At 66.0% G+C, this 99,531-nt stretch carries 88 protein-coding genes and 1 riboswitch (1 of these 89 running past the window's edge); of the genes, 43 read left to right on the top strand and 45 right to left on the bottom strand.

Going from position 1 to position 99,531, the window contains the following annotated elements:
- Nucleotides 1-82 precede the first annotated feature (82 nt).
- Nucleotides 83-1,519 (top strand): glycoside hydrolase family 2 protein, encoded by a 1,437-nt coding sequence (locus CURSPS6_RS09420; protein ID WP_051687801.1) that lies wholly within the window; start codon nucleotides 83-85, stop codon nucleotides 1,517-1,519.
- A gap of 103 nt (nucleotides 1,520-1,622) precedes the next feature.
- On the opposite strand, the gene CURSPS6_RS09415 is transcribed toward CURSPS6_RS09420, so the two are convergent.
- From CURSPS6_RS09415 to CURSPS6_RS09405, 3 genes are all read right to left on the bottom strand, one after another.
- Nucleotides 1,623-2,135, bottom strand: a complete 513-nt coding sequence (locus tag CURSPS6_RS09415; RefSeq protein WP_030015762.1) for a ferritin — start codon at nucleotides 2,133-2,135, stop codon at nucleotides 1,623-1,625.
- Nucleotides 2,136-2,338: 203 nt separating this feature from the next.
- Nucleotides 2,339-2,542, bottom strand: a complete 204-nt coding sequence (locus CURSPS6_RS09410) for a cold-shock protein (RefSeq protein WP_030015761.1) — start codon at nucleotides 2,540-2,542, stop codon at nucleotides 2,339-2,341.
- Nucleotides 2,543-2,878: 336 nt separating this feature from the next.
- Entirely contained in the window at nucleotides 2,879-3,643 is a 765-nt protein-coding gene (locus tag CURSPS6_RS09405) for an SDR family NAD(P)-dependent oxidoreductase (protein WP_082470303.1), read from the bottom strand.
- A gap of 665 nt (nucleotides 3,644-4,308) precedes the next feature.
- On the opposite strand from CURSPS6_RS09405, the gene CURSPS6_RS09400 reads away from it, so the two are divergent.
- The gene (locus CURSPS6_RS09400; RefSeq protein WP_030015758.1) at nucleotides 4,309-4,707 is read left to right on the top strand and encodes an RNA-binding S4 domain-containing protein; all 399 of its coding nucleotides are present in this window, start codon (nucleotides 4,309-4,311) and stop codon (nucleotides 4,705-4,707) included.
- Nucleotides 4,708-4,761: 54 nt separating this feature from the next.
- Here CURSPS6_RS09400 and CURSPS6_RS09395 read toward each other — a convergent pair whose 3' ends face one another.
- Both CURSPS6_RS09395 and CURSPS6_RS09390 read right to left on the bottom strand, forming a co-directional pair.
- Nucleotides 4,762-7,146 (bottom strand): ATP-binding cassette domain-containing protein, encoded by a 2,385-nt coding sequence (locus CURSPS6_RS09395; RefSeq protein ID WP_030015757.1) that lies wholly within the window; start codon nucleotides 7,144-7,146, stop codon nucleotides 4,762-4,764.
- A gap of 42 nt (nucleotides 7,147-7,188) precedes the next feature.
- Nucleotides 7,189-8,454: an SLC13 family permease gene (locus CURSPS6_RS09390; RefSeq protein ID WP_030015755.1), complete on the bottom strand. Its 1,266-nt coding sequence runs from the start codon at nucleotides 8,452-8,454 to the stop codon at nucleotides 7,189-7,191.
- A 137-nt stretch (nucleotides 8,455-8,591) separates the two neighbouring features.
- Here CURSPS6_RS09390 and CURSPS6_RS09385 point away from each other — a divergent pair, with 137 nt between their 5' ends.
- The 12 genes from CURSPS6_RS09385 to CURSPS6_RS09335 all read left to right on the top strand — a co-directional run bounded on the left by CURSPS6_RS09385 (nucleotide 8,592) and on the right by CURSPS6_RS09335 (nucleotide 22,807).
- Nucleotides 8,592-10,010 (top strand): MATE family efflux transporter, encoded by a 1,419-nt coding sequence (locus tag CURSPS6_RS09385; protein WP_030015754.1) that lies wholly within the window; start codon nucleotides 8,592-8,594, stop codon nucleotides 10,008-10,010.
- Between the two features lie 151 nt (nucleotides 10,011-10,161).
- Nucleotides 10,162-11,022: an iron uptake transporter permease EfeU gene (gene efeU / locus CURSPS6_RS09380; RefSeq protein ID WP_051687800.1), complete on the top strand. Its 861-nt coding sequence runs from the start codon at nucleotides 10,162-10,164 to the stop codon at nucleotides 11,020-11,022.
- A 66-nt stretch (nucleotides 11,023-11,088) separates the two neighbouring features.
- Entirely contained in the window at nucleotides 11,089-12,411 is a 1,323-nt protein-coding gene (gene efeO, locus CURSPS6_RS09375) for an iron uptake system protein EfeO (protein WP_030015751.1), read from the top strand.
- 9 nt (nucleotides 12,412-12,420) lie between these two features.
- Nucleotides 12,421-13,872, top strand: a complete 1,452-nt coding sequence (gene efeB, locus CURSPS6_RS09370; RefSeq protein WP_030015750.1) for an iron uptake transporter deferrochelatase/peroxidase subunit — start codon at nucleotides 12,421-12,423, stop codon at nucleotides 13,870-13,872.
- Between the two features lie 58 nt (nucleotides 13,873-13,930).
- A riboswitch (TPP riboswitch) is annotated at nucleotides 13,931-14,025 on the top strand.
- Nucleotides 14,026-14,097: 72 nt separating this feature from the next.
- Nucleotides 14,098-14,895, top strand: coding sequence for a 3-oxoacyl-ACP reductase (locus CURSPS6_RS09365; RefSeq protein ID WP_030015748.1), 798 nt, complete (start codon nucleotides 14,098-14,100; stop codon nucleotides 14,893-14,895).
- A complete protein-coding gene (locus tag CURSPS6_RS09360) occupies nucleotides 14,892-16,193 on the top strand; it encodes an LLM class flavin-dependent oxidoreductase (RefSeq protein ID WP_030015747.1) in 1,302 nt (433 codons plus the stop codon). Before CURSPS6_RS09365 ends, CURSPS6_RS09360 begins: the two co-directional genes overlap by 4 nt.
- A 709-nt stretch (nucleotides 16,194-16,902) precedes the next feature.
- On the top strand, nucleotides 16,903-17,400 hold the full coding sequence (locus CURSPS6_RS09355) for a hypothetical protein (RefSeq protein ID WP_030015746.1): 498 nt from the start codon (nucleotides 16,903-16,905) through the stop codon (nucleotides 17,398-17,400).
- A 191-nt stretch (nucleotides 17,401-17,591) separates the two neighbouring features.
- Nucleotides 17,592-17,972 (top strand): peptidase inhibitor family I36 protein, encoded by a 381-nt coding sequence (locus CURSPS6_RS12375; RefSeq protein WP_082470301.1) that lies wholly within the window; start codon nucleotides 17,592-17,594, stop codon nucleotides 17,970-17,972.
- Nucleotides 17,973-18,040: 68 nt separating this feature from the next.
- On the top strand, nucleotides 18,041-18,925 hold the full coding sequence (locus tag CURSPS6_RS12550; protein ID WP_152978101.1) for a membrane lipoprotein lipid attachment site-containing protein: 885 nt from the start codon (nucleotides 18,041-18,043) through the stop codon (nucleotides 18,923-18,925).
- Between the two features lie 14 nt (nucleotides 18,926-18,939).
- Nucleotides 18,940-20,115, top strand: a complete 1,176-nt coding sequence (locus CURSPS6_RS09345) for a secretion protein HlyD (RefSeq protein ID WP_152978100.1) — start codon at nucleotides 18,940-18,942, stop codon at nucleotides 20,113-20,115.
- Nucleotides 20,112-22,211, top strand: a complete 2,100-nt coding sequence (locus CURSPS6_RS09340; protein ID WP_051687797.1) for an ATP-binding cassette domain-containing protein — start codon at nucleotides 20,112-20,114, stop codon at nucleotides 22,209-22,211. Before CURSPS6_RS09345 ends, CURSPS6_RS09340 begins: the two co-directional genes overlap by 4 nt.
- A gap of 86 nt (nucleotides 22,212-22,297) precedes the next feature.
- The gene (locus tag CURSPS6_RS09335; protein WP_235503719.1) at nucleotides 22,298-22,807 is read left to right on the top strand and encodes an HD domain-containing protein; all 510 of its coding nucleotides are present in this window, start codon (nucleotides 22,298-22,300) and stop codon (nucleotides 22,805-22,807) included.
- Between the two features lie 20 nt (nucleotides 22,808-22,827).
- Here CURSPS6_RS09335 and CURSPS6_RS09330 read toward each other — a convergent pair whose 3' ends face one another.
- The 7 genes from CURSPS6_RS09330 to CURSPS6_RS09300 form a co-directional block, all read right to left on the bottom strand.
- Nucleotides 22,828-25,251: an FdhF/YdeP family oxidoreductase gene (locus CURSPS6_RS09330; RefSeq protein ID WP_235503718.1), complete on the bottom strand. Its 2,424-nt coding sequence runs from the start codon at nucleotides 25,249-25,251 to the stop codon at nucleotides 22,828-22,830.
- A 135-nt stretch (nucleotides 25,252-25,386) separates the two neighbouring features.
- Nucleotides 25,387-25,968: a pyridoxal 5'-phosphate synthase glutaminase subunit PdxT gene (gene pdxT, locus CURSPS6_RS09325; RefSeq protein WP_051687796.1), complete on the bottom strand. Its 582-nt coding sequence runs from the start codon at nucleotides 25,966-25,968 to the stop codon at nucleotides 25,387-25,389.
- 5 nt (nucleotides 25,969-25,973) lie between these two features.
- A complete protein-coding gene (pdxS, locus tag CURSPS6_RS09320) occupies nucleotides 25,974-26,900 on the bottom strand; it encodes a pyridoxal 5'-phosphate synthase lyase subunit PdxS (protein ID WP_416371667.1) in 927 nt (308 codons plus the stop codon).
- 170 nt (nucleotides 26,901-27,070) lie between these two features.
- A complete protein-coding gene (locus CURSPS6_RS09315; RefSeq protein WP_030015737.1) occupies nucleotides 27,071-28,486 on the bottom strand; it encodes a PTS ascorbate transporter subunit IIC in 1,416 nt (471 codons plus the stop codon).
- Nucleotides 28,487-28,499: 13 nt separating this feature from the next.
- On the bottom strand, nucleotides 28,500-28,796 hold the full coding sequence (locus CURSPS6_RS09310; protein ID WP_030015735.1) for a PTS sugar transporter subunit IIB: 297 nt from the start codon (nucleotides 28,794-28,796) through the stop codon (nucleotides 28,500-28,502).
- 36 nt (nucleotides 28,797-28,832) lie between these two features.
- Nucleotides 28,833-29,276, bottom strand: a complete 444-nt coding sequence (locus CURSPS6_RS09305; RefSeq protein WP_160319788.1) for a PTS sugar transporter subunit IIA — start codon at nucleotides 29,274-29,276, stop codon at nucleotides 28,833-28,835.
- 15 nt (nucleotides 29,277-29,291) lie between these two features.
- Nucleotides 29,292-30,053, bottom strand: a complete 762-nt coding sequence (locus CURSPS6_RS09300; protein ID WP_051687794.1) for a GntR family transcriptional regulator — start codon at nucleotides 30,051-30,053, stop codon at nucleotides 29,292-29,294.
- Nucleotides 30,054-30,222: 169 nt separating this feature from the next.
- On the opposite strand from CURSPS6_RS09300, the gene mgtE reads away from it, so the two are divergent.
- The 6 genes from mgtE to CURSPS6_RS09270 all read left to right on the top strand — a co-directional run bounded on the left by mgtE (nucleotide 30,223) and on the right by CURSPS6_RS09270 (nucleotide 36,688).
- Nucleotides 30,223-31,587 carry a magnesium transporter gene (gene mgtE / locus CURSPS6_RS09295; protein ID WP_030015732.1) on the top strand — a complete coding sequence of 455 codons (1,365 nt, stop codon included), beginning with the start codon at nucleotides 30,223-30,225 and terminating at the stop codon, nucleotides 31,585-31,587.
- 29 nt (nucleotides 31,588-31,616) lie between these two features.
- Nucleotides 31,617-33,089 carry a PLP-dependent aminotransferase family protein gene (locus CURSPS6_RS09290; RefSeq protein WP_030015731.1) on the top strand — a complete coding sequence of 491 codons (1,473 nt, stop codon included), beginning with the start codon at nucleotides 31,617-31,619 and terminating at the stop codon, nucleotides 33,087-33,089.
- 37 nt (nucleotides 33,090-33,126) lie between these two features.
- On the top strand, nucleotides 33,127-34,068 hold the full coding sequence (locus CURSPS6_RS09285) for a LysR family transcriptional regulator (protein WP_030015730.1): 942 nt from the start codon (nucleotides 33,127-33,129) through the stop codon (nucleotides 34,066-34,068).
- A gap of 31 nt (nucleotides 34,069-34,099) precedes the next feature.
- Complete coding sequence (locus CURSPS6_RS09280) at nucleotides 34,100-35,380, top strand: NAD-dependent formate dehydrogenase (protein WP_235503717.1); 1,281 nt, start codon at nucleotides 34,100-34,102, stop codon at nucleotides 35,378-35,380.
- 179 nt (nucleotides 35,381-35,559) lie between these two features.
- Entirely contained in the window at nucleotides 35,560-36,159 is a 600-nt protein-coding gene (locus CURSPS6_RS09275) for a DUF308 domain-containing protein (RefSeq protein ID WP_051687793.1), read from the top strand.
- 94 nt (nucleotides 36,160-36,253) lie between these two features.
- Nucleotides 36,254-36,688: a hypothetical protein gene (locus tag CURSPS6_RS09270; RefSeq protein ID WP_030015727.1), complete on the top strand. Its 435-nt coding sequence runs from the start codon at nucleotides 36,254-36,256 to the stop codon at nucleotides 36,686-36,688.
- 24 nt (nucleotides 36,689-36,712) lie between these two features.
- Here the strand turns inward: CURSPS6_RS09270 and CURSPS6_RS09265 are convergent, their stop codons facing one another.
- The 4 genes from CURSPS6_RS09265 to CURSPS6_RS09250 are packed head-to-tail and all read right to left on the bottom strand — an operon-like array spanning nucleotide 36,713 to nucleotide 41,146.
- Nucleotides 36,713-38,110, bottom strand: a complete 1,398-nt coding sequence (locus CURSPS6_RS09265; RefSeq protein ID WP_035810392.1) for an amino acid permease — start codon at nucleotides 38,108-38,110, stop codon at nucleotides 36,713-36,715.
- Nucleotides 38,111-38,147: 37 nt separating this feature from the next.
- Complete coding sequence (locus tag CURSPS6_RS09260) at nucleotides 38,148-40,508, bottom strand: heavy metal translocating P-type ATPase (RefSeq protein ID WP_030015725.1); 2,361 nt, start codon at nucleotides 40,506-40,508, stop codon at nucleotides 38,148-38,150.
- A 34-nt stretch (nucleotides 40,509-40,542) separates the two neighbouring features.
- On the bottom strand, nucleotides 40,543-40,755 hold the full coding sequence (locus CURSPS6_RS09255; protein ID WP_030015724.1) for a heavy-metal-associated domain-containing protein: 213 nt from the start codon (nucleotides 40,753-40,755) through the stop codon (nucleotides 40,543-40,545).
- A gap of 49 nt (nucleotides 40,756-40,804) precedes the next feature.
- Nucleotides 40,805-41,146 carry a metal-sensitive transcriptional regulator gene (locus CURSPS6_RS09250; RefSeq protein ID WP_030015723.1) on the bottom strand — a complete coding sequence of 114 codons (342 nt, stop codon included), beginning with the start codon at nucleotides 41,144-41,146 and terminating at the stop codon, nucleotides 40,805-40,807.
- Between the two features lie 113 nt (nucleotides 41,147-41,259).
- On the opposite strand from CURSPS6_RS09250, the gene CURSPS6_RS09245 reads away from it, so the two are divergent.
- Nucleotides 41,260-43,242 (top strand): glycoside hydrolase family 15 protein, encoded by a 1,983-nt coding sequence (locus CURSPS6_RS09245; protein ID WP_030015722.1) that lies wholly within the window; start codon nucleotides 41,260-41,262, stop codon nucleotides 43,240-43,242.
- 32 nt (nucleotides 43,243-43,274) lie between these two features.
- Here CURSPS6_RS09245 and CURSPS6_RS09240 read toward each other — a convergent pair whose 3' ends face one another.
- The 11 genes from CURSPS6_RS09240 to CURSPS6_RS09190 all read right to left on the bottom strand — a co-directional run bounded on the left by CURSPS6_RS09240 (nucleotide 43,275) and on the right by CURSPS6_RS09190 (nucleotide 58,527).
- Nucleotides 43,275-44,939 carry an ABC-F family ATP-binding cassette domain-containing protein gene (locus tag CURSPS6_RS09240; protein WP_030015720.1) on the bottom strand — a complete coding sequence of 555 codons (1,665 nt, stop codon included), beginning with the start codon at nucleotides 44,937-44,939 and terminating at the stop codon, nucleotides 43,275-43,277.
- Nucleotides 44,940-45,089: 150 nt separating this feature from the next.
- The gene (locus tag CURSPS6_RS09235) at nucleotides 45,090-46,643 is read right to left on the bottom strand and encodes a sulfatase-like hydrolase/transferase (RefSeq protein WP_030015719.1); all 1,554 of its coding nucleotides are present in this window, start codon (nucleotides 46,641-46,643) and stop codon (nucleotides 45,090-45,092) included.
- A gap of 105 nt (nucleotides 46,644-46,748) precedes the next feature.
- Complete coding sequence (locus tag CURSPS6_RS12705; RefSeq protein WP_051687792.1) at nucleotides 46,749-48,329, bottom strand: M48 family metallopeptidase; 1,581 nt, start codon at nucleotides 48,327-48,329, stop codon at nucleotides 46,749-46,751.
- A gap of 175 nt (nucleotides 48,330-48,504) precedes the next feature.
- Complete coding sequence (locus CURSPS6_RS09225; protein ID WP_030015716.1) at nucleotides 48,505-49,575, bottom strand: lipoate--protein ligase family protein; 1,071 nt, start codon at nucleotides 49,573-49,575, stop codon at nucleotides 48,505-48,507.
- Nucleotides 49,576-49,672: 97 nt separating this feature from the next.
- Entirely contained in the window at nucleotides 49,673-50,329 is a 657-nt protein-coding gene (locus tag CURSPS6_RS09220) for a C39 family peptidase (RefSeq protein ID WP_030015715.1), read from the bottom strand.
- A gap of 459 nt (nucleotides 50,330-50,788) precedes the next feature.
- Nucleotides 50,789-52,165 carry a lytic polysaccharide monooxygenase gene (locus CURSPS6_RS09215; protein WP_235503716.1) on the bottom strand — a complete coding sequence of 459 codons (1,377 nt, stop codon included), beginning with the start codon at nucleotides 52,163-52,165 and terminating at the stop codon, nucleotides 50,789-50,791.
- A 335-nt stretch (nucleotides 52,166-52,500) separates the two neighbouring features.
- Nucleotides 52,501-53,634 carry an L-talarate/galactarate dehydratase gene (locus CURSPS6_RS09210; protein WP_030015712.1) on the bottom strand — a complete coding sequence of 378 codons (1,134 nt, stop codon included), beginning with the start codon at nucleotides 53,632-53,634 and terminating at the stop codon, nucleotides 52,501-52,503.
- Nucleotides 53,635-53,642: 8 nt separating this feature from the next.
- A complete protein-coding gene (locus CURSPS6_RS09205; RefSeq protein WP_030015711.1) occupies nucleotides 53,643-54,974 on the bottom strand; it encodes an enolase C-terminal domain-like protein in 1,332 nt (443 codons plus the stop codon).
- Nucleotides 54,975-54,995: 21 nt separating this feature from the next.
- Nucleotides 54,996-56,567, bottom strand: coding sequence for an aldehyde dehydrogenase (NADP(+)) (locus CURSPS6_RS09200; protein WP_030015710.1), 1,572 nt, complete (start codon nucleotides 56,565-56,567; stop codon nucleotides 54,996-54,998).
- A complete protein-coding gene (locus CURSPS6_RS09195) occupies nucleotides 56,564-57,511 on the bottom strand; it encodes a 5-dehydro-4-deoxyglucarate dehydratase (RefSeq protein ID WP_030015708.1) in 948 nt (315 codons plus the stop codon). The genes CURSPS6_RS09200 and CURSPS6_RS09195 overlap by 4 nt, the downstream gene beginning before the upstream one ends.
- A 122-nt stretch (nucleotides 57,512-57,633) precedes the next feature.
- Entirely contained in the window at nucleotides 57,634-58,527 is an 894-nt protein-coding gene (locus CURSPS6_RS09190; protein WP_035810389.1) for a LysR family transcriptional regulator, read from the bottom strand.
- A gap of 167 nt (nucleotides 58,528-58,694) precedes the next feature.
- Between CURSPS6_RS09190 and CURSPS6_RS09185 the strand changes: the two genes are divergently transcribed.
- Nucleotides 58,695-60,053 carry a gluconate:H+ symporter gene (locus CURSPS6_RS09185; protein ID WP_030015706.1) on the top strand — a complete coding sequence of 453 codons (1,359 nt, stop codon included), beginning with the start codon at nucleotides 58,695-58,697 and terminating at the stop codon, nucleotides 60,051-60,053.
- Between the two features lie 29 nt (nucleotides 60,054-60,082).
- Here CURSPS6_RS09185 and CURSPS6_RS09180 read toward each other — a convergent pair whose 3' ends face one another.
- Together CURSPS6_RS09180 and CURSPS6_RS09175 are read right to left on the bottom strand one after the other, a co-directional pair.
- Entirely contained in the window at nucleotides 60,083-60,766 is a 684-nt protein-coding gene (locus tag CURSPS6_RS09180) for a phosphonatase-like hydrolase (RefSeq protein ID WP_030015705.1), read from the bottom strand.
- A gap of 17 nt (nucleotides 60,767-60,783) precedes the next feature.
- Nucleotides 60,784-61,521 carry a GntR family transcriptional regulator gene (locus CURSPS6_RS09175; RefSeq protein ID WP_030015703.1) on the bottom strand — a complete coding sequence of 246 codons (738 nt, stop codon included), beginning with the start codon at nucleotides 61,519-61,521 and terminating at the stop codon, nucleotides 60,784-60,786.
- Nucleotides 61,522-61,677: 156 nt separating this feature from the next.
- On the opposite strand from CURSPS6_RS09175, the gene CURSPS6_RS09170 reads away from it, so the two are divergent.
- From CURSPS6_RS09170 to CURSPS6_RS09115, 11 genes are all read left to right on the top strand, one after another.
- The gene (locus CURSPS6_RS09170) at nucleotides 61,678-62,844 is read left to right on the top strand and encodes a TIGR03364 family FAD-dependent oxidoreductase (RefSeq protein ID WP_030015702.1); all 1,167 of its coding nucleotides are present in this window, start codon (nucleotides 61,678-61,680) and stop codon (nucleotides 62,842-62,844) included.
- Nucleotides 62,845-62,914: 70 nt separating this feature from the next.
- The gene (locus CURSPS6_RS09165) at nucleotides 62,915-63,955 is read left to right on the top strand and encodes a 2-aminoethylphosphonate ABC transporter substrate-binding protein (RefSeq protein ID WP_035810387.1); all 1,041 of its coding nucleotides are present in this window, start codon (nucleotides 62,915-62,917) and stop codon (nucleotides 63,953-63,955) included.
- Entirely contained in the window at nucleotides 63,952-65,094 is a 1,143-nt protein-coding gene (locus CURSPS6_RS09160; RefSeq protein WP_051687791.1) for an ABC transporter ATP-binding protein, read from the top strand. Before CURSPS6_RS09165 ends, CURSPS6_RS09160 begins: the two co-directional genes overlap by 4 nt.
- Complete coding sequence (locus CURSPS6_RS09155) at nucleotides 65,091-65,990, top strand: 2-aminoethylphosphonate ABC transporter permease subunit (RefSeq protein ID WP_051687790.1); 900 nt, start codon at nucleotides 65,091-65,093, stop codon at nucleotides 65,988-65,990. The genes CURSPS6_RS09160 and CURSPS6_RS09155 overlap by 4 nt, the downstream gene beginning before the upstream one ends.
- A 46-nt stretch (nucleotides 65,991-66,036) precedes the next feature.
- Complete coding sequence (locus CURSPS6_RS09150) at nucleotides 66,037-66,855, top strand: ABC transporter permease (RefSeq protein WP_030015697.1); 819 nt, start codon at nucleotides 66,037-66,039, stop codon at nucleotides 66,853-66,855.
- Between the two features lie 337 nt (nucleotides 66,856-67,192).
- Nucleotides 67,193-68,164, top strand: coding sequence for a mevalonate kinase (gene mvk / locus CURSPS6_RS09140; RefSeq protein ID WP_051687789.1), 972 nt, complete (start codon nucleotides 67,193-67,195; stop codon nucleotides 68,162-68,164).
- Nucleotides 68,161-69,153 carry a diphosphomevalonate decarboxylase gene (gene mvaD / locus CURSPS6_RS09135; RefSeq protein WP_235503715.1) on the top strand — a complete coding sequence of 331 codons (993 nt, stop codon included), beginning with the start codon at nucleotides 68,161-68,163 and terminating at the stop codon, nucleotides 69,151-69,153. The genes mvk and mvaD overlap by 4 nt, the downstream gene beginning before the upstream one ends.
- Nucleotides 69,150-70,280: a phosphomevalonate kinase gene (locus tag CURSPS6_RS09130; RefSeq protein ID WP_035810383.1), complete on the top strand. Its 1,131-nt coding sequence runs from the start codon at nucleotides 69,150-69,152 to the stop codon at nucleotides 70,278-70,280. The genes mvaD and CURSPS6_RS09130 overlap by 4 nt, the downstream gene beginning before the upstream one ends.
- Entirely contained in the window at nucleotides 70,277-71,392 is a 1,116-nt protein-coding gene (gene fni, locus CURSPS6_RS09125) for a type 2 isopentenyl-diphosphate Delta-isomerase (protein WP_030015693.1), read from the top strand. The genes CURSPS6_RS09130 and fni overlap by 4 nt, the downstream gene beginning before the upstream one ends.
- An 18-nt stretch (nucleotides 71,393-71,410) precedes the next feature.
- Nucleotides 71,411-72,457 (top strand): hydroxymethylglutaryl-CoA reductase, encoded by a 1,047-nt coding sequence (locus CURSPS6_RS09120; RefSeq protein ID WP_030015692.1) that lies wholly within the window; start codon nucleotides 71,411-71,413, stop codon nucleotides 72,455-72,457.
- Nucleotides 72,458-73,663 (top strand): hydroxymethylglutaryl-CoA synthase, encoded by a 1,206-nt coding sequence (locus CURSPS6_RS09115; protein ID WP_051687788.1) that lies wholly within the window; start codon nucleotides 72,458-72,460, stop codon nucleotides 73,661-73,663. It abuts the gene before it with no gap.
- Between the two features lie 45 nt (nucleotides 73,664-73,708).
- Here the strand turns inward: CURSPS6_RS09115 and CURSPS6_RS09110 are convergent, their stop codons facing one another.
- Both CURSPS6_RS09110 and CURSPS6_RS09105 read right to left on the bottom strand, forming a co-directional pair.
- Nucleotides 73,709-74,554 (bottom strand): anti-sigma factor domain-containing protein, encoded by an 846-nt coding sequence (locus CURSPS6_RS09110; RefSeq protein WP_030015690.1) that lies wholly within the window; start codon nucleotides 74,552-74,554, stop codon nucleotides 73,709-73,711.
- A complete protein-coding gene (locus CURSPS6_RS09105) occupies nucleotides 74,554-75,132 on the bottom strand; it encodes a sigma-70 family RNA polymerase sigma factor (RefSeq protein WP_030015688.1) in 579 nt (192 codons plus the stop codon). The genes CURSPS6_RS09110 and CURSPS6_RS09105 overlap by 1 nt, the downstream gene beginning before the upstream one ends.
- Nucleotides 75,133-75,377: 245 nt before the next feature.
- On the opposite strand from CURSPS6_RS09105, the gene CURSPS6_RS09100 reads away from it, so the two are divergent.
- The gene (locus CURSPS6_RS09100; protein ID WP_051687787.1) at nucleotides 75,378-76,343 is read left to right on the top strand and encodes a lipid II:glycine glycyltransferase FemX; all 966 of its coding nucleotides are present in this window, start codon (nucleotides 75,378-75,380) and stop codon (nucleotides 76,341-76,343) included.
- Between the two features lie 27 nt (nucleotides 76,344-76,370).
- Here the strand turns inward: CURSPS6_RS09100 and bla are convergent, their stop codons facing one another.
- The 3 genes from bla to CURSPS6_RS09085 form a co-directional block, all read right to left on the bottom strand.
- Entirely contained in the window at nucleotides 76,371-77,306 is a 936-nt protein-coding gene (gene bla, locus CURSPS6_RS09095; RefSeq protein ID WP_051687786.1) for a class A beta-lactamase, read from the bottom strand.
- A gap of 112 nt (nucleotides 77,307-77,418) precedes the next feature.
- On the bottom strand, nucleotides 77,419-78,654 hold the full coding sequence (locus CURSPS6_RS09090) for an acetate/propionate family kinase (RefSeq protein WP_030015685.1): 1,236 nt from the start codon (nucleotides 78,652-78,654) through the stop codon (nucleotides 77,419-77,421).
- An 83-nt stretch (nucleotides 78,655-78,737) separates the two neighbouring features.
- Nucleotides 78,738-80,375, bottom strand: coding sequence for a class I adenylate-forming enzyme family protein (locus CURSPS6_RS09085; RefSeq protein WP_235503714.1), 1,638 nt, complete (start codon nucleotides 80,373-80,375; stop codon nucleotides 78,738-78,740).
- A 222-nt stretch (nucleotides 80,376-80,597) separates the two neighbouring features.
- Between CURSPS6_RS09085 and CURSPS6_RS09080 the strand changes: the two genes are divergently transcribed.
- Nucleotides 80,598-81,179 carry an NADPH-dependent FMN reductase gene (locus CURSPS6_RS09080; RefSeq protein WP_030015682.1) on the top strand — a complete coding sequence of 194 codons (582 nt, stop codon included), beginning with the start codon at nucleotides 80,598-80,600 and terminating at the stop codon, nucleotides 81,177-81,179.
- Nucleotides 81,180-81,205: 26 nt separating this feature from the next.
- Here CURSPS6_RS09080 and CURSPS6_RS09075 read toward each other — a convergent pair whose 3' ends face one another.
- Nucleotides 81,206-81,697, bottom strand: a complete 492-nt coding sequence (locus CURSPS6_RS09075; protein WP_030015681.1) for a GyrI-like domain-containing protein — start codon at nucleotides 81,695-81,697, stop codon at nucleotides 81,206-81,208.
- Between the two features lie 153 nt (nucleotides 81,698-81,850).
- Between CURSPS6_RS09075 and CURSPS6_RS09070 the strand changes: the two genes are divergently transcribed.
- Nucleotides 81,851-82,312: an acyl-CoA thioesterase gene (locus CURSPS6_RS09070; protein ID WP_082470394.1), complete on the top strand. Its 462-nt coding sequence runs from the start codon at nucleotides 81,851-81,853 to the stop codon at nucleotides 82,310-82,312.
- A 7-nt stretch (nucleotides 82,313-82,319) separates the two neighbouring features.
- Here the strand turns inward: CURSPS6_RS09070 and CURSPS6_RS09065 are convergent, their stop codons facing one another.
- The 4 genes from CURSPS6_RS09065 to CURSPS6_RS09050 all read right to left on the bottom strand — a co-directional run bounded on the left by CURSPS6_RS09065 (nucleotide 82,320) and on the right by CURSPS6_RS09050 (nucleotide 87,562).
- Nucleotides 82,320-82,925: a short chain dehydrogenase gene (locus tag CURSPS6_RS09065; protein WP_030015678.1), complete on the bottom strand. Its 606-nt coding sequence runs from the start codon at nucleotides 82,923-82,925 to the stop codon at nucleotides 82,320-82,322.
- A 208-nt stretch (nucleotides 82,926-83,133) separates the two neighbouring features.
- Nucleotides 83,134-83,991: a hypothetical protein gene (locus CURSPS6_RS09060; RefSeq protein WP_030015677.1), complete on the bottom strand. Its 858-nt coding sequence runs from the start codon at nucleotides 83,989-83,991 to the stop codon at nucleotides 83,134-83,136.
- A 318-nt stretch (nucleotides 83,992-84,309) separates the two neighbouring features.
- Nucleotides 84,310-86,418, bottom strand: coding sequence for a phosphate acetyltransferase (gene pta, locus CURSPS6_RS09055; protein ID WP_030015676.1), 2,109 nt, complete (start codon nucleotides 86,416-86,418; stop codon nucleotides 84,310-84,312).
- Between the two features lie 124 nt (nucleotides 86,419-86,542).
- Nucleotides 86,543-87,562, bottom strand: a complete 1,020-nt coding sequence (locus CURSPS6_RS09050) for an LCP family protein (RefSeq protein WP_051687785.1) — start codon at nucleotides 87,560-87,562, stop codon at nucleotides 86,543-86,545.
- A 248-nt stretch (nucleotides 87,563-87,810) separates the two neighbouring features.
- On the opposite strand from CURSPS6_RS09050, the gene CURSPS6_RS09045 reads away from it, so the two are divergent.
- Together CURSPS6_RS09045 and CURSPS6_RS09040 are read left to right on the top strand one after the other, a co-directional pair.
- Entirely contained in the window at nucleotides 87,811-88,119 is a 309-nt protein-coding gene (locus tag CURSPS6_RS09045) for a thiamine-binding protein (RefSeq protein WP_030015674.1), read from the top strand.
- A complete protein-coding gene (locus CURSPS6_RS09040; protein WP_051687784.1) occupies nucleotides 88,116-88,739 on the top strand; it encodes a GNAT family N-acetyltransferase in 624 nt (207 codons plus the stop codon). Before CURSPS6_RS09045 ends, CURSPS6_RS09040 begins: the two co-directional genes overlap by 4 nt.
- Nucleotides 88,740-88,749: 10 nt before the next feature.
- Here the strand turns inward: CURSPS6_RS09040 and CURSPS6_RS09035 are convergent, their stop codons facing one another.
- Together CURSPS6_RS09035 and CURSPS6_RS09030 are read right to left on the bottom strand one after the other, a co-directional pair.
- On the bottom strand, nucleotides 88,750-89,931 hold the full coding sequence (locus tag CURSPS6_RS09035) for a Fic family protein (RefSeq protein WP_030015671.1): 1,182 nt from the start codon (nucleotides 89,929-89,931) through the stop codon (nucleotides 88,750-88,752).
- 84 nt (nucleotides 89,932-90,015) lie between these two features.
- On the bottom strand, nucleotides 90,016-90,921 hold the full coding sequence (locus CURSPS6_RS09030; RefSeq protein WP_235503713.1) for a TetR/AcrR family transcriptional regulator: 906 nt from the start codon (nucleotides 90,919-90,921) through the stop codon (nucleotides 90,016-90,018).
- A gap of 123 nt (nucleotides 90,922-91,044) precedes the next feature.
- Here CURSPS6_RS09030 and CURSPS6_RS09025 point away from each other — a divergent pair, with 123 nt between their 5' ends.
- Nucleotides 91,045-92,514, top strand: coding sequence for an MFS transporter (locus CURSPS6_RS09025; RefSeq protein ID WP_030015668.1), 1,470 nt, complete (start codon nucleotides 91,045-91,047; stop codon nucleotides 92,512-92,514).
- A gap of 37 nt (nucleotides 92,515-92,551) precedes the next feature.
- On the top strand, nucleotides 92,552-93,436 hold the full coding sequence (locus CURSPS6_RS09020; protein ID WP_030015667.1) for a spermidine synthase: 885 nt from the start codon (nucleotides 92,552-92,554) through the stop codon (nucleotides 93,434-93,436).
- 30 nt (nucleotides 93,437-93,466) lie between these two features.
- Here CURSPS6_RS09020 and CURSPS6_RS09015 read toward each other — a convergent pair whose 3' ends face one another.
- Together CURSPS6_RS09015 and CURSPS6_RS09010 are read right to left on the bottom strand one after the other, a co-directional pair.
- On the bottom strand, nucleotides 93,467-93,865 hold the full coding sequence (locus tag CURSPS6_RS09015) for a polyketide cyclase (RefSeq protein ID WP_030015666.1): 399 nt from the start codon (nucleotides 93,863-93,865) through the stop codon (nucleotides 93,467-93,469).
- A 4-nt stretch (nucleotides 93,866-93,869) separates the two neighbouring features.
- Nucleotides 93,870-94,970, bottom strand: a complete 1,101-nt coding sequence (locus tag CURSPS6_RS09010) for a TDT family transporter (RefSeq protein ID WP_030015664.1) — start codon at nucleotides 94,968-94,970, stop codon at nucleotides 93,870-93,872.
- Nucleotides 94,971-95,041: 71 nt separating this feature from the next.
- Here CURSPS6_RS09010 and CURSPS6_RS09005 point away from each other — a divergent pair, with 71 nt between their 5' ends.
- Nucleotides 95,042-95,932 (top strand): LysR family transcriptional regulator, encoded by an 891-nt coding sequence (locus CURSPS6_RS09005; protein WP_030015663.1) that lies wholly within the window; start codon nucleotides 95,042-95,044, stop codon nucleotides 95,930-95,932.
- On the opposite strand, the gene CURSPS6_RS09000 is transcribed toward CURSPS6_RS09005, so the two are convergent.
- Entirely contained in the window at nucleotides 95,914-96,318 is a 405-nt protein-coding gene (locus tag CURSPS6_RS09000) for a YchJ family protein (protein WP_030015662.1), read from the bottom strand. The genes CURSPS6_RS09005 and CURSPS6_RS09000 overlap by 19 nt on opposite strands.
- Nucleotides 96,319-96,321: 3 nt before the next feature.
- Nucleotides 96,322-97,788: an NCS2 family permease gene (locus CURSPS6_RS08995; RefSeq protein ID WP_030015660.1), complete on the bottom strand. Its 1,467-nt coding sequence runs from the start codon at nucleotides 97,786-97,788 to the stop codon at nucleotides 96,322-96,324.
- Between the two features lie 323 nt (nucleotides 97,789-98,111).
- Between CURSPS6_RS08995 and CURSPS6_RS08985 the strand changes: the two genes are divergently transcribed.
- Complete coding sequence (locus CURSPS6_RS08985; RefSeq protein WP_160319787.1) at nucleotides 98,112-99,089, top strand: alpha/beta hydrolase family esterase; 978 nt, start codon at nucleotides 98,112-98,114, stop codon at nucleotides 99,087-99,089.
- 36 nt (nucleotides 99,090-99,125) lie between these two features.
- Nucleotides 99,126-99,531, top strand: the 5' portion of a protein-coding gene (locus CURSPS6_RS08980) for an aldo/keto reductase (RefSeq protein ID WP_030015658.1). It continues 590 nt past the right edge of the window; 406 of the gene's 996 nt are visible here — the first part of the coding sequence; it begins with the start codon at nucleotides 99,126-99,128; the stop codon falls past the right edge of the window.

The raw sequence follows: 99,531 nt of genomic DNA, 5'->3' as shown, positions 1-99,531 counted from the left end.
TCTCATGCGATGAGCCCCTCACCTGCCGACCTGTCGCCACAGGTAACACCCACCCGAGCCTCCGTTGCGTGTAAACAACGTCATGACCCGCAACATCTACGAGCCGGAGGAATTCTACGATTTATGCGATCAACAGGGCCTGCTCGTCTGGCAGGATTTCATGTTCACCTCGGTGGACTACCCCGATGACGACCCCGGTCTTCGGGCCGAGGTCGAGGCGGAAGCGTCGTACCAGGTCAGGCGCCTCAGCGGGCACCCGTGCCTGGCGGTCTGGGCCGGCAATAACGAGGCGCACGCGATGCACGACGTCATCTGGGCGGAAGAACCTCGGGAGGGGTGGGGCGAATATTTCTACGACGACCTCCTGCCGAGAACCGTGGATGAGGACGGATGCGGCGTGCCGTATCGCCGGGGCAGCCCCGACGGCGCCCTGGGTACCGCCAACGGCGTGCTCGACGGCGACCGTCACGCGTGGGAGGTCTGGCACGGAGCGGACCTCGGCGCGGGGCCGGCCCCTTCGACGTTGGATGAGTCCGAGCAGAACCACTTCTGGCGTTACCGGCAGGATCGTGGCCGGTTCATCAGCGAATTCGGAATCTGCTCGATACCCGAGGCCGTGACCCTGGACCGGTGGGTCAGCCAGCCCATCACCCCCTGGGGCGAGCAGTTTCTCCATCGGATCAAGGACAGCCCCCAGGACAAGATCATGGGACTCCTGGCCTCCGAGGCGGGGGTCGGGCGCGCGGACAGCCTGCGGGCTCACACGATCGCCTCTCACATGGTTCAGGCCGAAGGCCTTGCCTACGGAATCGCGCACTATCGCCGACGCCAACCGGTGTGCTCCGGGGCTTTGGTATGGCAGCTGAACGAACCCTGGCCGGGGCTGAGCTGGTCCCTCGTGGACTACGAGGGTTTGCCCAAGGCCGCCTGGTACGCGGTGCGGGATGCCTTCGCACCCGTCGTCGCGTCGTGGCGCCAGGCGGAGCCCGGGGCGTGCCTGGAGCTGTGGGTCACCAACAGCTCGGGCGCGGAGTGGAGCGGGGTACTTCGCGCCCGGCTGCGAGGGTTCTCGGGAGAGGTCCACGACGACCGCGCCGTGGAGGTCAGGGTCGCGCCCGGCGATTCGCGGCAGGTCACGAGCTTCCCGGCGCCGAAGCGGACTCGGGAGGTCTACGCCGAGGCGACCGCCCCGGACGGCGGGCTCCCGCCAGCGAGACTTTTCCTCGACCACCTCAAGAATCTTCCCTTGGGCGGCACGGTCACGTCCCGCGTCAGGGCCGGGGAAGACGACGTCGCCGCGGGTCGGGCGCACGTCACCATCCGCGCGGGAGACGCCTTCGCCTATGCGGTCCGGGTGGATCCCCTGTCCCCGGCCAACCGCTTCGACGCGGCCTACTTCGATCTGGCCCCCGGCCAGACGCGCACGGTGACGGTGACCGGGCTCGCTCCGGGCTTCAACCCCGCCGACCTCTCGGTGCGCACCTGGGCCGATGACATCGGGTCGGAAACGGTCTCCTGATCGTCTGGCTCGCAACCGTCCCGACGGCGTACGCAACGGGCCCCGAACCTGCTGAGGTTCGGGGCCCGTTGGCCTATCCGCCGGGGGCGGCGAGGCGACTCGATTAGTCTTCGGTGCCCTCTTCGGGGCGCTGACCGAGCTCGGCGTCGAGGCGGAGCAGGCCGGAGCCTTCGCCGTTGATGAGCTTGAGGCGACCGATGATTTCGGAAGCCGTGGCTTCCTCCTCGATCTGCTCGTCGACGAACCAGTTGAGCAGCGGGCGGGAGTCGAAGTCTCCCTCGGCGTCTGCTTCTCGGTACAGGTCACGGATGGAGTTGGAAACCTTCTCCTCGTGGGCCAGGGCGGCCTGGAAGATCTCCAAAACGGAGAGACCCGTGGTCACCGACGGTGCGCTGATCTGTCCGATTTCGGCGTGGTTGCCGCGGTCGGAAAGGTGATCGATGAACTTGTTGGCGTGGACGATCTCCTCGTCCGCCTGGTGGCGAAGCCACGCGGCGATGCCGGGGAGGTCCTGCTCGTCGGCCTCGATGGCGAGCTGACGATACGTGATCGACGCTTCGAACTCGAGGGTGATCTGGTCCTGGAATTTCTTTTCAAGGTCTGTAGACATCTTCATGCCTTCGAGAATAGGCCGGAAACGCCGGCTTGTCAGCAGTGTGGAGCCTTTCCTCAGAAGTGGTTCAGGTGTGCAACGGCTTAATTTAGGGATGCCTGCCCATGGCCACGAAACCCCGAATCCGGGCATGAAAAAGGGGCCGGGGGCGAACATAGTGTTCGCCGCCGGCCCCTTCAGATCATCCCCTACCGGGGATATCGCGTTTAGAGAACGCGGATGTTCGTGGCCTGAAGACCCTTGGGGCCCTGCTCAGCCTGGAACTCAACCGTCTGGCCCTCTTCGAGGCCGCGGAAGCCGGTGCCTTCGATGGCGCTGTAGTGAGCGAAGAGATCGTCGGAGTGGTCATCCGGGGCAATGAAGCCATAGCCCTTTTCGGAGTTGAACCATTTCACGGTGCCTTTAGCCATTATTATTTCTTTCCTTCGTGTCGGCCGCCTGTGGCGGCCATGTACTCCACGTCGATTCTGCCGACGTGGTTCTTGAGCTGCTGTACGCAGGGATGCTGCTTTAAAGAACTCAAAAAATCTGTGGGGTTATGAGGGGCGGACGCTATGCGTTGCCGCCTGGGATGGTCGACCCGATCAGAGATAACGGTCGACGCTGTCGATATGAAAATTGCCGATGTCACTCGTGGGGCGCCGTTGCCGCACCAGCCTTCCGGCGTGTACATAGACAACCCTACCAGGACAAAGGCTTCTCGTGTCAGGTGTTCGGCAAATGCATGTCACGAGGACGGATTTTTTTTACGCCTCAACGCGGGGGCGGACCCACACCTCGGTGATCTGAGTGTCTTCGGATGCGTCCACGACGTGACGGATGGAACGGGCCACGGTTGCGGGGTCGATGAACTTCGGGGGCTCCGCCTTGGGGTAGTCGTCCTGCCAGCGAACCATGGTGGTGTCGGTCGGGCCGGGGGCCACGGTGGCCACCCGTACGCCGTCGCGGGAGACCTGGCGTCGGAAACCATCGGCCACGGCCTGGAGGGCGTGCTTTGTTGCGCTGTAGACCACGTTGTATTGATTTGACGAGCGGGATGCCCCGGAACCAAGGAAGACCACGGTTCCGCGGGACTTTCGAAGGTGGGGCAACAGGGTGCGGGTCAGCTCGGCGGGTGCGGTCACGTTCGTGTGGAAGGCCGTGTCCCAGTCCTGGGCGCGCGCGTCGTCCAGCGTGAAGCGAGACGCGATGGCCGCGGCGTTGACCAGGGCGTCCACGCGGGGGAGATCCGCCAGGGCGCCTTGAAGGGTGTCGGTGTCATTGAGGTCGAGAATCAGGGGGACGACGTCGTTGGGGGTCGAGCGCTCGACGACCTCCCGCAACTTCTCGTCGTTCCGCCCGATGGCCACCACGATCGAATCGCGGGAGAGGTCCTCGGCAACGCGGGAACCGATCCCGCCGGAAGCGCCGGTCACGACGACGACGCGTCGATCGGGGTGCTGTTCGGCGAGGCGACGGATCTCCGCCACCGAATCGGCGGCTTCTGACTGCGGAAAACTCGAATTGCTCATGGTTCCGAGCTTACGCGGTCGACGCCGTGAGGTGGGGGCTCCGAAGATCCCGTCCGAGGTGGCCCCATAACGTGTTGGAGATCACAGATTTGGAACGATTTTCCCCTCGACATGGTTCAAATTTACGCTAATATTTTTTCCTGAAATGGGAACAACGTCCTGTTTCGCGGCATGGGTGGCCCCCTCCTGATACGGGGGCCACCACACCAAGGCTTCCGGTCGGCTATGGGGGCCGGAAGATGCTTCCGCGACGAAGGCACGCGCGGCGCGGGCTGTGCACCTTCTCAGGGGGATCCGCGGAAGCTCAACGTCCCGCTCGTCTTCGAGCGGGACGTTCCTCCCCTCGGGGACCCCGAAGAATCACCTCTCCTGGGCACCGTGACCTGGCTCGAGGGCGATCGTGACTATTCCGTTGCGCAATTACCAGGAGACTTACAGGCTCCGCAGGGTTGGACCTCAGTTCGGCTGACTAACTTAATAAGTACCTCATAAGGTGCGAGTGATTGATGAGAGACGGACCGCGAATCCGTCTCGGACCACCGGCCGGGGGCGGAGCGTTTTCCCTATAGCTCCGCTTCCCGGCCGGTGGTTTTTTAATCGTTGGACCGTTCGGCTCCTGGCCCGCCCTTTCTGCGGGGCGCCCGGCCGCACTAGAATGGATGACCATGAATTCCGAGAAGTCGACCGACCCGCAGGGCCCCCAGAGCGTTCGCCTCGACGCGTGGCTCTGGTCGGTTCGGCTCTACAAGACGCGCTCGGCGGCGACCACCGCCTGCCGAGCCGGCCACGTGCGGCTCAACGACCAGCCGGTCAAGGCATCCCAGGCGCTTCGCGTCGGAGACGTGGTCAAGGTCCGCACGCCGGGCTGGGAGCGCGTCTTCGAGGTCGCCAAGCTCTTGACCAAGCGTGTGGGCGCGCCGGTGGCCCGAACCTGTTATGTCGATCATTCGCCCCCGAGGCCCAGCGCGCTCTCCGCGCCGGTTCCGCGCCGGGAGCCGGGCGCGGGCCGCCCCACCAAGAAGGAACGTCGCGAACTCGAACGGCTCTGGGGTCACCGGAGCTGAAGGACTCGTCGCCCGACCCGTGCCGGTCTACGGGGCGCGCCGCGCTCCGGGCGGTTACCTCCGGAGGTATTTGGCCAGGTGCTCGGCGGTGACCGTGGAGCGGCCCGTCACCAGGTCCTCAGGCGTGCCCTCGAAGACGATGCGGCCTCCGTCGTGTCCCGCACCGGGACCGAGGTCGATGATCCAGTCCGCGTGGGCCATCACCGCCTGGTGATGCTCGATCACGATCACGGTCTTGCCGGAGTCCACCAGCTGATCCAGCAGCCCGAGGAGTTGCTGGACATCCGCCAGGTGCAGGCCCGTGGTGGGCTCGTCCAGGATGTAGACGCCGCCCTTTTCTCCCATGCGGCTCGCGAGCTTGAGCCGCTGACGCTCGCCGCCGGACAGCGTGTTCAAAGGCTGCCCGAGGCTGAGGTATCCCAGGCCCACGTCCTCGAGCCGGCGGAGGATCTTGTGCGCCGCGGGCAGTTTGCCCTCGTCCGAGCCGAAGAATTCGGCCGCCTGGGCGACGGACATCGACAAGACCTCGCTGACGTCCTTGCCGCCGTAGGTGTATTCCAGGACCTCGGGCTGGAAACGCTTGCCGTCGCAGTCTTCGCAGGTGGTGGACACCCCAGACATCATGCCGAGGTCCGTGAAGATCACCCCCGCGCCGTTGCACGTGGGGCATGCGCCGTCGGAATTGGAACTGAAAAGGCCGGGCTTGACGCCGTTCTCCTTGGCGAAAGCCTTGCGAATCGGCTCCAGGAGGCCCGTATAGGTTGCCGGATTGCTGCGGCGTGAGCCTTTGATGGGGGTCTGGTCGATCGCGACGAGGCCTTCCTCCTCGACCCGGGAACCCTTCAGCAGCGACCCCTCGAGGAGAGAGGACTTCCCGGATCCGGCCACGCCCGTGACGACGGTCAGCACGCCCAAGGGAATGTCGACGTCTACATCCCGAAGGTTGTTGCGGTGCGCCCCGCGGATCTCGAGCGCGCCGCGCGAGGACCGGACGGAATCCTTGAGCCGAATTTTGTCGTCGAGGTGGCGCCCGGTGACGGTGTCCGAGGCCCGCAGGCCGGCGACGTCGCCCTCGAAGCAGATCCGGCCGCCGTCGGACCCCGCGCCCGGACCGATATCCACCACGTGGTCGGCGATCTCGATCATCTCCGGTTTGTGCTCGACGACCAGCACGGTGTTTCCCTTGTCCCGCAGCTGCAGCAGGAGCTGGTTCATGCGTTCGATGTCGTGCGGATGCAGGCCGATCGACGGTTCGTCGAAGACATAGGTCACGTCCGTCAGCGATGATCCCAGGTGGCGGATCATCTTGGCCCGCTGGGCCTCGCCCCCGGAGAGGGTGCCCGAGGAGCGGTCGAGGGAGAGGTAGCCCAAGCCGATGGTCACGAAGGAGTCCAGCAGGTCCCTCAGGGCCTTGAGGAGAGGCTCGACCGAGGGCTTGTCGAGGCCGCGGACCCACTCGGCGAGGTCGCTGATCTGCATCTGGCAGAGCTCGGCGATGTTCTTGCCATCGATGGTCGAGGACAGCGCCCCCTGGGTCAGGCGTGTGCCGTGGCATTCGGGACAGGTCACATACGTGACGGCGCGGTCCACGAACGCGCGGACGTGCGGCTGCATGGCCTCCTTGTCCTTGGAGAGCATCGACTTCTGGATGCGCGGGATCAGCCCTTCGTAGGTCATGTTGATGCCCTCGACCTTGATGCGTTCCGGCTCGTGGTAGAGGAAATCGTGCATTTCCCGCTGGGTGAATTTCTTGATGGGCTTCTTGGGATCGACGAAGCCTGAGCCGCTGAAGAGCCTGACGTTCCAGCCGCCCCCGTTGTATCCCGGCACCTTGATGGCGTCCTCCGAGAGAGACTTCTCCTCGTCGAAGACCTCCGTGAGATCCAGGTCGGTCACGTTGCCCATGCCCTCGCAGCGCGGGCACATTCCGCCGGTGACGGAGAACGTTTTCTTGACGGCGCGGCTATTCGCCTTCTCGACCTTCATGGCGCCGGAGGCGGTCACGGTGGGGGTGTTGAAGGAATACGCCTTGGGCCCACCGATGTGAGGCTCGGCGATGCGGCTGAACAGGGTGCGCAACAGGGCGTTGGCGTCGGTCACGGTGCCCACCGTGGAGCGCGCGTTGCTGCCGATCCGTTCCTGATCGACGATGATCGCCGTCGTCAGGCCGTCGAGGAAATCCACCTCGGGACGCGCCTGAGTCGGGAGAAATCCTTGAACAAAGGCGCTGTAGGTCTCGTTGATGAGCCGCTGGGAGTCGGCGGCGATGGTCCCGAAAACCAGGGAACTTTTGCCGGAGCCCGAAACTCCGGTGAAGACGGTCAGCCGCCGCTTGGGCAACTCGACGCTGACGTCCTGCAGGTTGTTCCCTCGCGCACCCTGAACGCGGATGAGGTTGTGGGTATCGGCGGGGTGGATGGCGGCATCGTGGTTGCTCATGAGTCGATCTAACCACGTGGTGTGGGAGGCTGACGGGCGCGCCTACACCCCGACGATCAGCGGGATGAGGCACAGGAATCCGGGGACCACCGCCGTCAGGCCCAGCGAGGTGGTCAGGAAAGCGCGGAAGACGTCGTTCTGGCGTTCTTCCTCGGCGTTGCCGACCACCAGGGTCCCGGCGATGTGGATCGGGTTCATGACCATGAGGCCGGAAGGGATCGCGACCGCGACGACGATCCAAAAGATGGCCGGAGAATCCGCGAAGAAGCCGAAGACCAGGGGCATCGTCATGCTCAGGACCCCCAGGGCCGAGGACTCCACGTTGCAGAGCAGGGCCGTGAGGTAGGCCAGCGCGAACAAGACCAGCACGCCGGAGCCGGCGCCGCCCATCGCGTGCTGGATCGAGTCGATGGTGCCCACCGACCGAAGCAGCCCGAGGTAGGTCAGCAGCCCGCCGATCAGCAGCACGGCGCCCCACGGAACTTTGTCGAACATCGCCTTCTGGGCGGGCCGGAAGATGAGCTGGAGGATGGCCGCGACCGCCATGGAGGTCAGGCCAACGTCGAGCTTGAAGGCGACCACGCAGAGGACGAAAAGGGCGAGGCCCACTAGCGAGGCGACCGCATACGGCGTGTTTTCGACGCGCCGGCCGGTCTCACGTCCGGACTCGACCTGGGCGGCCTGCGGTTCGACGAGCAATTTTCCGCGGCGCGTCAGCATCGAGAAGATCACCTGGAGCGCGCCGAGGACCACGGCGGTGACGATCAGCGTGACCAACCACAGCGCCCAGCCCGAATAGGTGACGCCGGCGTCGGCGGCGAGTTCGCGAATGGTCGCGCCGGTCGGATTGAGCGGGGACATGCCCAGGCCGATGGCGCCCATGATCACGCCCAATGCGTTGATCAGATAGGTCCCGCGATACTTGACGGAGATGAAGGCGATCAGCGGAACCAGGATCGCGACGGGGCCCGTGCTGAAGATGCCCACGGTCGAGAGGAATCCGCCGAGGGCAAAGCCGACCCAGGGGATCAGGCCCTTGCGGCCGCCGACTAGGCGGAAGGCACCGTCGATGACCCAGCCGATCGCGCCGCTGATGTCCAAGTGACTGAACATCAGGGAGACGCCGATGATCAGCACCACGAGGCTCGCCGGAAAGGCCTGGTAGATATCGTCGGTGGGGACCCCGGCGGCGAGGACCAGCACGAGGGAGGCACCCAGGGAGAGGGTGCCGATGTTGACCTTCTTCCAGATCGCCAGCACGAGCACCACGAGCAAGAGCACGAGGGAAAGCGTTTGGGGAGTGGTCACTCGTCCTCCTGGAAGGTGGCGGAAATACGCTGAATTGCTTACGTAAGCTAACTACTTCATCGAGCGGCGGGCAAACTGTTGCGGTAATCCTCGCCACATCGTCGCGGGTCACTCGGGGGTGTCCCTAGACTGGGCGGGTGACTTCCCAGCCCTCTCCCCACGAGTCCTCCACCTCGCGTGAGGCCGGCAACGACGGCGCCGCCGCCACGACGTCGGCCGGGGACCTCAATCGGCAGATCCTCGCCCTGGCCCTTCCCGCGTTCGGCGCCCTGATCGCCGAGCCGCTCTTCATCCTCGCGGACACCGCCATCGTCGGGCACCTGGGCACGCAGCAGCTCGCTGGCCTTTCGGTGGCCGGAACCGTGGTTCAGACGGTCATCGGGTTGATGATTTTCCTGTCGTATTCGACGACTCCGGCGGTCGCCCGATTCTTCGGCGCTGGCAAGCTGAAAGCCGCGTACGAGAAGGGCCGTGACGGGCTGTGGGTCGCCCTGATGCTCGGGCTGGTGCTCGCCGTGGCGGGGTGGGTGCTGGCCCCCGTTGTGCTCGAGGCCATGGGTGCCCACGGCCCGACCCTGGAACACGCGGTCGCGTACATGCGATGGTCGATGCCGGGTTTGCCGGGGATGCTGATCGTCCTGGCCGCCCTCGGCATCCTGCGGGGTCTCCAGGACACCAAGACGCCCTTGTACGTGGCGGGCGCGGGGGCGGCGGTCAACGTCGTTCTCAACTGGATCCTGGTCTTCCCCCTGGGGTTGGGTGTCGCCGGTTCCGCGATGGGAACCTCCCTCGTTCAGTGGGGCATGGCCGCCGTGTACCTCGTGATGATCATCGGCGCCTCCCGCGACCACGAGGTGCGCTGGAAAACGTCCATGTCCGGGGTTGGGTCCATCCTGTCCGTGGGGTCGTGGCTCATGCTTCGCACCGCGGCGATGCGCGCGGCGATGCTGCTGACCATCGTGGTGGTCACGCATCAGGGGCCGACCAATCTCGCCGCCTATCAGCTCACGATGTCGTTATTTGGGTTCATGGCCTTCGGGCTGGACGCGCTCGCGATCGCGGCCCAGGCTCTGCTGGGCAAGGAAATGGGGGCGAGGGATCTGAGCGTCCCGTCCGAGAGGCGAAGCGTGCGACAACTCATGCACCGGCTCATCAAGTGGTCCCTCGGCTTCGGCGTGATCACCGGGCTGATCTGCCCGATCTTGGGGTTCGGGCTCGGTGGGGCCTTCACCCCGGACCCGAACGTCCAGCACCTCTTCTCGCTCGCGATGATCGTGGTCGCCATCGGCCAGCCCCTGGCGTCGTTCGTCTTCATTCTCGACGGCGTCCTGATCGGCGCGCAGGACGCCAGGTATCTCGCGCTCGCCTCGACCGTGTCGTTGGCCCTCTACGCGCCCATGCTGTGGGGGATCTACGTGGCGAGTGCGGATGCCGGTGGGGCCATGGATACGTGGGGGTTCCTCTGGATTTGGGTGGCCTACGCCGTGGGGTTCATGGGCCTGCGAGGGATCACCCTCGGCTGGCGTTCCCGCTCCGACGTGTGGATACGGGCGTGAGCCTCCCGGCCGGTCTGCCTGAGCGTTAAGGGTTACCTAACTCACGATTATCGAGGACAGTATCTGACCTCTGAGTGTGGCTATAATCCTTACAGATTTTAACCGGCACCTCGTGGGGAGAGGCGCCGGGAGAAGGTGGGGGAGGCCAGTCGTGTTCGTTGCCAACCTGTTGATCGCTTTGCGTGAGGGTTTCGAGGCGTCGCTCGTCGTCGGCATCCTCATCGCCTATGTGGTCAAGGCGGGCCGCCGGGACGTCCTGAACAAGCTGTGGCTCGGTGTGGGAATCGCCGTCGTGATTCCCCTGGCCGTTGGCGCGATTCTGACGTGGGGGCCGCAAACCCTGACGTATCAGGCGCAAGAGTTCATCGGAGGCAGCCTCTCCCTGGTGGCGGCGGCCCTGGTCACGTGGATGATTTTCTGGATGGGCAAGCATTCCCGGGATCTCAAGAGAAATCTCGAAAGCTCCCTGGATAGGTCGCTCGCGCGCCAGTCCAGCGGATGGGGGATCGTGGGCCTGGCCGCGCTCGCGGTGGGCAGGGAAGGCGTGGAGACCGCTCTGTTCATCTGGGCCACCGTGCAGTCCTCGATCCAGAACAATATCCTCGCCACGACGGCCGGCGTCGTGGTGGGGCTGATCCTCGCGGTTCTGCTCGGGTGGGTGGTCTATCGAGGGGCTCGACGCATCAACCTCAGGTTGTTCTTCGCCGTCACCGGATATTTCCTGATCCTCGTGACCGCGGGCATCGCCTCCTACGGGGTGGGCGATCTGCAGGAGGCCGGCGTGTTGCCCGGCATCATGACCCACGCTTGGGACCTGAGCGCCCACCTTCCTTCGCCGACGTCGCCCGTGTACTGGCTCTACGTCGTTGGCCAGGCGATCTTCCAGATCAACCTCCAGCCGACCGTCCTCCAGACCGTCGCGTGGTGTGTGTATTTCGTTCCGGTCGTCATTCTCTTTGCGTACCGGACATCCGCGGGCAAACGCACCAAAACGGCCGTATCGGCCGGCTAGCTACATTTTTTCTCCCAGGGGCCGGGCCACCGGGTTTCGGCCGTCAGTTCACCTCATGAGGAAATTATGAAAATCACCAAATTCCTTGCCGCACCGACGGGTATCACCCTTGCCTTGATCTTGGCGGCGTGTACCAATAACCCCGGTGCTCACTCGGACCCATCAGAAAGCAAAAAGGCCGACGACGCCGGGCAGATGGTTCACGTCACCATTGGCGAGGGAACCTGCCTCGCCGATCCCGCGACGATGCCCGCCGGAAAGGTGACTTTCGAGATCAAGAATGAGGGCAAAGATCCCAACGAGTTTGAGGTCCTGACCGAGAACAAACTTCAAATAGCTTCCGAGAAGGAAAACATCGGTCCCGGAACCACGACCAGCCTCACGACCACCCTTAAGGAAGGCACCTACCACACGGCATGCAAGCCCAATATGGTCGGCGATTTCGTGGGTATGGCCAAATTCGAGGTGACCCCCGGCTCGGGCGGCGAGGTCTCGGAGGACCAGAAAGAGGCCGAGAAGAAGGCCATCGACAACTACACCGCGTACGTCAAGGATCAGGTGGGTGAGCTCTTGACCGCGACCAAGGACTTCACCCAGGCCTACGTGGACGGCAACATCCAGCGAGCTCGTGAACTCTACGCGGTAGCCCGTCAGCGGTACGAGCGGATCGAGCCGACCGCGGAGGACTTCGGCATCGAAGAGGCGGGAGACCTGGACGCGGCCTTGGACTCCCGGGTCCAGGACCTGGCTCATGACGCCAACAAAGAGCCCTGGAGCCCGGAGGTTCTGGAGGGATGGACCGGCTGGCACCGCATCGAAGCCGACCTCTTCTCCGCTCCGAACTCGCATTACTCCTTCGCCTCGCAGCAGGAGCGTCAGGCCGCCGCCGACAATCTCAATGAGACGACTCAAAAGTTGTACGACCTCGTGTTCGGAAAGATCGACGGCAAAAAGGGCAAGTTTGAGCTGGCCCTCTCGGACGTCGCGACGGGTGCCGCCGAGCTCCTGGAAGAGGTCGGGGAGAGCAAGATCGTTGGCGAGGAAGAGACCTTCTCTCACACGGACCTCTACGACTTCAAGGCCAACGTCGAGGGCGCCGAGGTCGCTTACGGCAACGTCGCGGACATCGTGAAGTCCAAGGACAAGGACCTGGCCGAGAAGATCGAGAAGGGTTTCAAGACGGTTAACGAGTTGCTCGAGAAGCACGTGAGCGGCAAAGACAGCGACGGCAACGTGACGTACGTGGACTACCGGACCATCGCCAAGGTTCAGGAGGCCGCGGAGGAAGCGCCCAAGCCCGAGGACTACACCGAGGAGCAGAAGAAGCTCTCGGATGCGGTCAACGCCTTGAGCGAGCCGCTGTCCAAGGTCGCCGGGACCATCCTCTAGGCGGCAGGCATGGAACGGACTTCTCTGGACTCGTCACAGCGTCCCGAGGCTGAAGCCTCCCCCGAACAGGCCCCGTGGAGCTCCGAGGGCCGGCCGGTCGATTCACCCGAGGTGACGGCCGGCCCGGCTCCGGCCGAGGGGGACGAGGCGTCGGTCACCGGGGGCAAGACGCGCGGTTTCTCCCGCCGTCGTCTCGTGGGGGCGGCGGGCGTCGCGGGGCTCCTGGGTATCGCCGGATTCGGTGGTGCAACCCTGGCTCGCAAGTCTGAAGAGTCGGCCCCGGCCGCGGTGACTCCCACCCAGTTGGTCTATCCGTTCCGCGGCCCCATACAGCAGGGCATCCTCACCCCGGCGCAGGACAACATGTATACGGCGGCTTTCGACGTCACCGCCGAGAACGTCGAAGAGGTCAAGGACCTCCTGACGGCGTGGACAGCCGCTGCCGAGGACATGTGCGCCGGCCGGCTCGTGGGCGGGGAACCTCACAGCAATCGAGAGGCCCCGCCCACGGATACCGGAGAAGTGTGGGGCTATCCTCCGAGCGGATTGACGGTGACTTTCGGGTTCGGTCGGTCGCTCTTCGTGGGAGAGAACGGCGAGGATCGTTTTGGGCTGCGGCACAAAATGCCCGCCGTACTGGGCGAAGGCGTTCCGCGATTCGCCAACGAGGCGCTTCTTCACAAGGCGAGCGACGGTGACCTGCTGGTTCAGGTGTGCTCGAACGACTCACAGGTCTGCGTGCACGCGATCCGGAATCTCACGCGCATCGCCTTCGGAACGGCGTCGTTGCGCTGGGGCCAGATCGGGTACGGCCGGACGTCGTCGACCTCGAAGGCCCAGGAGACGCCGCGGAATCTGTTTGGATTCAAGGACGGAACCAACAACCTCAAGTCGGAAGACGGCGACGAGACGCTCAATCGTCACGTGTGGGTTCAGTCCGGGGATTCTCCCGAGGCGGAGTGGCTGACCGGCGGGTCCTATTTCCTCGTTCGAAAGATTCACATGATGTTGGAGGTCTGGGATCGGCTGAGCCTGCGGGAACAAGAGGAAGTCATCGGGCGCGAGAAGAGGCACGGGGCCCCGTTGAGCGTGAACCATCCGGTGGTTGCGGATGAGTTCACGCCCATGGACTTCACGGCTAAAGGCGACGACGGTGACACCATCGTTCCAGGGGACGCCCACGTGGCCATCGTCTCTCCCAAAAACAATGACGGTCACAGCATGTTGCGGCGGGGATATAACTTCACCGACGGCAACGATTCCCTGGGGAGGCTGGACGCCGGACTGTTCTTCATCGCCTACGTGCGGGACCCTCGCACCAATTTCTATCCGATCCTGAAAAAGATGACCGAAACCGATGCGATGACCGAATATCTTCAGCATCGAGCCTCGGCCCTCTTCGCGATACCCCCGGGAATCGGGCCGGAGGACACGATGGTCGGCCAGAAGCTGTTCGCTTAGGAAACTCGATCGTCGGCTCCCGCCCCTCGGGACGATTCCTTCGCGGTGCTAGCATGTTGTGCACGACACGGGGTGCCCCTCCTGGGGCTGAGAGAACACCCGTTGAACCTGATTCAGCTAGCACTGGCGAAGGGATTGTCCGCGGGAAGTCGATATCCCGCACCCTCCTCGCGCGGGCACCGCCTGCGACGTGGGCCTTCGCCTCGATCCGAGAGGCACAACACCATGACCGAAACATCCGCCGCGACGCGCCGCGCGTCGATCCCTCTTAACGAACAGCTCGTGATGGTGACCGGAGGCGCTCGTGGCTTGGGCGCCGCGATCAGCCGGGCTTTCCTTGGTGAAGGCGCACGCGTGGCCGTGGGATATCACCGCAGCGGCGACGCCGCGCATCGGCTCGCCGAAGAATTTCCGGGCCGGGCCAAGGCCGTTCAGGTGGATGTGCGGGATCGCGAACGGATCGTCGCTCTCCCCGAGGAGCTTGCCGCGCTGTTTGGTGAAGCCCCGACGACGCTGGTCAACAACGCTCTCCTCGACTTCAGTTTCAATGGCGACGCCCGCCCGAAGGCATCCGAGATTTCTCCGGAGCACTTTCAGTCACAGTTGGATGGTTCGCTTTTCGGTTCGCTCGCGATGATCCAGGCCTTGCGTCCCGCGATGGCCGAGCGAGGATGGGGGCGCATCGTCAACATCGGCACCAACCTGTTCCAGAACCCGGTGGTTCCGTACCACGACTACACCGCGGCCAAAGCGGCCCTGCTCTCCCTGACACGCACGTTCTCCCACGACCTCGGTCCGGACGGGATCACCGTCAACATGATTTCCGGGGGATTATTGCGAGAGACCGACGCGAGCTCGGCGACCCCGTCGGAGGTCTTCGACATGATCGCGGAGGGAACCCCGTTGCGCAGCGTGACCACGCCCGAGGAATTGGCCGACGCCGCTCTCTTCTTCGCCTCGCCCTGGGCCCGAGCGATCACGGGGCAGAACCTGATCGTTGACGGTGGTCTGGTCAAGGGATGAGCGACAACGGGAAACGCCAGGTACACCTGAACCTCTTCATTTTCGGCTGCGGTCATCACAACGCGGCGTGGAGGTCGCCCGGTTCCTCGGTCGAGCGACTGGGCGACATCCGCTATTACGAAGAGCTGGCACGCATCGCCGAATCCGGTGCGTTGGACGCGGTGTTCTTCGCCGACGGGCAGTCGTTGCGGGCGGACTCGGCGGAGCGCTCGCCCACGTGGTTCCTGGAGCCCCTGACAACCCTGGCCGCGATGGCCCGGGCGACGTCGAACATCGGCCTGGTCAGCACGGTGTCGAGCTCTTTTTATACGCCGTTTCACGCGGCGCGGCTGCTTGCGAGCCTGGACCACATCAGCTCCGGGCGCGTGGGGTGGAACGTGGTCACCTCGATGTTCGATGCCGAGGCCCGCAACCACGGAATGGACGGTCTTCCCGCGCACGCCGAGCGGTACGCGCGGGCTGAGGAATTCATCGACGCCGTGCAGGCGCTCTGGGATTCGTGGCCCAGCGACTCGATTCTGACGGACCGGGAGGGGAAGTATCTCGACGCATCGATGATCCGTCCGGTCGATCACAACGGGGAGCACTTTTCCGTGGCCGGTCCGCTCAACGTGCCTCAGCCGCCCCAGGGGAGGCCGGTGCTGTTCCAGGCCGGGGCCTCGGATCCGGGGCGCAACCTCGCGGCACGTCGGGCCGAAGGAATCTACGCCGTCGCCTACGACATCGAACAGGGCAGGGAATATCGCGCCGACGTCCGCGCACGAGCCGAGGCCAACGGACGTGACCCGGACGATCTCGTGGTGATGCCTGGCCTCGTGACCTATGTGGGCCGAACGATGGAGGAGGCCGAGCGGAAGCGGGATCGGTTGGACGAGTTGCTCCCGGTCGAGGCGTCATTGGCGCAGCTGGGCGGGTTCATCCACCGAGACTGCTCGGATTGGGTACTCGACGAGCGCGTCCCTGAGCTGGCTCCGATCGAGGAGTTCACCGGACCGCAGGGGCGTTATGCCACGATCCTGCGGATCATTGACGTGGAGCGACCGACCGTGAGGCAACTGCTCGGTCGGCTGGCCGCCGGTGGTGGGCACTGCACCATGGTGGGGACCCCGGAGACCATCGCGGATCGGATCGAAGAGTGGCTGGATGGGGGTGCGGCCGACGGTTTCAACCTGATGCCGCCCCAATTGCCGGACAGCCTGACGGACTTCGTGGAACTCGTGGTCCCGGAGCTTCGACGCCGCGGTCGTTTTCGGGAGGCTTACGCCTCCTCGACGTTGCGGGGAAACCTCGCTGACTAGTCATTCTTTTGAAAGACAGTAGCTGTCAGCGGAACCCTTTCCAAAGAAAAGCGATTTCGGGCAGGAAAGCAGAAAACTTATCTAGTTAAAATCTTGACCAAGTGATCTGGGTCATCTACTCTAACGATCAACGGCAATGGTGCCGTTCTTGATCGAAGGAGTTGCACGATGAAGGCTCGTTGGGCTCGGGGGCGTTGTGCTGTCGAACTCGCCATGAGCGGTGTCACGGGGGCGTGGATGGCCGAGGTTCCATCGGCGGGGGTGTGGCTTAAGAGAAGCCCGAGGCCCCGATTTGGTGGTGTTCTCTCCGGAGCGTCCCGGTGAGAAAGTTGGTTCTTGCCTGTTGCTCCATTGCCCTCCTCACGGGCTGTGGAGCGATCGAGGACGCCATAGGTGCAAACCAGCCGCCTGTGCCGGTGGCTTCAAGTCAAAGTCCTACCATTGAGCCCGCCAAGTCCCCCGACCCTCAAGCCATTGACAAGGTGAATTCCCTTTTTAGCGTGTCGCCTACCGTGACGCAGGCTCAGGGGGCGGCCGTGGTTCAGTGCATGAAGGATCGAGGCTTTTCGATGAAGCGCCCGCCGCTGGTAAATACGGTGCCAATGACTCTTCCCTATGCCCCGCTCTCGTTGGATACCGCTAGGCGGTATGGATACGACTCTCCGGAGGGGGCTTCGGACGGTGAGGCGACCCGTCGGAGGTCGCTGGCATGAGTGAAGAAGATTCCATCAAGATGGGCGAAGCCCTCACTGGGACCATGGAGTCCGGTGCGGTCAAGGTGCCCGGTGTTAGCGGGTCCATCAATCGTGACGGATGCTTGGCGCATTCTTATGAGGCGGTATTCGGCAGCGCAGAGGCTGGGGTCGTTTTTATCGGAGCGGCGGCCAATCTGACGCAGCCGTACACCAATACGGCCAAATTCGACCTGAATAATCTGGTGGATCAATGGTCTGCCTGTATGAAGAGGGACCATAACCTCGTCGTCCGTTCGCCGGATTCTCTGGGGGTGGACCTTCCTCAGGTAGATCAGGCGGTGGCGTTCGATGATGCGCAGTGTCGCGCCAAGCTCGACTTTGACGCGAAGGTTCGGAATACCACTAACGCCTACATGACGACTTTCCTCCACGACAAGGAGGAAATCCTTGATCAGGTCGCCACGGCCAAAAAGGCTGCGGAGGAGAATGCGCCGAGAGTGTTGGGACATTAAGAGTGAAGCGAGATTCCCTGATTCTCTCAAAGGAACCTGACTAGGTGTTTTATGCTGAAGCCTACGCGAGGTAGAAGTTCGCCCTAGTCAGGTGCACAGAAAAGTGTAGTTAAAATCTTGACCACAAGAAGTTGGATGGTTATCATTATTGCCAGCGGCAACGAGGCCGCAGTCATAAATTTGGAGTTGAAATGATTGCTTCATGGTTCCGAAAAGTAATAACCGTTGGACTTGTCGCTGGTGGCGCCGCGGGTGGCCTTGTGGTGACCTCCGCACCAGCACAGGCCCATGTCTACAGCTGCCCTACTCACTATGAGTGCGTATATGAACACAATAACCTTACAGGTGCTGTTCAAATGGTGAGTGGCTATCTTGGGTTCGCAGATATGACGCCAATTATGCATGACAATGTTTCGTCGTGGGCAAATGCAAATATTCATGCACTGATCGGAATTGGTGAATGGCGGGGTGGGCACAAGTATTTTGCTCAGGTTCTTAAGCCAGGATGGTATGAACCAAATCTTGGATCAATTGGGTTCAATGATAGGGCGGACTTCGTGCAACATATGTAATTAACTTCTGGTTAAATAGTTCAAATAAGTATAAATAGTATTCACATGCCTCTGGGGAGTGACAAATTATGAAAAAGTTAATTATTGCATCTGGTGCATTATTACTCCTCACGGGGTGTGGAGCCCTCAGCGAGGATTCCAGGGCTGGTGAGCCGGCTTCGCCGCAGCCCGTGGTTGAAGACATTAAACCGGCCGCCAGCCCTGATCCTCAGGCCGTAGATAAAGTTCAAACGATCTTTGCGCTGTCCCCCACGACGAGGCAAGCACTTGGCAAAACGACGGCTCAATGCATGGCTGATCGTGGATTCCCGAACACGAACCCGGAGGTGCCTGAGACGCAGGAAATCCATTTTCTATCCAAGCCATTGACTGTGGAGCAGGCCAGGGAACATGGATATGAACGCCTAGACGGCAGTGCCACCGCTGAACACGAAGAACAAGACCAGGACGGGAAGCTGACGCAGGAAGAGGCCGAGAAGAAACATGTAGCATTCATGGGCTCCGGCAAAGAGGGCGCGATCCAGGGCCCCGGCGGGGGAAGTATTAATAAAGATGGTTGCGTGGCCAAGTCCTATGAAGCGGTGTTTGGGAGCGCAGAAACCGGGGCGATCTTCATGGGGGCTGACAATCTTTCCTTGCCCTACATGAACGCGGCGATGCAGGATGGGCGCGTCTCCGACGTTTCTCGGCGGTGGTCGGAATGCATGAAGGATCAGTATCATCTGGTTGCCGAATCGCCGGAGCGAGTAGTGGTTGATATTCCCAATGCGGATAAGAACGTCGCTATTTCGGATGCGCAGTGCCGCGTCAAGGTGGATTACGACGCCACCGTTCGCAATACCACGAACGCTTACCTCACCACGTTCCTGAAGGACAAGCAGGAGATCCTGGATAAGGTGGCCACCGCGAAGAAAGCCGCCGAAGAGAACGCACCCAAGATTCTGGGGCGCTGAGGTCGGGCCGACTCGTGAAAAAATTCTGGATTTCCTTAAGTATTGTTCTCCTCGTGATCTTGACCGGCGTCACGGTCTTCGTTGCCTCGACCTTCAAAACCACCGCTCAAAAGACCGCGGAAGCCTCGCCGCCGCCGAAAACCGAACTCACCGACGTCGTGCGGAAGGAACAGTTGCGTAGCACCGCCCCGGTGACGTGCAGCGTGGGGTATTCGAAGACGATGCCCTTGAACGTCGGGGCGGAACAAAGCTCGGGCCAGTTCACCAAGATCGCCGTGCGGCAGGGGGAAACCATCAAACAGGGCTCCTTGGTCGCGGAGGTCAATGGCGAGCCGATTTTCGCGGTGATTGGCGGATTCTCGCTGTACCGAAACCTGCGCGTGGACGACCGTGGGCCCGACGCGGTACTCATCAACCAGGCCCTGACGGCGTTGAGATATCAGCCGGCCCGCACCGCAAAGACGCTGGACCTCGTCGACAAGAAGACCTTCGCCGCCCTCGATAAGCTCTATCGCTCCTTCGGCTACCACGGGCCCAAAGACGACGCCGAGATCCAGGCCGCGAACTTCACCGTCCTGCCGGAAGAGGCCACGGTGGTGGGCCAGCCGCGTGCGACCGGTGCCGTGAGCGACGGCCCCATCGCGACCGTTTCGACCAGCCACCAGAGCCTGCGGTGCACCGGTGCCAACGGCAGCGAACTCACGCCCGAGGCGAAAGCGGGCCAGCACCTGATCCTGCCGACCCTGGGAACGACCGAATATGTGCTGTCCGAGGTCGTGGACAACGCGCCGAACGACGCGAATACGGGTGCGACGAATACGAAGCCCGGCGTCGTGGTCACCTCGCCTGGATCGGATGCCGGCCAGAACCCGAAGGGCAACGCGCCGACGTCGCAGCACATCGCCGTTGCGCCGCTCGGCGACGGTGACGCCGAGAAGGCGACGACCACCATGATCGGCGACCTCGTGGTCTCCGAAAGCGCTCCAGATGCGTTGGTGGTTCCCAGCGCGGCGCTGTGGAATCAGGACGGGCATACAAAGGTCACGGTGGTCAGCGGCGGCCACAGCACCGACGTTCCGGTGCAGGTGACCTTCACCGCGGAGGGAAAGAACGCGGTGATGGCCACCGACGGTGAATTGCATGAAGGCGACGCCGTGCGGATCGCCCTGAGCAACGGTGGGACGTCGTGACGCCCCCGCCGACGGCGCACGCCGCATCGTCCCGGGAGACCGAACCACCCATCGTGCGGTTGCACGGAGTGGGGAAGTCCTTTCGCCAGGGCGAGAGCGACATTCCGGTTCTCAGTGGGCTGGATATGGAACTGCGGGCCGGGGAGCTCGTGGCGGTGGTGGGCCCTTCTGGTTCCGGGAAGAGCACGCTCCTGAATATCCTGGGCCTGCTGATGTCCGCCGATCAGGGCGAATACGTATTGGACGGTGCCGACGTCGGCGGCTTGCCCCGGTCTCGGAAATCCACGGAACGTCTCCACCGGATCGCCTTCGTCTTCCAGTCCTTCCACCTGATCGACCACAAGAACGTGGTGAAAAATGTGGAGTTGCCGCTCAAGCACCTGGGGCTGAGCGGCAAGCAGCGTCGGGCTCGAGCGGAGGCCATGCTCGAGCAACTGGGCCTCTCACACCGCGCCAACGCGTCCGTCGAAACGCTGTCGGGAGGCGAGAAACAGCGCGTCGCGATTGCTCGCGCGCTCGTGACCAAGCCCCGACTCCTGCTGTGCGACGAACCCACCGGATCCCTGGACGAGGAAAGATCACGCGACGTGATCGCGATGCTGCGGCGGGTCACCGGAACCGAGCAGTCCACGGTGATCGTGACGCACGATCCCTGGGTGGCCTCTCAGTGTGATCGAGCCCTGGTCCTGGACCACGGGAGATTCGCGGAGACTTCCGAACCTGCCGAATCCACGGACGACCGAGAGGGCGCCCGAGTCGCCGCGGCAGCGGGGATCGCCCCGGGCGGTGACTCGGCACCGGCGAGGGCGGACGCGGAGGAATTTTCCGCACCCGAGAGTAGGTGGCCACCGGCCCTGGACGGGATGGCACAGGAAGAGACCTCGGATTCGGCGCGGAAGCCCTCGCGTACCATGCTTGCCTTCTCCGAAGCGGCCGACGCCGTCGTCCACCGTCTGCGGCGTAACCTCTTTACCGTGCTCGGGGTCGCGCTGGGTGTGGCGTCCCTGGTGCTGACCGTCGGCCTGACCACCACGATCTCCAGCCAGCTCTCCGACGCGTTCGACATTTTCCAGGCCAAACGCGTGGTGCTCTCGGATAGCGCCAGAGCGGTGACGACCGCCGACCAGGCCACGCGGTTGCGGGCCGGTGAAGGTTATGAGCGGCTACATACGATTCACGGCGTCACTCAGGTGGCGATGCTGCAACCGATCACCGGGAGCGTGCCCATCTCCAAGGCCCCCGACCTCGCCGACGACTGGCAGCACGAGGTGCGGGCGGACGTTCTCGGGGCCACTCCCGAGGTGCTCGACGCGCAGGGCCAACACCTCGTGGCCGGGCGGATGTTCGACGAAGGCCACGTGCAACGCCACGATCGTGTGGCAGTCGTGGGCGAGGCCCTCCTGCGGGGCCTCGGCCTGACCTGGAAACCGGGCCTGACGCTGTTCGTGCATCACACGCCGATCACCGTGATCGGTGTGGCCTCGGAAAACCCGTCCCTCGCGGACTACCGCGGCGCCGTGTACCTGCCGTTGGGCGTCGAGATGCCCCAGGAATCCATCGGAACTCTCAACGTCATCCTGGCCACGGCTCCAGGAGCGGCGGCGCAGGTGGGGCAGGAGGCCCCGGTGGCGATCAGCCCGGAAAAACCGGGCGCCTTCGCCGTCAGCGTGCCGCCCGAGCCGGAAACCCTCAAGCACGCGGTGGATCAACATCAGCGGTCGATGCTCATCGCGGTGGCGTCGGTGACGCTCGTGATCGGGGCCGTGGGCATGATGAACACCTACCTCGTGGCCGTCCTGGAACGACGCCGGGAGATCGGCTTGCGTCTGGCCCTCGGGAACCGGCCGAGCGGCATCTTGGTCCAATTCGCCACGGAGGCCGTGCTGACCAGCATCGTGGGGACGATCATCGGCATGGTCGCCGCGGTGAACACGCTCTCCTGGGTCAGCCTGGCGAATCGCTGGACTCCGGTGATCGGGGCGGACGTGATCGGCCTCGGCGTGTCGGCGGGATTGATCATCGGGTTGCTCGCGGGCCTGTATCCAGCGTGGAAAGCGTCCAGGATCGATCCGGTCGAGACCCTCATGCAGTCGTAGCCTTCCGTAAGGTCCCTTAAGTTGTCGGTCGGGGTGCCTAGGCTGTTGCTTGTCTCACTCAGACCATCGACCAAGAGGACCTGACCATGATGAGCCAACGACACGTCGACGAATCCATCTGGGCACGCATCGAAGATCTCACGCTGGTGCCAAGGGCCCAGGCGCTGGCCACCGCCGCACACGAGGGCCAGGAGGATCAGTCCGGCCAAAAATACATCGGGCATCCGGAGCGCGTCGCCGCGTACGCCGCGCGTCGTTGCGATGAGCGCGGGGTCTTCGGATACGAGGCGAACCTCGTGATCGCCGCCGCGTGGTTACACGACGTCCTGGAGGACACCTCCATCACCGAGCCGCAGCTTCGGCACGCCTTTCCCGAGCAGGTGGTCGACGCCGTCGTGGCCGTCACCAAGGTCCCCGGAGAAACCACCGAGGACTATTTCTCGAAGATCCGGGCCGTGCCCGCGGCCGTCCTCGTCAAGGAATCGGACCTGGAGGACAACACCGACCCAGCGCGCACCGCGCTCCTCGGGAAGGAAACGCGGGAACGGCTGGCGGTGAAGTACGGCCGGGCCAAGGAGCTTCTGCGAGCCGCCTGACCCGGCCGTCCTGATCGCTCTTAGGCCTGGGCGCGGGGCGCACTCGGTTCCACGGTCACGCGGACGTTCTTCATCAGGGGCTGCTCGCTCTGCGTGCTGTAGTCCTCGATTCCGATGAGAACGTTCATCTCCGGCATGTAGCCGGCGGCGCTGCCCTGCGGAATGTTGTAGGGGAGGGCGTGATATTTCTCGAGGCGCCGCAGGACCCCCGTCTTGGAGGTCGCGGTGATGTCCACCAGATCTCCCTGGGCGATGCCGCGTGAGCGCATGTCGTCGGCGTTCATGAAGATCAGCGTGCGCAGATTCTTCACGCCGCGGTAGCGGTCGTTATTCGAGTAGATCGTGGTGTTCCACTGGTCGTGGGAACGCATGGTCTGCAGGATCAGGGATCCCTGGTCCGGAACCACATCCGGCATCTCGGCGTGCGAGAAGTTCGCGCGGCCGGTCGAGGTCTTCGAGAAATCCAGTTCCCTGGCCGGCTGGTGGATCCGGAAACCGTGGGGCAGACGCACGCGACGGTTGAAGTCCTCGAAACCGGGGAGAACCTCTTGCATCGTGTCGCGGATGCGGTCGTAGTTCTGCGCGTACTCTTCCCACGGGGTCGAGGAGTCGGGCAGGGTTGCCTTGGCCATGCCCGAGAGGATCGCGGGCTCCGACATCAGGTACGGCGAGGCCGGGCGCTTCATGCCGAAGGAATGGTGCACCATCGACATCGCGTCTTCGACCGAGACGCACTGTTCCCCGGACTTCTGGACATCCTTCTCGGTGCGGCCCAAGCACGGCAGGATCAGGGCCTTCTTGCCGTGAACGATGTGGCTGCGGTTCAGCTTGGTGCTGACCTGGACCGTCAGGTCGGTCTTGCGCAGTCCCTCGGAGGTCAGCTCGGTGTCCGGGGCGGCCATGACGAAGTTGCCACCCATGCTGACGAAGACCTTGACCTCACCCTCGGCCATGGCTTCGATCGTGGTCACGGTGTCCAAGCCGTGCTCGCGCGGGGAGGTGATGCCGCAGGCCGCGTCGAGCTTGTCGAGGAATTCGGCGGTGGGCCGGTGGTCGATGCCGCAGGTTCGGTTGCCTTGCACGTTGCTGTGCCCGCGAACGGGGGACGGGCCGGTTCCCTCGCGCCCGATGTTGCCGCGCATCATGAGCACGTTGACGATCTCGCGGACGGCGTCGACGCCGTGCTCGTGCTGAGTCACGCCGAGACACCAGGAGAAAACGGACTTTTCGGCGTTCCGGTACATCTCGGCGACCTGCAGGATCTGGGCCTTGATCAGCCCGGACTGCCGCTCCAGCTCATCCCAAGAGGTTTCCTCCACGATGCGCCGGTATTCCTCGAAGCCGTCCGTGTACTTCTCCAGGAAGTCCGAGTCGATGGCTTCCGGGTCGTGCGGGAGGCGTTCGAAGAGGGCCTTGGCGATGCCGCGCAGGAAGGCCATGTCGCCGCCGGGACGAACCTGAACGTTCATGTTCGTGGTGTCGGTGACCTTGTTGAGGGCCATCTGGTCGATCTCGTGGGGCACGATGGTGCCGTTCGAGGCGGCCTCGACGAGCGGGTTGACGTGCACGACCTTGGCGCCGCGTCGCTCGGCGTCGGCCAGCGCGGTCAGCATGCGCGGCGCGTTGGAGGCGGCGTTATTGCCCATGATCAGTAGCAGGTCGGCCTTGTTCCAGTCCTCGAGGTCCGAGGTGCCCTTGCCGGTCCCGAGGGAAGCCTTGAGCGCGCGACCCGAGGCTTCGTGGCACATGTTGGAGCAGTCCGGCAGGTTATTCGTGCCGAATTCACGGGCCCAGAGCTGGTACAGGAAGGTCGCTTCGTTGCTTAGGCGGCCCGAGGTATAAAAGGATGCCTGGTCCGGGGAATCGAGGCCGCGGAGGGTCTCGCCGACCAGGGCGAAGGCGTCGTCCCATTCGATCGGGACGTAGTGGTCGGTCTCGGCGTCGTAGACCATGGGCTCGGTCAGACGACCGACGTTCTCGAGCGCGTAGTCGGTCCAGCCTTCCAGCTCGGTCACGGTGTGCTTCGCGAAGAATTCGGCCGTGGTGCGCTTGGGCGTCATCTCCCAGGTGGTGTGCTTGACGCCGTTCTCGCACAGATCCAGCTTGAGGCCGTGCTGGTCGTCCGGCCAGGCGCACCCGGGGCAGTCGAAGCCGCCGTTTTCCTGGTTCATGGTGAACATCGCGCGCGTGCCGAGGACCGGTTCGCGCTGAGCCATGAGGACGCGGCCCACGGATTTTGCGGCACCCCACGCGGCGGCCGGGTGCTCGTAGTCTTCCTGGGAATAGGGGCGCTTGGTGCGGGGGCCATAACCGAACTGGCCCTGCTCGCCGTTCCGGTTGGTGGTGGAAACCACCCGGCCACGATTCTTGCCGGCGTTTTCGCGGCTCAAGGGGCCGTCGTGTTGCCCCTGTTGGCTGGCGGTTTCGTCCGTCTGAAGTCCCACGATGCTCTCCTTGCCCAAGTCTTGTGAGGGGTGGTGAGGCGCCGTGGCGGGCGGCCTCGTGCCCTCAGTCCCCAGGGTACACAGAACACGTGCCTCGGGTGAGCGGAGGAGATGATGTTTGTCCTGGTCCGGGCGTCATTCCAGGGACGCGAGGAGCTCCTGGTGCACGCTGGGGTCGCCCGTGAGTTCGGGGTGGAAGGAGATGCCGAGCAGGTGGCCTTGACGGACGGCGACGACCTTGCCCTCGTGTTCGGCGAGGGCTTCGACGGCCCCGCCGAGCCGGGTGACGATCGGTGCGCGAATGAAGGCCGCCCGCACGGCGTCGACGGCCGTGCCCTTCCACGCGAGCGTGACCTCGGCGGAATCCACCTGAGACCCGAAGGCGTTGCGGGAGACCCCGATATCCATGACGCCGAGGGACTGTTGCCCGGGGGCCGGATCGTCGATCTGGCTTGCGAGCATGATGAGCCCCGCGCAGGTCCCGAGCGTCGGCAGGCCTCCACGGATCGCCTCGATCAGGGGATCGCGTACGTCGAAGAGGCGGGTCAGTCGGTCGATCGTGGAAGACTCCCCGCCCGGGAGGACCAAGGCATCGAGACCGGTGAGATGTTCGGCCCGCCGCACCAGGCGGGTGGACGCGCCGAGGCGGCCGAGCATCTCAATGTGCTCGGCCACCCCGCCCTGGAGGGCCAGGACGCCGACGGTGGGGCGACGCATGGCCTTTACCAGCCGCGCTCGGCCAAACGGTGCGGCGCGGGCAGGTCGCCCACGTTGATGCCCACCATGGCCTCTCCGAGACCGCGGGAGGCATCGGCGACGGCCCGGGGATCGTCGTAGAAGGCGGTGGCCTTGACGATTGCCGCGGCGCGTTGAGCCGGATTGCCGGACTTGAAGATGCCCGACCCGACGAAGACGCCGTCGGCCCCGAGCTGCATCATCATGGCCGCATCCGCCGGGGTGGCGACGCCGCCCGCGGTGAAGAGGACCACCGGCAACTTGCCGGTCTGCGCGACCTCGCGCACGATGTCGTACGGTGCGGAAAGCTCCTTGGCCTTGACGAACAGCGAGTCGGGGGAGGCCGCATAGGCCGCCTGGAGCTCCGCGATCTGCCCGCGGATGGTCCGGATGTGCTTGGTGGCCTCTGAGACGTCACCGGTGCCCGCCTCGCCCTTGGAGCGAATCATGGCCGCGCCCTCGGCGATGCGGCGCAGGGCCTCGCCGAGGTTGGTCGCCCCGCAGACGAAGGGCACGGTGAATTTCTGCTTGTCGATGTGGTTGACGTAGTCGGCCGGGGAGAGGACTTCGGATTCGTCGATGTAGTCGACCTTCAGCGCCTCGAGGACCTGGGCCTCCACGAAATGCCCGATGCGGGCCTTGGCCATCACGGGGATGGACACGGTATCGATGATCTGCTCGATCAGATCGGGGTCGGACATGCGGGCGACGCCGCCCTGCGCTCGGATGTCGGCCGGGACTCGCTCGAGGGCCATCACGGCGACGGCGCCGGCGTCCTCGGCGATGCGGGCCTGCTCGGGGGTCACCACGTCCATGATGACGCCGCCCTTGAGCATGTCGGCCAGGCCTCGCTTGACGAGGGGCGATCCGGTTTCGGGAGTAGTTGAGGTCACTGAATCTGTCATGAAGACCATCCTGTCCCGCGACGCTGGTCCAAAAGTAGATCCAGAAATGAACGAAAAATTTGGTCCAGTTAGGTCGACGGCTGCTTTCCCCCCCCCGGGCATGACGGACCGGACGAGACGTCTCTCGCGGCGGGCGGCGGCGCCGATGTGCCCGGTCGCCCGCCGCGAGGGTCCGTGACTTACGCCCCCGAACCGGGCGTCGAGGCGGTGGACCCTGCCTCGTCCGCCGGCTGGGGAACAGCCCGCCGGGCCCGGCGGTCCAAGAGAAGGCTCGCGGCAAAGACGAGGATCACCGAGAGGACGATTCCCGCGATGATCAAGCCCTTTCCGCCGCCGAATCCGAGCCAGCCGAGATAAAGGCCGATCACGCCGTAGTCGGAGTCGCCGAACGTGGCGTTCGCGGTCCCAATATCCCCCAGGACGGGAAGCAGGAGGAGGGGAACGACCGTGATCAGTATGCCGTTGGCGAAGGCCCCTAGAACGGCGCCGCGGCGCCCGCCGACGGCATTGCCGATGACTCCCGAGGCTCCACCCGTCATGAAGTGGGCGACGATCCCGGGGATGATCACTGCGGTGCCGAGCGCTCCCATGAGCCCCATGCCGAGCAGGCCCGCGACCAGGGAGGACAGGAAACCGACCATGACGGCGTTGGGGGCGAACGTAAACGTGATCGGGACATCGAGCGCGGGCTTGGCGTTGGGGACCATCCTTTCCGAAATGCCCTTGAACGCGGGGACGATCTCGGCCAGGATGACGCGCACGCCCGCCAGGATCACGAAGACACCCGCGGCGAATTGCCCGGCGGACATGATGGCCCACAGGATGTAGTTCTGGCCGTCGGAGATGTTGTCCTGCACGTAACTCGGTCCGGCGAACAAGGCCACCACCACGAAGATCAGCCCCATCGAGAGCGCGACCACCACGGTGGAATCCCGCACGAAACCGAGCGACTTGGGGACTTTGAGCTTTTCCGTGGAATTCTCGGGATTTCCGCCCGAGACGGAGGCGATGAGCCCGGACAGCGCGATGCCGAATCCCCCGGTGTGGCCGAGGGCCACGGTGTCATTGCCCGTGACGCGCCGCATGAAGGGCTGCACCACCGCGGGAGAAATGGTCGTGATGACCGCTTCGGCGATGGACCCCCAGAGGATCGCCTCCCAGGTGCTGAATCCCGCCACGATCAGGATCACCGCGATCATGGCGGACTGGTACAGGGCCACGTGTCCGGACAAATAGATGTACTTGAACCGCGTCACGCGGGCCAGAACCACGTTGACCACCATGCCGAAGAAGAAGATCAGGGCGGCGGCGGTGCCGTATTTCTGAAGCACCGGCCCGACGATCGCCTCGTTATTCGGCACGACCCCTTGGACCCCAAAGACCTCGGAAAACATGCGCCCGAAGGGATCCAGCGAATCGACGATCACCGCGGCGCCGGCGGACAACACCAGGAATCCGACAAAGGTTTTGAGCGTGCCCTTCATGATGTCCGCGCCGGGTTTCTTCAGGAGCACCAGGCCGAGGAGGGCGATCAGTGCCACGAGGATCGCCGGTTGGGAGAAGACCTGGACCAAGACGTTCAGTGTGCTGTTCATGATCGGTGGCCTCTCATGACTCGTTGTTCATCGGAATGCCGAGGCGTTCGCAGGTTGCCTTGACCTTCCGGTCGAGTTCGTCCTGGTCAATGATCGAGTCGAGGATTACGACGTCGTCGAATCCGGACACGGAGTTCTCCAGGTCCCGGCCGACGAAGAACACGTCCGCATCGGTGGCCGAGGCCGAACCGAGATCCGCGTGGGATACCTCTACCCCGGTCGCCCCGACCTTGTTGAGGGCGGTTTGGATGTTCATCTCGACCATGAAGGAGCTCCCGAGACCGGAGCTGCACATTGCCATGAATTTCATTGCTCTTTCCTTTCGTTCCGGGTCAATCCGGTGGGTTTAGGCCGCGTCGAAGACGGCCACGATGTCGGCGGGTTTCTCCGCGTGCGTCAGTCGGTGCCGCTTCTCCGGGTCCATGAGGATGGTGGAGAGCTCCCGCAGGGCGTCCCGGTGAGACGACGCGTCCGCGGCCGCCAAGAAAATGACGGTCCTGACGGGGTGGGACACGTCGTCGGCGAGGTTCACGGGATTCCTCAGTGTCAGCAGGGATAAGCCCGTGGTGATCGCTCCCGCCTCGGGACGGGCGTGCGCCAGGGTGATGCCGAAGCCCAGGTCCATGTAGGTCCCGCCCGGCCCGCCGATGGTCTCGATGACCTGCTGGAGGTAGGAGTCGCGAATGAATCCTTCCGCGAGGAGCGGGTGGGCGGCCCGGCGGATGGCGTCTTGCCAGGTGGCGACGTCGGCGACGTCGACGTGATCTGTGGTCAGTGATTCTTGGATCATGGTCATCCCTCGCGTCTATGAGTGGCTGATGTAGGTGAAGGTGGGCGATGCGTGGGCATCGGCGTAGATGGTTTCCGTGCATACCTCCGGAACCCTGCCCCGCCCGTAGATTCTGAGGAAGGTCCTGAGGCGAACCGTGGGGGAGGGCAGGCGCAGGTGCTCGGCGTCGACGCCGGCGACCTCGATGATCCGCGTCGTCGCCTCTCCTAGACGGGGTGTGAAGCCGAAGTCGGCGGAGAGGATCCCCTGGAGGGACCGGTCGGTGAGGTTGTATTCGATCAGGCGGCGGTATTTCTTGGCGCTCAGCCAGCTTCGCGTGAGGTGGTCGAGCCTGCCGTCGACGTGGCGCAGACGGTCGAGACGCACGACTTCCTCCCGTGCCGGTAATTGAAGGGCGTCCGAGACCTCGCGGGAGGCAGTGACGATTTCCTGAAAGAGGATGGTCGAGGATACGTGGAGCCCTTGGTCCCGCATCTGCGCGAAGAAACCCCGCGAATCGATCCATTCCGCGGGATGGGACGAGGCGTCCCGCGCGGGGCTGACGAAGGTTCCGCGGCCCTGCTGGCGGGTCAGGAGACCCTCGTTGACGAGCTCGTTAACGGCCCGGCGGACGGTGACCCGGCTGACCCCGTATCGGTGGCACAGATCGGATTCCGATGGGAGGGACGTGCCGGCCCCGGCGTGAGCGTAGTCTTCCGCGAGGGCGGCCTGAACCAGCTCGTACTTCTTCCGGGGCGTCGGGCGGTGCGCGCCGCTGACGGTCGGCCGATCGAACATGCGAAGTCTCCTCATCGATGAACTTCAATACAAATCATCATAAAGATTTGTATTGAGATTGGGTAGGTCACAATGAGGGAACTTTCGTGCGCTCGTGCGGCTACTCTGGTGACCGTTCCCACGCAGAATCCCGGGCGTCGAAGCGCGCCCTGAGCACGAGGAGGTCACCATGCCCCAGGCAGCCGAACGGGCCAGCATCGATTCCGTGATTGACCTCCTGAAACGCCAACCCGAGACGGAGACCGAGCTGGCGACCCTCCGCTCGAGGGTGCGGGAATTGCCGATCAAGGAGATCACCTACCTGATCCGCACCACGACCGACAGCGACTCCGCGCTGGTCTACCGGATGCTGGACAAGCCCGTTGCGCTGGTCGTCTTCGAGGACCTTTCGGCGGCGGACCAGGCCCGGCTCACCCAGAACCTGCGGTCCAACGAGCTCTCGAGCCTCATGGAGTCCCTCGACCCCGACGATCGTGCCTCCCTCCTCGATGAGATGCCGGCCAAGGTCGCCGACCGCATCATGTCCGGTCTCAGCGCCGAGGAGCGGCGCATGACCAACATCGTGTTGGGCTACCCCGCGGAGGCGATCGGCCGGTACATGTCCCCCGAGGTCCTGGGCCTTCCCCAGGAGCTGACCGTCGAAGAAGCGCTCGAGCGGATCCGCGAGAACATCGACTTCCCGGAAACCGTGTACCTCCTGCCGGTGGTGGGGAGCGGGCGGCGGCTGGTTGGCGTCGTCGGCCTCCGGCGGTTGCTCTCGACGAATCCGGGCGAGAAGCTCGGCGACATCGCGCGCAAGGCGGTCAGCGCTCACGCGATGGACGACCGCGAGGCGGTGGCCCGACGATTCATCGACGACAAACTCGTCGCGATGCCCATTGTCGATCGGGAGGACCGGCTCGTGGGGATCCTGACCTTTGACGACGCCGTCGAGATCATCCAGGAGGAGGACCGGGAGGACTCCGCGCGATCGGGCGGTTCGGAACCCCTCGCGGGCTCGTACCTGTCGACGCCGATCCTGCGTATTGTCCGCAGCCGGATCGTCTGGCTCGTGGTTCTGGCCCTCTCGGCGATCCTCACCGTGCAGGTTCTGGAATTCTTTGAGGATCGGCTGGACGAGGTCGTGGTGCTCGCGCTCTTCATCCCGCTGCTGACCGGGACCGGCGGCAACACCGGCAACCAGGCGGCGACCACCGTGACCCGCGCGCTCGCGGTGGGGGAGGTGCGCATCCGCGACCTGCCGAAGGTCGTCTGGCGCGAGGTGCGGGTGGGCATGACCCTTGGCGCGGTGCTGGGTTCCCTCGGGTTCTTGGTGGCCTCCGTGGTGTACGGCTGGCACATCGGTCTCGTCATGGGGCTGACCCTGCTGGCGATCTGCACCATGGCCGCGGTGGTCGGCGGGCTCATGCCGCTGATCGCCAAGCGGGTGGGCGCGGATCCCGCGGTGTTCTCCAACCCGTTCATCTCGACCTTCTGCGACGCCACCGGCCTGATCATCTACTTCACGATCGCGACCTCGATCCTCGGCCTCTAGGAGGGGCGCCCGCCTCCTAGAATGTCTCCATGCCCAGATCCCGCGCGACGCCCGATCTCCCGCTGCGCATACGCCGCGGGGACGGCCCCTTGCCCACCCAGATCGTCGATCAGATCCGGCTGCTGGTGACCTCCGGGGGCCTACGCCCGGGGGATCCGGTGCCGTCCACGCGCTCGCTCGCGGAGCGGCTGGGTATTTCCCGGGGGACGGTCAGCACGGCCTATGACCAATTGGCCGGCGAGGGCTACCTGGTTGCCGACAGCGGAAGCACGCGCATCACGCCAGACCTCCCGTCGCTGGCGACGTCGGCAACCGGGCACCCGGCGGGGGAGCCCGGGCGGGGTGATGGTGGCCCGGAAGGGAATATGCCGAGGGTGGAATTCGACATCCGCCCCGGGACTCCCGACACGTCGGCGCTGACCACCACCGCGTGGCGGGCCGCGTGGCGTGCCGCGGCCGCCGAGCCGAGCCTCGGATACGGGGCGCAAGGCTCGGCGGAACTGCGGCGTGAACTCGCCGAGTATCTCCGCACGGTGCGTGCGGTGCGCGCCGACCCCGAGGACGTCTTGGTCACGGCCGGCGCGCGGGACGGCCTGCGGATCCTGCTGACCGCGGTTTCGAGGCGCCTGGGACGGCGGTTGGTCGTCGCCGTCGAGGACCCCGGCTATCCTTCCCTGCACCGCGTTCCCGAAGCGCTGGGCCACCTCGTGGTGCCCGTACCCCTCGACGAGCAAGGCCTTAACCCGGAGTACCTGCCGGTGGGCCCCGAACGTGCCGGGCGGGCGGGGCGGCCCGATATCGTGCTGGTGACGCCGTCCCACCAGTACCCGCTGGGGGCTTCCATGCCGGTGACCCGGCGCCTGGAGCTCATCCGGTGGGCGCGCGAGCACGGGGCGATACTCGTGGAGGACGACTACGACTCGGAACTTCGCTACGTCGGGGAGCCGCTACCGGCCCTCGCCGCCCTGGACACCACCGCCAGCGGGGCGGGCGACCGCGTCGTGACGTTGGGGTCCTTTGCCAAGATTCTGACGCCCGGTCTGGGGCTGGGCTTCGTGCTGATGACCCCGGAGACTCGCGCCGACATGCTCGGCCTCAAGCACGACGCCGGGGCGCCGGTCTCGGGGGTCGTGCAGGACGCCATGACCTACTTCTTCGCGGGGGACGGCCTTCGGCGCCATACCGCGCGGATGCGTCGCGAATACCGGCGGCGTCGTGATCTTCTGGCGGAGGTGCTCGCCCCGGGGGAGCTGCCCGCAGGGACCGAGGTGCGGCCCATGGACGGCGGTCTCCACGCGGTGCTGGAGCTACCGGAGGGATCCGACGAGGACGTGCTCGTGGCGGCCGCCCGGAGCCGCGGCGTCGCGGTCGCCGGGCTGAGCGGCTACTGGAACCACGGCGGAAACCGACCGGGACTCGTGGTCGGGTTCGGCGGCCTGAGCGAGGCGCGTCTGCACCGGGCGCTGATTCTGTTGCGTGATGCGTTGCGGTCCGCAGAGTGAGGCAGCCGCCGGAGCTTGGGCGTGCTCCAATGGGTTCATGCAGATGCGTCAACTCGAGTATTTCGTAGCCCTGGCCGAAGAAGAGCACTTCGCGCGCGCCGCGCGGGCCTGCTTCGTCTCCCAACCGGCGCTCTCGGAGTCCCTCCACAACCTCGAGGATGAGATCGGCGTCCAACTGGTGCAACGCGATCATGCCTTCCAGGGGCTGACGCCGGAGGGGAAACGCATGCTGGTGTGGGCCCGGAAGATCCTGGCGGACTACCGGGACCTGAAACAGGACGCGCTGGCGGTGAGCGGGCATCTGACGGGCATCCTGGACATCGGCTCGATCCCCGCGGCATCCGTGGCCACGGCGTCTCTCCTGGACCGTTTCTGCGCCCGGCATCCGGGGATGCAGATGAATGTCTCGTCCAGCATGTCGTCCTCGGAGATCATCGAGGCCGTCCGGCACTACCGGCTCGATGCGGGTCTGATCTACCTGAACGAGAAGGAGCCGCCCGGCCTGGAAACGATGGCGCTGTACCGCGAGCAACAGGTGCTGCTCGCGGCCGAGGGCCTCCTCGGGACCGAAGGCACCCGCGACCCGTGGGCGGCCATTCCTCGTCTGCCGCTGTGCCTGATGAGCGCCCGGATGCGTGGGAGGAAACTCGTGGACCAGGCAGCGGCCGAACACGGCCTGGAGCTGCAGCCGCAGATCACGACCGACTCCTTGTCCACGCTTGTCTCGCTCGTGTCCGCGGGACGGTGGGCCAGCGTCGTGTCCCGGCAATGGGTTCATGGCATGGGGTTGCCGGAGGCCGTGCGCGTCGTTCCGCTGGAATCTTCGGTCTCCCCGAGGGTGGGACTGGTGTTCCGGAAGCAGACTCCGGGGTCGCCGGCGCTGTCGGCCTTGCTGTCTGTCGCAGGGTCCGAGGATCTGCTGTCTACCCCCGCCCCCACGCAGGCGAGCGTGCCGGAGGCGCCCGGGTCGGCTCGATAGGCTCCGCCTATCGACCGGTCGGAAAAAAGTATTGGACCGGAACCCGGAGGCGCGCGAAGACTGGATCTCGATGGTGCGTCGTAGGGGCGCATCCCGCTCGACCTTCCAGGAGGAAGTTTTGGCCACCGTTCTTTGCGTTCTTTATCCGGACCCCGTCGGCGGGTACCCGCCCGCCTACGCTCGGGACACGGTCCCCACCCTGCCGGAGCTGTACCCGGACAGCGAGCAGACGTTGCCCACGCCGTCGGAGATCCCGTTCACTCCGGGGTCCCTCTTGGGCTGCGTCTCCGGAGAGCTGGGGCTGCGTCGTTTCCTCGAAGAGCGCGGCCACACCTTGATCGTCACCTCGGACAAAGAAGGCCCCGACTCGGAGTTCGACCGGCATCTGCCCGAGGCCGACGTGGTCATCTCCCAGCCGTTCTGGCCCGCGTATCTGAGTGCCGAGCGCATCGCTCAGGCGCCGAACCTGAAACTTGCCCTCACGGCGGGAATCGGATCGGACCACGTGGATCTCGACGCCGCCATGAAGGCGGGGATCACCGTGGCCGAGGTGACCTATTCCAATTCCATTTCGGTGGCGGAGCATGCCGCCATGACCATCCTGAACCTCGTGCGTAATTTCGTGCCCTCCCACCAGTACGCGACCGACGGCGGATGGAACATCGCCGATTGTGTGGAGCGCTCCTATGATTTGGAGGGCTTCGACGTCGGTATCGTCGCCGCCGGTCGCATCGGGCGGGCCCTGGCCAAGCGCCTGAAGCCGTTTGACGTCAATCTGCACTACTTCGACACTCACCGGTTGCCGGAAGAGACCGAACAGGAACTCGGGCTGACCTTCCACGAATCGGTTCAGGACCTGGTGCGCAATGTGGATGTGGTGTCGATCCATTCCCCGCTGGTCCCCGCGACCTATCACCTGTTTGATCGGGAGCTGATCGACACGATGCGTCGGGGTTCCTACATCATCAACACGGCGAGGGCGGAAATCGTGGTTCGCGACGACGTCGTTGCGGCCCTGGAATCGGGCCAGCTGGCCGGGTACGGCGGCGACGTCTGGTATCCCCAGCCCGCGCCCGCCGACCACCCCTGGCGGAGCATGCCGAACCAGGCGATGACTCCTCACATCTCTGGCACGAGCCTGTCCGCACAGACTCGATACGCCGCCGGAACCATCGAGGTCCTCGAGGACTTCTTCGCCGAGCGGACGCCGCGGCAGGAGTATCTCATCGTGGACGGGGGCGCGCTGGCGGGGACCGGTGCGGCCTCCTACAGCACGGACGGGAAGGCCAGCCCCGGTAGCTCGGGACGTTAGGTCTTACACATCCCCGGAAACACCTGCGGCGACCGCCACCCCACACGGGCAGCGGCCGCCGCCGGCGTTTCCCGTGCTCGGCGTCGGCGGATAAGCTGAAATCCCGCCATACCCGCGCGTGAACCCGGTTCGATCGCGTTCGGGGCCGTGCCCAAGGTCGTCGAAAGGCTCCCCGCCGAATGTCCGCTCCGCAGCCCAGCCAGTCCGTCCGAGAACTCCGTGCCCTCTTCGGTCCGGTCCTCGTCCGTGCCCTGATCTATCTGGCCTTCGGCCTCACCACGGTGTTCTGGCAGGAACCGACACTCACGGTCGTTCAGTGGGGCATCGGCCTGTACCTGATCGCCCAGGGTATCGCCCTGATCTACATGCAGCGCAGCCTCAACCAGCGGGCCTGGGGCGAGGGAAATACGCACAGCCGCGTGATCCAGTCCTACGGGATCCTGTATCTCGTCGGGGGCGTGGCGACCACGGCCTTTTCGGCCTCGGTGCCGATCCTGGTGCTGGTGGTCGGCCTGATCCTCTCGATCGGAGGGGTTACCGAGCTCCTTCAGGGATTCCGCACCACGGGAACCTCGGCCATGTCGAAGGATTGGAAGATCACCGGCCTCGTGACTTTCCTAACGGGCATCGTCCTGTTCTTGATCGGTGACCTCGGTCCCAAGGCGGCGTTCGGCATCACCGGAGGCGGGGCGATTATCGTGGGAATCTTCCTGGTTCTGGCGGCGCTGACGTTCCGGCACGACGCCGCGAGCGCCGACTCCGCCGGTCTGGACCGGTAGCGAAGGATCGCTCGTGGGGACCCGAAAACGGTCCCGACGGTTTGCTCCGCACCGTAGACTGGAGGGGCATCGCGACGAAGCAGGAGGAACACACGTGGCACAGCGCCCCAAGCGCGGAATCAAGGCCGATATCAAGGGACCCCTCGTCATTGCGGCGGTCCTGGCCGTTGTCGCATTCTTCGCTATCACGATCTTTGCCACCGGTGGAACCAACAACCAGCCCGAATTTCGGTTGGCCCTCTCCGTGGCCGGGTGCGTCTTCGTCGTGACCCTGGTGGTGTGCGCGACCATGATCATCGTGGAGAAGCCCAACGATGAAGAGCTCGGTCAGGGCACCGGCGTCAACCGCCGCTCTGCCGACCTGTACGCGGCCGCCAGGGCCCGCAAGGAGGCCCGTGAGCGTGAAGCCCGCCAGCGCGAGGCGGAGGGGCAGGGCGAGTCCTCCGCAGATGCCGAACAGAAGGGCCCGGGTCAGAAGGACTCCGGCCCGCAGTACGGTAAGCGCGCTCATCCGGAGGAGCACAACTAGCTCGCGGCTACGCCGCTCGGCCCGTTATGTCAGGGTCGATTCGGACGGTCGGTCATCGTGCCGCGTCGGCGACCGACGTCGCACGATCGGGTACGCGACCAAGACCACCACGAAGCTCAGCGCCGAGAGCGAGAGCTCCCACCGGGTGGCGGGATTGATGCCCATGAAGATCAGCACCCCGACGATCCACACCATCGTCAGATAACTCAGCCACGGATAGCCCCACATGCGGAACTTCGGCTCGATCCCCCGCGCGGCGGACCTCTTGCGGACGGCCACCTGCGCCAACATCAGCAGGAAATAGTAGATCAGGCAGATCGCGCCCGAGGAATTGATCAGGAACAGGAAGACCTGCTCGGGGAAGAAATAGTTGGCGATCACCGAGAGATAACTGACGAGCGTCGCCGCAACGATCGCCCGGGTGGGGACCCCGCGACGGTTGAGTCGCGTCAGGAACTGCGGGGCGTCACCGTGCCGGGACAGCGAGAAGAGCACCCGCGAGGTCAGGTAGAGGCACGAGTTCAACGAACTCAACACGGCCGTGAGCACCACGACCTCCATGATCACGTCCGCGAAGGGAATGCCCACGGCGCTCAGGGCCAGCGCGAACGGGCTCTTGACCTGCGCACCCGACATCGGGGTATTCCACGGCACCAGGCAGATGATCACCGCGATGGACAGCAGGTAGAAGAACAGGATGCGGTAGGTGACCTGCCGCGTGGCCCGGGCGGCGTATTTGGCCGGATCGCGCGACTCGGCCGCAGCAATGGTCGCGATTTCTGCGCCGGCAAAAGAGAACAGGACCGTCACCGAGCCCACGACCACGGCGCCGCCGCCCAGGGGAAAGAACCCGCCGTGACCTTCCAGGTGGGACAGCCCCGGGGAATGACCGAACAGCCCCAGCAGGAAGACCGCCCCGACCACCAGGAAAAACACGATCGCGACGACCTTGATGGAAGCGAGCCAGAATTCGGTTTCGGCGTAGACGCGCACCGAGATCACATTCAGCAACGTCATGACCACGATCAGGCCCAGACAGATCGCCCAATTCGGAACGTCGGGGAGGAAGCCGCCGATGATGCCGGCGCCCGCCACTGCCTCGACGGCCGCGACGATGACCCAGAAGTACCAGTACATCCAGCCGACGGAAAAACCCGCCCACCGGCCCAAACCGATGCGCGGGTAATTCTCGATGCTGCGGGCCTCCGGCAGCAGCACGGCCATCTCGCCGACGCCCCGCATGATGAGCGTGACCAGAATTCCCGAGACGATGTAACTGATCAGCGCGGCCGGGCCAACGGTGTTCAGCACGGCCCCCGAACTGACGAACAACCCCGCGCCGATGACCCCTCCCAGGGCGATCATGGTGACGTGACGGTTGGTCAGGGTGTTCCGCAATTGCGGTCGTTGTTCGTGGGCCATAAGCAGTGATCTTACTCAGCGGGGACGGCCGCGACGCTCACCTCCCGAAACGGCGCAGGCGCAGGGAGTTGAGCACCACGAAGACCGACGAGAAAGCCATCGCGGCGCCCGCGATCATGGGATTCAACAGCCCGAGGGCCGCCACGGGGATCGCGATCACGTTGTAGCCGAAGGCCCAGAACAGGCTGGACTTGATGATCCGGAGGGTCGCTTGGGACAACCGCACGGATTGAACGATCGCGCGCATCTCGTTGCGCATGAGCGTGATGTCGGCGGCCTCCAGGGCGACGTCCGTGCCAGCTCCCATCGCGATGCCCAGGTCGGCCCGGGCCAGGGCGGCGGCGTCGTTGACACCGTCGCCGACCATCGCGACCACGTGACCGGAGGACTGCAACTGCTCGATCAGCTCGACCTTGCGCTCGGGGGATACCCCCGCGATGACGTCCGCCGGATCGATGCCGACCTCGTGGGCCACGGTGCGCGCGACCGGTTCCGCGTCGCCGGTCAGAAGGATCGGCCGGAGCCCCATGGCCCGCAGATCGGCGATGGTCGCGGCCGCATCGGGCTTCGGCTCATCGCGCAGGGCCAGGATGCCGGCGGCCGCGCCGTCGACGGCCGCGACGACAGCGATCGAGCCTTCCCCCTGAATCCGTGAGAGCTCCTCATCGACCGACGTTGGCACGTCGACCCCGATTTCCCTCAGCCACCCCGGTTTGCCGACGGCGACGCTGCGGATCGAACCGTCCAGGCTCACCCGTCCTCGCACGCCCCCGCCGGCCGCGCTCGCGAAGCCCGCGACGCTCGGCAACGATCCGGTGCTGGCCCGGGCGGCCGCGCTGATGGCCCGGGCGATGGGGTGCTCGGAGGCGTTCTCGACGGCCCCGGCCAGGCGGAGGATGGCGTCCCGGGAATCGGCGGTGTCGTCTGCGGGTGTGACCGACTCCAGGGCCAATTCCCCGCGGGTCACCGTGCCGGTCTTGTCCAGCACGATGGTGTCCGCGCGCCGGGTGTCCTCGAGGACCTGAGCGGATTTGATGAGAATGCCCAGTTGCGCGCCGCGTCCGGTGCCGGTCAGCAGGGCGGTCGGCGTCGCGAGGCCCAGGGCGCACGGGCAGGCGATGACCAGGAGTGAAACCGCGGCGACGAAGGCCGGGGTGAGCTGGCCGCCGATGCTCCACCACAGGATGAAAGTCAGCACGGCGAGGACCAGGACGACCGGAACGAAGACCGCCGAAATGCGGTCGGCCAGGCGGGCGACGGGTGCCTTCGAGGACTGGGCGTCGGCGACGAGGCGACCCATCTGCGCGAGGGTGGTCTCTGAGCCCACGCGGGAAGCGCGGACGACCAGGCGCCCACCCTTGTTGAGGGTCGCCCCGGTGACCTCGCTGCCGGGGGAGACCTCCACGGGCAGGGACTCTCCGGTCAGCATGGACTCATCCACCGCGGATTCGCCGTGCAGGACGGTGCCGTCCGTGGCGATCTTCTCGCCGGGTCGCACCACGAAGAGGTCACCCGGTGCGAGGGCGTCGATCGCGATGCGGGTCCCCGAGGCGTCGTTCTGGTCCTCCAGGACCTCGACGTCGCGTGCGCCCATGTCGAGGAGCTTGTGCAACGCTTCGCTCGACCGGGACTGGGCCCGGGCCTCGAGGAACCGGCCCACCAGAAGGAAGAGCGTGACCACGGCGGAGGTCTCGAAGTACACCTGGTGCGAGGCCATGCCCCCACCGGGGTGCGCGTGCGCGGTCATGGAGGGGTCCGCGATCAGGCGCGCGAGGGAGTAGAGATACGCGATGGTCACGCCCAGTGAAACGAGGGTGTCCATGGTCGAGGCGCCGTGGCGCGCGGATCGGGCGGCGGTGACGTGGAACGGCCATGCCGACCACGTGGCGACCGGCAGGGCCAGGACCGCGGCGACCCAGGCCCAGTGCGGGAATTGGAGGCCCGGAATCATGGATATCGCGAACAGGGGGACCGTGAAGATCGTCGAGACCCAGATGCGTCGCCTCAGGGAGCTTTCCGAGGGCATCGCCATCTGGTGATCGTGCCCGCCCTGAGCGGGGGCCTCGTCCTCGGGGCGGGGCGCGTCGTTTTCTGGGGTCGCGTCCTTCTCCCGGGCCGCGGTGGCCCGGGAAGGGCCGTTCTGTTCCTTGAGGGCGGGAACGTATCCGGCCTTGCGCACGGCCTCGAGGATTTCCTCGTCGGTGATGTCGCTGGGCGCGGTGACGCGCGCCGACTTGAGCGGAAGATTAACGCTCGCCTCGACGCCGTCGATCTTGCCGAGTTTGCGTTCGACCCGGCCCACGCAGGATGCGCAGGTCATGCCCTCGATCGAGAGGTCGATGACGCGGGTTCCCGTGCGGTCGAAGGTGCCCGCGCCGGGCTGGGTGGTGGGTGACATGATGCCTTCCCGGAGGTCAAAGAGGTGTTGCTGATCAGGAAAGGGTGTAACCGGCCTCGTCGACGGCGGCCCGGACGGCCTCCGCATCGAGGGTTCCCTCGTGGGTGATGGTCACGGGCGAGACGCCGGAGGGGTTGAGCGAGACCTGCACGTCGGAGACGTTTTCGATCTCCTGGAGCTCTTCGGTGACCGAGGCGACGCAGTGGCCGCAGGTCATTCCCTGGACGGAGATTTCGGTGGTGTTCATGACGATCCTTTCGTGACGGTGTTGGAGCGTGGGACGCGGCGCCGGGGCCTCAGCTGCGCACCAGGCGCGTGATGGCCGCGGTGGCTTCGGTGATCTTCTCGTCGATCACGGTCGAGTCCCCGCCTTCCGAGGCGGCCCTGACGGCGCCGACGACGCAGTGCCCCAGGTGTTCGTCCAGCAGGCCGACCGCGACCGCGTTGAGCGCTTTATTGACCGCGGAGATCTGGGTCAGGATGTCGATGCAGTATTTGTCGTCGTCGATCATGCGCTGAATGCCCCGGACCTGGCCTTCGATGCGACGCAGCCTCTTGAGGTACGCCTCTTTCTCGTGCGTATAGCCGTGCGGCGCGGTGGTCGAGTCCGCGATCTGCTGGTTCCGTGATGCGCTCATGTCCCTCAATGTATACCCCCGTGGGGTATGCATCAAGGGCGAAAAATGTGACGAACGCGGCCCCGCGGCTGACTAGGCGGGAAGCCCGAGCCTCTTTGTGGGAGAGTTAACCTATGGCTTCAAAGATCGAGGACTACGCTCTGCTCACCAACATGAGCACCGCCGCGCTGGTCTCCCGCGAGGGATCCGTGGACTGGTTCTGCCCGCCGAGGTTCGATTCCGAGGCGGCTTTTGCGGCGCTCTTGGGGACCGAAGACCACGGCCGGTGGCTCATGGCCCCCGCCTCGGCGGTCTTTCCCCGCCCCGAAGCCGACGGGGCCCCGGAAGGTCAAGCGACCAGCCGTGTGGCCGAGCGCTTTTACGGGGAGAATTCCTTTGTGCTCCACACTGTGTGGACCACCGAGACCGGCTCGGTGCGCGTCACGGACTTCATGCCCCTGGGCAACCGCGCCGAAATCTCCCGCCGGGTCGAGGGCCTGACCGGCGAGGTCACGATGCATCAGGAGCTGGCGTTCCGTTTCAACTTCGGCCGGACCGTCCCGTGGGTCACGCGCTACGACGGCGCCCCCGATCCGCAGACCGGTCAACCCGACCCTTCCGAGGGCATGCTCGTGGCCATGGCCGGGCCGGATGCGCTCGTGTACCGGGGCGACCCCATCCCGGAGGCCGCTCACCGCTGCCATGCCGGTCAGTTCGACATCTCCGCGGGCCAGGTTCGCGACTTCTCGCTGTCCTACTTTGCCTCCCACCGCAATCCGCCGCCCGCGGTGGACTTCAACGAATCCTTGCATCGCACCGCGGACCAGTGGAGCGAATGGTCCGATCAGTTCAACGATCCGACCGAACCCGTGGCGGTCAGCACCGGACCCGTTCCGACCACGACCGCGATGCCGATGGTCAGCGCGACCACCGGGGCCGTCCCCATGGGCACCGTCAACGACGACGACACCGAAGCGCGCCGCCAGGAGTATCGAGAGGCCCGCCTGCGATCCCTGCTGGTCATCAGGGGGCTCATCAACCGGGAGACCGGCGGTCTCGTCGCCGCGCCCACCACGTCTCTGCCCGAGGTCATGGGCGGCCCGCGCAACTGGGATCACCGATTCTGCTGGTTGCGGGACGTCGCGCAGGCCGTGGAGGTTTCGATCACCCACGGCCACGAGCGCGAGGCCTCCCAGCTGCGCAACTGGCTCCTGCGCGCGATCGCCAACGACCCGACGCGCCTGCACAACGTCTACGGCTTGGCGGGCGAGAGCGACGACTTCGAGCGACTGGTCAAGATCCCCGGGTACGAGGGATCGACGCCGGTCCGGAGGGGTAGCGGCGTCGCGACCCAGCTTCAGGGTGACGCCATGGGGCAGTTGATGATCACGCTCGAAAAGCTGCGTCGCCTCGGGTACGCCGAGGATCATCTGTCGTGGCCGCTGCAACAAGCGTTGCTGGGTTCCGCCGTGGAGCACGTGGGCGAGGAGGACCAGGGCATCTGGGAGATGCACGGGGAGACGCACGTCTACACGCACTCGCAGATCATGCTCTGGGCGGCCTTGCAGGCCGGAATTCGCGGCGTGCGCACTCACGGCCTCGCCGGAGACGCCGAGCGCTGGGAGGCCGCGCGCGACCGCCTGGCCGACCAGATCTGGACCCACGGTTTTAACCGCGAGCTCAATTCCTTCGTCCAGTACTACGGCGGCACGACCGTCGACTCGGCCCTGCTGAACATCGGGCACACCGGCTTCGTGCCCTTCGACTCCCCGGAGCTTCGCGGGACGGCCGACCGGATCGAGCGAGAGCTCGACGCCGGCGGAGGGCTGATCTACCGGTACCGCAATGCGGACGGGCTCGATGGCTTCGAGGGGCAGGACAATCCGCACTTTGCGTCCTCGCTGTGGCTCGCGGAGCAGCGCTTCCGGTCCGGGGAGGTCGAGCGCGGGCGCGCGGTTCTCGACGCCGTCCTGGAGCGAGCCAACGACGTCGGCTTGTTCTCCGCCGAGTACTCGGTGCGAGGAGAGCGCATGACCGGTAATTTCCCCCAGACCCTCGCGCACATCGCGCTGGTCTCGGCGGTGGACGTCGCCCTGGAGGCCATGGTCTCCCAGTGAGCGGCGCGTCTGCCGGGCGGTGGGCCGTCGGCCTACGAGAGCCTGACGGTTCGGTCGATGCGGATCTCGGCGAGGAATGACTCGTCGTGGCTCACGACCACGAGGCAACCCTGAAATGCCGCCAGCGCCCCGACGAGCCACTCGACGGTGGCCATGTCGACGTTATTGGTCGGCTCGTCGAGCAGAAGCAGACGGGGCGCGGGCGAAGAGAGCAGGATCCGCGCCAGGGCCACCCGGAACCGTTCCCCTCCGGAGAGGTCCGAGACCGGCGAGAAGACCCGATCGCGGCGGAAGAGCAGGCGAGCCAGGTCGTCGCGGAGTTGCTGTTCGCTCGCGTGGGGATTGGCCTGGGCGACGACGTCGAGCACGGTGCTGTCCGGATCCAGCTCGATGCGCTGGGGCAGGTAACCCACCGGAGAGATCCTCTGGGTCACCCGGTAGATGCGTTCCATCCCGGGGTAGGCCACGGGGGTGGTCGGGCCCTGGCCCGGCTCGTCGGCGATGGCGCGCAGCAGGGTCGACTTCCCGGAACCGTTGCGGCCGGCAAGGTGCAGGTGCTCCGGGCCGGTGAGGATCACGTGGCGTTCTTGGGTGCCCAAGGGGAGGTGTCCGCCGGGATCACGATCGTCGGAAAGTTGTAATTCCAAGGTTTTTGCCCCGTTGCCCACGGCCGTTTCTGGCAGCTCGAGGTACACCGAAGCATCCTCGCGCAGCGAGTCCTCGGCCTCGACGAGGCGGGCCTTCGCCGTGTTCTCCCGGTCGGCCATGGTGGCCCGGGCCTTGGCCGAGGAGACCTCCGCGGCCATCTTGTCCCCGTTCATCGCGATGGGTGGTTTACGTTTGGTCTCCTGGAACTTCTTGCCGCGGCGTTCATCCCGCGCCTGCTTGGTCTGCTGGGCCATGCGGTCGCGCTTCTCCCGCGCCAGGCTCGCCTCGGCCTCCTTCACGCGGCGTCGAGCCGCGGCCCCGGCGGCCTCGACCGACTCTTCCCACGCCGTGAAATTTCCCGGGGTGTGATCCAGGATCGAGACCGAGGAGCGCGGCGAGGCCGGCCGGAGCTCGCTGATGGACTCGCAGCGATCCAACAGCTCGCGATCGTGGCTGATGACCAGCACGGGCATACGGTGGCGCATGTCCTCCAGGAGGCGGTACAGCTCGGCCCGGGCCTCGCCATCGAGATTATTGGTGGGCTCGTCGAGGATCACGGCCTCGGCGCGAGAGAGCCGAAGACCGACCAGCGCGACGCGCACGGCCTGCCCTCCGGAAAGGGTCGTGATGCGACGGGTGAGATCGAAGCCGTGAAGACCAGATTTCGCCAGTTCGGCGTCGGCGCGCTCGGCAATGTCCCAGTCCTCGCCGATGGCGTCGAAGGTCGCCTCGGAGAGGTCGCCCTGGGACACGGCGTCGATGGCGTGCACGATCCCGGAGATACCCAGCAGATCGGCGACGGTGGTGGACGTGGTCAACCCGAGATCCTGCGGCAGGACCGCGAGATTGCTCGGGGCGCGCACGGAGCCCTCGGTGGGGGCGATCGTCCCGGCGATGAGCCGGGCCAGGGTGGATTTTCCGGACCCATTGGCCCCCATGATTCCGTGGAGCCCGGGACCGTAGACGGCCGTGACATCGGTCAGGCACGGGGTGCCGTCGGGCCAGGAGAAACCCAGGGAGGACAGGGAAATGTGAATATGTGCAGGCATGGTGCATCCTTCTCAGCGTGAATGGGGGCTGAGCGGACGCGCGTCTCACTCAGCGTTAGGCGGAGACGAATGCACTCTTCACCGGATTCTCCTGTGCTCGGGGATGGAAACGAGTCGAGGATAGCACGCGGGTGGGCGAGGAAACAGGGCTCAGCCGTGGACCTCTTCGCCGTCCCAGGCCCTGGTGTAAAAGTCCTTCGAGTCGGTGGCCACGAGTTCCCGGTAGCCGCGGGGGCCCAGCGCTTGGGCGGAGCCGCCCGGGATCGCGTCGGTGAAGGCCGAGACGCCGAGGCCCGCGGAATGATCGCGGATGTCCAGACCCGCGGCCTCGAGTAGCGTCGGGTACATCGAGAGCTGATCGATGCCGGGCCGCAGGCGTCGCTTGTTCTCCTGTCCGGGTACCCACACGCGATTGACGATGCTGCGGTGGTCGTTCCGATCGAGCTGTTCGTGGAACGAATCGCTCGAGGTCATGTGCTTGAGGTGGTCCCCCTGGATCACGACGGCCGTGTCGTCCAGATAGCCCTTGTCCTTCATGTAATCCACGTATCCGGCGACCTGCTCCATCGAGCACTGGTAGACCGAAATCAGTCTGCTCTCGGTATCCACGGGGCAGTAATCGTAGGCCGTGGCGGGTTCGTGGGTGTCCAGGGTCAACATCGAGAGATTGAACGGTTGCCCGGTCTTCTCGGATTCGGCGTGCAACCGGTCGATCTCGTCCTTGGCGTGGTCCAGCAGGCGCTGGTCGCTGAGCCCCCAGTCCGGGCGGAAGTCCTTCTCGGATTCGCCGGAATTCTTCCAGAGGTCGAGGTCCTTGACCTCGTCGTATCCGTGATCCTGAAGGAAGGTGTCTTTGCTCGCGAACTCCGCCCGGGCCCCGCCCATGAAGACGTTCTTGTAGCCCTGTTGCTTGAAGACGTCGCCCAGGCAGGTCGTTCCCTGGAGATAGGTCCGGATGCTGTCCGGGGGCGCGGTATTTCCCCCGCCGTACCACGGGGCAATGGTTCCCTTGAGGGGAATCCCGCACTGGGAGGAGACCAATCCGGCCATGGTCCATCCGCCGCCCTGGTACTGCTGGTAGTCCTCGATGCTCTGCCAGTCGGAGGTTTGCTCTTCGAGGGGCGCGTAGGGATCTTTCTCGAACAGATTCGTATCCGAGAGGGTCTGTTCGCCGGACTCGAGATATATGTTCACGATATTGCGTTGATTCTCGGAACCGGTGACCTCCGGCGCGGCGTAGTAGTCACCGATATCCATGGTCGAGCGGGACGCCCGAACGAAGTCGGCCAGGCCGACGCTGGACGAGAACACGGAGGCCCCGGTGACCACCAGGATCAGGGCCAGGCCCAGCGAGAGCGCCCGGGTGCGTCGGCGTTGTCGTCGCGGCCGCTGATCCCAGGCCCCGAGGCGGCGGGTGCGGACGCGAAGCGCGTGACCGGCGTGGCAGGCCGCCAGGATCAGGACGATCACCAGGGGCGCGACCACGATGCCGTAGAACCCCTGCCATTCCCGGGTGTACCCGGCCGGAAGGTCGACGTTCTGGAGGCTGATCATCATGTCCCGCACGGTGATCCGGCCCCAGAACCATCGGATCCCGACCCCGGCGATGAGCAATACCAGCCCGAGCCAGATCGCGACGTACGTCAGGACGGTCCCCACGATGGATCCGAAACGCCGGACTGGCGTGGGAGGTTTGGCGGTCACGATTACTCCTCGGCGACGTCGTTTCCATGGCACCGCTCTGTGCCATGGAGACGACGCACGACTGACCACCCTATCGAATGGCCGACGGTGGTCGGCGCTGCCGAATCAGTCCCGACGGGGCTCGTTGCCACCCGCGGGACCGTCGGGATCGATGCCGTATCCTTCCTGCGTGCCGGGTTCCCGAGGCTCCTGTGCCCGCGATCCCGACTCCTCCGGCCCGTGGCCCTGGGGCGGCTGCCCCTGCTGGACCGGGGCCTGAGGCGCGTCACCCTGGTGGCCGGGAGCCTGGGCGCCAAACCCCTGGGGCCCGGGGGACTGCGGGCCACCGTTGGACGGGCCGAAACCGTGCGGGCCTCCGGTCATGCCGGGGCCCTGAGGACCGTTCGGACCGGGGAACCCTCGACGACCGGGGCCCGCCCACTGGATGTCCAGCAGGTCCGGGATCACGCGGTCGCGTCGTTCGGTGATGGCCTTCTCCTCGACCACGTTGACGCCCCAGTGCTGGTTGTCTTCCTTCTCCGGGTAGTCCGAGATGAAGGAGGTGCCCTGCAACGGATCCGGCCACAGCGCGGCAGCCTCGGCGGCCGGGACCATCGACAGCGGGGTGTTCTCCGGGTTGGTGCGTGGCCGCCAGATCAGACGACCGGGCCGTGCGCGGTCGCGCAAGGCGTGGGCCCGCCACGTGGGGGCGGGGTGAGACATGTTGAGGTTCGCCAGCCAGGTGAACAGGCCCCGCTCGTAAACGGCGCGGTCGGCGAACTCCTGGAAGTTCACCTCCTTGTTCAGGTACTTGCCGGCGGAAAGGGTCCGGATGGTGCCCTCGGCCCCGGCGGGGCAGTAACGGTACCCGAAGTTGTCGGCGGTGTACTCCTGGGCGCGGGAAAGGATCGAGGCCAGGAACGGAACGTTCTGGAAGGCCGAGATGCCGAGCAGACGGAAGTACGAGACGTGACCCGCGGCGATGTGGCCGACCTCGTGACCGATGATGAACCGGAGGGCATCGGGGTCTCGGGCCTGGCCCCCGATCTCGAAGAGGTCGGAGTAGATCGCGACGAAACGGCGGTGGCCGTGGCCCGAGGCAAAGGCGTTGATCATGCCGTTGCCGAGCACCACGTACGCGTCCGGGACGCGCCGCAGGCCGTGAGCCTTGGCGGCCTCGACCAGCATTTTGTACCCCTCGGGGAACTGCGTCGGGGTGATCCGCACGCCGCTGAGCCGCATTTGCCCGTACAGCATGCCGCGGCTGAAGAAGATGACGATCGGCAGGATGCAGAGGAGGGCGAGCAACTGGTCAAAGGTCGAGGCGGTATCGGCGTCGGCGTAGGTGGTCGGCGTCGTGACCATGGGCATGAACGTTCGGACGAAGAGGATCCAGAAGGCGAACGTGTAGGCCGCGAGCGTGAAGCAGATGCCGACGATCAGCCACGGAACCTCCCCCGGGTGCCGGAGCTTCTTGCGCAGGCCTTCATCCAGGAGGGACTGAGGGGAGAACAACGACGGACCCGGGAACGGGCTGCGGGCTTTCTGCCGGGAATCCTCCGGAACCCAGCCGTTGCTGACATCGTCCGCCAGCGGTCTGGCGGGGATGGACTCCTCAGGCCGGTACGCCCCCGGGGCGCCGTAGGTGTGGGCGTCCTCGTAGTGCGGGGGGCCACCGGCGTGCGGCCCGTTGGGATTCTGGGTCATCGGGTTCCTCTGGTGTGGATCATGGATCTGTTGTCTGGCCTATCACCGCAATATGGGGTGCCCTCTCAGCCTACCCAGGCACGGCCTCCATACCGCGAAATTTCACGGGACTGTGGAGAACTTGCCCGCGGCAATCACCGAGAAGGGCGTCGTCCACAACGACCCGAGCCGTTCGTCACGGGACCCGGTGAGTCCACTCTTCCGTGCCGAATTTCTCCTCGACCAGCGCCCGGCCGGCGTCGAGGTCCGCGGGGGACAGCTCCTCCCAGGACGCGCCGGTGCGCGCCTGAAAAGTCTCGGCCATGGTGCGGATGATCGCCTCGCGGCTCTCACCGGTCTGGCGACGCAGCGGGTCGACGCGCTTTTTGGCGCTGCGGATGCCCTTGTCGGAGATCTTCGCCTTGCCGATGCGGAGCACCTCGGTCATCTTGTCGGCGTCGATGTCGTAAGACATCGTCACGTGATGCAGGATCGCCCCGCGGACACGCTTCTGCGCGGCCCCGCCGATCTTCCCGCCGGTCGAGGTGATGTCGTTGATCGGCTTGTACCAGGCGTTGACGCCCAGCTGACCGAGGGCCTGGAGAACCCACTGGTCGAGGAAAACGTAGGACTGCTCGTAGCTGAGCCCCGCGACGAGGGACTCGGGTGCGTACAACGAGTACGTCACGCAGTTGCCGCCCTCCATGAACATGGCCCCTCCGCCCGAGATGCGCCGGACGACGTCGATGCCGTGCTTCGCGACTCCCTCGGGGTTCAGCTCGTTGGCATAGGACTGGAAGGAACCGATCACCGTGGCCTTGTCGTCCCAGTCCCAGAAGCGCACGGTCGGCCCGCGGCGGCCGGAGGCGACCTCGTCGAGGAGGAGCTGGTCGAGGGCGACGTTCAGGCTCGTGGGGAGCGGGCCCGGGCGGAGGATGGACCAGTCGAAGTCCCCGAAGTCCTTGGCGTCCGTCACGGCCCGCCGGACCACCAGCGCGACGTCCTCGATCGAGAATCCGTGGAGGTCGAGCTCCTCGCCGAAAGGCGCAAGGGCCGCCTGGAGCCTCGCGGCCAGGGTCGTGCCGTCGTCGGTCACCGAGGAACCGACCAGGGCGGGCGCGAGCTCGAAGAACGCCTCCTCGGGTTCCAAAAAGAAGTCGCCGGAAATCTTGGCATCCGTGATGCGCTCGCCGTCGGTCGTGATATCGGCGACCACGAGCTTGCCGCCGGAGACCTTGTGCTCTGCGTGGAAATTGTGCTCAGACATGTCTCAAGCCTAGTCAGCCCGGTGACACGCGGCGATGCCGGCGCTCGGGAAACCGAGCGCCGGCATCGGAGGTGAACTCCAGGGGATCAGCGAATCATTAGACCGCGTAGGCCCAGGGGGTGTTTCCCTCGGCCGGGTTGTTGATGATCGCGTCCATGTTGTCCTTGGTGGCCTGGTAGGACTTCTTGGACTTCTGCAGCGGGTCGTTGACCGTGAAGGTGCCCTTGTCCTTGTCGTAGTCCGAGACGTAGACGAAGTGTCCGTAGCCCGGGTTGGCGTCCTCTCCGGAGATCACGCCGGTCTGCGTCAGGATGATGGCCTGCTTGCCGTCCTTGATCTGGTCGATCACGTTGGAGGCGTTGTTGCCGACGTACTCGGTGCCGTCGACGCCGTGGTCGCTGAGCACGCCGGGAATCGCGCTGCTCTGGATGTTTCCGGTTCCGCCGCCGGCTTCAGCGCGGAGCTGCGACATCGCCGCGGCCTGGTCCGAGTCGGTGTACTTGCTCGGCAGATCGCCGCCGTTCTGCAGAATGGCCATCAGCATCGAAGCCTGAGCGCAATCGTAGTACTGCGTATCCTGGCCCTGAACCTGGCTGATGTACTGGAACTTGTGTTCCTTCTGGGCGGTCTGCTGCACCTGGACATCGTCGCCCTGGGGAGCGGCGGTCGCGGCGGTAGCCGTTCCCGCAACGGCTCCGGTCGCCACAAAGGCGATGGCGCTACCTGCAATGAGCTTGTTCTTGATCGAGGTCATCCTTGACTCCTTCATCAGTTGTTTTGGTGTGCCTCGGACAACAAAAACGTTATGAATTCCCGCAATGGGAGGTCAACGATTCCCCAAAAAAATCTGGTCATCACCCGTGCGGCGCTTAATCTCAATTTTGTATGGGGCATTGCGTGGACGGCGGTCCGAAGGGACATATAACCAGATGGGCCATCGACACATTTGACCGCTATTGTGGTGGCGATCGAGCGGCGCACCGAAGTAGTACCAGTGGACGGTTATCCCCCATCGAGTGCGGTGCGTCGCTGTTTACGAAAAATTCACGACGTAAAAATACGAGTGGCTATTTACGTATTTTCGGGTGATGGATAACATCCCCAACCTTTAATATTTGATGTATTGAGGGTTTTTCGGCGCGGCGGCGGCGCGTGACCCGCCACCGCTCGAGGATCGCGAAGGGTCGCCGAGCGGCAGCGGGTCACCCGGGAGCTAGCCGATCTTCTTCCACAAGGACAGCGAGTCGATCCAGGTGGGATCGCCCTGGCCCTGGTAGTTCTGCACGGCCTCATAGGTTGATCCGTCGTGAGTCACGCGGTCGCCCTTGGCGTAGGCCGCGGTGGGTGACCACGTCTTGAGGTCGGGCTCAGATTCGTCGTGTGTGCGGACGGTGAAGACCTCGCTCGCCGGGGAGCGATGTCCGGCGGCGTCGACGGCGATGACCCGGTAGTCGTAGCTGGTCGAGGCGGTCAGGCCTTCATCCAGAAGCGAGGTCGTTGACGTGGTGCCGACCGTTTCGAAGGGCTTTCCACCGTTCGCCCGCTGCACCTCGTAGTGGTCGACGCCGATGTTGTCATCGGCCGGGCTCCACATGAGGTCCACGCCGTGAGGCGTCGTTTCCATCGAATGCACGTGGCTGGGAGCTTCGGGGGCCTCGGTATCGGGGCCGGGGTTGGCATCCTCGGCGTGGGTCGTGGCCTTCGTCGAACTCGGCTCGGAGGAATTCCCCGCGGCGTCGACGGCGGTCACTCGGTACTCATATTCGGTGGATGCGGAGAGGTCCTTGTCCTTGAAGGAGGTTCCCGCAACGGATCCCACCTTGGCGAAATCTCCGCCAGGGGTGCGGCGCTGGATGTCGTAGTGGTCGACGTCCATGTTGTCTTGGGAGGCCTCCCAGGCCAGATCGACACCCTTCGACGTGACGGCATCGGCGCGCAGGTTGCCCGGTGCCGAGGGGGCCTCGGTATCTGGCTCTTCCGGCTCCGCGTCGCCCGTGATGTGGATATCGACGGTGTTGTAGAAAGCGTTCGAGGTGTCCGCGACGTCCCATACCGCGTAAATAACGTGGTCGCCCGTGTGGTCTTCGGGGAGTTTCATCTGGTGGGCCGTGCCGTCGGTGGGAAGGGAACCGTCGTGGTTGACCGTCGCGAGGGGCTGAAGCTCCGAGCGGGTCAGCGGGGCGTTCTGGTCCCAGCCGTTCTTGGTGATGTAGTAGTGCCACTTCGAGGTCGGGTGCTTGGCGGTGTACTCCCATCCCAGATTCAGGTTTTGGCCGACGGTGACCTCATTTTCGTGCCAGCGCTCGGGAGACTGCTCGTCCAAGTTCTTGGCGAGGGACGTGCCCGCGGAAGCCAGCTTGCCGTCCGCCGGACCACCGGTCGACGGGTCAAGGCTGAAGCCCTGGGGTGCCTCGATGGATTGGGGCTCGTATTGCACCGCCCCGAGGTTGGTATTGGACGTCATGGCGGCCCGGGCGACGACGTCGGATTTCGAATTTCCGATATACCCGTGGGCATTCGCGGCGGCTGATCCGCCGATGGCGAGAAGGCCGGCCAGGGTGGCGGCGCAGAAGGGTGTGGATTTCTTCACTGTGTTCCTGATTCTGAGACGAGACGAAAAGGGGCCTGGCGAGTGCCAGCTGCCGAAGCCGCGAGGGGTGCACAGTGTCCCCTGGCTTGGGGCCTGTGAGTCGCCGGGAGACATAAAAGATGTCTTGCCATCGGTCACTCCACGGTATCTCAAAGTTTAAAAATATAAAGTTTCAGCATGGAACTATCCGTGAATATCTCCGTAAATCCGAAAAAAATTGATAAAAATTATGACATTGTCATCACCGGCTTACCGACGGGCGGCCAGGTAGCGCGCAGCGGGGGCCGCCCCGAATGGGCGACCCCCGCTGTCGAGGAAATATCGGATTCGTGGGCCTACCGAATTCCGAACTCCACGGACTCGGTGGTCCAAGCCCTCGCCTGATCGCTGAAGGTCACGCCCAGGCCGGGACGATCCGGCACGATCATGCGACCGTCACGGGTTTCGAGGGTCTCGTTGAACAGCGGATCGAGCCAGTCGAAGTGCTCGACCCAGGGTTCCCGCGGATACGTGGCCGCCAGGTGAAGGTGGATCTCCATCGCGAAGTGCGGGGCCAGGTCCAATCCGGCGCGGTCGGCCAGGGTCAGCAGGCGGGTAAACTGCGTGATTCCCCCGACGCGCGGGCAGTCCGGCTGGATGATGTCGCACGCGCGCTCGTCGATCAACCGCTCGTGTTCCGCGACGGAGGCCAGCATCTCGCCGGTCGCGATGGGGGTATCCAGGGCCCGGGTGAGGCGGGCGTGACCTTCGACGTCGTAGGCGTCCAGGGGCTCCTCGATCCACGTGAGGTCGAATTCCTCCAGGGCGCGTCCCATGCGGAGGGCCGTCGAGCGATCCCACTGCTGATTCGCGTCCACCATGAGGGGAACGTCGGGGCCGATGTGCTCGCGCACCGCGGCGACGCGTCGAAGGTCTTCCGCGGTATCCGGCAGACCGACCTTGATCTTGATCCCGCCGATGCCGGCTTCCAGGGACCGGGCCGCGTTGTCCTTGACCTCCTCGATCGACGCGTTCAGGAATCCGCCGGAGGTGTTATAGGTGCGCACCGAGTCGCGGTGGCTCCCCAGCAACTTGGCCAGCGGGAGCCCGGCGCGCTTGGCCTTGAGGTCGTGCAGGGCAACGTCGATCGCGGCGAGGGCCTGCGTGGCGACGCCGGATCTCCCTACGGAAGCCCCCGCCCACAGCAACTGGGTGTAGATCTTGGCGATGTCCGATGGATCCTGACCGATCAGGCCCTCGGCCACCTCCTTGGCGTGGGCGTACTGCGCCGGGCCGCCGGCTCGTTTGGAGTAGCTGAAGCCGAGGCCTTCGTGACCCTGTTCCGTGGTGATCTCCGCGAAAAGGAAAATGACCTCGGTCATGGGCTTCTGCCGGCCCGTGAAGACCTTGGCGTCCGAAATGGGGACGGCCAGGGGGAGCCGGACGGTCGAGAGCGCGACGTGGCGGATGGAGTCGGGGGTGGTATTCACGGTTTCTCCTAGTGAGCTAGGGCGGGGCATTTGGGGTCGAAGGTCCAGCCGGGGACGAGGTACTGCATCGCCGCGGCGTCGTCCCGGGTGCCCAGGCCGTGCTCGAGATACAGCTGATGGGCCGCCTCGAGGCGCTCGCGGTCGATGGTGATGCCCAGGCCGGATTCGCGGGGAACCTCGATCTGACCCTCGCGGATCTCCAGCGGCTTTTCGGTGAGGTGTTGGCCGTCCTGCCAAATCCAGTGCGTGTCCAAGGCCGTGATGTTGCCGGGCGCCGCCGCACCGACGTGCGTGAACATCGCCAGGGAGATGTCGAAGTGGTTATTCGAGTGAGATCCCCACGTCAGCCCGAAGTCGTGGCAGAGCTGCGCGACGCGGGTCGAGCCCGACATCGTCCAGAAGTGCGGATCCGCCAGGGGAATGTCCACGGAGGCCTCGCGGATGGCGTGGGCCATTTCCCTCCAGTCGGTCGCGATCATGTTGGTCGCGGTCTTCAGCCCCGTGGCCCGGCGGAATTCCGCCATGACCTCTCGCCCCGAGAAGCGTCCCTCCGCGCCGCAGGGATCTTCGGCGTAGGCGATGTGACCCGCCATCTCGCGTCCGTAGCGGATCGCCTCCTCGAGCAACCAGCCACCGTTGGGATCCAACGTGATGCGGGCGTCGGGGAACTCCCGGCTGAGGGCCTTGATGGTCTCGACCTCGTCCTCGCCGGCCAGGGCCCCGCCTTTGAGCTTGAAGTCCTTGAACCCGTATTTCTCCTGGGCGGCCCGGGCCAGGCGGACGACGGCGTCCGGTGTCACGGCTTCCTCGCGACGGATCCGATCCCATCCGGAGGCCTCCGGTTCCCGGAGATAGGGGAGGTCGGTGCGATCGGGGTCGCCGACGTAGAAGAGATACCCGAGCATCGGGACGCTCTCGCGCTGCTGGCCGTCGCCCAGAAGTTCCGCCACGGGAACCTCGAGGCGCTGTCCGGTTACATCGAGCAGGGCGGACTCCAGGGCCGTGACGGCGTGGATCGTGACGCGCTGGTCGAAGGTCTGATTTCCGCGCCCGGCGACGTCTTGGGCCGCGAACCGCTGTGCGACCTGGCGTAGCAGGCTCTTGTAACGGGACACGGGCTGCCCGATCAGGGTCTCGGTGGCCTGTTCGATGGTTGAGCGAATCGGCTCCCCGCCGGGGACCTCGCCCAGGCCGACGCGGCCGTCGCTGTCGGTCAGCAAAACGATGTTCCGGGTGAAGAACGGCGCGTGGGCGCCGGAAAGGTTGAGCAGCATCGAGTCGTGACCGGCGACCGGCACGACCTCGATCTTGGCAATGGTCGGTTGGGTGTTCGTGGGCATGTGTTCCTCGTTTTCTCCGGGCTACTGGCCGTCGATGGACTGGGCGGCGTTCCAGGGGTTGGCGTCGCGAACCGGTTCCGGCAGGAGTTCTTGCGGGAAGGACTGGTAGGCGACGGGGCGGAGGAATCGTTCGATCGCGAGCGTTCCGACCGATGTGGTCCGGGAGTCGCTGGTCGCCGGGAAGGGTCCGCCGTGGACCATCGCGTGACCGACCTCGACGCCCGTCGGCCAGCCGCCGTAGAGAATTCGCCCGGCCAGAGCCTCGAGGCGCGGCAGGAGAGAGGCGACGTCGCCGTGGTCGGAGGGCGTTGCGTGGATCGTCGCGGTCAGCTGGCCCTCGAGGCCCGCGGCGGCCTCGGCCAGTCGATCCGGGGAGGGGTACCGGATGACGAGCGAGGTCGCCCCGAAGATCTCCTGCTGAAGGTTGCCGTTGGCCAGGAAGGTCTCCAGGCCGGCTTCGAAGAGCACCGGGCCGGGAGCGTTGAGGCCCTCGCCATCCGTTCCCCGGGCCGCGACCGTCACGCCGCTCTGGGCGGCCAGGCGATCCACGCCCTCGTGCCAGGAGCGGGCGATCGAGGGGGTCAGCATGGTCTGTCCGACCGACTGGTTGATGCCGTGGGCGGCGGCAGCGACGAAGTCGTCACCCGCCGAGCCCTCGGGCACGAAGACGATACCCGGCTCGGTGCACAGCTGCCCGGCGGAACCGGTCACCGAGCCCACAAGAGCCTCGGCGAGCGGCCGCGGATCCTCCAGAGCGCCGGGGAAGACGAAGACCGGGTTGATCGAGCTCATCTCGGCGTACACGGGGATCGGTGTCTCGCGCTCGAAGGCGGTTCTCGCGATGGCCAGGCCCCCGGACCGCGAGCCGGTGAAGCCGACGGCGTGGATCGCCGGGTCGGCGACCAGGCGTTGCCCGATGTCGGCTCCGGGGCCGTAGACCAGGGAGAAGACGCCGGGGTGAATCCCGTGGGCCTCGGCGGCGTCGAGGATCGCCCGACCGACGAGCTCTGCGGTTCCCGGATGCGCATTGTGGGCCTTGAAGACCACGGGGCAGCCCGCGGCAAGCGCCGAGGCCGTGTCGCCTCCGGCCGTCGAGAACGCGAGGGGGAAGTTGCTGGCCCCGAAGACCGCGACCGGGCCGAGCGGGATCATGCGCTGCCTGATGTCCACGCGCGGGGCCGGCGTGCGGTCCGGAAGGGCCGGGTCCACCCGAGCGCGGTGGTACGAGCCGGAGCGCACGACGGTTCCGAACAGGCGCAATTGCCCGGCGGTCCGGGAGACCTCGCCGTTGAGCCGCGCCTCGGTCAGCCCCGTCTCCGAGGTGGCCCGATCGACGATGGCCTCCCTCGCGTCCTCGATCCCCGCGGCGATCGCGTCGAGGAAATCGGCACGTTGCGCCGGGGCCAGGGCGCGGTAGCTGGGAAAGGCGTCTTCGGCGGCCGAGGTCGCCTGGTCCAGCTGGGCCGCGTCGACGAGCGAATACGCGGGCTCCAGGGGTTCTTCGGTCGCGGGATTGACGGCTCGGGTGGTCGCCCCGGCGCCGGGCGTCGACCGGCCGTTGATGAGGGAGGTTCCGGTAAGCGTGGCGTTCATCGTGTCGCACCTTTCGTGAGGGTTTTGGCGATGCCCGACGTCTCGATGAGGCGTTTCAGGTCGTCGAAGTCGGCGGCGGGTAGATCGTTCAGGGGCGGGCGGACCGGACCGGCATCCCGGCCTACCGCCCGGAGGCCGGCCTTGATGATGGATACGCCGTATCCCCGGCCGCGGTCCCGGATCTCCAGGTAGGGGAGGATGAAGCGACGCAGTTTCTCCTGGACCGCGGCGCCGTCCTGACGGCGCACGTCCCGGTAGAAGTCCAGGGCGAACTCGGGCGCAAAGTTGAAGATCGCCGAGGAATAGGTGCTCATCCCCATCTGGAGGAGGGGCAGCGCATAGGTCTCGGCGGTGGGGAGGCCGCCGAGGTAGAACAGGCGGTCGCCGTTGAGGGCGGTCACCTTGGCGAGGTGCTCGATGTCCCCGACCGCGTCCTTAAAACCGACGAAGTTGGGGTGACGCTCGGCCAGCGCGGCGATGGTCTCGGCGCTGTAGATGGCGTTCGCGCGGTTGTAGGCGATCACGGCGATGCCGACGGATTCGCACACCGCGGAGGCATGCTCGAGCAGGCCTTGCTGGCTGCATTCGGTCAGGTACGGCGGCAACAGCAGAATGCCTTCGGCCCCGGCGGCTTCCGCGCCCCGCGCGCATTCGACCGCCTGACGGGTCGAACCCGACGCCGAGCCGAGCACCGGGACCTCGGGGTTGCTGGCGGCGACGGCCCACCCGGTCACGGTCGCGTTCTCCGCGGGGGTCAAGCTGAATCCCTCGCCGGTTCCGCCGGCCGCAAAGAGGCCGGTGACTCCGTGGGCTGACTGCCACTCGATGTGTTGGCGATAGGCGGCTTCGTCGAGCTCGCCGTCGGTGCGAAAGGCCGTCACCGGGAATGAGAGCAACCCATCCTTCAGATGCGCTGCCAGCTCCCGTGGGGAAAACCGGGCCATGTGGACTCCTTAGTGGTCAAGGTGACTGAGACTATTCGGAGTCTATGAGCCAGGTCTCATACCTGTCTAAGTTATCTTCTGCATATAGTAATGCCCAAGATGCATGACAAAGCGTGACGTTCCTAGAGGTTCAGCCCCTCGGGAAGCTCCGCGAGGATCGAGCCGAGCCTCCGTGCGGTGGGGCTCGCGGACTCTTCCGAGGTGATGACGTGCAGCTCCACCAGGTCCTTGCGCAGGTCGTCGAACGGCCGGTATTGCACCCCCGGGATGCTGAGCTTCGAGGCCGAGTGGGGCACGAGGGCAATGCCGTGACCCGCGGCCACCAGGCTGATCATGGTGGTCACCTGGTTCAGCGAATGGGACACGTCCGCGTGGTTGATCGTGAAGTTCTTGATCACGAGGTCGTAGAAGTATCGCGCGCCCTGCGGGGAGTGCATGATCATCGGGTGTCCTTCGACGTCTTCCCGGTGGAGGTGGCGCCGGGATAAGAGCTCATGCCCCTCGGGGGCGGCCAGCACGAGGCCCTCGGCGTGAAGCAAGGTCGCCGCGTACGGCTCGGGGGAGGCGGCCAGGCGGCCCAGGCCCATATCGATGCGGCCGTCGTCGAGCCCCTCGAGCTGTTGGGCGGTGACCATCTCGTGCAGCTCGACGCCGACCGCCGGCATGCGTTCGTGGATCAGCGTCAGCAACGGACCCAGCACCGTGAATCCTGCCGCCGCGGTGTACCCCAGGCTCAGGTGCCCTTGGCGGCCCCGGGACGCTTCCACGGCGTAGTCGCCGGCCCGTTGGGCGGACGCGAGGACGATGCGCGCCTGGTGCAGAAAGGCCTGACCTGCGGGGGTGAGCTGGACGCGGCGGTGTGTTCTTTCGATCAGTTGGGTCCCCACGGACTTCTCGAGCTTCTGAATCTGCCGGCTCAGGGGCGGTTGGGTCATGGCGAGCTCCTCGGCCGCCCGGCCGAAGTGCAGGTTCTCCGCGACGGCGATGAAGCATCGCAGCTGATCGAAGGTGTACATGGCTCCCCTGACTGTTGATGCGTTTTAGGTATTACGAAATGCAAACCTAGTTATAGACAATATTGAAACACGGCTCATAGACTCAATCGATGTGAAGCAGGACACGGCGGGCATAGACGGCGCGTCGTAAACCTGTTCCCTCCCCACTGGCTTCGAAGGAGAAACCGATGCCCCTCTTGATCGTCGCGCTGGCCGTGGCCCTCTTGCTCGTCCTGATGACCAAATTCAAACTCAACGGGTTCGTCTCGTTGCTGGTCGTCTCGGTCCTTGTCGCGGGCTGGGGTGCCGCCACCGGAATGCTGACGCTGGAGGACAAACCGGCCACGATCGCCGAGATCCCCAAGATCATCGGCGCCGGCATCGGGGGCCAGCTCGAGGAGACCCTCGCGGTCATCGGTCTCGGGGCCATGATCGGCCGCATCCTGGGCGACGCCGGAGCCGCCCAACGCATCGCCCTCCGGGTGGTCGACCTCCTGGGCGAGAAGCGCGTCCAGTGGGCCATGGTCATCACCTCGATGCTCATCGGCGTGACGATGTTCTACGAGGCGGCCTTCGTGATCGTGGTCCCGATCGCGTTCACCCTGGTCCGGGCGACCCGCACGAACCTGCTCTGGGTCGGGCTGCCGATGTCGATCTCGCTGTCCACGATGCATTCGTTCCTGCCGCCGCACCCCGGCCCCACGGCCGCCGCGGGCATCTACGAAGCCTCGCCCGGGTTGGCCCTCCTGTACGGCCTGTTCATCGCCGTCCCGGCGGGCGCGCTGGTCGCGATGGTGTGGCCGCGCCTGGCCTTCGTCAAGAAAATGAATCCGAGCATCCCCCAGGGCATGATCTCGGATAAGCAGTTCGAGGACCACGAGATGCCGAGCATGGGGCGCTCGCTCCTCGTGGCATTGCTGCCCGTCGTCATGATCGCGGGGGCCGAAATCTTCATCATGGCCGGCCCCGAGGGTGCGGTGATGGACGCGGTGACGTTCATCGGATCCCCGATGGTCGCGCTGCTCATCACCCTGCTCGTGGCGATCGTGGTTTTCGGGCCGTTGAGCGGGCGCCCGCTCGCCGAGGTGGCGACGTCGATGTCGGAATCCGCGCGGGCCATGGCCATGATCATCATGGTCATCGCCGCGGGCGGAGCGTTCAAGGAAGTCCTCGTCTCGACGGGCATCGCGCAGTACATCGCGGACATGACTGCCGGTTGGCCCGTCCACCCGATCATCCTGGTCTGGGTGACCGCCGTGATCCTGCGCGTGGCTCTCGGTTCGGCGTCGGTCGCCGTGACGACGGCCGCCGGCATCGCGGCGCCGCTGGTGGCCTCGAGCGGAGTGTCCCCGGAGCTCATGGTCCTCGCGACGGCGTGCGGATCGATCGCCGTGAGCCACGTCAACGACCCCGGCTTCTGGATGTTCAAGGAGTATTTCAACCTCAGCGTGATGGAGACGATTCGGGCCCGCACCACCTACACCACGGTCCTCTCCGTCTTGGGCCTCGGCGGGGTATTGCTGTTGAACCTGGTGGTCCCGGCCTAGCCGGCCCGGAGGCTTCGGCCCGGGCCGCTCTACGCCTTGAGGCCGAGGAGAGCGGGGATGTCCCCGACGCCGTCGAGGATGTGGTCGTGGGGCTGGGCTTGAAGCCGCTCGCGGTCGGCGCCCCCGGTGAGGACGCCCACGGAGATCGCTCCCGCATTGCGCGCGGCCTGCACGTCCACCTCGGTGTCCCCGGCGGCCAGCACCGTGGCGACGTCGTGCACGCCCGTCCGCTCCATCGCACGGTGGATCATGTAGGGCGCGGGGCGGCCCGCGGCGACGTCGTCGGTGGTCACCACGGCGTCGATGCGGCCATCGTCCCAACCCAGCGAACGGATCAGAGGGGTGGCGACCTGATCGTCGAACCCGGTGGTCAGCGCGACGCGAATGCCGTGGTCGTGGAGCAGTCGAAAAGTTCGCTCGGCGCCGTCGATGGCCCGCGGCGGGTGCGACTCGTAGCTCGCCGCGAGAATCTCTCGGAAGCGGTCGAAGGCCCGTTCGGCCCTGTCCTCGGCGGGTTCTTGGCCGCCCAGGCGCATGAGTTCGGTGATGGCTTGGACCTTATCCGTGCCCATCCACGTCTGGAGGTCGGCCTCGGCCACGGATGCGCCGGTCTCTTCGACGGCTTCGCGCAGGGCGTCGTAGACTCGGCCGCCGTCGTCGATCGTGGTGCCGGCCATGTCGAAGACGCAGAGGGTCGTGGTGTTGGTGTTCATGGGGGACCTTTCGGTGGCTACGGGAGGTGAGGTGTGGAGTTGTAGTGATTGTCGATGGTTAGGCTGACGGTGCCGGGCAGGTAGGAGTCCCGGCTGAACTCGAGGATGTTGCCCTCGGCGTCGAAGGACGTCCGCTCGTCCTGGAGGATCGGCGTGCCGGCGGGGCACCCCAGGTCCCGGGCGACACCCTCGGGTGCCGCGACCGCCTCGATGCGGTGATGGGCGCTGTAGATCCCGCGGCCCTGGGCGGCCAGGTGCCGAAAGATCGACCCGGAGTCGGTATCGAAGGACAGCAAGAACTCCCCGGCACGCATCGTGAAGGCCGACTCCTCGAGCATGGAGGGCTTCCCGTCCATGAAGCGCAGGCGGCGAATCCAGACCACGAAGTCCTCCGGGGCGACGTCGAGCGCGGCGGCCATCTCCTCCCCGGCCGGGCGCTTGGCGACCTCCAGGGTCTTCTGGCCCGGCACGCGGCCCAAGGATTCCGCCCACGTGGTGAAGCTTCCCAGGTGCTGCGCGGACTGCTCGGTGGTGTTGCGCCGGACCAGCGGGGTGCGGCCCTGCGAACCATAGATGAGACCTTCGGCCCGGAGGCCCGAGAGCGCCTTGCGGACCGTGCCACGTGACGCGTCGAATTGGCGCTGTAGCTGGGCCTCGCTGGGGAGGGGCTGCCCCTCGGGCCACGTGCCGTCCGCGATATTTTGCCGAAATGACTTTTCCAGGGCCGCGGCGACCCCTCGGTGTGTCGTCTCCATGAATCTTGATTGTACAAGTCATCTCGGGTGAATGTGGGTCTTCATCTGAACTGGCGGTGAACTCCGGAAGAATCAGAGTGAAGAACCCGTGTACTTGTTTGAACAAGTGCGATTTGCCGTTGTGTGAGGCCGCGGTCGGAGGGCACGGTAAGTGTCATGACTACACAGCACCACGCCGACCGCGCCTCGTGGCGGCGCCGAAACCCCGCCGAATTTTTGGCCGAGGTGGATGTCGCGGTGGTCGGATTCGGCATCGTGGGAATTGGCCATGCCGTGGCCGCCCTCGACGCCGGGAAGACGGTCGCGATCATCGACCGCGACCGGCGACCGATCGGCGCATCGATCCGCAATTTCGGCCACGCGTGCGTGACCGGACAGGTGGGAGAGCTTGCCGACCTCGCGTACACGGCCCGCCGCCGCTGGCTGGAGCTCGCCGACCGCGTCGGGTTCTGGGCGGCCGAGACCGGCGGCCTGGCCTTAGCCCGTTCGGCCCGTGAACGGAACATCCTGGAGGAGCTCGCCGACGACCGCGGGGAGCGAGTCCGGATGCTCTCGGCCGATGAAGCGTCGCGGACCCTCGGAACCGACGGACCGCCGGACCTGAAGGCCGGCGCTCTGCTCCGGGACGACCTGCGCGTGGACCCGCGGGAGGCCGTCCCCAAGATCGCCGCGTGGCTCGCGGATCAGCCCGGCACCACCGTCTGGCCCAACACCTCCTTTGTGGGGTCGGAGGACGACGTCGTCTACACCTCCCGCGGGCCCCTCCGCGCCGAGAAGACCTACCTCTGCACCGGCCACGACCTCGACTATGTGGCCCCTGAGCTTGCCGAGGAATGCGCCATTTTGCGATGCGCCCTCCAGATGACCCTCGTCGAGGACCCCGGCGTCCGGATCGAACCGGCGGTTCTCTCGGGAACCTCGATGCTGCGCTACGAGGCTTTCTCCCAGACGGAAGCGGCCCGTGGCCTCCGGGAGGAACTCACCGAACGCTCGCCGGACCTCTTGGACATCGACGCGAACCTCATGATGACGCAGCGGCCCGACGGAACCCTGATCATCGGGGACTCCCACGAGGTGCGCTCCACGCAGGAGCCCTTCCTCGAGGAGTCCACGACCGGAACCCTGCTCGCCCACGCGGAGCGGCTCCTGGGGCTCGGGCCGGGGGGACTGCGCCCGCGGCAACGCTGGCAAGGCGTGTACGCGACCAGCCGCGACCGCGCATACCTCCAACGGGACCTGAGCGATCATCTCTCGGCGTGCGTCGTGACCACCGGGGTCGGCATGACCATCGGCCTCGGGCTGGCCGAACGCTCGATGCGGTGACCCGCCGCCCTCGTCATCCCGGACGCGTGGACCCGCCACCCGTCCGTCCCTTCACCTGAAAGGCCACAGCATGGACCATTCCATCTCCCGCCGAGGTCTCCTGGGCGTCGCCGGTGCGCTCGCGATCGGTGGGACGCTTGCCGCCTGCGGAGGCACCGGAACCTCGGGCTCCGAGGGAGGCGTCACCGTATATTCCGCCGACGGCCTCGGCGATTGGTACGAGAAGCAGTTCGAGCAATTTCGCCGGACCACCGGAATCGAGGTGGCCCTCGTGGAGAGCGGCTCCGGGGAAGTCGTCGCCCGCGCCGCGAAGGAAATATCCAACCCCCAGGTGGACCTGCTCGTGACCCTGCCGCCCTTTATCCAACGGGCGGCCGACAAAGACCTCCTGCAACCCCACGGCCTCGACCTTCCGTACCTCGCCCCCGAAGACCGGGACGCCGGCGGGCTGCACGCGACGTTCGTGAAGAACTACTTCACCATGATCCGTAACGCCCGGCAGCGAGATCGCATCCGCGGATGGGACGACCTGCTGGAGGATCGGTTGCATCGGAAGGTGCAGTATTCGACGCCCGGCCAATCCGGTGACGGAACCGCGATGCTCCTGCTGCTCCAGCACGTCATGGGAAAGGACCGGGCGCTGGACTACGTCTCACGCCTGGAGGCCAATAACGTCGGCCCGTCCTCGTCCACGGGCAAACTCGGGCCGAAGGTCTCCACCGGGGAGCTCGACGTCGCCAATAGCGACCTCCAGATGGCCTTGGCCGCCGTCGCCTCGGACAACTTGGCCTACGAAACCTTTGTCCCGACCCACGGGGGCACGGCGACGACCATTTCGCTTCCCTACACCGTGGGCCTCGCCAAGAACGCCCCGCAGCCGGCCAACGCCCGCAGGCTCATCGAGTTTCTGCTCTCGAAAGACGTCCAAACCGATCTTCCGCGGGATGCCTTCGGGCTCCCCGCGAGAACCGATGTCCAACCCACCGGCCCCGAGATGGAGACCATTCGCCGAGCGCTCGACGGGGTCGAAACCTTCAGCCCCGACTGGGACGCGATCCTGCCCACCTTCGAAACCGACATGAAAGCCTACCGAGAGGCCATCGCATCATGACCACCCTGTCCCAGGCCGGCCCCGCGACAAGCGTCCGGACGGCCGAACCCGCCGCGTCCCTGCGACGAGTCACCGTCTCCTACGGGGCGACCACCGCACTGCACGACTGCTCCCTCGACATCGCCGCCGGCGAGACGGTGGCCCTCTTGGGGCCCTCCGGATCCGGGAAGTCCACCGCGCTCAAGGCCCTGGCGGGCTTCGAGACGCCCACCTCGGGCACGGTGCACCTCGGCGGCCGGGACGTCACCACGGCCTCACCCGCCCAACGAGGCATCGGGATCGTGGTCCAGTCCTACGCGCTGTTCCCCCACATGAGTGTCCGCAAAAACGTCGGTTTCGGCCTCCGGGCGCGCCGGATCGCCTCGGCGGAGACCCGGCGCCGAGTCGACGAGACCCTGCGCATGGTCGGGATGTTCGACTACGCCGACCGCATGCCCGACGAACTCTCCGGCGGTCAGCAGCAGCGCGTCGCGATCGCCCGGGCGCTGGCGATCCGCCCCAACGTCTTGCTCCTGGACGAGCCGCTCTCCGCGCTGGACGCGTCCCTGCGCCAGAGCATGGTCCACGAGCTGCAACAGCTCAAGGACAAGCTGCCCGGGCTCGCGGTGGTCTACGTGACGCACGATCAGAACGAGGCCCTCGCGCTCGCGGACCGCATCGCGGTGATGCGCAACGCCCGCATCGAGTCGCTGGGACGCACCGAAGAGATGTTCAACCATCCGCCCACCGAATTTTCCGCGACGTTCCTCGGGGGAGCGGACGTTCTGCCCGCGAGGATTCTCGAGGACGCCGCCGCGGGTGCTCCCCTGCGGGCCGACTACCTGGGACATGTCCTGGAAGCGGTCGCCCGCGAGGATTCCGCGGCGGGGCAGACCGTCGGCCTGGCCGTCCGGCCGTGGTCGTGGACGGTCGTCGACGGAGGGTCCTCGAGCAACCCGGCCCTGCGCGTCGAGGTGACCGGCGTGCAGTGGCGCGGGTCGAGCCACAGGGTCCAAGCGGTCTCCCCTGAGACCGGGCAGACCCTGCACCTGGAGCGGACCGCCGGCCAGCCCGTTCCCCAGGTCGGGGACTCCCTGAGGGTCACCGTGGAACCCTCGGAGATCCTCGTGGTTCCGGTGGAAAAGAGTGATGTGTCGTGACCGCCGTCGAGACCGCACCCGGCCGCCCCGCCGAGACCACGCCCCGGTCGCAGACGCGTCTGGAACGCCCTCGGGCCTGGTGGCCGATACTCCTCAAGGCCGCGCCCATGCTGGTGCTTCTGCTCCTGCTGGTCTACCCGCTGAGCCAGATCGTCATGACCTCCCTGGAGAACGCGGACGGCGCGCACACGGGAGAGGCCTGGGGATTGGCCCTGTCCGACCCCGAGGTGCTCAGCGCGTTGTGGACGACGCTTCGCGTGGCCATCATGGCGACTCTGGGATGCATGGTCCTGGGATCTTTCATCGCCGTGATCCTCGCGCTGGTCCCGTTCCCCGGGGCCGGGCTCGTCACACGCCTGATCGAAACCGTGGTCAGCTTCCCGTCTTTCCTGATACCGCTGGCCTTCGGCACGCTCTTCGGGCCCGTGGGTCTCGTCAACACCGCGCTGGCCAAGGGGACCGGGGCGGAGGAAGGGCCGATCCAGATCATGAACAGCATCCACGGCGTCGTGCTGGCCGAGGTCGCCTTCTTCACGCCGTTCGTGGTGCGACCGGTTCTCGCGATGCTCAAGGATTTCCCGAAGACCCAGATCGACGTCGCGTCCTCCCTCGGGGCGCACCCGCTGACGATCCTGCGGAGGATCGTCCTGCCCGCCGCGTTGCCGGTGCTCGGCGCCGCCACGATCCTGGTGTTCATGCTGACCCTCAACGAATTCGGCATCATCCTCTTCACCGGCGCCCAGGGGGTCACGACGCTTCCGTTGCTCGTCTACACCCGCTCGATCGTGAGCTTCGACCTTCCCGGTGCCGCCGCGATCGCCTGCATTCAGGCCGTGATCTCGATGCTGATCTACGGCGTCTACGCGTTGCTTCTGCTGCGGAGGAAGACCCCATGACCTACCCCGACCGCCCGTCCGACCGCCACCGACAGGGGAACCGACAATGTTGATCAGAAATTCGCTGACCCGGTGGGTCCTCTGGATCCTCTTTGCCGCGGTGGTGCTCGCGCTGCTCGTCTCGCCGCTGGTGATGACCCTGGTCCTCGCGCTCGCCGGCGAGTGGACCGACGTCATGCCCTCGGGGGTGACGCTGAGCCACCTGGGGGAGGCCCTGAGCGGCGACTCGTTGGCCAGCTTCTGGGTCTCCATCCAGACGGCGATCATCGCGTCGCTGTCCGCGGTGGTGCTCGGCACCTGGGGAGCCCTGGCCGCCGACGCCGCTCCCGCGTGGTGGGCCAAGCCGCTGTCCGTGCTGTTTCACCTTCCGGCGGCGCTGCCCTCGGTCGTCATCGGGTTGGGGACGCTGATCGCGTTCTCTCGGCCCCCGCTGGCGCTCAACGGTACCGCCGCGATCGTCGTGATCGTGCAGTGCCTTATGGTCCTCTCCTTCACCTTTTCCACCGTGAAAGGGGCGATGGCCGGCTTGGATCCGCAGCAACGTTTGGTCGCTTCGGCCCTCGGTGCGTCGCCGGCGCGGATCCTGTGGGCGATCACCCTCCCGCGCCTGATGCCCGCGATCGGGGCCGCGGCCGGTCTATCCGTCGCGCTGTGCATGGGTGAGCTCGGGGCCACCGTGATGGTCTACCCGGCGTCGTGGCGGACCATTCCGGTGAGCATCTTCACCGCGATCGACCGCGGGGATCTTTTCCTGGGGTCGGCGATGACGGCCCTGCTGGTGCTCGTGACCGTCCTAATTTTGGGGCTCATCGGCCGGATCCGGTGGGGCACGTCGGGGCGGGCCTCGGCCCGGAGGCCCCGGTAACGCGGTCGTCGTGCGGTTTTTCGAGGGCCGAAAACGCCGTCACGAATATGAGAACGACCACGCGCCGGTGTGGACCAGTGCACGGGATGGGCCGAATTTATCCTGGTGGAGGACGATCTCCGATATTCTGGTCTATGCCGCGCGAGGACGGTTGTTCGATGAGGGATCCGTTCCGGCGCGGTGGGGACCAGCCGAGGCGGCTCCGTTGCTCACCGACCCTCACGGATACCCGCCCCGGGCGTTCGGGGAGTTCACGGAAATGTGACTCCTGGTGAACACGGAATATGCTTGATCCGTCTCGGAAAGTATCTATTCCTGTCCATCGGAGTTCTGAATTTTGCACAAGTTGAAAGAGGATGAATCCTTACAGGCCTCGGCTGTTGGCCAGTCGGTTGCTTGGGGAAAGGTCATTCTCTTCGGTGAGCACGCGGTGGTGCACGGCCACCCGGCCATCGCCTTCCCCCTCCCACAGGTGGGCCTGACCGCCACGGCCACGCCGTCGCCCGGCCCGCTGTGGCTCACCGTGGACATCTACGACGGCCCCCTCGCGAGCGCGCCCCCGATGCTCGCCCCGTTGCGGGCCACCATCATCGCGACCCTCGATCTCATCGGGCGCGAACCCCGCGGACTCCACGTGACCTGCATCGGCGACTTTCCGTTGGAACGCGGACTGGGGTCCAGCGCGGCCGGGGCCGCGAGCATCGTCAACGCGATCGCGGATCTGACCGGCGATGACCTCTCTCGCGCCGTCCGCCACAGCCTCGTCCAGACCGGTGAGCGCGTGGCCCACGGCAATCCTTCCGGGCTCGACGCCTACACCGTGCTGAGCCGTTCTCCGATCTGGTTCCAGGACGGTCAGGCCGAGGACATCGAGGTCAATCTCGGGGCCCCGATCGTGGTCGCCGACTCCGGTCAACCGGGGGACACCCACTCGGCGGTCGGGGCGGTGACCGCCATGATGCGCACCAATCCCGAAGACGTCGCTCGCTACTTCACGACCATCCGCGACCACACGGTTGCCGCACGGGAGAACCTTCTCAAGGACGAACGCGCGGCCCTGGGCCGGCGCATGAACGAGGTTCACGAGGCCCTGCGGGCGCTGTCCGTGTCGAGCCCGCACCTGGATCAGCTCGTTCGGTGTGCCCGCGAGGCCGGGGCGCTGGGGGCCAAATTGACCGGCGGTGGGCGCGGCGGGTGCATCATCGCGCTCGCCCGCGATGCCCAGCACGGTCAGGACTTGGCGCGGGACCTGGAGCGGTCCGGCGCACTCCAAACCTGGATCCTGAACCCCGAGGAGTTTGAGCAGTGATCTCGTCCCGTGCGACCGCCGTGGCGCACCCCAACCTTGCCCTGATCAAGTACTGGGGAAAGCGCGATTCCGAGCGGGTCCTCCCGTACACCGGTAGCTTGTCCCTGACCTTGGATGTCTTCCCGACCCGCACCAGCGTTCGGTTGGACCCGAGCTTGTCGCAGGACTCCTTTTCGCTCAACGACGCCGAGGTCGAGGGCGGCGCCCTGGAGCGCGTCCGCGCGTTCCTGGATCTGGTGCGGGAACGCGCGGGTCAGCGCACGCACGCGCGCGTCGTATCGCAGAACTCGGTTCCGACGGGCGCGGGGCTGGCATCCAGCGCCTCGGGCTTCGCGGCCCTCGCGACGGCGGCCAGCGCCGCCTATGGCCTGCCCACGGACACCGCTTCGCTGTCCCGGCTGGCTCGCCGAGGGTCTGGGTCCGCGTGCCGTTCGATCATCGAGGACCTCGCGGTGTGGCATCCGGGGGTCGGGCACGACGAGGAAGCCGATGCCACGTCCTTCGCGGAGAAGGTCCCCGGGCCGCGGCTGGCCATGGTCATCGCGGTGGTCTCCGCGGCGCAGAAGTCGGTCTCCTCGCGGATCGCGATGAAACAGACGGCCGAGACGTCCCCGTTCTTCGACGGCTGGGTGTCTAGCACGACGAAGGACCTCGAGGACATGCAGTCCGCTCTTGCCGCCGAGGATTACACGCGCGTGGGCGAGCTGACCGAGTCCAATGCCTTGCGGATGCACGCGGCGATCAACGGCAATCGCCCGGTGATCCGTTATCTCTCCCCGACCTCCGTGGCCCTGTTCGACGCCGCGGGGCAGCTGCGCGGGGAAGGGCTGGAGGTCTACGCGACCGCGGACGCCGGTCCCAACGTCGCGGTGCTCTGCCGAGAGGCGGATCTGGAACAAACCCGGGCGGCCTTCGCCGTGCGCTTCCCGGAGCTTGAGCTCATCGCGGCGCGTTCGGGCCCCGGCGCGTATCTCACGGAGGATGCATGATCGTCTCCGAGGCGCCGGGCAAGCTGTACGTCCTGGGCGAGTACGCGGTGGTCGAACCGGGTCACCGCGCGATCCTGATCGCCGTGGACCGCTACGTCCGGGTCGAGGCGCGGCCCGCGCCGCGGGAGGGCGCCCTCCGGTCGACCGCGAGCACATCTTCCCTCGTGTGGCGGCACCAGGGCGATGTCCTGGAGATCGACGAGGACGTCGCCGGCTTCTACCGTTACCTCATTTCCGCGCTGCGCACCGTCGAGGCGTTGCGGCGCGAACGCGGCCTGGACCCGCAACACTACGAACTTCACGTCAGTAGTCATCTCGACGACGCCGAAACCGGCGCCAAATTCGGCCTGGGCTCCTCCGGGGCCGTGACCACGGCCGCGGTGGGCGCGATCGGGAGCGTGTACCGGATGGACCTGACCCCGGAACAGCTGTATCGCCTCGCGATGATCGCGACCGTCCAGGTCACCCGCACGACCTCCGGCGGGGACATCGCGGCGAGCTCGCTCGGCGGGTGGGTCTCCTACGCCTCGCCGGATCGCGAGTGGCTCGCCGAGGCCTCCCGTGAGAACCGCGTCGAAGACCTCCTCGCGGCCCCGTGGCCCGGGTTGCACCTGGAGCGCCTCGACGGGCCGGAGGGCCAGGTGGGCGTGGCTCCCGTGGACGTTCGCGTCGGATGGACCGGCGACCCAGCGGACACCCCCGAACTCGTGGGGCAGATGCGGAAGAAGGCGCCGATTCCGGCCGAGCTCCTGGCCCGGAGCGATTCGCGCGTCGAAGCCTTCCAGAAGGCCCTGATCAGCGGAAACGTCGCGGAGATCGGCACCATCGTGGCCGAAGCGAGGGCGATTCTGGGAGAATTGGCCGAACAACGCGGGACCGTGATCGAAACCCCCGAGCTGACCGCGCTGGTCGAGGCGGCGCTGTCGACCGGTTGGTGGGCCAAGTCCTCCGGCTCCGGCGGCGGGGACTGCGGGATGGCACTTGGGCCCTCGGGCGCGCCCCACGCCAGCCTGGATCGCGCGTGGGTGAGCGCGAATATCCGCCCCCTCGACCTCCACGTCTCCGACCGGGGACACAGCATTCGCCACGAAACTTTCACGCCCACCGATCCAAGGGACGCAGCATGATCCGTAGCCGCAAGGACGACCACCTGAACTACGCCGCGGCCCAACAGCGGGAGCAACCCTCCCGCACCGACTGGGACGACGTGCGCATCCTGCACCACGGTCTGGCCGGCATCGACGCGGCCGACGTGGATATCTCGACCTCCCTGCCCGGGGGCATCGACTGGCCCCTGCCGTTCTACATCAACGGCATGACCGGTGGAACCGAGACCACCGGCCGGGTCAATGCCGCCCTCGCGGAGGCGGCCGCCGAGACCGGCATCGCGATCGCGACCGGTTCGATGAGCATCTACCTGCGGGACGAATCCGTGCTGCCGACGTTCCGGGTGCTCCGGGACAAGAATCCTCACGGCTTTGTGATGGGTAACCTGAGCGCCGATGCGACGCCGGAGGCGGCCCGCCGCGTCGTCGAGGCCCTGGAGGCCGACGCCCTGCAGATCCACATCAACGCGGTCCAGGAGACCGTCATGCCCGAGGGATCGCGCGGGTTCGGCGCGTGGTGCGAGAACATCGCGACGCTCGTGGACTCGGTGTCCGTGCCGGTCATCGTCAAGGAGGTCGGATTCGGACTCTCGCGGGAAACGATCGTCCGGCTCGGCGAACTGGGCGTCACGATCGCCGACGCCGCCGGAAACGGCGGCACCAACTTCGCCCGGGCCGAAAACGAGCGCCGGGAGGGCAAGGATTACGCCTTTCTCGCGGACTTTGGCCAGTCGGCCCCGGCGTCCCTGCTCGACGCCGCGTCCTTGCCCGCCGCGACGCCGCGACCCGCGCTGTTCGCCTCGGGCGGCGTGCGCAACCCCTACGACGTCGTCCGCGGCCTGGCCCTCGGCGCCCGGGCCGTGGGCGTGGCGGGAACCTTTCTGCACACCGTCCTGGGTGACTCCGGCCTCGAGGCCGGTGCCGACGGGACGCGCCGCCTGGTCGAGCAGATCACGGACTGGAGGGATCGGTTGCACGAGATGTACGCGATGCTCGGGGCGGCGAGAACCGCGGATCTGGCCACCACGGATGTGCTGGTCGGCGGCGAGCTCGCCCGCGCCGCGCAGCTGCGGGGGACCGACCTCGCCGGGCTCGCGAATCGCCGTGGACGCGCGCGATCGGCGGCGGAATAGACCATGACCGGAGGAAGAATGCACGAACCTTTTCAGACACCCATCCCCACCCAGTGGATCGGCCCGATCCGCGTCTCGGGGAACGTGGTCGACGGTGAAGAGATCGAGGTGCCTCTGGCCACCTACGAGACCCCGCTGTGGCCGTCCGTCAAGCGGGGGTCCAAGATCTCCCGCCTCGTGGAGGGCGGCATCCGCGCGACCCTCGTCGACGACAGGATGACGCGTTCGGTTTACTTCGAGGCGCCCGACGCCGGGACCGCGCATCGCGTCGCGAAGGAGCTGAATGCGCGCCGGGACGACCTCCAGGCCGTGGTTGCGGGGGCGTCGCGCTTTGCGCGGCTGATCGACCTGCACTTCCAGTACGCGGGCAATCTCCTGTTCGTGCGCTTCGACTTCACGACCGGCGACGCTTCGGGCCACAACATGGTCACCCTGGCCGCGGACAATCTCATGCCGTGGATCCTCCAGGAGTATCCCGAGCTCAAGTACGGCTCGATCTCCGGGAATTTCTGCTCGGATAAGAAGCCGACGGCGGTCAACGGCATCCTGGGGCGCGGCAAGAACGTGATCACCGAGATGCTAATCCCGCGCGAGACCGTCGTGCGTTTCCTCAAGACCACTCCCGAGCAGATCGCCGACCTCAACACGCGCAAGAACCTGGTGGGCACCAACCTCGCCGGGGGCCTGCGCGTGGCCAACGCCCACTACGCGAATATGTTGCTCGCGTTCTACCTGGCCACCGGCCAGGATGCGGCGAATATCGTCGAGGGGTCCCAGGGGATCACCACGGCCGAGGTCCGCGACGGCGACCTGTACTTCTCGTGCAACCTGCCGAACCTCATCGTCGGTACCGTGGGCAATGGAAAGGGGGCCGGACTCGAGGTCGTCGAGGAAGGCCTCCAGCGACTGGGTTGCCGCGAGGACCGCGAACCCGGCCTCAACGCCCAACGGCTAGCGGTTTTGTGTGCGGCCTCGGTATTCTGCGGGGAACTGTCCCTGTTGGCCGCACAGACCAACCCGGGTGAGCTCATGGAGGCTCACGTGAAGATCGAAAGGAATCGATAGTTGAGCACTCAGACGAATCATGAGCAGGCGGCCGGCCCCGACGCCGCGCCCTCCACGGGTATTCAGGACATTGCGTTCGCGACGGGTCATTACTCCTTCGACCTGAAGAACCTGGCCGAGAAGCACGAGATCGATGTCAACAAGTTCTACGTCGGCATCGGCCAGGAGACCATGAGCATCCCGGCCGAGGATGAGGACATCGTGACGATGGGCGCGGCCGCGGCGCAGCGCATCATCGAACGCAACGGCACCGACGGTATTCGAACGTTGCTGTTCGCGACCGAATCGGGCATCGACCAGTCCAAGTCGGCCGGCGTGTACGTGCACGGCTTGCTGAACCTTCCCCGCGAGATCCGCACGATCGAGACCAAGATGGCCTGCTACGGCGGCATCGGCGCCCTGCAGATGGCGCTCGGCATTGTCGCCCGTAACCCGGAGGAGAAGGTCCTGGTCATCACCTCCGACGTCGCCCGCTACGACGTGGACACCTCCGGCGAGCCGACGCAGGGCGCCGCCGCGGTGGCGTTCCTCGTGCAGGCCTCCCCGGATATTTTGGCCATCGAGCCGGCCCAGGGCGTATACACCACGGACGTGCAGGACTTCTGGCGGCCGAATTTCCGGAACACCGCCCTGGTGGACGGCAAATTCTCCGTCGGCGCCTACATGGATGCCCTGGTCGGAGCGTGGCACGATTACCGCGCCCACGGCGGCGTGGACTTCCGAGAGATCGACTGGTTCTGCTACCACCAGCCCTTCACCAAGATGGCCGTTAAGGCGCACATGCGCCTGACCAAGGAGGCCGGCGTTCCCCTGGAGAAGCCCGAGGCCGCCGCGGCCCTGGAGCCGACCTTCGGGTACAACAAGCAACTCGGCAATAGCTACACCGCCTCGATCTTCCTGGGATTCCTCGCGCTGTTGGACTCGCAGAAAGACCTTGAGGGCCAGAGGGTCGGGTTCTTCTCGTACGGCTCGGGGGCGGTCGCGGAATTCTTCACCGGCGTGATCCTGCCCGGCTACCGCCAGCACCTGCGGGCCGAGGAGCACCAGGCGATCCTGGACGCCCGCGAGCCGATCGGCTACGACCGCTACCGCGTGCTGCATCCGGGAACGCTCGTCCAGCCGACGGACAACTACCGCACCGAGCGGCAGACCCAGGCACCGTTCCGCTTCGAAGGCGTGGACGAGGGGTCGCGGCTCTACCGCTAACAAGAATGACCATCCATGAGGTGCGACGGAGTCCTCCGTCGCACCTCATGTGTGCGTGGAGGGGTTCTCGATTGTGGCGGTCATCATGACGTCGCTCGTGGGCTTGGCCGAGCCGCCCGTGGGCTCCACGGTGATGGCGACGGCCTGGGCGCCGCCGACGTCTCCGGTGAGCCACACGTTCGGATTGCCCGCATCGAAGGTCCCCTCGGGCGCCGGCGTGCCGTCGTCCATCATGAGCCAGAGTTGATATTGCTTTCCCTGGCCCGGGTCGGTGAAGTCCGAGCCGATGAACATCGCCGATGACTTGCTCTTCGAGGAGATCACCATGCCCGAGACCCCGTCGTGGGGCGGCATGTGGCTCATCGTCATGTCGGGGGCCATCAGGAGGTCTTCCTGACGTTGTTGCTGTTGGTCACGGTCCTGCTGGAGGCTCGCCTCGACGCTCTTGCGGCCGGTCTCGTGGCCCACGGCCCAGCCGCCCACGGCCACGCCCGGAACCAGGATGAGGGCCGCCGCGGCGAGGAGCCACCGGTGCCGGGAGGACCGGGCCGGGGCGTGCCGGTGCCGGCCGATGGGCGTCACGGTCGCGGAACGGGCGGCCTCGGGCTCCCGCGCGGGAGCGGCCTCTGCGGCCGGTGCGTCACCGTGCGCCCGGATGGCGGCCAGGACGTCGGCGCGGAGCTCGGGCGGGGGATCGACGGCGACGCTTGCCCCGAGGCGTCCGGCGGTGTTGCGGAAGGCGTCCACGTCGTCTTGGCAGGCGGGGCATCCGAGAAGGTGTTCCTCGAAGGCGCGGGCCTCGTCGGCGTCGAGAGCGTCGATCGCGTACAGGGAGGCGTCGGCGTGGATGAGCTCGGGGTCGTTCAGCCCGCGTGGGTCGTGAGTCGCCATTATTCCCCCAATACCGTTCGAAGATTCGTCAGACCGTCTCTGATCCGGGATTTTGCGGTGCCCAGCGGAATCCGGAGAGCCTCGGCGAGCTCCCGGTGGCTCATGCCCCGGAAGTACACGAGGATCAAGGCTTCCCTCTGAAGCTCGGACAATTCCGCCAGACCCGACTGCACGTCGGTGCGATCGAGCGTCCTCTCCACGTCTTCCCAGGTGAGGTCGTGGGGTTCGGACGAGCCGAGGCCAGCGCCGTAGCGGTCCTCGCGGGATCGGTACCGGGAGACGGCGCGGACCTTCTCGACGGCACGCCGGTGGGCGATGGTACACAGCCAGGACTGGGTGGTGCCCCGCTCCGGATCGAAACGGTCGGCCTGTTGCCAGGCCATGAGGTAGACCTCTTGGACGGTTTCCGCGGCCAGCTCCCGGGATCGAAGAATCCGCAGGACGAGGCCGTAGACCACCGAGACCGTATGGTCGTAGAGTTGCGCGAAAGCGGTCTCGTCGCCACGGGCGCTGTCAAGGATCCATCGGGCTCGTTGAGCCTCGGCGGATTCCTCTGAGGGCTCCGGTGGGTCGATCACGTGGCCTTGCCTTGTTGTCGTGGCGTCGCTTCAAAACGTCGCGGAACTTCCCTGTCCACGCGGACCATGCTACCTCCGCGGCCGCCTGTCGAACGAACACCCTCGTGAGAGCGCAGAATCCCGCTCGCGAAAAATACTTCCTCCGAAGACCCATCCGCCGGCCCCTCGGCGGCGAACCCCAGATGCATGGCCACGGTTCGCTCCGGGGCAATCTCCAGTTCGATGACGAGAGAGGTAACCCACCGATGGTGTACAGCATGGAGTCCGTTCTTCAAGAAGACGCCTGGTCTCAGTTTCAGCGTTCCTTGGGGAAACGGACCTGGCAGCTCGACGGGGACGGGTGGCGGGCCCTGTGCATCGAAGAGAAACGACGGGTGGGGTCGTATCTCTACGTGCCCTACGGGCCGTTGTGCGCGAGCGAACAGGCGCTTCAGGCCGCGCTTCGGGCCGTGCACGGCCTGGGGCGACGCATCGGCGCGTGGTGGGTGCGTGTGGAGCCTCGGAACTTCGAGCGGTCCGCCGAGGGATTCGATGCCGAGCGCTGGTCCGAGACCCTGACCCGTCAGCGCTATCGCAAGGCACCCCGCGATCACCAGCCGGCGAATACGCGGCTCATCGACCTCGGCGCCGGGGAACGGGAGATCGTGGCGGCGATGAGCGGCAGCAACCGGACCATTTATCGCAATCATTCCAAGAAGGGCCTGGAGGTGAAGACCAGCCGGGACCCTCGGGACATCGAGATTCTCACGAGGTTCCTGGAGGAATCCGCCAGGGATCAGGGGATCGTTCCCCGATCCGCGGAGTACCTGCGGAGCCTGGCGGTCAGCATGATGCCGTCCGGGGCCGCGACCCTGTACAGCACGTGGAAAGAGCAGGATCCCCTCTGCGCCACGCTGGTCTACGACAGCCCGTCCCAACGGCTCTTTGCCCACGCGGCGATGCCGGCCCGGCATCGGCGACTGCGTCCCAACCAGCCGCTCATCAGCACGGCCCTCGTGGACGCCGCCCGGGCCGGTCAGCGGACCGCGGATCTTTTCGGCATCGCCCCAAAGGACCAACCGAACCACCCGTGGGCCGGGTTCAGCGCGTTCAAGCGGTCCTTCGGGGGTGAGGACATCGCGCACCTCGGCACGTGGGAACGGTCCGTGGTGCCCGGGGCCCTCGGCGCGGCCAGGCTGCCGGCCTTGTGGGCCAGCTGGCGCCATCGGTGACGACGCGGCGGCGCGGGCCGCAGGTCGTCAGCCCGTGACGATGGGCGTCACGATCCGGGTCGCCTCCGCGATCGCGCTCTTCTGCGCGGCCTGGTTATCGGCGATGCTCGACGTCGTGAAGATCGACAGCACCACCGGCGAGCCGTTCTTGGGCCAGATCACGGCGACGTCGTTGGATTCCCCGTGGGTGCCTGCCCCTGTCTTGTCCCCGACGGTCGTGCCCGCCGGCACACCCGCCCGGATCTGATCGGCCCCGGTGGTGTTGGCCTTCAACCAGGTCGTCAGCCGAAGCCGATGCTCGGGGGTCAGCGCGGTCCCCAGGGCGAGGTTCTCCAGCGTCGAGCAGAAGGCCGCCGGGGTGGTGGTATCCAGCTCGCCGGCGGCGTCGTTCAGCTCGGGTTCTGTGCGGTCCATGCGGGTCAGGACGTCGCCGGTTCGGCGGACGAAATCCGTCACGGCGTTCGGGCCACCGACCGTCTCGACGAGGAGGTTCGCGGCGGTGTTATCGCTCAAGGTGATCGCCGCCTCGCAGAGGGACTCGACGCTCATCGATTCGCCGATGTGCTGGCCGGTCGCCGGGGCGTACGGGAGGATGTCCTCTTCGGTGATGTCAATGTTGCGGGACAGCAGGCTCGGGTCGGAGGTCGCGCGATCGAGGATCGTCGAGACCACCAGAACCTTGCCGACCGAACAGAACAGGAAGCGCTCGGTCGAGCGGTAGCCGAAGCGTACCTGGGTTTGGGAGTTGAAGGCATGGACGCCGATGCGGCCTTCCAAGCGTGATTCGAGCTCGCGGAGCCGCTGGGCGGCGTCGAGCCTGCTGGTGTTTTCCTCGGGGCTGTACGCCGAGGCGGCGGTGCCGCCGGCGTAGGCCAGCGGGATGAGCGCGGTCGCGCCCGCGAGCAGGGTGCGCCGGGATGCGGAATGGCCTGATAGATGCTGGTGATGACGTGGGGAAGTCAAAGAATCTCTTTCCGTCGGGGTGAAGAGATGCGGGTGATGATTTCCCCGATATTAGGTGAGGAGGCTGAACGGAGACTGGTGGGGGCCTGGGCAACAGGCCCCCACCGGGGTCTCAGCTCTGGATGCGTGAGGTCACCAATCCGGCCGTGGCCTCGGCGATCGCGCGTTCCTCGTCGGTCGGGACCACGAGCACCGGAATCGCGGAGTCCGAGGCGGAAATCACCCGGATATCATCCGAGCGGACCGCGTTGGCGGAATCGTCCAGCGCGATGTTCAGCGCGGACAGCTGGTCGACCACGAGCTTGCGGAACTCGGGGCCCTTCTCGCCGATGCCGGCCGTGAAGATCAGCGCCTGCATGCCGCCCACGGCCACGTGGTAGCCGCCGATGTACTTGACCAGGCGATAGGCAGCCATCTCCATGGCCAGGGCGGCCTTGGCGTCGCCGGCCTCGGTCCGCTCGGTGAGATCGCGCATGTCGTTGCTGCCGCCGATGGCCGCGAGCCCGGACTCTTTATTCAGGATCCGGTCGAGCTCTTCGGCGCTCATGGAACGGTCGCGGGTCAGGATTCCGGTGAGGACCGAGGGATCGACGTCGCCCGAGCGGGTTCCCATGATGAGCCCGGCCAGCGGGGTGTAGCCCATGGACGTGTCCACCGAGGTGCCGCCTTGAATGGCCGTCACGGAAGCCCCGTTGCCGAGGTGCGCGACGACGGCGTTGAACGATTCGCGCTCGGCCCCGAGGAATTCCGCGGCCTTTCCCGTCACGTAGTCGTGGCTGGTGCCGTGGAATCCGTAGCGCCGGATGCCGTGGAGCCGATAGAAAGAGTCGGGGATCGCGTAGCGCCACGCCTTCTCCGGAAGGGACCGGTGGAACGCGGTGTCGAAGACCACGACCTGCGGCAGGCCCGGCCACTTCTTTTCCACCGCCCGCAGGCCCAGGGCGGCGGCCGGGTTATGGAGCGGGGCGAGGGGAGCGAGGCGTTCGATGGCCCGAATGATCTCGTTGTTGACGATCACCGGCGCGGAAAAGCGCTCGCCGCCGTGCACGACTCGGTGGCCGACGGCGTCGATCGTGCGCCCGCCGAGGGCTTCGTCGAGTCGCTGGGCCATGACGTCCAGGGCCTGCGCGTGGTCGGCGATGTCTCCGCCCTCGCCGATGTTTTCGATCAGGCCCTTGGTGAGAACCTGGTCTCCCTCCACTCCCACGGTCGCCTGCTCGAGCGTGATGCGCTCGTTGATCGCGGGCATCGAGGAGGTGTAGGGCGCGATATTTTCGGCCGAGGTCGAGACCTCGCGCACCTGGTATTTGATGGACGAGGAGCCCGAATTGATGACCAGGACGAGCATGGTTTTCCCTTCGCGTCGTGACGTATACGGTCACGATTATTCCACCGCCGTCTCGAAGAATCGCCGCGTGCTCGCCCCTCCGATTAGGAACCCGGTGCCACGAGCTTTCCGGCCTTGTCATCCTCCTCTGCGATCTCGGCCACCTTGTAGTGCATCTTCTTGCCGGTGGGCGTGAGCGGGAGCTCGTCGACCATGCGGTAGGCGCGCGGCCGCTTGAAGTTCGCCAGGGACTGTTCCTCGCGGCAGAGGGCGTCGAGATCCTCCGGGGTGGCTCCTTCTCCCGTGGGAATCACGTACGCGACCACGCGCTGGCCCCAGTGGCTATCCGGAACGCCGACCACCACGGCGGTCTGGACGCCCGGATGCGTCTCGAGGGCTTCCTCGATCTGCACCGGGTGGATGTTCTCTCCGCCGGAGATGATCATGTCGTCCTTCCGGCCGACGACCGTCACGAATCCTTCCGAGTCCCACGTCGCGAGGTCCCCGGGGTAGAGCCAGCCGTAGTGGAACTTCTCCTCGTCGCGATTCGGCGCGTTGAAGTAGGAGAATCCCGACTTCGGGGAGCGCATGATGACCTCGCCGATCTCGGAGTTATCCGGCGCGACGGTCTCCTCTGGGGTGGCGACCCGGTCCTCGAAGATTTTGACGACGGCGACGTCGTCGTCCGTCGAGGCGCGACCGGTGGTTCCCGCGTGATCCGGGAGGTCCTCGGGGCGGAGGAACGTGTTCCAGAAGGTCTCGGTGGTGCCGTAGCCGTTGAAGATCCGCGGCGTGAGGATCTCCTGGTAGCGGATCGCGTCGGCGCGCGAGAGCGGCGCACCCATGGTCACGATCCCACGCAGCGTCGAGAGGTCCCTCGGCTTGCGCTCCTGGGCGTTGGCCAGCATGCCGAGCGTGACGGGGGCACCGATGAGGAACGTGATGCCGAGTTCCTCCGTGAGGTCCAGGGCGCGGTCGGCGTCGAAGACGCGCATGGGCACCACCGAACCGCCGGAGTAGAACACGGGGTTGGGGCCGCCCGAGTATAGGCCGCCGCGGTGGAACCAGGGGGTCGTGTTGAGCGTGCGGTCCTGCGGGGAGAGCGGGAAGTGCATGATGACGTCGTGGGCGGACATCACCTCGACCAGAGACGGCAGCGGCACGCCCTTGGGCATCCCGGTGGTGCCCGAGGTGTAGAGCCGGGTGGATTCCTCGTAGGTCGAGAAGTCCTCCGGAACCTCGATCCGGCGGTTCGGGGCGGCCTTGAGCGCGTCCCAGAACGGCGTGGCGGCCTGGTCCGATTCGCCGCCGACGATCCAGCGCACCGGATCGCACGAGGAGAGCCGGACGGCCTCCATGCTGTCCCGGTGGAAGGTGGACGAGTGGACGAAGACCTTGGGGTCGCTGTCGTCCAGAATGTGGGCGGTCTCGCCCGGGGAGAGGCGGTAATTGATCGGGACGCTCACGGCGGCGAGCCGCTGGGTCGCGAGGTAGAGGATCGCGAACTCCGGGCCGTTGGCCAGCTGATAGACCACGGAATCCCCGCGTCCGACACCCGCCTGGCTCAGGGCCGACGCCGCCCGCGCCACCTCGGCGTCGAGCTGGGAATAGGTCCACGATTCTCCGGTGTCCGGGTCGATCATGGCCGCGGCCGAGCCGTAACGCCGCACGTTGCGTCGGAAGCCGGCCTCGTAGGTGAAGGCGTGGTCGAAGTATTCCTTGAATCGTTGAGGGTCGTACACGATGACCGTCTCCTGTGCGAGTGAGAACTGTATAGCTTTACTAATCAAGTCTACTACCGGCGGGGATCGGGCCGCCGGTCGGATCGGTTCCATTCAAACCTCCCCGGCGGGGAGTTTCCAGGCCTTGCGATTAATGCGTGAATAGAACAAAATTGTTCGCCCAGGCGTACTTCCGCCACCCCTGCCATCGCTCGCTGGAGCGAAGATAAGGAATCAATCGTCATGACGCATTCGGTCAGCATCATCGTGGGAAGCCTGCGGAGGGGTTCCTATGCCCGCAAGATCGCGCGGGAGGTGATCGGATACTTCGGAGAGGGTATCGAGGCCTCCATCGTCGAGATCGGGCAGCTTCCGCTGTACAACTTCGATTACGACGACCCGAGCGTTCCGGATGTGCAACGACCCGCCGAATACACCGAATTCCGCCGCACGATCCACGAATCCGCCGGGGTGCTCTTCGTGACCCCGGAGAATAATCGGACCATTCCCGCCTGCCTCAAGAACGCGGTTGATATCGGTTCCAAGCCGAACGACGACGTCGTCTGGCGCGGACTTCCGGTGGGAATCCTCAGCCACTCGGTCGGCCGGATGGGCGGGTATAGCTCCCAGAAGAACCTGCGGCTCGCTCTGTCCTACTTCGACATGCCGACCCTGGGCCAGCCGGAGGTGTTCCTGGGGCGTTCCCCCGAACTGTTTGACGACGAGGGGGCGTTAAACGCCGAGAGCACGCGCGAATTCCTCCAGGACTACGTCGACCGTTTCAGCGAATTGGTGCGGTCGCACGCCTTGGCCGGAAAGAGCTGACCGCCGACGGGCCGCCGTGGTGGCGTCTACTTCTCCTCGACCGGGGTTGCCAAACCGGTGATCAGGGTTTCGGGGTCCACGTCCGGGCCGGGCTCGGTGTCGTAGGCCTCCCAGAAGGGCAGGAGCGGGGACTTGCCGTCGGCGTCGATGGCCTCCATGAAGGCCTGCCACGAGGCGGCGAGTCCGTCATACGGTCCGTGGTGCTTGGTGGTGGCTAGCGTCGCGCAGGCCGGCAATTCGGAGTTGACGATCTCGACGCCGTTGATCGTGGTGTTCGACGGCAACGGCGCGTCCACGGGGAAGCCGACTTCAAAGGTCGCGGTATCGCTGGGCCTGACCTCGTGACGGGCGAAGGCCGGGCCGGTCGGGGTGAAGGCGCCCTCTCCGATGGCGCGGCCCAGCGCGGAAAAGGCCCGGTCCATCGCGGCCGGCATATCGTGCATGGGGTATTCGCGGAAGCGGACCACCGCGGTGGGGAATCCGGGGAACTCGATGTATTCGACGTCGCTGCGGCTCATGGGGCTGCGCTCCTAGGGTGGGGTGCTTCACAGTCTACGGCCCTCTGTCGCGGCACGTCAGGGCCGTCATGTAAGGACAAAGCCTGGAGCGGGCGGCGGCATCGTGTCACGATGAGTTTCATCGAAACGGAATCGGGTGGAGAGGGAATCACCATGGCACACCACCAGGCGGAAATGGCCCAGGGGTCCTTTGACGACATGAACTTCCACACCCGCAAATGGGTGCGCCCGGAAGATCTCAATGCGAACGGCACGCTTTTCGGGGGAAGCCTCCTGCGCTGGATCGACGACGAGGCCGTGGTCTACGCCATGATCCAGCTCGGCAATCAGCGCATCGTCACCAAGTTCATCTCCGAGATCAATTTCGTCTCCTCGGCCACCAAGGGAGACATCATCGAGATCGGGCTGCAGGCCATCGCTTTCGGCCGCACCTCGCTGACCATGAGGTGCGAGGTCCGGAACATCATCACCGGACGCGCGATCCTGTCGATCGAGCGGATCGTGTTCGTGGGGCTCGACGCCGAGGGCGCGCCGCTCGAGCACGGATTCACCGGCGTGACCTACCAGCGCGATCGCTTTCCCGAGGAGCTCCGCAATAAGGAACCCGGGCTCTAGCGGCTCGCTAGGCCCAGACGGGGAAGATCTCCCCGCTCTGCACGCCCTCGATCGACCGCACGAAGGCCTGGGCGACGTCGGAGGCGGGGACCTGCCGGAACCCCGGGAACGAGGGGTGGTAACCGGTGGCCTCGCGCAGGACCGTCGGGCTGACCGCGTTGATCCGCAGGCCGCGGGGCAACTCCGCCGCGGCGGTTCGCACGTAGGACTCGACCGCGCCGTTGGCCACGGCCGAGGCGACGCTGCCGTGGATCGGGACGGTCGTGAGGACCCCGGAGATCAGGGTGATGGATCCGCCGTCGGTCAGGCGGCTCAGGGCCTCGGTCGCGATGTTGATTTGGCCCATGGCCTTATCTCGCAGGCCGGCCATGTAGTCTTCCGCGGTCAGCTCGGTGACGTGCTTGAACGGGGCGCCGCCGGCGCAACTGACCACGGCGTCGACCGGGCCGACGCGCTCGAAGAGGTCCCGGACCGAGGCCGGATCGGACATGTCGACGCGCTCGCCGCTGCTGCGTGAGGCGCGGATGACCTCGTGCTGCTGCTGTTCCAGGGCCTGGGCCACGGTGCTGCCGATGAGCCCCGATGCTCCCACGACGATGATTTTCTGAGCCATGATTCCGGCACCCTTCTCGAGGTCTTGAGACGATTCTTCCGCTCATCCGACCGCTTGCGGGCGGCCGGCGGGATGTCCCACGGAAGCAATATTGCAAGCCTATCTAAGACCGCGGCCGGCCGCTCGAATGCGGTGAGGGGCCGGCATTCCGCCGGCCCCTCACCTGGAGAGAAAGAAATTTGCGGTTCGGCTAGGGCCGATCCTGCGGTCAGACGGCGTCCGACGTGTACGTCACGGTTCCCCAGGGAGAGGTCACCGCAACCCTGTACTGAGTGCGGATAACCGCCCCAGAAGCTCGATTCTCGTCACCAAAGGTTGCCGCCGGCATCCTGGTCATGAACGAGACCACCGAGGCGCCCGCCTGACCGGTGGTGATGTTGCTGGCCAGTTCGATGGTCCAGGTCCACTGGTCGCGCCCGGCGGCGTTCGTGGAATGCTCGCCGTAGGCCCAGGTCCACGGCGTGCTCTTCGACGGCTCTGGAGCTCCCGGGAACTTCAGGTAGCCGAAAAGGCGGCTGTACGGGGAATTGGTTCCCTTGAAATCGTCGTTGAGGCGAATCATGGGAACGTTGGCTCCCTGACCGCGCGTGCCGTTGCTCGTGTAGGCCCCTTGCCCGTTCTGGAAGATGTACCGGTCATTCCCGGTGGGGGTGGGGCGGTAATTCACCTCGCCGGCGATGTTCTCGACGAGAACGCGGATCTGTTGCCCTTGACCGGTGCCGTTGACGCCGTCCACGGACGAATAGTCGGCGTCGGGATTGCCCCCGGCCGGATAGACGGGCGGCCACATGCCATTGCGCGCACCGGAGGTGGCGAGCGGATTGGCCGCCTGAACCTTGGGGAAGGAGTTGGTGAAGCCGAAGCTTTGAGGCTGTTCGGTGCAGTTGGAGGTCGGGTACACGGCCCACTCCAAGTCCTTGGCGGATTGGCCGGTGAAGTTCCCCTGTGCGGGCCACGAGCTGAACCACGGCGCGGCCACGATCACTCCAAAGGGGGTGCACCGATCTTTCGTCGGCCGCGAGGTGGCGTACGTCGGTACGCCCGAGGCGGCCACGGTGATGGGCACGGACCATGAGGCCCCCTTGACTAACGTTCGTCGCTTAATTTCGCGGGGGGGGGGTGAGCTCCAGAGACATTGTGATGAAACCTTATGTCGAGTTGAGTTTTGCGGCGGTCGGGGTCTCGTGGCCCGGGCGTCGCACGGTCGATACTCGATAGTAACCTTGCGCGGCGTCTTTGGTTCAAGACTTAAATAATGTGACCGAAACATGACGTCATGGACCCTGCTGTTTCCTCCCTCGGGAGGTGGCGGGCAGCGAAAAGGCCCCGCGGAGAGCGGTCGGGCGCTCTCCGCGGGGCCTGCTGGCTTACCGCATCCGCTGGCCTACTGCGCCTGGGCCTGAATGGCCGTGATGGCCACCGTGTTGACGATGTCGTCCACGGTGCAACCGCGCGAGAGGTCGTTGACCGGCTTGCGCAGCCCCTGGAGCACCGGGCCCACCGCGACCGCGCCGGAGGACTGCTGCACGGCCTTATAGGTGTTGTTGCCCGTGTTGAGGTCCGGGAAGACGAAAACCGTGGCCCGGCCCGCGACCTGCGAATCCGGGAGCTTGGATTTGGCGATCGAGGCATTGGTCGCGGCGTCGTACTGGATGGGGCCCTCGACGGCGAAGTCCGGTTGCGATGCGCGGACCAGCTCGGTGGCCTCCCGGACGCGGTCGACGTCCTCGCCCGATCCGGAGCCACCCGTGGAGTACGAGAGCATCGCGACGCGGGGGTCGACGCCGAATTCGCGGGCCGTCCGGGCGCTGGCCAGGGCGATGTCGGCGAGCTGTTCGGCGTCCGGATTCGGATTGACCGCGCAGTCACCATAGACCAGGGCGCGGTCCTCGAGGAGCATGAAGAACACCGACGAGACGACCTTAACGCCCTCCTTGGTCTTCACGAATTCCAGGGCCGGCCGGATGGTGTTGGCGGTGGTGTGAGCGGCACCCGAGACCATGCCGTCCACGTGCCCGAGCTGAACCATCATGGTCCCAAAGTAGGAGCCATCGAGCATGCGCTCGCGGGCCTGGTCGAGATCGATGCCCTTGTGGGCCCGCACGCGGGCGTATTCGGCGGCGTACTCCTCCCGAAGCGGCGAGGTCGCCGGGTCGATGAGCCGGACCTCTCCAGGTTGAGGGTTTTCGGAGGCGGTGAACGTGAGGTCGATTCCTTCGGCCTGGGCCAGCTCGCGGACGCTGGACTCGTCGCCGAGGATCGTCAGATCGCAGAAGTTGCGACGCGTGATGATCTCCGCGGCACGGAGAATCCGCACGTCCTCGCCTTCGGGCAGGACCACCCGGCGCCGGTTCGAGCGTGCCGTCTCGATCAACTCGTGTAGGAAACGCAGCGGGGTCATGGTCGCGGGACGAGGAAGGTCCAGGCGGCCGAGGAGTTCCTTGTCGTCCACCCGCTTGGACCACTCACCCATCGCGGCGGCGATCTTGCGGGGCGCCCCGGCGCGCAGCTCACCGTGGACGGCACCGACGGCCTGCGCGGCCGAGTAGGTGTCCCCGGAGGTCCGCAGGATGGGGAAGGGCGCCGAGCCGATGAGGGCCTGGGTCGCGGCGTTGATGTGCAGGTCGCCGGAGAGCAGTACGCCGGACGGCACGGGGAACGTGGGGGACAGCGCTGAGGCCAGCGTCGCCATGACGACGTCGGAGCGGTCCGCTGGCGTGATGACGAAGTCGCCGTCGGCCATCTGATCCAGGAAATTGCCGACCGTCATGGCCGCGACCTTGACGGCCTGGATGTCTCGGTCCAGGGAGGCGCTGACGCCCGAGGCATCCAGTTCCAGGTCGTGGACGACCTCCGCGACCGTCGGCTGCGAGATCGCGGGGGTCTCGGGGAGAACGTATACGTGGCCGCCGCGTCGGCCGGCGGGAATGCGGGCCTCGACGTCGCCGGCGACCTCCGGATCCACGCGATTGACGATGATGCCGAGCAGGTCCGTCTTGGCCGCGTGCAGCTCGGCCCGGGTGACCTCGACGGCGTTGACGATGTCCTCGACCGACTCGGCCTCCGCGCCCGAGATGACGGCCAGCACCGAGCAGCTCATGGTGTTGGCCAGCCGGGCGTTGAGATCGAATTCGGCGGTCGCGGCGTTGTGGGCGAGCAGATCCGTGCCGTCCACGATCACGGCGTCGTACTTCTGGATCATCTCGGAATAGATGTTCAGCGAGATGTTGAGCAGTTCGCTGATATCTCCCGAGGCGAGGATCTCGCGGCATTGAGCCAGGCACACTCCGCCCCGGGCGGAGGACTCGTCCAGGTCGAAGGTCTCCCTCATCAGCCGGATGCGGGGATCGGTGTCGGCGGTATCGGTCTCGAAAACGGGTCGGAAATACCCGACCGAGTCCGCCCGGCGGATCAGGGAGTCGGCCAGGCCGAGGGCCACGAGGGTCTTTCCGGCCCGTGGGGTCATCGCATCGAGGAAAATACCGGTCGTCATGAATCGTCCTTACGCTCAGTAGCTCGGGACAGCGTCGCTGCCTCTCCGTCGATTTTAAGCGGACCTCGATTCCGAGGATACGTGGCGCCGAGCACTCGAGGGGGCCCGACGATCACGGGGCGGATCAGCTCTTCGCGATCTCGGCCAGTCGTGCCGCGCCCTCGTCCGAGAGTTGCACCCGGTTGGTGTCCCAGGGGTAGGGCTCCACCGGAAGTTGTTCGAAGGAGATTTGGTCCCGGGGGACCTGGGTGAAGGTCCGGATGAAGCCCAGGAACTGCGCGGAGGACTTCAGGCCGTCGTCGACCATGATGGAGGACGAGGACTGATTCAGGAACGAATAGAGCTTGACCGGGTTCGACAGCGTGGACGAGCTCTGGGCCTTGTCCAGGATGGCCTTCATGACGGTCTGCTGATTCCCGATGCGGGCGAGGTCGCTGCCGTCGCCGATCGCGTGGCGTTCCCGGGCCATCGCGAGGGCCTGTGTCCCGTTGAGCGTCTGTTGCCCGGCGGGGAGGTCGAGATTGGCGTCCGGGTCCTTGAGGGCCTCGGGGAGATTCATGTCGATGCCGCCGAGGGCGTCGACGATGGAGATGAATCCACCGAAGTTGACGTCCACGTAGTGGTTGATCCCCAGTCCGGTGAGGGTCGAGACGGCCTCGATGAGTTGCGAGTCGCCGTCGGCGAGAAGGGAATTGATCTGCACCGGAACGTTGGGAGCGGTCGCGTACGCGGTCGAGCCCTGCGGGGGAAGGACCATGGTGTCGCGGGGAATCTGGATGCCGGTGACCTTGTCGTGGGCGGAATTGACGTGGGCCACCAGGATCGAGTCGCTGCGTCGCCCCTCGGCCTCGCCTGCTTCGATGGAACCGTCGCGTTCATCGGAGCCGATGATGAGCACGTTCATGGCCCCCTTGGTATCCGAGGCGTTGGTGAGCCCCTGGACCTGGGTGGTCTTGATGTTGTGGTGAAGGTGTTGGAAGGCCGCGAAGGCGATGCCTCCCAGGGCGAGCAGCAAGGCCACCGCGAGCACGATGGTCACTCGCGTCCACCGGATGCGGAATCCCGTCGGCGCACTCGCGGCGGGCGCGGCGGCCATCGGTTCGGTCGTCGGTGCGTGCGGGTCGCGCTGGTGGTTGTGGGGCATGGTGGTTCCTTGGGGTGTGGGGAGGGAAGGCGCGTGGTGCTGGCGCCGGGCAGGTCCGGTGCGACGTCGCACGATGAGAGTCGACCGACGCGGGCCTCGGCGTGGGGGTCGCCGGTCGCGGTCGGGTGCTCGAGATACAAATTTTATGCAGTTTGCCTGCGGAAAGGCTGAGGCCGACGTGTGAACCGGTAGGGAATCGTGGCGTTGGGTGGGGTGCCGTCTCGCGGGGACGGTGGCATGCTGGAGGCATGTTATTTGCTTTCTCTGTTGCCCCCTCCGGTGGAGATGCCCCGGATGCCTCCGTCCACGACGCCGTCGCCGATGCCGTGAAGATCGTCCGGGAGTCCGGCCTGCCGAATCGAACCGACGCGATGTTCACCACGATCGAGGGCGATTGGGACGAGTGCATGGACGTCATCAAGCGCGCGACCGAGGCCGTCGGGAAATACGGGACGCGCGTCGCGCTCGTGCTGAAGGCGGATATCCGCCCCGGCTACGAGGGGGAACTCACCGGAAAGCTGGAACGGCTCGAGAAAGCCATCGAGTCCGAGGCGTGAGTTTTGTTTGCGATGGTAAGTATGCGCTGACCGCGGTCGGGCCGTCGGAGGGATCCGCGTATTCGCAGGTCCACGTCAAGGCGTTGGCGGCCTCGTACCGGGAACTCATCGGCGAGGACTTCGCGACGAGGATTCGCGCGGAGGCCGGCTCCGTGAGCGACGAGGACCGGGACTACCTGCGACGTTCCGACGCGCGAGCGGTCATCGCCTGGTCCAACCCTCAGTTCGAGGAGACCAACGATTTCGGCTGCTGCGGCGTCGGGGCGGACCCCGACCTGTGGACCCGGCCCGTGGGCATCGCCCTGACGATCGACGCGGGTCCGCTCGAGGCGTGGGAGCGCGAGATCGGCGCGCTCCCCGTTTCCGGGGCCGTCGAATCCGGGGCCAGGCAACTGGTGAATCTGTATGTTCTGCCGGAGGCCCAGGGCGAAGGGCTTGGCTCGGAGCTCCTCCGGGAGGTCCTGCCCGAAGACTCGCCCGCGTTTCTCTGGCTCATCAACGGCAACGACGGCGCCGAACGGTTCTACCGCAGGCACGGCTTTCACGGGTTGGGCGAGGACTTCCCGACCCAGGGGACGTGGGCGCCGTCGACGACCGGGCGCATGGTCCGTGGCCTCTAGCCGGGTCCGCTCACTCGGAAGCCCTGCGACCGGCGCGTTCGGCGAAGTCGTCTAGGGCGCGAAGGATCCGCGGTGCGGTCCACACCGTGGAGCCGGAAACCTTGGCGTTCTCCTCCCGAAGCAACCCGCGCTCGACGAGTTCCTGCACGGTGCGGTACGCGGTCGGCTTGCTGACATGTGCGAGGTCTTCCACCATTCGGCCTGTGAAGGCTGGCTCGGCGCAACAAAGGTCCGCTATCGCACGCAACGAGCGGGTGACGCGTTGCCGTGAGGCCAGCACCTCTCGGTGGAACGCGGCGACGTCCGCGTGCAGGATCGCCGTGCTGGCCAGGGCGCTCTCACACGCGGAGACGAAGCAACTCACGATCGATTCGAGCGTGCCCGAGCGATAATCCGTCAAGGCCTCCACATAGCGTGACTTCCCGTGCAATAGGCCCGAGGACAGGGGGACGGTCACGTGCTGGGTCACGCCTCGGGCGCGGAGCAGCGACGAGACCAAGGCCCTGCCGGTCCGTCCATTTCCGTCGGTGAAGGGATGGATGATCTCGAATTGTGCGTGGGCTATTGCTGCCTGAACCAGCGGGTCGATGTCGCGACGATCCATGAAGGCAACGAGGTCGCGCATGAGGTCTGGCAGGTCGTCCCAGTGAGGTCCGACGTGATCGGCGGTCACGGGGGATTCGCCCGCGATCCAGACCCATTCCCGACGGAGCATTCCGGAATCTCCGGGGATACCCTCGGTCAGTTCTCGATGCATCGCCAGGATGGACTCGGTGGTCAGGTGGTCCGAGGCCGCTAGCGCCGCCTGCATCGCCCGAACATTGCGGGCCACCAGGTTGGCGTTGGGCGCGGAGGACACGCCCAGGGTAGCGAGGGAGAGTTTTCGGGCACGCACCGTGATGTTCTCGATCTGAGAGCTGCTGACAGATTCCCCGCGAAGGAGAATTGCGGCAAAGGGCAGAGAATCCAGGTGCCGTGACTCGCGGTCGAAATCGCGCAACCGATCCGACATGCGCACGGTTGCGGCTTGTAGCTCGGCGGATACGGACGGCGTGAGGTCTCGAATATGGGGCACGACGGCGGCCCGGAAGGTTCCGGTGTTGCGGCGGGTCGCCCGGCGGCTAGACATGGGGTCCCGGTGAAACCACTGCTGTTCTCGAAAGCTCAAGGCCGGCCAGGAGAGTTGAGACATCGATTCTCCTCTGAGGTGAGGTGCAATTGTCTCATTAAGATTCTTATTGAGACAATCTCCGAAAATTGTCTCACTAAGCGCGGGCTACGACCAGGTCTGCCGTTCGAGCCCGAGCAGGAGGAGGTCCAGGCCGGCGACCAGTTCGGAGCGGTCGTCGTGGTGCCGGAATTCCCCGAGAACCGAATGGACGAACGGGTATCGGGCGGGGTCCGAGTGGCTCCATTCGGCCACCTGCTCGTCGAACAGCTCCTTTTCCACCTCCTGATCCTCGTAGACGTCGCGCTGAGACACCTCGGCGCCCATCCCGGAGGCGTAGTTGACCAGGGCCAACGAGGCATGGAATCGCTCGCTGAGGGTCAGCTCCATGTGCATGAGTTGCTGGCCGATCTTTTCCCAGAACATCAACGAATTCTCTTGGTCGGGACCGGACTTCAGGAGCTGGTGGGCGAGCCAGCGATGTTCCAACATCTGTTCCATGAGGCACAGCACCATGCGGCGCAGGTTCACCAGGGCGTGGGCCGATTCCGCGCTGGTGCGTGCGTCCGGCGAGAGCGGTTCGTGCTCGGAGAACCCGCTGGGGGCGTTGTGGCCGAGGCGCTGAAGGTGCTCGTCCTCCGCCAGTGCGCGTCCCAGCAGCTCGTTGGAGGCCAGGGCGAGGAGCTCTTCCTTGCCCGACGCGTACCAGTAGAGGCTCGCGGCGCCGCTCTGAAGCTCGGCCGCGAGACCGCGAAGGGTCAGCTTCTCGGCACCCTCGCGATCCAGGGTCGAGATCGCCGCCTCCAGGATCGCCTCGAGGGAGAGGGTGGTGCGCGCCCGTCCACCGCGCCCGCGCCCCCGTCCGCCGCCCGGTGCGGGGCGACGTCGCGCATCCGGCGATCGGTCGTCTCGCTGTCCGTTCTCGCGAATGGACCGGAGGCGTTCCTCCCGCATCGCTGCGCGATCTTCCGGTGTACGGGGGCGGGATGGGCGACGGGGAGTGGGCTGGGTCATGACAGAAAATCTACGCAGACAGTTGCGCCTTATCAAACAGCGTTCTATTCTCGAACATAGTTCGATAACTCGAACGGTGTTCCATTGACCGGACGGCGTTCGATACAGACGAAAGGTTTTCTCATGTCACTCTCCGAATCCCTCACCCCGGAGGCCCCGCCGCGGGCCTCCACGAAGCCGCAGTCCCTGGGCGCGGCTTGGCCGGCGCTGCTGGGGTTGTGCCTCGCGATGTTGGTCGAAATGGTCGACAACTCGATCCTCAACGTCGCCCTGCCCTCCGTGGGGCGCGACTTGCACGCCGGCCCCACGGATCTCCAGTGGATCGTCGGCGCCTATTCCCTGACCTTCGGCGGCCTGCTCATGGTCGGCGGAACCCTGGGCGATAAGCTCGGGCGGCGTCGGACGCTGCTGACAGGGCTGGCCCTCTTCGGCCTCGCCGGGCTCGCGGTTCTGCTGGTGCAGACCCCGGGGCAGCTGATCGCCGTGCGGGCCGTTTCGGGCGCCTTCGCGGCGCTGATGGCCCCGCTGACCATGTCCCTCATCTTCCGGCTCTTCGACCGGGACGACCTGCGCAATAAAGCCATCGGCCTGATCATGGTGGTCTCGATGAGCGGCTTCGCGGTCGGCCCGACGCTAGCCGGTCTCGCCGTCGAGCACTGGCCCTGGCAGGCCCTCCTCGTTCTGAACGCGCCGATGGCGCTCATCGCGTGGGTCGGCGTCCGCTTCGGTCTCTCGAAGGACGATCCCGCGGATCGACGTCGCGGCGGTACCGACATCCCCGGCGGTATCTTCTCCGTGGGTGCCCTCGGCCTGATCCTGTACTCGTTCACCTCGGGCACGGAGAACGGCTGGGGCAGCCCAATCACGATCGGCGTGCTCGTCGGCGGCATCGTCTGTCTGCTCGCCTTCATCTGGCGCGAGAAGACCGCGAAGGACCCGATGCTGGATCTGACCCTCCTCGCGATCCCGACCGTCCGCGGCTCGGCCATTCTGCAGACCGGCGTGATGGTCGCGATGGCCGGCGTCATGTTCGTCTCGACCCAGCTCTACCAGTTCGCCTGGGGATGGTCCCCGATGATGGCCGGACTCGCCAACCTGCCGTTCGTCATCGGCATGCTGGGCGCGGGCCCGTTCGTCGACCGCATGGTGGCCAGCTTGGGTCACCGCAAGACCTCGATGGTCGGCGCCGCCTTCGTGATCGGCAGCCTGCTCATCTGGATCTACGCCGTGGGCCACGGTTACCTCTGGTGCGCGATCGGCATGCTCATCATGACCATGGGCATGCGGACCATCATGACGACGGGCGCCGTGGCCCTGGTCGGGGCCCTGCCGGAGACGCACACCTCGATCGGTTCCGCGATGAACGACACCGCCCAGGAACTCGGCAACTCCGTGGGCGTGGCCGTCGTGGGAACCGTGATGGCCGCTGCTGTGGGGACCATGTTGCCGCAGGGCGCCTGGGATCCCGCGACGGTTGCTGGATTCGTCCACGGAACGCGCGTCTCCTTCTGGATCCTGGCGGCCGCCGCGGTCGTCATGTCCTTCATCGGAGTCCGGACCCTCACGGACTCGAAGGATACCGAGGAGCACTGACGCCCACGGCCTCGGGAACGGCCGCTAGGGTGGAGCCGTGAGCAAGAAGAAGAACCGACGGCAGGCGACGCCCCCGAACTCGACGGAGTCCGGGGGCGTCGCCCTGTCCGAGGGCGTCTACGAGATCGACAGCGGGACCGCCGAGCTCGAAAAGGACACCTTCCATCCCGGGGCGTGGTTGCTTCGCATCAACGACGTGCAATCCAGCCACGTGATCGTGGGCGAGCCCCGGGAACTGGCCTTCGAGTACATGCGATGGATCGCCGCGGGCGTCGAACACTTCGTCGGCGCCCACCTCGACCCCGAACGGCTCCGCGTGACGCATCTGGGCGGGGGAGCCTGCTCGATGCCGCGTTACTTCGCCGCGACCTACCCGAGGAGCCGCCACACCGTGGTCGAGTTGGACGGCAAGCTCGCCGACTACGTGCGGGAATGGTTCGACATCCCGCGCGCGCCGACGGTGAAGATCCGCGTGGGCGAGGCCCGGGCCGTGACCGAATCGTTCGTGGACGCCTCGCGGGACGTGATCATTCGGGACGTATTTTCCGGCGCCGTGACGCCCGAGCCGCTGACCACGGTGGAATTTTTTCGCCACGCCCACCGCTCGCTCGCGCCGGGCGGACTGTATGTGGCCAATTGCGGCGATACCCGGGAACTGCGTGGCGCCAAGGCGGAGATCGCCGGTATGACCGAGGTCTTTGCGCACGTCGCGTGCATCGCCGACCCGCCGATGCTCAAGGGGCGTCGTTACGGCAACGTGATCCTTCTGGCCTCGGACACCCCGTTCCCCGGTGCCTTGGACCCGGAGGCCGCACAGCTGACCCGCGACCTGCTGGGCGGCGCGGTCCCGGCGCAATATAAGGACGAGGCCTGGACCAGGGCCTTCGCCGCGGGTTTCGCGCCGAGGTCGGATGCCGGCTGAGGCATCCCGCCGGGTAGCTCGCTAGGAGCCTTATCGGTTGTGTTCCTCCACGAGATCCCGGAGCCTCCCGAGGTCCTCGCGCACGGTCTGACAGTCCCGCTCGAAGTCCTCGTCGGTCATCTCGAGCTGCCGCACGGTGAAGACGATCTCGGCCCCTTCCGGATGCCGGATCACGCGCAGGGGGTTGTTCACGACGGCCCCGGACGGTAACTCGACGTCGTGGTCGAGCACGCCGAATGCGTTCCGAGGGGCAAAGGTCACCTTGACCGTACCCATCGGGGAGTCGGCCCAGAGTGACTCCCCGGCGACCCGGACGTCGGCGCGGGCGAGCCCGGAGGCCCACGCCGGCAGGTTCCGGGGATCGGCGGCGAACCGGTACACGGTATCCGCGTCGGCGCGTGCGATCAGGCTGATATGGCGGCTAGTCATGGGGTTAGTGTGCCATTTCCCGTCGAATGGCCTTGACGGAAGAGGCGGAACACAACAGCCACGTGCATACCAGCACGAGGCACAGCCCCACCCCGACGACGTGGAAGAAGGCCAGGCCGCTGCCGGTGCCCAGCAGGTAGGTGCCGAGGGACAAGGTTCCGATGGGGAAGGTCATGGCCCACCACCCCGGCGTGAAGGGCATGCGACCGGCGAATCCGCGGGCGGTCACGAGCACGGCCCAGCAGATCAGGGGAATGCCGAGCGCGAGCATGACGAATCCGTAGGTGTTTGCCGCGGCCTGCACGGCCTCCGCGGCACCGGGAATCACGAACTGTTTCGACTGCGTGGCGATGGACTGCGCCGCCGCGGTGGACTGCCCGACCATGCCCAGCGGGATCCAGGCCGACGCGGATGCCGCCAGGGGAATGCCGCGCACCGTCCAGTGGTGGTGATACGCGGTGATGAAAACGATCGCGCCGACGAACAGGGAGAGGAAAAAGCAAGCGGAGACTCCGGTGAGCAACCACAGTTGGGCGCCGACGCCGTCGATGGTGGGGACGAGGGCCGCGCCGGTGGTCGCGGACACCATGGGCGCCACCACGGCCAGGCCCCACACCGTGGTTGGGGCCCCGATATCGCTCCCGATGAGGCGGGCCCCGAACCCGACGGCCGAGACGATGCCGATGAACGTTCCGATGCTCCACAGGAGGCCGTCGAGTAGCCCGGCCGACCGGGTGAAACCGGCGTCACCGGCCGGTGCCACGGTGAGGGTTGCCGAGCCCACCGACAGGATTCCCATCGACACCATGCCCCACATCGGGGCGACCGCACCGTCCGTGAGCGAATCGATGAAAACCCGCGGCCGGCGCACGATCCGCACGGCAAAACCGACCGTGATTCCCACCAGCAGGGCCCAGCTCAGTGCGCAGAGAACCACGGCCGCCCCGTGCCCGACGGGAACCTGGCCGGAGATCTTTTCGGTGAGGGTCGACAAGATCCCGGTGCCCATGACCGATCCGTACCAGGCGGGCCCGGCCCCCGGCAGGGGAGGTTGCTGGGTACGGGGAGGGGTGTGCGCGGTGGGGGTCGGCGTCAGGGTTTCCATAGGAACGATTATTCTGCCGCGGGGTTTCCTCTGGTAGACGACGATCCCGCATACGGATATATCCTGTGCATATGGATCGGTGGCCGGATATGACGACGTTGGAAGTTCTCGTGGCCGTGGCCGACCACGGCAGCCTGTCCGCCGGGGCACGGCACATCGGCGTGGCCCAGCCGAACGCCAGCCGGTCCATTTCGCGTTTGGAACGACGCCTGGGTTTTGCGCTGCTCGTCCGTTCGACGCGAGGCGCCGCTGTGACGCCGAAGGGCCTAGTGGTCGTCGAGTGGGCGCGCGATGTTCTGTCGGCGGCGGAGGTCCTGATGCAAGGTGCCGAACGACTGGTGTCGAACGAGCAGAATCTCCGCGTCGTGGCGTCTCAAACCGTGGCCGAGCATCTGCTGCCGCGATGGATTGCCGAGTTGCGTGTTCAGCAGGACGTTCAGGTCGACATCCGGGTGGTCAACTCGGAAAAGGCCGCCGAGGAGGTCTTTGCGGGGCACGCGCAGCTGGGCTTCGTCGAGAGCCCCGAGGTGCCGGGCGGGATGCACCACGCGGTCGTCACGCACGACGAGCTCGTGACGGTCGTTCCGCCCGGCCACGATTGGGCCGATCGCGCGGAGGCGGTCGCGCTCGAGGAATTCGCCGCAACCCCGCTCGTCATGCGGGAAGCCGGCTCGGGCACGCGGACCACGCTCGACCGAGCTCTCGGGGAACGCGGACCGGCCGTGCCGTTGCTCGAATTGGGCAGCAACGCGGCCGTCAGGGTCGCGGTGCTCTCGGGTGCGGGGCCCACGGTGATCAGCAGGTTGGCGGTCGGGGACCTCTTGGCGCAGGGCGCCCTGGTCGAGGTGCCGGTGGAAGGGCTACGACTCAAAAGGGTCTTGCGCGCCATCTGGTCTGGTCCGAGGGCTCTCGGCCACCCCGCGGCAGACCTGGTCGTGGTCTCTCAGGCGCCGTCCACGTAGTACCAGCGACCGGACTCTCGCACGAAGCGGCTGTTCTCCCGCTGGACCCCACGGACGCGTTCCTCGGGCGGAGTGCCCGGGCGGGAGCGGTAGTGCGCCGCGAATTCGACGCGGGCGGCGTCGTCGAACGGGCCACCCGAGGTTGCGAGGATGTCGAGGCGTTGCCACAGCACGGATTCGTCCAGGTCGAGCGTGCCCGGGCGGGTGCTCGGGTGCCACGTCGCGAGCAGGTGCGCCGCGTCGGAGACCGCGAAAGCCGTGAACCGCGACCGCATGAGGGCCTCGGCGGTGGGGGCGGGCTTGCCGCGAAGGACCGGGGCGCAGCAGTTCCCGAAGACCTCACCCGTGCCGCACGGGCAGCGGGAGTCGTCGCTCAGTGATGCCACGGGTCAGTTCGTCCAGCCCTGAATGATGCCCATTCCGAAGTACAGGACGAAAGCGACGGAGACCACGTACATCAACGGATGCACGTCTTTTCCGCGCCCCTGGACCAAGCGGATGAAGGTGTAGGACACGAAGCCGGCGCCGATGCCGTCGGCGATCGAGTAGGTGAACGGCATCATCGCGATGGTCAGGAAGGCGGGAATGCCCAGGCCCCAGTCGTCCCACTGGACGTGAACGGCCTGGCGCACCATGAGGAACCCCACGACCACGAGGGCCGGGGCGACGGCCTCGAACGGGACGATGTTGACCAGCGGCGAGATGAACATCGCCAGCAGGAACATGATGCCGGTGATGATCACCGAGAAGCCCGTGCGCGCCCCCTCGCCGATGCCGGTGGCCGATTCGACGAAGATCTGCGAGGAAGATGCCGAGCCGGTGCCTCCGGCCACGGAGCCGAGCGCGTCCACCGCCAGGACGCGATTAATCGCGGGGATCTTGCCGTCCGGGGTGACGTTGTGGGCCTCGGTGGCCAACCCTACGGAGGTGCCCATCGCGTCGAAGAACACCGAGAGCAGGATCGCGAAGACCATGAGGGTCGCGGCCATTCCGCCGAGGCTCTGAAAGGCGCCGAAGAGGTTGAAGTGCCCGAGTAGAGACAGATCGGGCAGGCCGATCCACTGGTGGGGCATCTCGGGGGCGACCAGGGACCACCCGGTGGGGTGATCCGTCGAGGAACCGGACGGGGTCACGGCCTCGAGAATCACCGAGAGAATGGTCGAGACGATCACTCCAATCAGGATTGCGCCGCGAACATTGCGGATCATCAGGGCGATGGTCAGGAACAGGCCGACGATGAACACGAGGATCGGCCACCCGACGAGGTCGCCGTTAATCCCGAAGGAGACCGGAACCGTGGTCCCGCCGGAGTCGGGCATGCGACGGATGAAGCCCGCGTTGACGAAGCCGATGAGCGAGATGAACAGGCCGATGCCGACCACAATCGCGGTCTTGAGCGACTGCGGCACTGCGTTGAAGACCGCGGTTCGGAATCCCGTGAGCACCAGCAGGAACATGATGATGCCGGCCCACACGACCAGACCCATCAGATCGGGCCAGGTCAGGTTGGGCGTCGTGGAGATCGTCGCCGCGAGAAACGCGTTGACGCCGAGGCCGGCGGACATCGCGAAGGGGTGATTGGCGATCGCCCCCATGAGGATCGTCATGACCCCCGAGACCAGTGAGGTGGTCGCGGCCACCCGGGCGAGGCCCAGTTCGGAACCGTTGGCGTCGGCGATCAGGCCGAGGACCAGCGGGTTCAGGACCACGATGTAACTCATGGCGAAGAAGGTCGCGAATCCGCCGCGCACCTCCGTGCCCAGGGTGGAACCCCGTTCCGTGATTTTGAAGTAACGGTCGAAACCGTTGGTGGGGCGGTGCGGGCGGCTCGGAGCCGCGGTGTTCTCAGAAGTCATTCTTGAAAATCCGTAGATACTCTCGTGATCGATGGGGTAGGTGCCTGAGATCGAGATCGTCCGCGCGTTTCCCGTGCGCGCGACGGTCGAGTGGTTCGATCAGCCGCCTCAACAATGGTGGCGCCCCTTCTGCCCCACGATGGGGGCGAAGCGACGCCGCTACGGAACGAGTCTAGTGCATTGAGCTCAGGGTGAAATTCGCCGGTCACGACCGAAATGCCTAGCGAAACTCGCTTTCATGAATGACGTGGATCACTATCCGTGCTACTACTCGAGGTAGTTCGCACAACAATCGCCAGCACATCTGTGAGGTCGTGAGGTCCATGAAGAGATCGTTCGGTGCCGTCGTAGCGGTGGCAATTTTGACCTTGGGGTTGACCGCGTGTGGCTCGTCCACGGGGAGCGAAGGGGGCTCCGGGGCGTCGTCCAGCTCGGGGGCCTCGAGCTCTTCGTCCGGATCCGGGTGCGGAGCCAATCGGCTCGAGCCAGGGTCGTCCACGACCGTGCACCTGACCTCTGCGGGGCGCGATCGGTCGTACCTGGTCAGTGTGCCGAAGGACTATTCGGCCGATACGCCCACACCCGTCGTGATGGCCTTCCACGGCCGCGGCCGGACGTCCGACCAGATGGAAAAGCTCACCGGCTTTTCGGATAAACCGGCAATTGCGGTATATCCCCAGGGCCTCACGGGAAGCAAGGGGGCCGCGTGGCAAGGCGCCAGTTACGCATCGGACGCCGACGACGTGAAGTTCACCGGTGAGGTGCTGGACAAGGTCGAGTCCGACCTCTGCGTGGATACCGACCGCGTGTACGCGGCGGGCATGTCCAACGGAGGCGGGTTCGCGAGCTTGTTGGCTTGCCGCATGTCCGACCGCTTCGCCGCCTTCGCCTCGGTCTCTGGTGCGTACTACGGCGGGACGCGGGCCGGCTGCAACACCGCGGGAGCGGTGCCGATCATGGAATTCCACGGCACGGGCGATCCCACCATGAAGTACGAGGGCGGCAACGGCAAGGGTGGGGAGTACATCTCCGTGCCGGAATACATCGATCAGTGGGTGGCCCGTGACCAGTGTTCCCACGAGGCCGAGGTGGATGAGCCCGTGGATGGCGTCGAGCACCGGGTGTTCGCCGACGGGTGCCGCAACGGTTCGGAGGTTCAGCAGTATCGGATCGACGGCGGTGGGCATTCCTGGCCCGGCGCCCCGGAGGGTATGGGCACCGGACGCGATACCCCCAGTCTGCCGGCAACGGACCTGATTTGGGAGTTTTTCCAGAATCACCGGCTGTCCGAGCATCAATAGGGTGACGGTCCCGGAGGTGCGGTTTAGTGTGGAGGCATGACTTCATCACCGGAATACCGCGCACTGGGCAACTCCGGCTTGGTGGTCTCCGGCGTCGGGCTGGGGTGTAATAACCTCGGCCGCGCTGGGACCCCGACCGAATCGCAGGAAGGCACCGACGCCGTGATCGAGGCGGCGGTTGACGCCGGAATCACGCTATTCGACGTCGCCGACGTATACGGCAAAGAGCCGGGGACCTCCGAGAGGATGTTCGGTCAGGCCCTCTCCGGGCTGGGCCGCGCGGCCGAGGACGTCGTGGTCGTGAGCAAATTCGGCATGGACATGCGAGGTGCTAACGGCGCCGATCATGGGGCCCGAGGGTCGCGGCGATACGTCAACCGGGCGTTGGACGCGTCGCTGTCGCGCCTCGGCCGGGACCACATCGACCTGTACTTCTATCACA

Source organism: Curtobacterium sp. S6, from assembly GCF_000710345.2.
Lineage (GTDB): Bacteria > Actinomycetota > Actinomycetes > Actinomycetales > Micrococcaceae > Rothia.
This window is presented reverse-complemented; position numbering and strand designations above follow the sequence as displayed.

Bases quoted from the DNA above. Each gene is read 5' to 3' on its own strand.
- CURSPS6_RS09420 (WP_051687801.1), top strand. From the start codon at position 83: ATGACCCGCAACATCTACGAGCCGGAGGAATTCTACGATTTATGCGAT.
- CURSPS6_RS09415 (WP_030015762.1), bottom strand. From the start codon at position 2,135: ATGAAGATGTCTACAGACCTTGAAAAGAAATTCCAGGACCAGATCACC.
- CURSPS6_RS09410 (WP_030015761.1), bottom strand. From the start codon at position 2,542: ATGGCTAAAGGCACCGTGAAATGGTTCAACTCCGAAAAGGGCTATGGC.
- CURSPS6_RS09405 (WP_082470303.1), bottom strand. From the start codon at position 3,643: ATGAGCAATTCGAGTTTTCCGCAGTCAGAAGCCGCCGATTCGGTGGCG.
- CURSPS6_RS09400 (WP_030015758.1), top strand. From the start codon at position 4,309: ATGAATTCCGAGAAGTCGACCGACCCGCAGGGCCCCCAGAGCGTTCGC.
- CURSPS6_RS09395 (WP_030015757.1), bottom strand. From the start codon at position 7,146: ATGAGCAACCACGATGCCGCCATCCACCCCGCCGATACCCACAACCTC.
- efeO (WP_030015751.1), top strand. From the start codon at position 11,089: ATGAAAATCACCAAATTCCTTGCCGCACCGACGGGTATCACCCTTGCC.
- efeB (WP_030015750.1), top strand. From the start codon at position 12,421: ATGGAACGGACTTCTCTGGACTCGTCACAGCGTCCCGAGGCTGAAGCC.
- CURSPS6_RS09365 (WP_030015748.1), top strand. From the start codon at position 14,098: ATGACCGAAACATCCGCCGCGACGCGCCGCGCGTCGATCCCTCTTAAC.
- CURSPS6_RS09360 (WP_030015747.1), top strand. From the start codon at position 14,892: ATGAGCGACAACGGGAAACGCCAGGTACACCTGAACCTCTTCATTTTC.
- CURSPS6_RS09355 (WP_030015746.1), top strand. From the start codon at position 16,903: ATGAGTGAAGAAGATTCCATCAAGATGGGCGAAGCCCTCACTGGGACC.
- CURSPS6_RS12375 (WP_082470301.1), top strand. From the start codon at position 17,592: ATGATTGCTTCATGGTTCCGAAAAGTAATAACCGTTGGACTTGTCGCT.
- CURSPS6_RS12550 (WP_152978101.1), top strand. From the start codon at position 18,041: ATGAAAAAGTTAATTATTGCATCTGGTGCATTATTACTCCTCACGGGG.
- CURSPS6_RS09335 (WP_235503719.1), top strand. From the start codon at position 22,298: ATGATGAGCCAACGACACGTCGACGAATCCATCTGGGCACGCATCGAA.
- pdxT (WP_051687796.1), bottom strand. From the start codon at position 25,968: ATGCGTCGCCCCACCGTCGGCGTCCTGGCCCTCCAGGGCGGGGTGGCC.
- pdxS (WP_416371667.1), bottom strand. From the start codon at position 26,900: ATGGTCTTCATGACAGATTCAGTGACCTCAACTACTCCCGAAACCGGA.
- CURSPS6_RS09315 (WP_030015737.1), bottom strand. From the start codon at position 28,486: ATGAACAGCACACTGAACGTCTTGGTCCAGGTCTTCTCCCAACCGGCG.
- CURSPS6_RS09310 (WP_030015735.1), bottom strand. From the start codon at position 28,796: ATGAAATTCATGGCAATGTGCAGCTCCGGTCTCGGGAGCTCCTTCATG.
- CURSPS6_RS09305 (WP_160319788.1), bottom strand. From the start codon at position 29,276: ATGATCCAAGAATCACTGACCACAGATCACGTCGACGTCGCCGACGTC.
- CURSPS6_RS09300 (WP_051687794.1), bottom strand. From the start codon at position 30,053: ATGTTCGATCGGCCGACCGTCAGCGGCGCGCACCGCCCGACGCCCCGG.
- mgtE (WP_030015732.1), top strand. From the start codon at position 30,223: ATGCCCCAGGCAGCCGAACGGGCCAGCATCGATTCCGTGATTGACCTC.
- CURSPS6_RS09290 (WP_030015731.1), top strand. From the start codon at position 31,617: ATGCCCAGATCCCGCGCGACGCCCGATCTCCCGCTGCGCATACGCCGC.
- CURSPS6_RS09285 (WP_030015730.1), top strand. From the start codon at position 33,127: ATGCAGATGCGTCAACTCGAGTATTTCGTAGCCCTGGCCGAAGAAGAG.
- CURSPS6_RS09275 (WP_051687793.1), top strand. From the start codon at position 35,560: ATGTCCGCTCCGCAGCCCAGCCAGTCCGTCCGAGAACTCCGTGCCCTC.
- CURSPS6_RS09265 (WP_035810392.1), bottom strand. From the start codon at position 38,110: ATGGCCCACGAACAACGACCGCAATTGCGGAACACCCTGACCAACCGT.
- CURSPS6_RS09260 (WP_030015725.1), bottom strand. From the start codon at position 40,508: ATGTCACCCACCACCCAGCCCGGCGCGGGCACCTTCGACCGCACGGGA.
- CURSPS6_RS09255 (WP_030015724.1), bottom strand. From the start codon at position 40,755: ATGAACACCACCGAAATCTCCGTCCAGGGAATGACCTGCGGCCACTGC.
- CURSPS6_RS09250 (WP_030015723.1), bottom strand. From the start codon at position 41,146: ATGAGCGCATCACGGAACCAGCAGATCGCGGACTCGACCACCGCGCCG.
- CURSPS6_RS09245 (WP_030015722.1), top strand. From the start codon at position 41,260: ATGGCTTCAAAGATCGAGGACTACGCTCTGCTCACCAACATGAGCACC.
- CURSPS6_RS09240 (WP_030015720.1), bottom strand. From the start codon at position 44,939: ATGCCTGCACATATTCACATTTCCCTGTCCTCCCTGGGTTTCTCCTGG.
- CURSPS6_RS12705 (WP_051687792.1), bottom strand. From the start codon at position 48,329: ATGACCCAGAATCCCAACGGGCCGCACGCCGGTGGCCCCCCGCACTAC.
- CURSPS6_RS09225 (WP_030015716.1), bottom strand. From the start codon at position 49,575: ATGTCTGAGCACAATTTCCACGCAGAGCACAAGGTCTCCGGCGGCAAG.
- CURSPS6_RS09220 (WP_030015715.1), bottom strand. From the start codon at position 50,329: ATGACCTCGATCAAGAACAAGCTCATTGCAGGTAGCGCCATCGCCTTT.
- CURSPS6_RS09205 (WP_030015711.1), bottom strand. From the start codon at position 54,974: ATGCCCACGAACACCCAACCGACCATTGCCAAGATCGAGGTCGTGCCG.
- CURSPS6_RS09200 (WP_030015710.1), bottom strand. From the start codon at position 56,567: ATGAACGCCACGCTTACCGGAACCTCCCTCATCAACGGCCGGTCGACG.
- CURSPS6_RS09195 (WP_030015708.1), bottom strand. From the start codon at position 57,511: ATGGCCCGGTTTTCCCCACGGGAGCTGGCAGCGCATCTGAAGGATGGG.
- CURSPS6_RS09190 (WP_035810389.1), bottom strand. From the start codon at position 58,527: ATGTACACCTTCGATCAGCTGCGATGCTTCATCGCCGTCGCGGAGAAC.
- CURSPS6_RS09185 (WP_030015706.1), top strand. From the start codon at position 58,695: ATGCCCCTCTTGATCGTCGCGCTGGCCGTGGCCCTCTTGCTCGTCCTG.
- CURSPS6_RS09180 (WP_030015705.1), bottom strand. From the start codon at position 60,766: ATGAACACCAACACCACGACCCTCTGCGTCTTCGACATGGCCGGCACC.
- CURSPS6_RS09175 (WP_030015703.1), bottom strand. From the start codon at position 61,521: ATGGAGACGACACACCGAGGGGTCGCCGCGGCCCTGGAAAAGTCATTT.
- CURSPS6_RS09170 (WP_030015702.1), top strand. From the start codon at position 61,678: ATGACTACACAGCACCACGCCGACCGCGCCTCGTGGCGGCGCCGAAAC.
- CURSPS6_RS09165 (WP_035810387.1), top strand. From the start codon at position 62,915: ATGGACCATTCCATCTCCCGCCGAGGTCTCCTGGGCGTCGCCGGTGCG.
- CURSPS6_RS09160 (WP_051687791.1), top strand. From the start codon at position 63,952: ATGACCACCCTGTCCCAGGCCGGCCCCGCGACAAGCGTCCGGACGGCC.
- CURSPS6_RS09150 (WP_030015697.1), top strand. From the start codon at position 66,037: ATGTTGATCAGAAATTCGCTGACCCGGTGGGTCCTCTGGATCCTCTTT.
- CURSPS6_RS09130 (WP_035810383.1), top strand. From the start codon at position 69,150: ATGATCGTCTCCGAGGCGCCGGGCAAGCTGTACGTCCTGGGCGAGTAC.
- fni (WP_030015693.1), top strand. From the start codon at position 70,277: ATGATCCGTAGCCGCAAGGACGACCACCTGAACTACGCCGCGGCCCAA.
- CURSPS6_RS09120 (WP_030015692.1), top strand. From the start codon at position 71,411: ATGCACGAACCTTTTCAGACACCCATCCCCACCCAGTGGATCGGCCCG.
- CURSPS6_RS09110 (WP_030015690.1), bottom strand. From the start codon at position 74,554: ATGGCGACTCACGACCCACGCGGGCTGAACGACCCCGAGCTCATCCAC.
- CURSPS6_RS09100 (WP_051687787.1), top strand. From the start codon at position 75,378: ATGGTGTACAGCATGGAGTCCGTTCTTCAAGAAGACGCCTGGTCTCAG.
- CURSPS6_RS09090 (WP_030015685.1), bottom strand. From the start codon at position 78,654: ATGCTCGTCCTGGTCATCAATTCGGGCTCCTCGTCCATCAAATACCAG.
- CURSPS6_RS09080 (WP_030015682.1), top strand. From the start codon at position 80,598: ATGACGCATTCGGTCAGCATCATCGTGGGAAGCCTGCGGAGGGGTTCC.
- CURSPS6_RS09075 (WP_030015681.1), bottom strand. From the start codon at position 81,697: ATGAGCCGCAGCGACGTCGAATACATCGAGTTCCCCGGATTCCCCACC.
- CURSPS6_RS09070 (WP_082470394.1), top strand. From the start codon at position 81,851: ATGGCACACCACCAGGCGGAAATGGCCCAGGGGTCCTTTGACGACATG.
- CURSPS6_RS09065 (WP_030015678.1), bottom strand. From the start codon at position 82,925: ATGGCTCAGAAAATCATCGTCGTGGGAGCATCGGGGCTCATCGGCAGC.
- pta (WP_030015676.1), bottom strand. From the start codon at position 86,418: ATGACGACCGGTATTTTCCTCGATGCGATGACCCCACGGGCCGGAAAG.
- CURSPS6_RS09050 (WP_051687785.1), bottom strand. From the start codon at position 87,562: ATGCCCCACAACCACCAGCGCGACCCGCACGCACCGACGACCGAACCG.
- CURSPS6_RS09045 (WP_030015674.1), top strand. From the start codon at position 87,811: ATGTTATTTGCTTTCTCTGTTGCCCCCTCCGGTGGAGATGCCCCGGAT.
- CURSPS6_RS09035 (WP_030015671.1), bottom strand. From the start codon at position 89,931: ATGTCTCAACTCTCCTGGCCGGCCTTGAGCTTTCGAGAACAGCAGTGG.
- CURSPS6_RS09030 (WP_235503713.1), bottom strand. From the start codon at position 90,921: ATGACCCAGCCCACTCCCCGTCGCCCATCCCGCCCCCGTACACCGGAA.
- CURSPS6_RS09025 (WP_030015668.1), top strand. From the start codon at position 91,045: ATGTCACTCTCCGAATCCCTCACCCCGGAGGCCCCGCCGCGGGCCTCC.
- CURSPS6_RS09015 (WP_030015666.1), bottom strand. From the start codon at position 93,865: ATGACTAGCCGCCATATCAGCCTGATCGCACGCGCCGACGCGGATACC.
- CURSPS6_RS09010 (WP_030015664.1), bottom strand. From the start codon at position 94,970: ATGGAAACCCTGACGCCGACCCCCACCGCGCACACCCCTCCCCGTACC.
- CURSPS6_RS09005 (WP_030015663.1), top strand. From the start codon at position 95,042: ATGGATCGGTGGCCGGATATGACGACGTTGGAAGTTCTCGTGGCCGTG.
- CURSPS6_RS08995 (WP_030015660.1), bottom strand. From the start codon at position 97,788: ATGACTTCTGAGAACACCGCGGCTCCGAGCCGCCCGCACCGCCCCACC.
- CURSPS6_RS08985 (WP_160319787.1), top strand. From the start codon at position 98,112: ATGAAGAGATCGTTCGGTGCCGTCGTAGCGGTGGCAATTTTGACCTTG.